The organism is Rothia sp. HC945 (assembly GCF_051370785.1).
In the GTDB taxonomy this organism is placed as follows: Bacteria; Actinomycetota; Actinomycetes; order Actinomycetales; family Micrococcaceae; genus Rothia.
Window position 1 is genome coordinate 980,417 of sequence record NZ_JBFCSN010000001.1, and the last position, 115,343, is coordinate 1,095,759.

Below are 115,343 nucleotides of genomic sequence, written 5' to 3' on the forward strand. Positions count from 1 at the left end.
GAGGATCATGATGATCGAGTCGTCGGGAATGACCGGCAGAGGGCAGTTGCCCAGCAGCGCGCCCGAGCGAGCCAACGAGATAATCGTCGTCGCGTTCAGCAGCGCGAGCCCCATGGTCAGATAGCGCGTGTACTGGGTCAGCTTCTGCTGCCCTTGGCCGCCCTCTTCGTGGAGCTCTTGGAACCTGGGGATGACCACGCGCAGAAGCTGCACGATGATCGACGCCGTGATGTAGGGCATCACGCCCAGGGCGAAGATCGACAGCTGAAGGAGTGCGCCACCGCTGAAGAGATTCACCATGTCGTAGATGCCACCGGTGGTGCCTCCCATGGCGATGCACTGTTGCACGTTCCCGTAGTCCACGCCCGGCGCTGGCACGAAAGTACCGGCGCGGTAAATCACAATGACCGCGAGCGTGAACAGCAGCTTGCGTCGTAGGTCGGGGGTTTTGAACGCCCGTCCGAAAGCGCCGAGCACTTGGCCTCCTGTAAGAATTCGTTCAGTGGGACTGGTGTCGATGCCCCAGGTGGAGCAAACGCCAGTCCCCTATGTCCCCCGTAAGTCTAACGGCAATGCGTCGCAGGGGGTCGATTGCGTCCGTCACCCCGTTGAAGCACGTGGAGGTGCAGACAAGGCGAGGCCCCTCCCCGGGTCGTCCGGGGAGGGACCTCGCCTCTAGAAGCTGGCTTCGAGCAACAGCTCGATCGCAGTTCTACTTGCCTGTCGCGGTGGCGGTACCACCGGCGGCCTGGATCTTCTCCGCAGCGGAGGCGGAGAACTTGTCGGCGGTGACGTTGACCTTGACGGTCAGTTCGCCCTCGCCCAGAACCTTGACGGGCTGGTTCTTGCGAACCGCGCCCTTCTCCACGAGGGACTCGACGGTGATGTCGCCGCCCTCGGGGTAGAGCTCCGCGATTCGAGCCAGGTTCACGACCTGGTACTCGACACGGAACGGGTTCTTAAAGCCGCGCAGTTTCGGGAGGCGCATGTGCAGCGGAAGCTGCCCACCCTCGAAACCTGCCGGGACCTGGTAACGAGCCTTGGTGCCCTTGGTACCACGACCAGCGGTCTTGCCCTTGGATGCTTCACCGCGACCCACGCGGGTCTTGGCCTTGTGCGATCCCTGGGCCGGACGCAGATCATGGAGCTTGATGGCCTGGCGCTCTTCGTTGGTATCTGCCATGTTTACTTGACCTCCTCAACCTTCACGAGGTGAGCGACGGTGTTGACCATACCGCAGGTCACCGGGTCGGCGGTGCGGACAACCTTGTTGCCCGGACGCTTGAGCCCCAGTGAGCGCAGAGTATCGCGCATGTTCTGCTTCTGGCCGACATAGGACTTCATCTGCGTGATCTCCAGCTGGGAATCGCTGGGCTGAATACGCTTACCGGACATTACGCACCTGCCTTCTCATCGCGCCGAAGGTAGCTGGGGATGACCTCGTCGTTGGGCAGGCCACGGCGGGCCGCAACAGCAGCGGGCTCTTCCAGCTGACGCAGGGCCTCGATGGCCGCGTGCACGATATTGATCTGGTTCGCGGAACCGAGGGACTTGGACAGCACATCGTGGATGCCGGCGCACTCGAGTACCGCACGCACCGGACCACCGGCGATAACACCGGTACCAGCGGTTGCGGGACGGAGCATGACGACGCCGGCTGCCGCCTCACCCTGCACACGGTGCGGGATGGTGCGGTCCTCGACGCGGGGAACGCGGAAGAAGTTCTTCTTCGCTTCCTCGACGCCCTTGGCGATGGCCGAGGGAACTTCCTTGGCCTTGCCGTAGCCGACGCCCACCAGGCCGCTGCCGTCGCCGACGACGACGAGAGCGGTGAAGCTGAAGCGACGGCCGCCCTTGACGACCTTCGACACGCGGTTGATGGTCACCACGCGCTCGATGTACTTGTCCTTCTCCTCGTCGCGGCCACCGCGTCCACCGCGGCCACCCCGATCATTGCGGTCATTGCGACCACGGCCGCCGCGCTCACCGCGGTTGCCGCCGCGACGATCGTCGCGCTTCGAGGAGTTGTCATTCTCGGAGTTCTCGGTTGCAGCGTTGTTCTCTGCCACCTGATTTTCCTTTTCGTTTGCGGTCTGCTCGCTCACAGTGCCAGCCCACCTTCCCGGGCGCCTTCAGCAACAGCGGCCACACGGCCGTGGTACTTGTTGCCGCCACGATCGAATACGACGGACTCGATACCGGCTGCCTGAGCACGCTCGGCGATCAGTTCGCCCACGCGCTTTGCCTTCGCGGTCTTGTCCATATCGGTTGCGGAGCGCAGTTCGGCTTCCAGAGTGGAGGCCGAAGCCAACGTGTTGCCCTGGGTATCGTCGATGACCTGCACAAACATGTGCTTGGTCGACCTGAACACCGAGAGACGGGGACGCGCGGCGCTGCCCGAGACGTTCTTGCGAACGCGCACGTGGCGACGCTTGCGAGCGGCGAACTTCGTCTTGTTAGCCATGTTTACTTACCAGCCTTTCCGACCTTGCGGCGGATCTGCTCGCCCTCGTAGCGAACACCCTTGCCCTTGTAGGGGTCGGGCGCGCGGAGGCTACGAATGTTGGAGGCCACCTGGCCGACCTGCTGCTTGTGGATACCGGAAACGGTGAGCTTGTTGTTGCCCTCCACGGTGAAGGTGATTCCTTCCGGAGCCTTCACGGAGACGGGGTGGCTGTAGCCCAGAGCGAATTCCAGGTCGGTGCCTTTGGCCAGCACGCGGTAACCGGTGCCGACGATCTCGAGCTTCTTGGTGTAGCCCTCGGAGACGCCGACGATCATGTTGTTGATCAGCGTCCGGCTCAGGCCGTGCAGCGAACGGGATTCGCGCTCGTCGTCGGGACGGTTGACAGTGAGGGTGTCTCCATCGAGGGAGACGGTGATCGGCGAGGCGATCTCCTGGGAGAGTTCTCCCTTGGGACCCTTGACGCTCACGAGGGAGCCGTCGATCTTGACCTCAACACCAGCCGGCACCGAGATGGGGAGACGTCCAATACGTGACATTATTCTCTTCCTTTCTCTTGTGACCGACTACCAGACGTACGCCAGGACTTCGCCGCCCACACCCTTCTTGGAGGCCTGCTTGTTGGTCAGCAGCCCCGAAGAGGTGGACAGGATGGCGATGCCGAGTCCACCGAAAACCTGGGGCAGGTTGGTGGACTTTGCGTAGACGCGCAGGCCCGGCTTGGAAATGCGACGAACTCCGACGATGGAGGACTCGCGGCTGGGACCGAACTTGAGTTCGAGCGCCAGGGTCTTGCCGACCCGGGCCTCTTCCTCGTGCCAGTCCTTGATGTAGCCCTCGGCCTTGAGGATGTCAGCGATCCGGGCCTTGAGCTTTGAGTACGGCATGGACACGGAATCGTGGTGTGCCGAGTTTGCGTTGCGCAGACGCGTGAGCATGTCTGCGACAGGATCTGTCATGGTCATGTGGGCACTTGCCCTTCCCCGTTACGGTTTCCGTTCTCCGGAGTTCCGGAGGCGGACCTGAAACGTAGCAGTTAGTTGGTCTTGAACGGGAAGCCGAGCTGGCGGAGCAGCGCGCGACCCTCGTCGTCTGTCTTGGCGGTGGTGACCACGGTGATGTCCATACCGCGCACGCGATCGATCGAATCCTGATCGATTTCGTGGAACATGGACTGCTCGGTCAGACCGAAGGTGTAGTTACCGTTGCCGTCGAACTGGCGATCCGAGAGGCCGCGGAAGTCGCGGATTCGCGGGAGGGCCAAAGAGATCAGACGGTCGAGGAACTCCCACATACGATCGCCGCGGAGAGTCGCGTGGCAGCCGATGGGCTGGCCTTCGCGCAGCTTGAACTGGGCGATCGACTTCTTGGCGCGGGTCACCTGCGGCTTCTGACCCGTAATCAGGGTCAGGTCCTGGACGGCCGAATCGATGAGCTTGGAGTCGCGTGCTGCTTCTCCGACACCCATGTTGACGACGACCTTGACGAGTTTCGGCGACTGCATGGGGTTGCCGTAGTTGAACTGCTCCTGCAGTGCGGGGACAACCTCGTCCTTGAACTTGGTCTTGAGGCTTGGGGTGATCTTGGTTTCGGTCATTAGAGGTCCTTACCCGAGCTCTTGGACACGCGCACGCGAACGGTGCGATTGCGTCCGTCACGCTCTACGGTCTCTTCGCGGTAGCCAACGCGGCTGGGCTTCTTGGTCTCGGGGTCGACGATCGCGACGTTCGAAACGTGGATCGCGGCCTCGACCTTCTGAATGCCGCCACCTTCACCGGTGTTGGGGTTGGCCTTGGTGTGCTTGGTGACAACCTTGACGCCCTCGACGAGCACGCGGTTGGTTGCTGGGAACACCTTCAGGACCTTGCCCTGCTTGCCCTTGTCGGAACCAGAAATGACCTGTACGAGGTCACCGCTCTTGATCTTGGCCATAAGTTAGAGCACCTCCGGAGCAAGCGAAATGATCTTCATGAACCGCTTCTCGCGCAGCTCGCGCCCGATCGGCCCGAAGATACGGGTACCGCGGGGGTCGCCGTCGGTGTTCTTGAGGATCACTGCCGAGTTCTCATCGAACTTGATGTAGGAACCGTCTGAACGACGGGTCTCCTTCTTGGTACGAACGATGACTGCCTTGACGACGTCACCCTTCTTGACGTTTCCGCCAGGAATTGCGTCCTTGACGGTGGCGACGATGATGTCACCAATACCTGCATAGCGACGGCCTGATCCACCGAGAATACGGATAGCAAGGATTTCCTTGGCTCCCGTGTTGTCGGCGACCTTGAGCCGTGACTCTTGCTGAATCACTGAGTACTCCTGTCGTCTCGCTGGTTCTCACGACGCCGTCGGTTGCCCGACTGACGCGACGTGGGCCTTGCGGAACACTGTGTTCGGGATGGTTGACGCACCGGTCTGCCGTATCTCGGGGAACGGAAGTTGGCGGTTGCGCCTGGGGCCGTCCATGCCAGGAACATCTGGTCCCGCTTCGATGGCGGGCGAATGCACCCGTTGACAGCGGCATTATGCACTGGCACGAAAAACCCGTGGTTGAGCGCAGGCCGAGTGGGCCCACACAAGTAATCAAGGTTATCACAAGCCAACTCCACCAGGACAGGGCCAGACGAGCCAAGACGCCGGGAAGGACTTGACGTTCATCACGCCTTCGCCGCTCGAGACGACGGTCGGGGCCGAGGCGGAACAGCACGAACCACCTCGGCCCCGATCCTCAGAAACCTCAGAGGGTTGCGTCGGGTGCGCTCAGCGCCTCACCCGATCAGTGGGCCTTCTTGCGCCGGAGCGCGACCACCGCAATACCCGTGGCTATGGCCGCCCCGCCCAGGCCAGCAACCCATTTCAGCTTCCCGGCACCGGTGTGGGCCAGTCCGGACTGCGCGGCAGGTGCGGAGCCACCCGAGGGGGACGAGGTTTGGGAGGCCACCCCCGGCCCGTTCGTCACGCTCTGGGCCTGAGAGCCGGAGGCGCCCGACGAACCGCCGTTGTTGTTCACGCCGTTGCTGCGTCCGGCAGCACTTGCGGTCCCGTGATCGACGGTATTCTCCGGAGCCTTCTGGCCGGCATTGCCAGCGCTAGCGAGATCCCCCGTGGCGGCGGACGACCCGCCGTCCTTCATACCGACACTATTTCCGGTCCCACCGTTTGACGCCCCGGAGGTCTTCCGGCCAGAGCCTTGCTGGCCACTGTCCTGGCCACCACCAGCACCGCCAGCCTCCTGACCAGAACCCTGCTGACCACTATCCTGGCCACCACCAGCACCGCCAGCCTCCTGACCAGAACCCTGCTCGGCCGGCACGCTCGGACTCTGAACCGGCATCGGATCCTGCTTCACCGGCTCGCTCGGAGGCGGCGCCATTTCACCGACCTTCGAGTCGACCAGGGTTCCGTATCCCTGGAAGTCCCTGGTCGTCGGTGTCACGTGCATCGTTTCCGGTGCGTCACAGGTCGGCTGGGCGACGGTAATCTCGAAGTTCGCGCCTCGGGACATGTCACCTTCCTTGATGGAACCAGAGAGGAAAGAGAGCGTGTGCGAGGTCCCCGGGCCCCAGGACGCGTCCTTGACGGTGGAGTTCTCAGCGGTCGGATAAGGCAGCTCCATAGACCAATTGCCCTCGGCGTCGGCCTCGACGGTGCCAATGACTGCATCTCCGTTGATGGAAACCTTGCCGCGGTCGTACTTGACGGCGACCGTAGACCCTTCAGCTCCCTTCGGGTGCCTCCACCCCGTACCAGACACCCTGATGGTCTGACCTTCGGAGACCACGGTGGCTCCCGTAACTTTCGCCCCAGCATCCTGCCTCGACGCGACCGTCTTGACGCTCGCGTCAGCGTCCGTCACAGCTTTCTTCTGGCCCTTGACGGTGCCTGCCGGCGTTGCGGTCAGCTTGACGAGGGTGTCAGCGTTGATCGGGGTTGGTTCAGCGGGCTGCCAATCGGCGGGTGCACCCGCAGCGGCCTTGTTCTGCACACCCTTGACGGACGTCGACGAAGTGGTGAACTTTCCCGTGCGGTAATCGATCGTGAAGGGAACCTCGGCGTTCTTGTACGCTCCACCCTTGTCGACGGCGAACACACCCTTGGGGGTCACAACGACATCGTTGATGCCGAAGGGAGCGTCGGGGGAATTCTTGGCGACGGAGGCAGCAACCGTGTGGGTACGGCCGTCGATCACGTAGACGCCCTTGTCGGGAGATTTGCCATCGAAATCGGTGAGGTACACGACGTCGTTGTCCTCATCCGCATCCAGGGCCAGCGCCCTTCCCCCAAGGTCGATCCACGACTTGAATTCGCCGGTGGTCTTGTCATAGACGCCCACACCGGAATTCTTCCCCTTGTCACCCTGGGACGAGACGTATATTTCGTTGAGGGAGTGATCCACAACGACGTCGGACGCATAGAGGTTGGCTCCGGGATCCTGCTTGTGGAGCTTGACCACCTGAATCGGTTGCGAGAGATCTTTCAGGTCATAGATCTTGACCTCGTCCCTCATGCGCACCGGGAAGTAAGCCCTCCCCTCCGACTCGTCTACCCACATATTCATCACGGCGGTGGCTTTGTCCTCAACATCGGCTACGGTGATCTTCTGCAGGAATGCGTAAGTCTTCGTGTCGAAGACCAGCACGGAACCACGAACGCCGACGAAAGCCTTGCCATCGGCAAGACGAACTTCGCGCGGATGAGCGAATTCGATCTTCGCACGCTCCTCGGGCGAGAGCTTGGAAGTAGAGAAGACCTCCTTCAGGGTTGCCTGGTCATATACGGTGACCTCGTTCGCGACGGTATTGGTCACCCACACAGTGTTGTTCACTTCGTCAACATCGATCCCGAAGGGCCCCTTGAGTTGGACGCCGGCGGCCTCGGTCCCGCCCTTCGGGATGTAAGGCACGGTGTCCAGAGCAACGGACTTCACGACCTTCATGGTCTGCGGATCGATCTTGGCGAGAGTGGCCGTGGTGCTTGCTCCGCCAAGGACCGTGCCGGTTGCCCAGAGTGCGTCGTTCTTCTTCGAATACGCCAGCTGGTACTGCCCTGGCAGACCTTGGGTCTGGTCGGCACGGACGTCGAAACTGCGGTATTCGCACGGTGCCGAAGCAGCGCCGTGGGACGGGGCCGGCGCCGCTGGAGAATCTGCCCCGTCGGCCTGAGCCGCGGTCAGCGTACCCGCGAAAGTCAGGGCCGTTGCCGCAGAGACAGTCGCCCATACCTTGAAACCCCGAGGGCGGAAGTTGTTGTAGGAAAACATAGTGATCCTCATAGTTTTCTGAATGCGAATGGTGCCCGTAGGCCGTAACGGCTACCGGTTGCGACCCGCATTCGCGGGGTCGAACCAGATGGTTATATCGACGACCCTTGGTACATATTTAAGGTAGCCTACTCTCGCATTTAAGGTAACCTTAGTTACAGTTACAATGTACTTTCCGCGGGGACGACCATGGGTGCACCAGTCACCGGATCGTCCACCACCAAGGCCTCGAGCTCGAACACCCTGGCGATCAGGTCCGCGTCCACGATCTCGTGAGGGCTTCCCTCGGAGATGATCCGCCCGTCCCGCATCAGGACGACCCGGGTGGCGTATCTGAAGGCGAGATTGAGGTCGTGGAGAACCATGACGATCGTGCGGCCGGCCCCGTGGAGCCTGCGGGTCAGATTGAGTACCTCGATCTGATGAGTGATGTCCAGATACGTGGTGGGCTCATCGAGGAGGATCAGAGGCGTGTCCTGAGCCAGCGTCATCGCGATCCAGACCCTCTGGCGTTGGCCGCCGGAGAGCTCATCCAACGACCGTTCCCTGAGCGGCAGAACATTCGCCGCGGTCATCGCGTCAACACACGCGCGTTCGTCGTCGTCGCTCCACGCGCGCAATAGGGACTGATGCGGGTAGCGTCCGCGAGCGACGACGTCGGCGACGCTCACCCCCGAGGGAGCCTCCGGAATCTGCGGCAGCATCGCCAGGACTCGGGCGATGTCCTTGGTACGGTTCTTTTCCATGGCGACGTCGTCCAGGAAGATCTTCCCCGCAGACGGGGTCAGCACCCGTGACAACGATTTGAGCAGGGTCGACTTCCCGCAGGCGTTCGGACCCAGGATCACCGTCAGCTCGCCATCGGGAACCTGGAAGTCGAGTCCCGGGAGCACGACATCGTGGCCGTAGCCCACGGTCATCCCCTCTGCACGCAATCTGCTCGCCCGTGCGTTCATGCTGCTCACACTCGTCTCCGTTCCACGATGATCACGTACACCAGATACAGCCCACCCAGAGCGCCGGTTACCACGCCCGCGTTGAGCGCGACGGGGAGAAGATACTGGCCCGCCGTATCCGAGCAAAGAACGATGACGGCTCCCATGAGTGCCGCGGTCGTGAGCCCCGCGCCACGCGAAGCAGTGAGGCTCCTGCCGATGTGCGGGGCCGCCAGGGCCACGAATGCCAGCGGACCTGTGATCGCCGTGGCCAGACCGACCAGTAGAACTCCCACGAACATTCCCGCCACTCGCCACGCGTTGACACGTACACCTCTTCCGACGGCGAGCTGGTCCCCGAACCGGAGCATCGCCAGCGGACCGGAGGCCTTGATCAGGACCGGCGACAGAACCAGGAGCCCAGCCGCAATCAGGAGTGTCTTGCTCCAATTCATGGTGTTCAGGGACCCGGCGAGCCAGGTGGCCGCCGTCTGCGCCTGAGTCAATGATGCCCGCACGACCAGGAGCGAGTTGATCGCGCCCAATGTCGCACCGGCGCCTATTCCGATCAGAACGAGCCGGTATCCTCGCAGACCGGTGTGTCGGGTCAACAGGTACACGATGAGGGCCGTACCGAATCCGCCAAGGATCGCTCCGGACGCGACGCCGAACGGGCCGGCGTCGAACACGAGAATCTGCAACAACGCCCCCGTGGCCGCGCCATGAGTGAAGCCGATGACATCGGGGCTGCCCAAGGGGTTTCCCGACAGAATCTGGAAAATCGCGCCAGAAAGACCCAGCGCAGCACCCACCGCGATCGCCGCCGCGACTCGAGGCAGCCGGACCTGGTTCACGAAGTAGATGTCGAGGCGGTCTCCCCTGCCCATGAGTGCCTCGTATACGCCGGAGGGACCAAGGTTGCGTTCGCCCTGTGTCATGGCCCAGGCCGAGACCGTCACCAGAACCACGGCGAGAACAAGATGCACGGCCAGCCGGCGAACCGGGAAGTCCGCGCTGATGACGTGCCTCACCGAGAGGACGGAACGGCCCGACAAGTCCTTTCGGAACAGTCCCCTGTCGCTGCCAGGGCGATCCTCTGCGGCATTCACAACGACCGCACCTGCCGACCGGACATCATCGCCATGAAGAGCGGACCCCCGGCCAGGGTCGCAATGATGCCCACCTGTGTTTCCTCCGGTGCGATGACGACTCGAGCCAGGACATCGGCCGCCAGCAACCATGCGGGGCCCAGGAGCAGGGACCCCGCATTGACCCAACGAACGTCATTGCCCACCGTCCGACGGACCACGAACGGAACGGCCAGTCCCACGAAGGTCACCGGACCCATGGCCGCGGTGGCCGCCCCCGTCAGCAGAGCCACGGAGACCAGGGTGATCGTTTGAGTCCTGGCGAGCCGCACGCCGAGGGCGACGCCGGACTCCTCCCCGAGGGCCAAGGCATTGATCGAAGGGGCAACGGCAACGGCCAAGATCAGACCCATCGCAATCATGGGGCCGATCGACTCCACGACCGTGGCATCCCTCCCTTCGAGGGAGCCGGCGACCCAGAGCCGGAACTCGTCGAAGGCGTCCCGGTTGGACAGGACCAACGCCTGGTTGGCCGCGGCCAGGGCCGCGGAGAGAGCGACACCCGCGAGCGCCAGACGGACGATCGACCCCGTTTCCCCACGACCCAGGATGAAGACCCCGGCACCGGCCGCGCCCGCTCCTACAAGCGCCGCAAGCATGTAGACGTGGATGTTCTGCGGGCCGAAGAGCACCACCGAGAGCACGACGGCGACAGAGGCACCCGCGTTGACGCCCATCAATCCTGGTTCGGCCAGAGGATTGCGCGTGAGCGACTGCATGAGGGAGCCCGCGACTCCGAGCGCCGCACCGCAGAGCAGCCCCAGAAGGGTGCGGGGTATCCGCTGCTCCACCACGATGGTGCGAGCGGTTGCCGTGCCCGTGCCGCGGAGGACCTCGACGACGTCGGAACCCGTCAACCCGTTGGATCCGAAGCGCAACGACGCCAGAACGGCCGCCACGGCACAGGCAGCAAACAGCCCGCACCACGCGAATCGGCCCAGTGGCCGCCTTCGCACGACCGACGGCGTCACGGGCTCGATCTCAAGGGTGGCGGAACGGGAGGGGCGATCACCTCGCATCACGGCCTAGGATTCCTGAGAGCCTGTGCGACGTCGTCGGACATACCAGACGGTCGCGGCGACCAGGGTCATGACGACGAACGCGATGGTGCCGATCCAGGGGAATCCGGCGGAGTCCTTCTTGCTTTCGGCCGAAGCCTTCTCGGTGGGGTCCCCGGATTTCTTGGTCGTGGAGCCTGGGCTCGCGGTCGCCTTGTGCTTCGTTTTGTCCTTGGAGCCGTCGTTCTTTCCGCTCTCCGCATCCTTGTGCTCCGTGGCTTGGTCGTCCGAGCCGGACTCCTCTCCTGCACCCGAGGAACCGGACATCAGCCGGTCGTACTCCTCCTTGGAGATGGGGCGGCCGTCGGCGTCGACATACTCGATCGCGTCGCCTCCCTGGCCGCTTCCGCCGGCTCCCCCGGCTTGCTCTCCGGGCCTGCCGTCATTCGATTGCTGACCGTTCTCGGCCGTTCCTCCACCGTTGCCTCGATTCGCTGAGGTGTCACCGGACTCGGTGTCCTGCCGTGTCCCGCCGGAGAGGATTTCCTCGGACGTGACGTTGTACCGCTGACCGCCCGAGGAGTTCTGGTTGACGCCCGCCGTGATGAATTCCGGGCTGAGATTGGTGAAGCCCCGGCTTCCCTTGCCGGGGATGACCTCCGTGGCCAGGAACCGGAGGGTGTGCTTGCCATCCTTCAGATCCTTGGGCAGCACGACCGAGCCCTCCACGTGTCCGTTCCCGTCCGATTTCTGCTGGTGCACCACGCAGGCGCCCTGAAGAGCGTCCTTGGGGCACGCATCTCCGTTGTCGATCTTGACGTAGACCTGCTCGTTCCCGGGGAAGCCACTCAGAGTGAAGTGAAGAGTGTCGCCCGCTTTGAGGGTCCCCGGTGAAACGGAAGATGAGGTTCCCTGGCTGCTACCCTTGGCGCCGCCCGGTGGGAGTGCGGAGACGGCCGTGTATCCCACCAGGAGCGCCACCACCGCAGCAAGCAGTGCAATGAGAGATCGCCGGAAGTGCAAAATGTTCGTCATGCTTTCGGTTCCTTCCTTAGTCATCGGAAGCTTCTGGGGCCGCTGAGGCCTCGGAAGCCTGTGAAGCCGACTGTGGCGGCTTGTGGGTCAAGTACAGGATCATGGCCAGAAGCAACGCGCCCGCGAGCACGAGCAAAACGTTGTTCCACGTCAGGACCTTGAGGGTGAATCCTGCTTCCTCCCCTTCAGCGTTCGGTCCCTGAGAGTCGTGCGCGGAATTCTGTGCGCGGCTCCGACCCGACGACGGGGCTTGGGACCGGGTGTGGGACCGGGCGTGGTGGTGGGTGTCGTTCCCCGCGTCCCGGAGCGAGGCCACCACGCGCTGGGTGGGTTGGTGGGCCGCATGCCCCCAGGGATACGCGATCACTCCCGGAGCTCGGAGAACGCGTCGAACCCGTGCGTGACGCGGCGTCTGCTCCTGGATCCGGCCTAGGCTCGTCATCCCCCGTACGGCCGCCGGGCTCGCGGGGCCCGCGCCGGAAGCACTCGTCTGCTCCGATCCGGAGTCGCGGCCGGACGCCGGTGCCGCATGCGCTCGGGACTGGCTCGACTGCTGCGTTCCCTGGGTGCCGCGGCCTTGGGCAGGGGCGACCTCGGCGTGCGAGCCGCGGGCCTTCCCGGGAATCGTCAGGCGGTCCCAGCCCAGCAACTTTCCGAAGTCCTCGTTCTCCCCGTCCTGGACAACGAGTCGGTAGTCGCCTGCCGCCGCGTCATCGGGCAGGTCGTAGCTCAACGAACGTTTGTCGTCCAGACGTACCCATCCGCTTCCCCACTGGTTGCGGGGCGCGGCCTCGGCGTAGGGGGTTGCCCTGACCCACTTCCCGGGATGCCTTCCGGGGACCTCAACCGTGATCCGTGTGCCTTCACGGGTGACCCGGACATCGTGACGCGAGCCCTCCGTGAGTTCGTCGAGGCCCAGGGCCGGTGCCGCTCCATTGGGGCGGTACTCGCCCACGGTAAAGTCCAGGGAGCCGCGACCGCCGAAGGACACGGAGAGATCGCCAGCACGAAGGGCGCCCGAAAGGAGACGCAAGCTGTGGGCTCCGTCAGGGTATTCGGGCACGGAGGTTGCGGCCGTGCCGTCCGGCAACCGGATCCAGGCATCGAGAACGCCGGTGGCCGGATCAGGATCGACGAGTGCCCAGATGCTCCTGTTGGAGTGGAGCGTCTGGTCCAGGTGGGAGAAGCTGCCATTGTCGAGCTTCACCGCGACCTGCGGAGCGCCCGTCTTGCCGCCGGGATTGCACCAGCCCTCCCCGACCAGGTGGAGTTTCCCTCCTCGGGCGACGTCCTTGTTCTCTATCCGTGCGGTCGGCCGAGTCACCTGCGTGGTACACCGGACGTCCGAAGTCTCCTGGATGGGCTGAGCAGCCTCACCATTGACCGGGATCGGGCCGGTGACGGCTAGACGCTGCACGTCCCCGTCCAGGTTGCGACCCGACTGTGCCGTAACGGTCACGTATTGCCCCGTCTTGCCATGGCGCAGCTCCTCGGGCGCCTTGACCGTGATGTCGAAGGATCCGGTCTGGTCGATCGTGTACAAACCGTGTTCCGGGTCCTGCGTGGCCGTACCTTTCGGGACGAGCAGGACCCAGGACGTCGAATCCTTGGATTTTCCGAGGGAAGCCAAATGGTCGCTGATGACTTGGTCTCTCCTGGCGTACTGGTCTATGCGCCCGGACGGGGCCCGGTAGTTGACCTTGATCGAGACGATGGAGCCGGACTTGCCGTCCGCCGTCTTCCATCCCTTGCCGATCAGGTGAAAAACGGCGTCTTCTCCGGTGGTGAACGGGGCGACGTCGATGGTCGCGGCCGAACCGGAGTTCGCCGACGATGTTGCGGAGACCCACGGCTGCGCCTGCTCGGATGACTCGGCTTGTCCAGCCACGGTCACCCTCAGAACCGCATTGCGCGACGGGTCCCCGTCTTTGAGGCTCCCACTCAGGAAATGAATCGTGTGCTCGGTGCCGGCGAGCCATGGTTTGTCCGAGTTTGCTTTGGTGGGGACAGGCAGCTCCGCGGAGAACGTGCCGTCGGCGCTGGCCTCGAATTGGCTGACGATGCTCTCACCGTTCACGGCCACGGTGCCTTTGTCGTATTTCACGGCGATCCGCGCTCCCTCGGAGGGGGAATGCTTCCAGTCCCGGCCCTCGACATGAATCGTGCCCGTGACGTCGACCTTCCGGGGCCCGGAGACTTCGGCGGTCTGGTCGTTGGCTGTGGCGGTCTGTCTGTTCGATGAGTCGTCGGCCGAGGCGCTGGGCAGAACGAGACACGCGGTCAGGGCGAGAAGCGCGGCGAGGAGGAGCGAGAGGAGTCGCCTGATGTGGGTGCGAGATGGCGCGCTGATACGAGAAATTCCGATGTTCATCATGGGTTATGGAGTTCTTCTTCGATCACTGGCAGGAAAGGTGCCGGAACCGGTCGAGTGCCCCGGCGGGTTGCTTCGCTCAGGGAAGCTCAGCGAGAATGTCGTCGACGATGCCGTTCAGCAGCAGGGGGCCACCTGTTGAGGTCCAGCGGGACCCGTCGACGGTGATGATGTGGTGGTTCTTGTACGCGGACAGATCGGTGAAGCCCGAGGTCTCCTCGGCCGTCGTGAGAGCCTGAGCCGCACCCTCCCGATCGGCGGTAGAGTCCGAATGCGGGTTCGCCTGGCTTGCGCCACCGAGCGTTCCGAAGAACATGTAGTCCGCGTCGATGGTCGAGAGGTTCTCCAAGGAGACCGGGTCCGAATGCCCTCTCCCCTCTCGATCCTGGGATTGCGGCCGCTTCAGACCGAGTCCTTCCAAAACCTGTCCCGCGGGAAGCTCCTTGAGGATCAGAGAAGGTCCGCTTCCCTGCCATCGCACGATCGAGAAGGTCTTGTCCCCGTAAATCGGTGCCAGGCGAGCCTTGCCCTGTTCGATCTTGTCTCGGAAAGCAGTCTTGACTTCCTCACCCTTCGTCTCCAGGTTCAGCGCGCGAGCAGTGGTATCGAAGTTCAGCTCCCACGGGCCGCCGGCGTAACCGCAGAAGACCAACGGAGCGATCTGTCGCAAGATCTCCAAGACGTCCGGTCGATTGTTGACGCTCGTCCCATCCACGATGATCAGGTCGGGCTTGAGGCTGGAGATTTTCTCGTAGTCCAAGTCCCCGATGCCGCCGACCAGAGGAATGTCCTTGGCCTTTTCCGCCAGATATCCCGGGACGCTGTTCTGTCCACGACCGGAGACGGTGCCCACCGGGGTGACGCCCAGCGCAAGGGCCGCGTCCAGGGTGGGCTCGGACAGCGCGACAACGCGGCTCGGCTTCCCCGGCACGCGCACCTCGGCGTCATCGATGTCCTTGACCACACGCTCGGAAGTCTTTTCGGAGCGCCCGCCTGAGGCGAAGACGCCGCATCCGGTGAGGCCAAACATGATGGCCGCGGCGGCCACCAGGGCAATGATCGTCCTCGACCAATTCCGTGGATTGCCATCACGCCGGCGCACGCATTGAATCATTATTAACTATTCCCTTATCCCCCGATATGGCACCCCTAAGTTTACTGTGATTTCGCGCCTCTTGTCATGGCGCAGCTGGCTTGGAGAAACGCTAGGAAGCGTGCGAGGAAGACGATGCAATCACCGTCCTGCACCGGTCCGAAGGCCCCAGCCCCTTAAACACAGAAACCCCCTCCCGCACGAGGCAGGAGGGGGTTTCTAGGAGGCGGATCGCCCAGCGAGCCTTACTTGGCGCGCTCGACGATGTCCACGATGCGCCAACGCTTGTTGGCAGACATCGGGCGGGTCTCCATGATGCGAACGAGGTCGCCGATTCCGGCGGTGTTCTGCTCGTCGTGCACCTTGACCTTGTGGCTGCGGCGCATGACCTTGCCGTAGAGACCGTGGGTCACGTGGTCCTCGACCTCGACGACGATGGTCTTGTCCATCTTGTCCGAGACGACGTATCCACGACGGGTCTTGCGGAGATTGCGCTCTTCCGTCTTCTGTTCACTCACTTGGCATCACCTTCGGTAGCGCTAGCCGTATCGGCCTTCTTCGCTGCCTTTGCAGCCTTCTTGTCGGCCTTCTTGTCAGAAGCCTGGGCGTTGCCCTCGGCCTCGGGTCGGATGCCCAGCTCGCGTTCGCGCAACACCGTGTAGATGCGCGCGATATCGCGCTTGACAGCCTTGAAGCGGCCCGCATTCTGGAGCTGCCCGGTGGCCTTCTGGAAACGGAGGTTGAACAGCTCCTCCTTGGACGAACGCAGCTTCTCGGTGAGAGCCCCGTTGTCCAGTTCGGCGAGCTGGTCGATGGAGAGATCCTTGGATCCTACTGCCATTTCTATTCACCACCTTCGCGACGCACGATGCGTGCCTTCATGGGGAGCTTGTGGATTGCCAGGCGCAGGGCCTCTTTCGCGACTTCATCGCTCACGCCGGCCAGTTCGAACACGACACGGCCCGGCTTGACGTTGGCAACCCACCACTCCGGCGAACCCTTACCGGAACCCATACGAGTTTCGGCAGGCTTCTTGGTCAGCGGGCGGTCCGGGAAGATGTTGATCCAGACCTTACCGCCACGCTTGATGTAGCGGGTCATGGCAATACGGGCAGCCTCGATCTGACGGTTGGTCACATACGCGGGTGCCAGCGCCTGAACGCCCCAGTCACCGAACGACACGGTGGTGCCGCCCTTGGCGACGCCAGTGCGCTTCGGGTGGTGCTGCTTGCGGTACTTTACGCGACGGGGAATCAGCATTTATGCCTCACCGTTTTCTGCAGTCTTGGCTTCAGCGGCGGGGGCCTCCGAAGCGCTGTTCTGCTGCTCGTTGCGCCCACCGCGGCGACCGGCGTTTCCACCGGCGTTGCGGCGACGACGCTCGCCGCCTCCACGGCGATCGTTGCCACGGCGGTTGCCCTGTGCGGCCTGCTGAGCAGCAAGTTCTTTATCGGTCAGATCACCCTTGTAGATCCACACCTTGACACCGATGCGACCGAAGGTGGTCTTGGCTTCGAAGAAGCCGTAGTCGATGTTGGCGCGGAGGGTGTGCAGGGGAACGCGGCCCTCTCGGTAGAACTCCGAGCGGGACATCTCGGCGCCGCCGAGTCGTCCGGAGCACTGGATGCGGATGCCCTTGGCCCCGGCCCGCTGCGCGGACTGAATGGCCTTCTTCATCGCGCGGCGGAAGGCGACGCGCGACGCGAGCTGCTCGGCAACTCCCTGGGCAACCAGCTGAGCGTTGATCTCGGGGTTGTTGACCTCGAGGATGTTCAGCTGAATCTGCTTTCCGGTGAGCTTCTCGAGCTCGCCGCGAATACGGTCGGCCTCGGCTCCGCGGCGGCCGATCACGATGCCCGGACGCGCAGTGTGGATGTCCACACGGACGCGATCGCGGGTGCGCTCGATCTCGACGTTGGCGATGCCTGCGCGCTCCATGCCGTTCGACATGAGCTCACGGATCTTCACGTCCTCGCGGATGAAGTCCTTGTAGCGCTGGCCTTCCTTGTTGGAGTCAGCGAACCAGTGCGACTTGTGGTCCGTAGTGATCCCCAGTCGGAATCCGTGCGGGTTGATTTTCTGTCCCACTTAGCGGTCCTCCTCATTGTCCGGGGTAGCGAGAACCACGGTGATGTGGCTGGTTCGCTTGTTGATGCGGTATGCGCGACCCTGGGCTCGCGGCTGGAACCGCTTCATGGTCGGGCCTTCGTCGACGAACGCTTCACTGATGAAGAGTTCCTCTTCCTTGAACGCGACGCTGTCACGTTCCGCGAGCTGGCGGGCATTGGCCACAGCCGACTCGACGACCTTGAAAACCGGGTCCGAAGCCTGCTGCGGAGCAAACTTCAGAATCGCCAGTGCCTCATTCGCCTGCTTGCCACGAACCAGGTCGACGACGCGCCGGGCCTTCATAGGCGTCACGCGTACGAAGCGCGCAGATGCCTTGGCTTCCATTGCCTATCTCTCTTTCGTCTAATGCCGAAGAGTTACACGCTGCTGGATCGGTCGAAACCGAATCAGCGACGCTTACCCTTGCGGTCGTCCTTCACATGGCCGCGGAAACTCCGCGTGGGAGCGAATTCGCCGAGCTTGTGCCCGACCATCGACTCGGTGATGAACACGGGAACGTGCTTGCGTCCGTCGTGCACGGCGATCGTGTGCCCGAGCATGTCGGGGACGATCATCGAGCGGCGGGACCACGTCTTGATGACGTTCTTGGAACCCTTATCGTTCTGAGCGGCAACCTTCAGGAAGAGGTGCTGGTCAACGAAAGGGCCCTTCTTCAAACTACGAGGCATGTTTCAGGCTCCTTAGCGCTTGTTCTTGCCAGTACGACGACGACGCACAATGAGTTTGTCGCTTTCCTTGTTGGGGCGACGGGTGCGTCCCTCGGGCTTGCCGTTCGGGTTGACGGGGTGACGACCGCCGGACGTCTTGCCCTCACCACCACCGTGCGGGTGGTCGACAGGGTTCATGACAACACCGCGAACGGTCGGGCGAACGCCCTTCCAGCGGTTGCGGCCGGCCTTGCCCCAGTTAATGTTGATCTGCTCGGCGTTGCCGACCTGACCGATGGTCGCGCGGCAACGAACGTCCACGTTGCGGATCTCGCCGGAGGGCAGACGGAGCTGTCCGTACTTGCCTTCCCTGGCGACGAGCTGCACCGAGGCACCGGCCGAGCGAGCGAGCTTCGCACCGCCACCGGGGCGGAGCTCAACGGCGTGGATCACGGTACCGACTGGGATGTTGCGCAACGGCAGGTTGTTGCCGGGCTTGATGTCCGCGTTCGGGCCGGACTCGACAACGTCGCCCTGCTTCAGGCGGTTGGGGGCGATGATGTAGCGCTTGGCGCCATCAACGTAGTGCAGCAGCGCGATACGCGCCGTGCGGTTGGGATCGTACTCGATGTGCGCAACGCGGGCATCGACGCCGTCCTTGTCGTGACGGCGGAAATCGATCAAACGGTAGGCCCGCTTGTGTCCGCCGCCCTTGTGACGGGTGGTGATGCGACCGCTGTTGTTGCGTCCGCCGTTTTTGCTCAGCGGGCGCAGCAGCGACTTCTCGGGAGTCGATCGCGTGATTTCTGCAAAGTCGGCAACGCTCGAGCCGCGGCGGCCCGGCGTTGTCGGCCTGTATTTACGGATAGCCATAATTCAGTTCCTCGTTAAAGTGGTCTCCGCGGCGCTAGGCCTGCGGACCGCCGAAGATATCGATGCTGCCTTCACTCAGGGTCACGATGGCACGCTTGGTGCTCTTGCGAGTCCCCCAGCCGAAGCGCGTACGCTTCCGCTTGCCGGCACGGTTGATGGTGTTCACTGTGGAAACCTTGACGCCGAAGATGCGCTCCACGGCGTCTTTGATTTCCAGCTTGTTCGAGCGAGTGTCGACCTCGAAGGTGTACTTGCCCTCGTCGATCAGCCCGTAGCTCTTCTCCGAGACGACAGGCGCGATGATGACGTCACGGGGATCCTTGATGGTGGCGCTCACTTGGCGTCCTCCTGGTTCTTTCCAGCCTTGCTGGCGATTGCCACAAACACGTCGTAGGCATCCTTGGTGAAGACCACGTCGTCGGCGCGCAACACGTCGTACGTGTTGAGCTGATCCGCGTACAGGACGTGGGCGAACTCAAGGTTGCGAACGGACAGGGCAACGTTGTCTTCCTTGCGGTCGATAACAACCAGCACGTTCTTGCGAGAGGTCAGATCCCTCAGGGCTGCCTTGGCGGCCTTCGTCGAGATCTCCTCGACGAGTGAGCTGACCACGTGGATACGGCCGTGCGTCGCACGATCGGACAGGGCGCTGCGCAGGGCGGCGGCCTTCATCTTCTTGGGCGTGCGCTGCGAGTAGTTGCGCGGCACGGGACCGTGCACGACGCCGCCGCCAGTGTGCTGCGGCATGCGGACCGAGCCCTGACGGGCCCGACCGGTGCCCTTCTGCTTGAACGGCTTGCGTCCCGAACCGGAGACCTCGCCGCGGTTCTTCGCCTTGTGGGTGCCCTGGCGGGCAGCGGCCAACTGCGCGATGACGACCTGGTGCATCAGAGCCTCATTGGGCTCGACGCCGAAGACATCGGCCGGCAGCTCAACCTTTACGGTTTCAGTAGCCATTGGAGTTAGGCTCCCTTCACAGCAGTGCGAACCAGAACGACTCCGCCCTTGGGGCCGGGGATGGCGCCCTTGATCAGCAGAACATTGTTCTCGGTGTCGACACCCTGAATCGTGAGGTTCTGGGTGGTGTGGCGGTTGTTGCCCATACGCCCGGCCATGCGCATTCCCTTGAACACGCGTGCGGGGTAGGAAGCACCGCCGATGGAACCCGGCTTGCGGTGGTTCTTGTGCTGACCGTGCGAGGCACCGACGCCCTTGAAGCCGTGACGCTTCATGACACCGGCGAAGCCCTTGCCCTTGGTCTTGCCCACGACGTCGACGTGCTGGCCGGTCTCGAAGAGCTCGACGGTCAGTTCCTGGCCGAGGGAGTACTCGGAAGCGTCCGCGGTGCGAACTTCGACGAGATGACGGCGCGGAGTGGTTCCGGCCTTCTCGAAGTGTCCGGCGAGGGGCTTCGTGACCTTGCGCGGGTCAACAGCACCGAAACCGATCTGAATGGCGTTGTAGCCATCGTTGGCCTGGTCGCGCAGCTGGGTGACAACGTTGGAATCGGCCTTGACGACGGTAACCGGCACGAACTTGCCGTTCTCGTCCCAGACCTGGGTCATGCCAAGCTTGGTGCCCAGCAGGCCCTTCACCTGGCGCTCGAATGTGGTAGTCATTGGGATGCGATCCTCTTTACAGCTTGATTTCGATGTTCACGTCTGCCGGCAGGTCCAGGCGCATGAGCGAGTCAACGGCCTTGGGCGTGGGGTCGACGATGTCGATCAGCCGCTTGTGCGTACGCATCTCAAAGTGCTCGCGGCTGTCCTTGTACTTGTGCGGCGAGCGGATTACGCAGTACACGTTCTTCTCGGTGGGCAGCGGCACGGGGCCGACAACCGTCGCACCAGCACGCGTCACCGTCTCAACAATCTTCCGAGCCGAGGAGTCGATGACCTCGTGGTCATACGACTTCAGCCGGATGCGGATTTTCTGTCCCGCCATCTGTCGGACTCTCTTTCTTCAAGTACTTCCCTGTGTAGGAGTCTCTGGGACTCCTCTGTATGGCGTCTTCTGGCAGAAACCGGGCGATGCGAACGGCGTTGCGATCGTCTCGCTCCCGCCATTCCGGCGTTCGATTCCTGGCGCCGCCTCACACGAACTGAATCCGGCATTCCCGGGTTCCTCAATCCGTTGAAGCACCGACCCCCGCACTCGGGCGTGTCGCGAAGTGTTCGCGCACGAGATTCCAGAGTCGTTCGGACCGGGTCATTTTGGGCTTGGACGGAACTGCCCCGCACCCCTGGGATTCGGGCAGGTCAACGCCGACAAGCGCTTGAACAACGTTGTCTATCCTGCCAGAGGCTCTCGAGAACGCGCAAGCCCGGACCAGCGAAGTGGCGAAAGACACTCCATGGGCAGCACACCGACCCCTGCCAGACCTCGGGCAGGGGCCGGAGCACCTCGGACCGTTCACGCCGGGACGTCATAGCGCAGGAGTCAGAACGCGCTGACCCACGGTACATGTCCGATTCTGAGGCTGTTGTCGTCGTAGTCGCCTTCCTGTTGGTCCTCGACCCAGGCGGCAACCAGCACGTTGAACTCGGCGTGCACGAAAGGAGGGTTGACGAAGTATCTCAAGGGTATGTCGATGCTCTGCCCCGGTCGAAGCGCCCCGCGGCAGGTGTACCTGTACCTGGCGCCGGCCTCCGCCGTGGCGTTTGCCGAGTCTTCCGTCCACATCACGTTCTGGTTGGTGGTTCCCGCCTTGACCCTGTTCGATGCCCAGGACGCCCCGTCGTTTCCGTAGTCGCGGAGGATGAGCTCGACGCTGCCGCTCGGATCGATGGCCGTCACCCGACCGACATTCGTGATGCGGATCATCGGAGGCAACGAACCTCGGACAGCGACTCGGTTTCCATTGGACCCCTTGTAGATAGGAATCTCATGCTTCGGCCGCCAGTTCTCCAGATCGTACGAGGGATCCAGGACGTCGATGGCCAGGTCGGTCTTCACGCTGCTCGCCACCGCCGGTACGGCACTCGCCGTGACGAGCACGGGCACGGCCCAAGCGGCCGAACCCACCAGGGTCCGCCGCTTGAGCCGTGCATTTCGGGGTTCTCCCATATTCTTCACGTTGATTAGAACCTTTGCGCCTCGACGAGACGGTCCATGTTCCGTTCGGCGAGGGCAGTGATCGTCACGAAGGGATTGACCCCGATCTTGGCGGGAATCAGTGAGCCGTCCATGACAAACAGTCCCGGGACGCCCTTGACTTCGCCCTGCAGGTCGGTGGCCTCCCCCAACACCGCTCCGCCCAACGGGTGATACGTGAAGTAGTCCGAGAACGTCTTGTTCTTCTCGAAGAGATCGGACCGATATCCGGTCCCCGGGTTGGCCTGGTTGATCCGATCGAAGAACTTCTGCGCCGCACGCACCGAGGGCTCCGCGTGGCTCGGCCCCCAGTCCAAGAACATCTTCTGGCTGCCCCGATTCCAGGTGAAGGTCCCTGTGTGCGGATTATTCGTAAGAGCAAGGTAAACGCCGGTTCTGAGGTCGATGCCTGCCGGGAACGGAGCGATCTCGGCGAATACCGAGTCCGTTGAGTCGTCCCAATTGGACAGTCCCATGACCGGGATCGTGGATTGACGCCAACCGGACCAAGTCCTGAGCCTCCGCGCGAGCATAGTATTGCCGTTCGGGCCCCAGCCCCGGCCGATGGAATCCGGCAGCCCGTTGATCGTGCCCTCACCCTGAGCGGAGAGGAGCAGCCGGGTAGTACCGATCGACCCGGCGGCCAGAACCACGCGATCATACTCCCTGGTCCGTGTCTCCATGAGGTTGCCATTGAAGTCGATGGTCTTGGTCTGGAGCCGGAAGGCCCCTTCCGGAGTGCGCTCGATGGATCGCACCTCGGTCATCGGGATCACGTTGACCCGGCCCGTGGACAGAGCTTCCTTCAGTATCGTCTTGGGCAGGGAATTCTTACCGTAGTCATTGCCGAAAATGACCTGCTTGTCGAGCGCCGATCGAGGCACCTGCCCATAGGCTTCCTTGCGCATGTAGTCGAAGTCGTACACATTCGGAACCATGACATGGCCGATCCCGGCCCGCTTCGCCTGATCGGCGCTGACCCTGGCGAACTGATACCACGGCGAGTTCATGACCAGGTCCATCGCGGGATCGTTGACCCGCAGGCCGCTGTTCGCACGCGGGAAGTACACGTTGTACATTTCCTCCGCGTCGACCTGTGGAAGAACCTTCTCGAAGAAGGAACGGCGCGGAGTCACGGCCATGCCGCCGTTGACCAGGGAGCCACCGCCGATCCCTCGTCCGACGTAGACCTTCATGTTGCCGAAGTATTCGATGTCCAGCGCACCCGCACCTGGATCAATGCGCCGGTTGACCAGGTCCATTCCGCCGAGATAACTGAAGGGCATGTCTGTGCGGGTCTTGAACCACATGGAGCGGCTGGACGGCGCAGTCATCGTCGTGAAGACCCGCCCCTTGATGGGGCTCATCTTCTCCCAGTCCGTGCCCATCTCGATGAGATCGACCTGCTTGCCCACCGACGCGAGCTTCCGTGCGGCGACCGCTCCCCCATATCCGGAGCCGATGATGGCGATCCGGTTGGAGCCCCCGGTGGCTACGGCTGGCTGCCCCGAAACGGGGACGGCGGGTGCGGCGGCCGCGGCGATGGCCGAAGCCTTGAGAAGAGTTCTGCGAGTTATGTTGAACGACATAGTTCCACCCTTTGAAGTGCGAGTAATAGGTGAACCTCGTAAGAAACGAGTCGCTCTCATTTTATATTTTCTTGAATTCTTCACCCGACGATTTCCGGGCAGAACCGCTCTCTCGCCGGCGTCCGATCCGCATGGGGACGCTATTCTATGGCCGTCAATCAATTCCCGGCGGCAGAATCGAACCGGTTTCTGGGACAAGCAATTCACTATTTTCCGAGGTGACCGAGAAAAAGCATTGAAACGCAAAAGAAAGGGCCCCGGCAAATGCCGGGGCCCTTTCGGACGGTAGTCAGCGCAGTGTCATGCGCCGGCCGTCGGGATCACAAAGAAATGTTACTTGGTGATCTTGGTAACGCGACCCGAACCAACGGTGCGGCCACCCTCACGGATGGCGAAGCCGAGTCCGTCTTCCATAGCGATGGGCTGGATCAGCTCAACGCTCATCTCGGTGTTGTCACCGGGCATGACCATCTCGGTGCCCTCGGGCAGCGTGATGACGCCGGTAACGTCCGTGGTGCGGAAGTAGAACTGCGGACGGTAGTTCGAGTAGAACGGGTTGTGACGGCCGCCCTCATCCTTGGAGAGGATGTAGACGTTCGCCTCGAAGTTGGTGTGCGGGGTGATCGAACCCGGAGCAGCAACAACCTGACCACGCTCGACGTCGTCACGCTTGAGACCACGCAGGAGCAGGCCACAGTTCTCGCCGGCCCAGGCTTCGTCGAGCTGCTTGTGGAACATCTCGATACCGGTCACGGTGGTCTTCTGGACCGGACGGATGCCGATGATCTCGACGTCCGAGTTCAGAGCCAGGGTACCGCGCTCCGCACGGCCGGTGACCACGGTGCCGCGGCCGGTAATGGTGAAGACGTCCTCGATCGGCATGAGGAACGGCTTGTCCTTGTCGCGAACCGGGTCCGGGATGTAGTCGTCGACTGCCTCCATGAGGTCCTCGATCGACTTAACCCACTGCTCGTCGCCCTCGAGCGCCTTGAGAGCGGAGACGCGCACGACCGGAGCCTCGTCACCGTCGAACTCCTGCGAGGACAGCAGTTCGCGGACCTCCATCTCGACGAGGTCGAGGAGCTCTTCGTCCTCAACCATGTCGGCCTTGTTCAGCGCGACGATGAGGGTGGGGACGCCGACCTGGCGCGCGAGCAGAACGTGCTCGCGGGTCTGGGCCATCGGACCGTCGGTGGCGGCAACCACGAGGATCGCGCCGTCCATCTGAGCGGCACCGGTGATCATGTTCTTGACGTAGTCAGCGTGACCCGGGGCGTCAACGTGGGCGTAGTGACGCTTGTCCGTCTGGTACTCGATGTGAGCAATGTTGATGGTAATGCCGCGCTGGCGCTCCTCGGGAGCGGCGTCGATCATACCGAAGTCCTGCTGCTCGTTCAGGTCCGGGAACTTCTTCGCGAGAACACTGGAGATCGCAGCAGTCAGAGTGGTCTTACCGTGGTCGACGTGACCGATGGTACCAATGTTGACGTGCGGCTTGGAGCGCTCGAACTTTGCCTTAGCCACTATGTTCCTCCTAGAACGTTTGATGGAAACTTGCGCTGGCTTTCTGCGCAGTCCGTGGTTGAAGACGGATTCCTGATCAACAATAACGGAAAATTCATCCCGCACGAAAACCAGCGCAAGTTTCTAGGCTTTGATTATTTGGATGGGAAGGCGGCCCGGAAGAGCCGCCGTGCGGAGATTTACTCCCCGCGGCTCTTCTGGATGATCTCGTCGGCAACTGCCTTCGGGACCTCTGAGTAGCTGTCGAAAGTCATCGAGTACACCGCACGACCCTGCGTCTTGGAACGCAGGTCACCGATGTAGCCGAACATCTCGGACAGCGGAACCAGGGCTGTCACCAGCTTGACGCCGGCGACGTCTTCCATGGCCTGGATCTGTCCACGGCGCGAGTTCAAGTCGCCGATGACATCGCCCATGTACTCCTCGGGAGTACGGACCTCGACTGCCATCAGCGGCTCGAGTAGCACCGGGTTGGCGCGACGAGCGCCTTCCTTGAACACCATCGAACCGGCAATCTTGAAGGCCATCTCGGAGGAGTCGACGTCGTGGTAGGCGCCGTCCACCAGGGTGGCCTTCACGCCAACCACTGGGTATCCCGCGAGGATACCGAGCTGCATCGCACCCTGGATGCCGGCATCCACCGAAGGAATGTATTCGCGGGGCACGCGGCCACCGGTGATCTTGTCCTCGAACTCGTAGAGCTCTTCGGAATCGAGAGCGATCGGCTCGAAATCGACCTGCACCTTCGCGAACTGACCGGAACCACCGGTCTGCTTCTTGTGGGTGAAGTCGACCTTCTGGACGGCCTTCTTGATCGTCTCGCGGTAAGCAACCTGCGGCTTGCCGACGTTCGCCTCGACGCGGAATTCGCGCTTCATGCGGTCGACCAGCACGTCGAGGTGGAGCTCACCCATGCCGCCGATCTCGGTCTGGCCGGTTTCCTCGTTGAGGGAGACCGTGAAGGTCGGGTCCTCGGCCGAGAGCTTCTGGATCGCGGTCGAGAGCTTCTCCTGGTCACCCTTGGTCTTGGGCTCGATGGCCACGTAGATCACGGGCTTCGGGAAGGTCATCGACTCGAGAACGATCGGGTTGGCCTGGTCGCACAGCGTGTCACCGGTCGTGGTCTCCTTGAGACCGATCGCGGCGTAGATGTGGCCGGCCTGGATCTCCTCCACCGGATTCTCCTTGTTGGAGTGCATCTGGAAGAGCTTGCCGATACGTTCGCGCCGACCCTTGGTCGAGTTCTGAACCTGCTGACCCGAGGTTGCGATACCGGAGTACACGCGAATGTAGGTCAGCTGTCCGTAGAACGGGTGTGCGGCGACCTTGAAGGCCAGCGCCGAGAACGGTTCGTCCTTGGCCGGCCGGCGAACCAGCTCGGTTTCGTCGTCCTTCGGGTCGTGGCCGACCATCGGGGGCACGTTCAGGGGCGACGGCAGGTAGTCGATGACAGCATCGAGCATGGGCTGCACGCCACGGTTCTTGAACGCCGAGCCGCAGAAGACCGGGTAGGCCTCGTTGGCGACGGTCAACGCACGCACACCGGCCTTGAGCTCGTCGATCGTGAGCTCTTCGCCCTCGAAGTACTTCTCCATGAGTTCCTCGGAGGATTCCGCGACCTGCTCGACGAGCTTGTCGCGGTACTCTGCGGCGCGCTGCTGCAGGTCCTCCGGGATTTCACGGATCTCGTAGGTCGCACCCAGGGAAACATCGCCCTTGGCGTCGCCGGGCCAGACGTAGGCCTTCATTTCGAGAAGGTCGATGACGCCGACGAAGTCGCTCTCGGCACCGATCGGAAGCTGCATGACGAGCGGGGTCGCGCCCAGACGCTTCACGATGGTGTCGACGGTGAAGTAGAAGTCCGCGCCCAGCTTGTCCATCTTGTTGACGAAGCAGATGCGGGGCACCTCGTACTTGTCGGCCTGACGCCAGACGGTCTCGGACTGCGGCTCAACGCCCTCCTTGCCGTCGAAGACGGCAACGGCGCCATCGAGCACGCGCAGGGAACGCTCCACCTCGACGGTGAAGTCGACGTGGCCCGGGGTGTCGATGATGTTGATCTGGGTGTCTTTCCAGAAGCACGTCGTCGCCGCGGAGGTAATGGTGATGCCGCGTTCCTGTTCCTGGGCCATCCAGTCCATCGTGGATGCACCGTCGTGGGTCTCACCGAGCTTGTGGTTGATGCCGGTGTAGTACAGGATGCGTTCGGTAGTGGTGGTCTTGCCGGCATCGATGTGGGCCATGATGCCGATGTTGCGGACCTTGTTCAGGTCGGTAAGCACGTCAAGTGCCACGATGTTTCCCTTTCAGGTGGATCAACCATGGGGCCCGCCGGAAAGAGGCGGGCCCACAGGAAGAAATTACCAGCGATAGTGGGCGAAGGCCTTGTTGGACTCAGCCATCTTGTGGGTGTCCTCGCGACGCTTCACAGCGGCACCGAGACCGTTGGAGGCATCCAGGATCTCGTTCATCAGGCGCTCGGTCATGGTCTTCTCGCGGCGGAGCTTCGAGAAGCCCACGAGCCAGCGGAGGGCGAGAGCGGTCGCGCGTCCCGAACGGACCTCAACCGGCACCTGGTAGGTGGCGCCGCCGACGCGGCGGGAACGGACCTCGAGGGAAGGCTTGATGTTGTCCATCGCCTTCTTGAGGGTGGTCACTGCGTCGGTGCCAGTCTTCTGGGCGACGCCATCGAGCGCGCCGTAGACGATGCGCTCGGCGGTGGACTTCTTGCCGTCCTGCAGAACCTTGTTGATCAGCTGAGTCACAAGGGGCGACCCGTAGACGGGGTCGACGACGAGCGGACGCTTGGGAGCGGGGCCCTTACGAGGCATTACTTCTTCTCCTTCTTCACGCCGTAGCGGGAACGTGCCTGGCCGCGGCCCTTGACACCCTGGGTGTCGAGAGCGCCGCGAACGATCCGGTAACGAACACCGGGGAGGTCCTTCACACGACCGCCGCGGACGAGCACGATGGAGTGCTCCTGCAGGTTGTGACCCTCACCGGGGATGTATGCCGTGACCTCGATGCCGCCATTGAGCTTGACGCGAGCGACCTTGCGCAGAGCAGAGTTCGGCTTCTTGGGGGTAGTGGTGTAGACGCGGGTGCAGACACCGCGCTTCATGGGGTTGCCCTTGAGAGCGGGCGCCTTGGTCTTCACGACCTTGGGAGTCCGGCCCTTCCGGACCAGCTGCTGAATTGTAGGCACTGTTGAGTTCTCCGTTTGATCTTGGCCCTCACCGAGGAGGGCCTTGAAATGTATGCCTCGTGCGGTGCGACCGCGCTGAGAGCACTGATAAACCGGTCTAGCGTTTCCGAGAAATGGGCACGGTTAACCGATGGCATTTTGGCACAAAAAAATAAAAAGTGTGCCAGAGGACCGTATCCATACCTGCCATTGATTCCGAAGCCCGCCTCTGTCGCATACCGTGGCGGTCTCCCCGACCTGCGTCAACACACCTTCAGCGGTCCATCGAACGCGGTCAAAAGCCTTCGCGCACAGCACACTCGCACTGAGACTGAGTACTTCGAGATCAACGATACCCCAGAATCGGCCCATTGGCGAATGACTGTGAGGCACGCGACGAGTGGTCCCCCGCGTCAGGACGGCAGACTCAGCCCAGCCCCGGACCGATAGGCATGTCCGATGCGGAGGGCCGTCTCCCTGAGCCGCGGCAGAATCTTCTCCTTGATCTTGTCGGCTCGGGCGTTCTCCGTGCCGACCCGCATCGAGACATTGACGGCGGCAATGTGGCGCCCCTTGGCATCCGTCACCGGAGCGGCCACGGATCGCAGTCCCATTTCGAGTTCCTGGTCCACGATCTCCCACCCGCGTTCGCGGACCCGCAGGATGCGAGCACGCAACTCGTCGATGTCGGTGACCGTGTGCCCCGTCAGCTCCTCGGGTTCCTGCCGTTCGAGATACGCCTCGAGCCGTTCTTCGTCCAACCCTGCGAGCAGGACCCGGCCCATCGACGTCGCGTGGGCGGGGAAACTGGTCCCGACGCTGATCGCCACGTGCATGATACGTCGGGCATGGACCCGGGCGACATAGATGATGTCATCGCCCTCAAGGACGGACATCGAGGTGGACTCCCCCACCCGCCCGGAGAGTTCTCTCAGGTGCGGATAGGCAAGATCCGGCAGAGACAAGCTGGACAAATACGAATATCCGATGCCCAGAACCGTCGGGCTCAGCCGGAACGCCTTACCGTCCGCGTGGACATATCCGAGTTCCACGAGGGTGTGGAGGAATCGACGCGCCGTGGCCCTGGTCAGCCCGGTCTTTTGGGCCACCTCCGACAGGGACATGCTGGCGTGGTCGGCGTCGAAGGCTCGCAGCACGGAAATGCCACGCGCCAGGGACTGGACATAGGCTTCGCTCATCGGGCGCCCGTCGTGGTCCGGGCACCGGAGGTGCGCCTGGTCTCTGCGTTGTCCAGCGGGCCCTCCAAATCGACGTCGAGCTCACGGGCGAGGTCCTGCGCGTCGATGCCGAAGGTTTCTCGGACGTGGACGACGCCGTCGGCCAATTCGAACACCGCCACGTCCGTGTAGACGCGCGAGACGCATCCAACCCCGGTCAGGGGGAAATCGCATGCCCGGACCAATTTCGGGGTGCCGTCCTTCGAGCGCAGGTTCATCATCACGAACGTCTGCTTCGCGCCAATGGCCAGGTCCATCGCCCCACCGACCGCGGGGATCGCACCCGGCGCCCCTGTTGACCAGTTCGCGAGGTCTCCGTTCTGGGCGACCTGGAAGGCTCCCAGCACGCAGATGTCCAGGTGGCCTCCCCGCATCATCGCGAACGAATCGGCGTGGTGGAAATATGCGGTTCCCGGGGTCTCCTTGACCGGGATCTTGCCGGCGTTGATGAGATCGGGGTCGATGTCCTCGTCGTACGCCTGCGGACCCATGCCGAGCATCCCGTTCTCGGTGTGAAGAGTCACACCGTGCTCCGGATCCAGGTGATTCGCGACTTTGGTCGGTTGACCGATGCCGAGGTTCACGAAGGCACCCGCGGGGATGTCTTCGGCAACCAATTGAGCCATGGCCTCACGGTCCAGGGCTTTGTCACTCGTGCGGGGAGTCGTGCTGAGCTCGCTCATGAGTCCTGGCCTTTCGTCGATGCTTCTGGAACGTTCACGACCGTATCCACGTAGATTCCCGGAGTCACCACGGCCTCCGGGTCCATGTCTCCGGCGGAGACTCTGCGGGAGACCTGAACGATCGAATGACTCGAGGCCGCCGCCATGATCGGGCCGAAATTCCGCGCCGTCTTCCTGTAGGTCAAGTTGCCGACGTCGTCGCTCGTCCAGGCCTTGGTCAAAGCGAAGTCCGCCCGAAGGGGGTATTCGAGGACGTAATGGACGCCGTCGATCTCCCGGGTTTCCTTGCCCTCGGCCAGCTCCGTGCCGTATCCGGTCGGGGTGAAGAAGGCCCCGATCCCCGCTCCGGCGGCGCGGATCCGCTCCGCGAGGTTCCCCTGGGGCACGACTTCGAGCTCGATCTCCCCCGCCCGATACTTCTCATCGAAATGCCACGAGTCCGTCTGCCGCGGGAAGGAGCAGATGATTTTCTTGACCCTGCCCAGGGCGATCAGGCGCGCCAATCCGACGTCGCCATTTCCCGCATTGTTGTTCACGACCGTGAGTCCGCTGGCCCCCTGATCGATCAGGGCGTCGATCAACTCCACCGGTTGGCCGGCGACCCCGAATCCACCGATCATGACCGTCGAATCGTCCGTGATCCCTCGAACGGCCTCTTCCGCACTCGTCACGAAGTCCACCACTGGCCTCTCACCTTCCTTCTTCGTTCTCGAGCACCACGGCCAAGCCCTGCCCGACGCCGATGCAAATCGCTGCCACGCCCCATCTGGTGCCTGAGGCCCTCATGGACCGGGCCAGCGTGCCCAGGATCCTCGTGCCGGATGCCCCGAGCGGGTGCCCGATCGCGATGGCACCGCCGTGCGGATTGACGATCTCCGGGTCGATGCCCCATGCGTTGATGCACGCGAGGGACTGCGCGGCGAAGGCCTCGTTGAGTTCGACGGCGCCGACGTCGTCCCAGGAAATCCCGGCCCGTTCCAAGGCACGGTTCGCTGCCTCGACCGGTGCGTAACCGAAATATTGTGGTTCGTTGGCGGCCACGCCTCGACCGGCAAGACGCGCCAGAGGATCGAGGCCGACCTTGTCCGCGGCCTTCTCGCTACCAAGCAGGGCCGCGGACGCACCGTCGTTCAAGGGCGACGAGTTGCCCGCGGTGACCTGGCCGTTGTCCTTGCGGAACACCGTGCGCAGGCCCGCGAGGGTCTCCGGAGTGCTGTCCGGCCGCATCGACTCGTCGCGCTCCAGATCCGTCCCGGGAACCTGTTCGACCAGGCCGTCATAGAATCCGGAGGACCAGGCCTCTGCGGCCAACCGATGCGAGCGGGCGCTGAACTCGTCCATGGCCTCGCGTCGCACACCGTACTTCTCGGCCAACCGCTCGGTGGCCTCGCCGAGCGAAACCTTCCATTGATCCTTCATCTCCGGGTTCACCAGACGCCATCCCAGGGTCGTGGACGCCAGGTTCAGGTCGCCCGCGGGAAAAGGCTTGCTGGTCTTCGGCAGGACCCACGGCGCCCGGGACATGGACTCCACGCCGCCGGTGACGACGACGTCGGCCTCGCCCAGGCTGATGGCCCGGCTCGCCTGGATCGCGGCATCGAGCGAGGATCCGCACAACCTGTTGATCGTGGTCCCGGGAACCGACTCCGGCAGGCCCGCGAGAAGGGTCGCCATGCGTGCCACATTGCGGTTTTCCTCCCCTGCGCCGTTGGCGTTTCCGAGGAAGACCTCATCGACCGATTCGCCGGCGAGATCAGGGGCGCGTTCGACGATACGACGGACCACAAAGGCCGCCAGGTCGTCGGGGCGCGTGCCGGAGAGGCCACCGGCGTATTTGCCGAAGGGCGTCCGGACCGCGTCGTAAACGTACGCGGGATGCAACTCGTTCATGGATTCCTTCCGGAGGGGGTTGTTGTTGTGACTCTGATCAGAGGTCGCCGAGATCTTCCAGGACCGCCTGGGCCCGGGAGAAGGCGGTATTGGCGGCAGGGACACCGCAATAGATCGCGGACTGGAGAACAATCTCCTGAATCTCGGGGATCCCGACGCCGTTCCTGCGGGCGGCCTTGATGTGCATGTCGAATTCCTGCCAGTGACCGAGGGCGATCATGGCCGTCAGGGTGATGGCGCTCCGCGTCTTCCGATCCAGCCCAGGGCGGGTCCAGATCTCTCCCCAGGCGTATCGGGAAATGAGGTCCTGGAAGGGCGCGGTGAACTCCGTGGTCCGGGATTCGGCACGGTCCACGTGCTCGTCCGAGAGGACCTCCCGGCGCACTTTCATGCCTTCCTCCTTGACCCTGGAGCGAGGAGCAACGGGGTCGGGAAGCGCCGACCATTCCGTCCCCGAAGCAGCGCTCTCCGACAGACCGTTGGATGACCCATCGGACTGGTTGTCGTCCGGAAGGAAGAAAGCGGAGATCTCCCGGGCGGCGTCCTCTGGCCGTTCCGCGGGGAGGAGGTGGGCGGCGTCGTCGAAGACCACGGAGGCGGACTGCTCGACGCCGTCGGCTACCTGCTGAAGGCTTCCCGGGGGCGTGGCCACGTCGTGCGCACCAGCCAGGGTCAGCACCGGGACCGAAATCTCGCCCAGACGATCACGCAGATCACATCGTGAGAGGGCCCGGCACACCAGGCCGTAGTCGGTGCGATCGGCTTCCTGGAGGCTGTGGAGCAATTCGGTTGCGATGACGCGCTGCCGGTCCAGGAATCCGGGAGCGAACCATCTCTCGGCGGACCCGATGACCTGCGTGGGTGTTCCCGAGGTTTCGACCAGTTCGGCCCGTTCGATCCACCCGGCGCGTTCCCCGATCTTGGCACCGGTGCAGATCGCGGCCACCGCCTCGACGGCCTCGGGGTGGGCGAGGGACAGGGCGAGACCCACGGCTCCCCCGACCGAGACCCCCGCGTAGAAGTACTTCTCGTCCGGGGTTCCGCGCTCCTGGCGAAGACGATCGGCCAGGCGGTGCACGGCCTCCGCGAGATCTTCCACATCGAATTCTTCCGTGACGACGCTTCCGCGTCCATGCCCAGGAAGCTCCCACCCGACCAGTTCGAACCGATCCTTCAAGTGGGCCGCGGCCGGCACCCACAGCGGGGTCACGGCGGTGCCCAACGAGGGCCCGAGAATCAGGAGCGGTTTGTCCTGCCGAGCGTGATCCGCGTGCTGCGAGCCCGTGAGGTTGTCCCCGAGTGCGACGGGAGTCAGGTCCGGTACGGTCATTTCTTCTCCTTCGCGTTCTTCCAACGGCGTGCGGCCGCTCGGGCCTGGTCCGCGCTGTTTCCCGTCCCCGGAGAGCCGGCCGTTCCGGCCGGTTCCTGGCCGAGATGCGACCTCATGGCTTCGGCATCCACCTCGAGGCCTGCGAGCATTTCGGCCGCCATCGTGGACGCGATGATGCTGTGCCGGGCAGCAGTGCGAATCGGCTCCCACTCCAGGTGCCAGGCCAGGTCCGACCGTTCTTCGACTGCGAGGGCCTCGGACTCGAGCAGTCCTCCGATGGCCCGAGCACAGGTCACCGCCGAGCGACGAATGAGAATCGACATGCTCGGATTGCGCTTGTGGGGCATGGAGGAGGAGCCACCTCGCCCCTGTGCCGCAGGCTCGGCGAGTTCCGCGATCTCGTTGCGGGACGAGATCACGACGTCGCCAGCGATCTTGCCGCACGCGGTGGCCGCCCTCGCGAGCGGCTCAACGGCGTCGATCAGGGGTCGACGGCGCGTGTGCCAGACCTGTTCGGAAGCCGGAGCATTGAGCCCCAGTCTCTGGGCCCACATGAGACCCAGCCGATCGGGAACGGGCATGCTGAGCCCGTCGTCATTCGCGGTCCCAGCGAAATCGAGTACGGCCGCGTTCGTTCCGGCGGCCCCTCCCCCTGACACCGGGAGCCACAAGCGATCCGGGTCCGTCGCGGCATGGGCCGCCGCCACGGCATCCAGCCAGCGACCCGCCCGAGCGCCGAAGGTCGTGGGGAGAGCGTACTGACCGAGAGTCCTCGCGGCCATGGGTGTCTCGGCGTGCGACGAAGCGAGATCCTCGAGCTCGTCCGCCGCGGAACCAAGAGCCTCGTGAACGGCGCCGAGAGAATCACGGACCAGCAGCATGAGCGCGGTGTCCATGACGTCCTGGCTCGTCAGGCCACGATGCACAAGATCCCGGCCGATGTCCTTCCCACCGTCAGTCTCCGAGACCTCAGCTTTGAGGCGCCGGACCAGACCGATCACGGGGTTGCCGCCGCCCTCGGCGTCCGCGGCAACGTCCGCAAGGATTTCCTCCCCCACGCTGTCGATAGCCGAGGCTGCCCGGACCGCGGTCGGGGCATCCGCACAACCCAGATCTGCCTGGGCAAGGACCCAGGCCGATTCGGCCCGGACGAGCGCACGCAACACGGCGGCGTCGCCGATCACGGGCTCGGCCCGTTGACCACCCGGGACCAGGAGATCGGTGAATGCCATGACTAGCTCTCGATCCCGGGGTAGGCCAAGAAGACCGTCTCACGGTCGCCCTGGAGTCGGATGTCGTGATGCAAGGAACCGTCGTCGAGACGCGTCGCGATCAATGTCCGGCGCCGCTCTGCCGGGAGCGAGGCCAGCAAAGGATCGTCCGCCAGAGCCTGTTCGTCGTCCGGAAGATAGATGCGGGTAAAGAGCCTGTTGAGCAGTCCGCGCGCGAAGATCACCATCAAGAAGTACGGTGCATGGCCTTGTCCCGGTGCTCCCGGTTCGAGGGTCGTGAAGCTGTAGGTCCCCAACCGGTCGACGGCCTGGCGGCCCCACCCGGTGAAGGTGTATCCGTCCCGGTTCAGCGAACCCGTTTCCTCGGGTATCCGTCCCTGCGGATCAGCCTGCCAGATTTCGAGCATCGCGTCCGGGATGACGTCACCTGCCCCATCGAACACCTGCCCATGAAGTCGTGACGCCTCCGGGTGAGCGCGACTCACGAGCTCAGGCCCTCCCCGATAGGGCAGACCCACTTCCTCGTGTGCGGTCGCGTAGCCGAAGAAAGGGCCGATCGTCTGCCCCGGCGTCGGGGTCAGGTCGGCGGGCGGATTCTCGACGGTCCGTCCGCGGCTGACGGGGTTCCGTAGTTCTTCGCGTGCCATCAGTTCTCATCCTCCGGTTCCATCCAGGTGCGGTTGCTCCCGCCCAGCACGATGTCCCAGGTGTAGCCGAGCAGCCACTCGTGCTCGGATACATCGTGGTCGTACGAGGCGACCAGTCTCTCCCGGGCCTTGGGATCGACGATCGATTGGTAAATCGGGTCGAGGGCAAAGAGCGGATCACCCGGAAAGTACATCTGGGTGATCATCCGCTGCGTGAAGTCCGTCCCGAACAAGGAGAAATGCACGTGGGCAGGGCGCCACGCATTGCGGTGGTTCTTCCAGGGGTACGGGCCGGGCTTGATGGTCGTGAATTCGTAGGAGCCGTCGTCACCCGTCAGGCAGCGGCCGACTCCGGTGAAGTTGGGGTCCAATGGTGCGGGGTGCTGATCGCGCTTGTGGATGTAGCGGCCGGCCGCGTTGGCCTGCCAGATCTCCACGAGCTGGTTCCGTACGGGACGGCCCGCGGAATCCATGACGCGACCGCGGATCTTGATGCGCTCCCCGATCGGTTCTCCACCGCCCTGGACCGTCAGATCCGATTCCAAGTCGTGAACATCGCGGTGGCCGAACGCCGGGGATGTCAGCTCGATAAGCTCCGGATCCGTGTGGTGCGGGTCCTTAGTGGGGTGTCGCAGTACCGAACTCCGGTACGGGGCGTAGTCGAGCCGAGGTTGGCTCTCACGGGTACCGGACGCCTGGTACTGCTCCTGGTGCTGCCGAACCTCCCGGTTGATGTCTGCCTGACGGTCGGCCGCGGCGTCGGGGCCGGTCACCGTCGGCACGGTGAAGTTCTCTTCATCCAGGTTCTTCTCTGCGTGGTCTTCGACCGCCATGTCGATCTCCTTCCGGGGCGACTGTGATGCCCAACTCGCCCCGTGGCCAATCTACCGGCCGCCCGTTCGTGATGTGACTCGTTGTACGCCATGCGAACGACAACGGCCGGTCCCCTCCGTCGGGAGGGAACCGGCCGTTGTCATCGGGCGCGGGGGCTCAGCCCCTCAACACCCGCTTCGATTCTGCGGTCGAATCAGTTGCTGCCGAAGTCGTAGTCATCCAGCGGGATGGCCTGGAATTCGGCGGCCACGGAGGCGTCGTTCTCCGCTGCGTAGCTGAAGTCGCCGAACCCTGTCGAGTTGGCGTACAGCTTCTCGCGTGCTTCCTCGGTCGGCTCGACGTCGATCGAGTTGTACCGATCGAGGCCGGTACCGGCCGGGATGAGCTTGCCGATGATGACATTCTCCTTGAGCCCGACCAGCGGGTCCGACTTGCCCTCCATCGCGGCCTGGGTCAGGACGCGAGTGGTCTCCTGGAAGGAGGCCGCGGAGAGCCACGAGTCGGTGGCCAGCGAAGCCTTGGTAATGCCCATGAGCTCCGGACGACCGGCCGCGGGACGCTGCTGGTTGACCATGGCCTTCTTGTTGGCCTGCTGGAAGGCCACGGTCTCGACGAGCTCACCCGGCAACAACGCGGTATCGCCGGACTCGATGACGGTGATCCGGCGCGTCATCTGACGGATGATGACTTCCACGTGCTTGTCGTGGATGCCGACGCCCTGCGAGCGGTACACGCCCTGGACCTCGTCCACCAGATGCTTCTGCGCCTCGCGCGGTCCACGGATGCGAAGGACTTCCTTCGGATCCACGGCGCCCGAGACCAGCTGCTGGCCGACCTCGACGCGGTCGCCCTCGTCCACGAGCAGACGAGCACGGCGAAGGATCTGGTAAGCGATCGCCTCGTCGTCCTTGTTGTCCGGGGTGACGATGATCTTGAGAGCCTTGTCCGTGTCCTCGATGGACACGCGTCCGGCGATCTCGGAGATCGGGGCAACACCCTTCGGGGTACGCGCCTCGAAGAGCTCCTGAATACGTGGCAGACCCTGCGTGATGTCCTCCGAGGAGGCCACACCACCAGTGTGGAAGGTACGCATGGTCAGCTGGGTACCGGGCTCACCAATGGACTGGGCGGCGATAATGCCCACGGCTTCGCCGATGTCCACGAGGTTGCCGGAGGCCATCGACCGGCCGTAGCACTTCGCGCACACGCCGACGGCGGACTCGCAGGTCAGCACGGACCGCACACGCACGTTCTGGATGCCGGCCTGGTACAGCTTGCGGATCACGGCGTCGGAGACGTCGTCGCCGGCGTTGGCCAGCACATTGTCGTTCTCGTCCTTGACGTCGACCGCGAGAATACGACCGTGGATCGAGTTCTCGACGTCCTCGTGCAGCATGACCGAGCCGGTGTCCTCGTCGATCTGGACGAGCGGCAGGTTCAGGCCACGGCGAGTCTGGCAATCCAGCTCGCGAACAATGACGTCCTGCGAAACGTCGACCAGACGACGCGTCAGGTAACCGGAGTTTGCGGTACGCAACGCGGTATCCGCGAGGCCCTTACGGGCACCGTGGGTAGCGATGAAGTACTCCAGAACCGACAGGCCCTCACGGTAGGAGGACTTGATCGGACGGGGCATGATCTCGCCTCGCGTATTGGCCACGAGACCACGGATACCCGCGATCTGGCGCACCTGCATCCAGTTTCCTCGGGCGCCCGAGGAAACCATGCGGTTGATCGTGTTCAGATCGGTCAGGTTCTCGCGCATGGCCTCGGCGACCTCGTCGGTCGCCTTGGTCCAGATGTCGATGAGTTCCGAACGACGCTCGTCGTCGTCGATCAGGCCCAATTCGTACTGGCCCTGGATCTCGTCCGCCTGCTTCTCGTAACCGGCCATGATCTCGCGCTTCGCCGGAGGCGTCGCGATATCGGAGACGGCCACGGTCACGCCCGAGCGGGAGGCCCAGTAGAAACCGGTGTCCTTGAGGTTGTCCAGGGTCCGGGCGACGTCGACCATCGGGTAGTTCTCCGCCAGATCGTTGACGAGCTGGCCGAGGCCCTTCTTGTCAGCGATCCCGGTGAACCACGGGTAGTCGGCGGGAAGAGTCTCGTTGAACAGGACCTGCCCGACCGTGCACTCGACCAGGACCGGCTGGCCCTGCTCCCAGCCCTCGGGAGCTTCCCAGCCCTCGTAGGGCACGAAGTCCGTGAGCACGATCTTGACGCGCGAGTTGAGGTGGATCTCCTTGCGCTCCATGGCCATGAGAGCCTCGGCCAGGGACGAGAACGCGTGGCCCTCGCCCTGTGCACCTTCGCGGACCGTCGTCAAGTGGTGCAGACCGATGATCATGTCCTGCGAGGGAACCGCTACCGGGCGACCGTCAGAGGGCTTCAGGATGTTGTTCGAGGACAGCATCAGGACGCGTGCCTCAGCCTGGGCCTCGGGGCTCAGCGGCAGGTGCACAGCCATCTGGTCACCGTCGAAGTCGGCGTTGAACGCCGAGCAGACGAGCGGGTGAAGCTGGATGGCTTTGCCCTCGACGAGCTGCGGCTCGAAGGCCTGGATGCCCAGACGGTGCAGGGTAGGTGCACGGTTCAGCAGCACGGGGTGCTCGGTAATGATCTCCTCGAGAACGTCCCACACCTGCGGACGGAACCGTTCGACCATGCGCTTGGCCGACTTGATGTTCTGCGCGTGGTTCAAGTCGACCAGGCGCTTCATCACGAACGGCTTGAACAGCTCCAGGGCCATCTGCTTGGGCAGACCGCACTGGTGCATCTTCAGCTGGGGTCCGACGACGATCACGGAACGACCCGAGTAATCGACGCGCTTTCCGAGCAGGTTCTGACGGAAACGACCCTGCTTGCCCTTGAGCATGTCGGACAGCGACTTGAGCGGACGGTTGCCCGGTCCGGTGACCGGACGTCCACGGCGGCCGTTGTCGAACAGCGAGTCGACGGCCTCCTGGAGCATGCGCTTCTCGTTGTTCACGATGATCTCGGGGGCGCCGAGATCCAGAAGACGCTTCAGGCGGTTGTTGCGGTTGATCACGCGGCGGTAGAGATCGTTGAGATCCGACGTCGCGAAGCGGCCACCATCCAGCTGAACCATCGGGCGCAGCTCCGGAGGGATCACGGGGACCGCGTCCAGAACCATGCCCAGGGGCGAGTTGTTGGTCGTCAGGAACGCGTTGATGACCTTGAGACGCTTGAGCGCGCGGGTCTTCCGCTGTCCCTTGCCGTTCTGGATGACCTCGCGCAGCGCCTCGGCCTCGGCTGCCATGTCGAAGTTCTCGAGACGGTTCTTGATCGAGTCGGCGCCCATCGAACCCTCGAAGTACATGCCGTACTTGTCGACCATGGAGCGGTACAGCGCCTCGTCGCCTTCGAGGTCGCTGACCTTGAGGTTCTTGAAGCGCTCGAAGACCTGGTCCATGTGCGCGATCTCGGCGTCGACACGCTTGCGCACCTGGGCCATCTGGCGCTCCGAGGAGTCGCGAAGCTTGCGCTTCTCGGCGGCCTTGCCGCCTTCTGCCTCGATGCGGGCCAGCTCTTCCTCGGTCTCCTTGGCGATCGCCGCAATGTCGGAGTCGCGCTCAGATTCGAGGGCCTTCTTGTCCTTGTCGTGCGCTGCCTGCAGGTTCGGCAGGTCGTCGTGACGGCCTTCCTCATCGACCCACGTGATCATGTAGGCGGCGAAGTAGATGATCTTCTCGAGATCCTTCGGCGCCAGATCGAGCAGGTATCCCAGACGGGAGGGAACACCCTTGAAGTACCAAATGTGGGTCACGGGAGCGGCGAGCTCGATGTGGCCCATGCGCTCACGGCGCACCTTGGCACGCGTCACCTCGACGCCGCAGCGTTCGCAGATGATTCCCTTGAAGCGCACGCGCTTGTACTTGCCGCAGTAGCATTCCCAGTCGCGAGTGGGTCCGAAGATCCGCTCGTCGAACAGGCCTTCCTTCTCCGGCTTCAGGGTTCGGTAGTTGATGGTCTCCGGCTTTTTGACCTCACCGTACGACCAGTTTCGGATGTCTTCCGCGGTGGCCAGGCCAATCCGCATCAGGCCAAGTGAAGATTCGTTGGACATGGGGTCCTTTTCTCTCAAAAACTCGTGAAGGATCTGGGGTGGATGAGTGAGGTCTAGACTTCCTCGACCGAGCTGGGCTCGTTGTGGGAGAGGTCAATACCCAATTCATCGGCAGCCCGGAATCCTTCGTCCTCCGAGTCGCGCATTTCGATCGCATTGCCTTCGGTCGAGAGGACCTCGACGTTCAGGCACAGAGACTGCATTTCCTTGATGAGCACCTTGAAGGACTCGGGAACACCCGGTTCGGGGATGTTGTCGCCCTTCACGATGGCCTCGTAGACCTTGACGCGTCCGTGGACGTCGTCCGACTTGATGGTCAGGATTTCCTGCAGGGTGTAGGCGGCGCCGTAGGCCTCGAGGGCCCACACCTCCATCTCACCGAAACGCTGACCGCCGAACTGAGCCTTACCGCCCAGCGGCTGCTGGGTAATCATCGAGTACGGCCCGGTCGAACGCGCGTGGATCTTGTCGTCCACCAGGTGGTGCAGCTTGAGGATGTACTGGTAACCGACCGAAATCGGTTCCGGGAAGGGCTCGCCGGTACGCCCGTCGAACAACAGGGCCTTGCCCGTGCTGTCGATCAGACGCTCGTCATCGCGGTTGAGGTTCGTGTGGTCCAGCAGATCGAAGATCTCCTGCTCCTCCGCACCGTCGAACACCGGGGTCGCGACCTTGGTCGGGCCCGATTCCTTCGGGAAGTTCGGAAGGTTGTCGAGCCACTCGGGGTTGCCCTCGATCTTCCATCCCTGCTTGGCGAGCCAGCCGGTGTGCACCTCCAGGACCTGGCCGATGTTCATACGGCCGGGAACGCCCAGCGGGTTCAGGATCACGTCGACGGGGGTTCCGTCGGCCATGAACGGCATGTCCTCAACGGGCAGGATCTTGGAGATGACGCCCTTGTTGCCGTGACGGCCGGCGAGCTTGTCGCCGTCGGTGATCTTGCGCTTCTGGGCCACGTAGACGCGGACCAGCTGGTTGACGCCGGGAGGCATGTCTTCGTCGTCCTCGTCCCGGTCGAACACGCGGACGCCGATGACGGTACCGGACTCGCCGTGCGGAACCTTGAGCGACGTGTCGCGGACCTCGCGGGACTTCTCACCGAAGATGGCGCGCAGCAGGCGCTCCTCCGGGGTCAGCTCGGTCTCGCCCTTCGGCGTCACCTTGCCGACCAGAATGTCACCGGCCTCGACCTCGGCACCGATGTGGATGATGCCGCGCTCGTCGAGGGCCGAGAGAACCTCTTCGGAAACGTTGGGGATGTCACGAGTGATTTCCTCGGCACCGAGCTTGGTGTCACGGGCGTCGATCTCGTGCTCCTCGATGTGGATCGAGGTCAGGACGTCGTCGGAGACCATGCGCTGCGAGAGGATGATCGCGTCCTCGTAGTTGAGGCCCTCCCAGGACATGTAGGCCACGAGCAGGTTCTTGCCCAGCGCCAATTCGCCCTGGTCGGTCGACGGACCATCCGCGATCAGGCCGCGAGCACCCACACGGTCGCCCTCGGAGACCACAACGCGGTGGTTGTAGCAGTTGCCGGGGTTGGAGCGCAGGAACTTCGCGATCGGGTACGACGTCGTGGTGCCGTCGTCGTTCGCGATGACGACCATGTCGGCCGAGACCTCGCGGACCACACCGGCCTTCTGGGCCAGCACGGAGTCGCCGGAGTCCATCGCGGCGTAGCCTTCCATACCGGTACCCACGACCGGGGACTCGGACTCGAGCAGCGGCACCGCCTGACGCTGCATGTTGGCACCCATGAGGGCACGGTTCGCGTCGTCGTGCTCCAGGTACGGAATCAGCGACGTACCGACCGAAACCATCTGGCGCGGCGAGACGTCCATGTACTCGACGTCGCCGGCCGGCTTGGCCTCGGCTTCGCCCGAACCATCCGAGGCGCGGCAGAGGACGTACTCCTCAACGAAGGTCTGGTCCTCCGTCAACGGGGCGTTGGCCTGGGCAATGGTCTTGCCCTTCTCGTCATCGGCGGTCAGGTAGACGACCTTCTCGGTCACCCTCCCGTTCGAGACCTCGCGGTACGGGGTCTCGATGAAGCCGAACGGGTTGATCCGCGCGAAGGTCGCGAGGGAGCCGATCAGGCCGATGTTCGGGCCTTCGGGAGATTCGATCGGGCACATGCGTCCGTAGTGGGACGGGTGCACGTCTCGAACCTCCATGCCCGCGCGGTCACGGGACAGACCGCCGGGGCCGAGGGCGTTGAGACGACGCTTGTGCGTCAGCCCGGCCAGCGGGTTGTTCTGGTCCATGAACTGCGAGAGCTGCGAAGTGCCGAAGAACTCCTTGATGGAGGCGACGACGGGACGGATGTTGATCAGGGTCTGCGGCGTGATGGCCTCGACGTCCTGGGTCGTCATGCGTTCCCGGACCACGCGCTCCATACGGGACAAGCCCGTGCGGATCTGGTTCTCGATCAGCTCACCGACCGCACGGATGCGGCGGTTGCCGAAGTGGTCGATGTCGTCCGTGTCAACCAGGATGTCCTGCTCGACGCCGTCACGCTTGCCCTTGATGGACTTGCCGCCGGCGTGCAGGGTCACGAGGTAGCGGATCATCGCGACGATGTCGTCCTGGGTCAGGACCGACGAGTCGTTGTCCTCGATGGGCTTGTCCACACCGAGCTTGCGGTTGATCTTGTACCGACCGACCTTGGCCAGGTCGTAGCGCTTCGGGGTGAAGTACATGTTGTCGAGCAGCGACTGGGCCGCGTCGACCGTCGGCGGCTCACCCGGGCGAAGCTTCTTGTAGATATCAATCAGCGCTTCGTCGCGGGTCTCGACCGTGTCCTTCTCGAGGGTCGCGCGGATCGAGTCGTACTCGCCGAATTCTTCGAGGATCTTCGCGTCGGTCCAGCCGAGGGCCTTGAGGAGAACGGTCACGGACTGCTTGCGCTTGCGGTCCAGGCGGACGCCGACCTGATCGCGCTTGTCGATCTCGAGCTCGAACCATGCACCGCGCGAGGGGATGATGCGGGCGGAGAAGATGTCCTTGTCCGAGGTGCGGTCCACGGCCTTCTCGAAGTATGCACCGGGAGAACGAACCAACTGCGAGACGACGACGCGCTCGGAACCGTTGATCACGAAGGTTCCGGACTCGGTCATGAGCGGGAAGTCGCCCATGAACACGGTCTGCTGCTTGATCTCGCCGGTCTCGTTGTTCATGAACTCGGCCTTGACGTACAGCGGCGCCGAGTAAGTTGCGTCGCGGTCCTTGCACTCCTCCATGGAGTACTTCGGATCGGCGAATTCCGGCTCCGAGAAGGACAAGGACATCGTGCCCTGGAAGTCCTCGATCGGCGAGATCTCTTCGAAGATCTCGGTCAGGCCGGAGACGCGGGAGACGGAGTTGTCGCCCGTCTGGTCCGCTTCGGCAACGCGCTCGATCCAGCGCTCGTTGCCCACCAAGCGGTCAAAGCTCTCCGTCTGCAGGGCCAGCAGGTTGGGAACACTGAGTGGTTCGTGAATCTTTGCGAATGAAATGCGTGAGGCGGAACCGTCGTGCGGGTTTCCCTCCGCGTGAGCGGCATCATAATTGGAGGTGCTCGAGGCGACCAAGATTGGATCCTTCCACAGACCTGTCTGTACACGAAGGCTTGCCCGGATCCACGGGGTTCACGCATTCCGGCGGGCGATCTCAAGGCGCACGAGACGCGCTCGGAGGCGAGCTGTCTCTGCGTGTCGGTGGTCGTGGTTGCCTGGAAGCGTGAGCTGGATCCATCAGTTGTACCCACCGCTATATGAAGGCACAAAAATTTAGGGAAAGCGCAAATTTTTACTCTACATGCTTTCCGGGGGTCTGTCCAGTGGGCGCCTCCGGCGGACCCAGGTCAGCATTCGACGACGTTGACCGCCAGTCCGCCCAGCGAGGTCTCCTTGTATCTGTTGGACATATCGACGCCGGTCTGACGCATCGTCTCGATGACCTGGTCGAGAGACACGCGGTGCTCGCCGTCGCCCCGCATCGCCATCCTGGCGGCGTTCACCGCCTTGGCCGCAGCCATCGCGTTGCGTTCGATGCATGGGATCTGGACCAGACCGCCCACCGGATCGCAGGTCAGCCCGAGATTGTGCTCCATCGCGATCTCGGCCGCGTTCTCGACCTGCTCGACATTGCCGCCAAGGACCTGGGCAAGCCCGCCGGCCGCGATCGACGACGCCGAGCCAACCTCGCCCTGACAGCCGACCTCGGCACCGGAGATCGACGCACGTTTCTTGTACAAGGATCCGACCGCGGACGCCGCCAGGAAGAAGTCGATGACGGCACGCTCCTTGGCCTTGCGGCCGCCGTGGCGGATCTCGGGAATGTAGTGCACGGCGTAGTGCAGCACGGCGGGCACGATACCGGCCGCGCCGTTGGTCGGCGCCGTCACGACTCGACCCCCGAAAGCATTCTCTTCGTTGACCGCGAGCGCGATGAGGTTGACCCAGTCGATGGAGTACTGCGGGTCCTTGTTCGGGTCCTCTTCCAGAAGCTCCCTGTGCCAGCGCTGAGCACGGCACCGGACCTTGAGCTCACCGGGCAGGTAACCGATGCGGGACAAGGACGAACCGATGCATTCCCGCATCACCGTGTAGATGTGGAGGATCCCGGCCTCGACCTCTTCCCGAGATCTCGCCGTCATCTCATTGGCCATTTTGAGTTCCGCGATCGAAATCCGGGCCTCATTGGCCTGCCTGACCAGTTCCTCGGCCGAGTCAAACGGGTAGGGCACATCCGTCAGGCTGTCTCCCCCCGCCGCTTCCTCACCTTCTTCGATCACGAATCCGCCGCCCACGGAGAAATACGTCCGCTCGTCGAGCATGAGGCCTTCGGCGTCGGTCGCCGTGAAGCGGATGCCGTTGGTGTGGCGCTCGAGGACCGTCAGCGGACGGAGGACCATCGCTTTCTCGCTGATGTCGACCTCAGGCCCCTCGACCAGGTCCTCCCGAGTCGCTTCGGACCTGATGCGATCCGGGCCGAAACCGGCCAACACGAGTTTTCCCGTGGCCTGGTTGTCGGCGACCATCTGTTCGGACTCGCGGACATCGATGGTCTCGGGGACCCAGCCCGCCAGCCCCTTGATGGTCGCCGACATGGTTCCGTGTCCCGCCCCCGTCGCCGCGAGAGAACCGTACAGGTCGACCTTGATCCCGGCGACGTCGTCCAGGCGATTTCCCGCAATCAGCTCCGTCACGAACCGGTTGGCTGCCCTCATCGGGCCGACGGTGTGGGAGCTCGACGGTCCCACACCGATGCTGAACAAATCGAAAATGCTGATGTCTGTGGTGCTCATCATGGCTTTCCACACCTCCCCAGGTTGATACGGCTCCGTTGCTCGCGAAGTCGGTGATGCGTCTATTCGGATCGGCGGTAGAACGGGAGGTCAATGACCTCGAAGTCCTGTGTCCGTCCGCGGATGTCGACCGCGATCGTGGTTCCCGCGTCTGCATTCCGGGAGTCGACGATGGCCATCGCGATGGGGTACCCCAGCGTCGGCGACGGAATCCCCGAGGTCACGGTTCCTATCTCCCGGCGGGTCTCCCCTTCGCCCTCGACGAGGGCCGACCCAGCGCGTGCGGGGCGCTTGGACAGCCCTTTGAGACCGACCAGGACGCGGTGCCCCTCGTCCTGGGCCGCCGACTGGGCCTTCTCGAGGGCGTTCCTTCCGACGAACTCTTCCTTGTTCCGCAGCGCCGCGTCGACCATCTTGCCCAGTCCGGACGTGTAGGGCGAGAGGTCCGGCCCGAGCTCGTGGCCATAGAGGGGCATCCCGGCCTCGAGGCGGAGCGAGTCACGCGCAGCGAGACCCGCAGGCACGACGCCGCGGTCTCTGCCGGCCTCGGCCAACAGGGTCCAGAGTGCTGGGGCGGACTCATTGGGCACGTACAGCTCGAAGCCGTCCTCGCCCGTGTACCCCGTCCGGGCCAGGAGAACCTCTATGCCACCCAGGACGGCCGGCGCGGCGGCGTAGTACTTGAGTCCGGCCAGATCGGTTCCGCCGTCGGCGAGCCGGAGGTCGTCGAGGGCTTCGGCGATCACCGAGGCTGCGACCGGACCTTGGAGAGCGACGAGAGACGTTGCCGCCGTCTCCTCGTGAATGCTGGCCTCGAAATCCGTGCCCCTGACCGTGAACTCGCGCAGGACGGCGTCGGCGTTGGCCGCATTCGGAACCACAAGGTACTCCTCGTCGGCCACTCGGTAGGTGATGAGGTCATCGACGAGTCCGCCCCGGTCATTGGCCATCACGGAGTACTTGGCGCGTCCGACCGCGAGCTTCCCGAACGAAGAGACCAGGGCATGGTCCAGAAGCGCGGCGGCCTCGGGACCCGCGATTCGGATCTCCCCCATATGGGAGAGGTCGAAGAGACCCGCGGCGTCGCGTACCGCCTTGTGCTCGGCGACGTCGTTGTCGTATTTGAGCGGCATTTCCCAGCCGCCGAAGTCGGTGAAGGAGGCCCCGAGCGATTCGTGCACCTCGTACAACGCGGTCCGGCGGGGGCCTTCGGTCTCCGGAATATAATCCTGATTCTGAATAGTCATGAACTCACTCTCTCCTTCGGGAGGGTCACTCGGCCGAGGACTCGTCGACTTCGATGTCGAAGGCCTCGATCGGCGGGCACTCGCAGACGAAATTGCGGTCACCCGCAGCACCGTCGATGCGACCGACAGGAACCCAGTACTTGGCGCGCCGCAATCGAGCGACGGGATAACCAGCCGACGATCGCGAGTATTCCCGGTCCCACTCGTCCGCAGTCAACACCTCGGCCGTGTGGGGAGCCATCCGGAGAACCGAGGTCTCGGCCTTCGCCCGCCCCTCGGCCACGTCCGTCATCTCTGCGTGGATCTGCACCATGGCCTCGACGAACCGGTCGAGTTCGTCCAGGTCTTCCGACTCCGTCGGTTCGACCATGAGCGTCCCGGCCACGGGGAAGGCCAGGGTGGGAGCGTGGAACCCGAAGTCAATGAGACGCTTGCACACGTCCTCCGCGGTGATCCCGGACGATTGGGTCATCGGCCGCAGGTCCAGAATGCATTCGTGGGCCACCAGCCCCGAGGGCCCCGTGTACAGCACCGGGAAGACTCCGTTGAGCTTCTTGGCCAAGTAATTTGCGTTGAGCACCGCGACCTGCGCGGTGCTGCGCAGGCCCTCTCCCCCGGTCATCGCGATGTACATCCAGGAGATCGGCAGCACGCCCGCCGAGCCGAAGAAGGCCTGGGACACGGCTTCGACCCGCTTGGAGTGCGCTCCCGATTCGGCGTCGATCTCCGCTGCGTCGCCCGGGAGGTAGGGGGCGAGCTGCGGGGCCACGGCAACCGGACCGACGCCGGGGCCGCCTCCACCGTGCGGGATGCAGAAGGTCTTGTGCAGGTTGAGGTGGGACACGTCGCCGCCGAACTCACCCGGCGACGCGAGGCCCACGAGGGCGTTCAGGTTGGCTCCGTCGAGGTACACCTGCCCTCCGGACTCGTGGACCAGCCGGCACACCTCGGTCACGGTCTCCTCGTAGACCCCGTGCGTGGACGGGTAGGTGATCATGATGCCTGCGAGCCGCTGACCGTATTTGTCGAGCTTGTCTTTCAGATCGTCGAGCAGGATCGAACCGTCGTCGGCGGTTGCGACCGAGACGACTTGGAGGCCCGCCATGACCGCGGACGCGGCATTGGTCCCGTGGGCCGAGGCAGGGATCAGAACGATGTCACGATCCCCGTCCCCACGGTCGCGATGGTAGTCACGGATCGCCTGAAGTCCGGCGTATTCGCCCTGGGACCCGGCATTCGGTTGGAGAGAGACCGCGTCGTATCCGGTGATTGCCGTGAGCCACCGCTGGAGGTCGTCGATCAGCTCGAGCCAGCCCTGGGCCTGGTCTCTTGGGGCCAGGGGATGGACGTTGGCGAATTCCGGCCACGAGATCGGCTCCATCTCGGAGGCGGCGTTGAGCTTCATGGTGCACGATCCCAGCGGGATCATCGTGCGGTCCAGGGCGAGGTCCTTGTCCGCGAGCTCTCGCAGGTAACGCATCATCGACGTCTCGCTGCGGTGGCTGTGGAACACGGGATGGCTCAGGTACTCGTCCCGTCGGAGAACCGTCGCAGGAAGATCGAAGTCCTGCGGTGAGTCCGAACGTCCCGCACCGAAAGCGGCCAGGACGTCATCGAGCTGGTCAAAGGTGTGTGGCTCCCCCACGCTGACCCCGACGCGATCGTTGTCGATTCGACGCAGGTTGATGCCCTTGTCCAGGGCCGCCGCAACGACGTCGTCGGCCCGCCCCGGCACCACCGCGGTCACGGTGTCGAAGAATTCGGTGTGAGCCAGTTCGATGCCGCCCGCCGCCAGACCGGCAGCCAGATACGCGGCCTTGTCGTGGATTTCCTCGGCGATTCTGCGTAGGCCTTCCGGCCCGTGGTAGACCGCATATGCGCCCGCGACCACGGCCAAGAGCGCCTGCGCGGTGCAGATGTTCGACGTCGCCTTCTCGCGACGAATGTGCTGTTCGCGCGTCTGCAAGGACAGACGATAGGCCGGACGGCCCGCCGAGTCCGTGCTGACCCCGACCAGCCGGCCAGGAAGAGACCGCTCGAGACCGCGCCGAATCGCGATGAATGCTGCGTGGGGGCCGCCGAAGAACAGCGGAACACCGAACCGCTGGGTGCTGCCGATGGCGACGTCGGCCCCCTGGGTCCCGGGCGAGACCAGCAGGGCCAGCGCCAACGGATCGGTCGCGATCGTCACCAGTGCGTTGCGGGCATGCGCCGCCTCGACGAGGTCGGTGTTGTCGATGACCTGGCCCTCCGAACCGATCTGCGCGGCAAGGACCCCGAACAGGTCTTCGTCGGGCAGACCGTGCGAGAGATCTGCGACGACGACGTCGATGCCCAAGGTGGATGTACGGCCTTCGATGATCCGGAGCGTCTGCGGAAGGAGACGGGAGTCGACCGCGACTTTGCCGTTCTTGACCTTTCGATTGGCGCGTCGCATCATCACGACCGCCTCGGCCGCCGAAGTGGCCTCGTCCAGCATCGACGCGTTTGCGATGTCCATGCCGGTCAGGTCCATGACGGCGTTCTGGAAGTTGAGCAGGGCCTCGAGCCGGCCCTGCGAAATCTCAGGCTGGTACGGGGTGTAGGAGGTGTACCACCCTGGGTTTTCGAGAATATTGCGCCGTAGCACGGCCGGAGTGATGGTCTCGGAGTACCCCTGGCCGATCATCTGGACCTTGACCTGGTTGCGGTCGGCCAAGGACCTGATGCGTTCGGTGGCTTCGTGCTCACTGAGGGCTTCGGGAAGCCCCGGAAGCTCGAGCCGGGTGCCGCGGCGAATGGACCCTGGCACGGCAGCGTCTGCCAGAGAATCCAGCGAGTCGTATCCGAGTACGTCGAGCATCGAGGCGATCTCTTCGGCGCGGGGTCCGAGGTGGCGTTCGAGGAAGGACATCATCTCTCCGAGGGTGTGCTGAACTGTCCTCCCCACTCTGTGCCTCGACCTGAGAGTTTTCGACCGGTGCATGCCCGACCTTGCCCCTTCGGCGGGGTCATGGGACCCCTTTCCAGAGTTGCCTCGCACTACGGTTCATTGGCCTGAGAGTTTCCCGGGGAGGGTTTGCTCCTTCGGCGCTCGGACCAGCCGAGGCTCTCCCGCAGTGCGTATGCGGCAATTGGACTTAAGTGTGCCACATCCCACGGACGCGGGCGACCCGGGTGCGAACGCTCTGGTGGGCGGGCGGCGGCGTCGTTATGGCGGCATCGGAGCGACATCAGGGCCTGTGCGTCAGTCCGGCCGCGTCCGAGCCCGTCAGTCATGTTCCGGAACGTCATCCTCCTCAAGCACGTACCGGCAGTGATCCACCGGGTCATGGCAGTACCAGGCGGTCGGGAGGCCGAGGTGGCAGTTTCGTGCGCAGCAGTTCGCGAGGTGGCGATGGCGTGCGCGAAACAGGGGAATTCGCGCACGAATTCGCCACCTCGCGAGAAGTCCTGCACGGAACTGCCGCCTGGGCGGAGAGCCGTCGCACAAATCAGCCACCTCGCGGCCCGCCGACGCACGAAATAACCACCTCGTTGACCTGCGGCACCGAGTCCCCGTCCACGGAACCTGGCCCAGGACACATAGTGACGTTATGTTGGTCACTATGAGGACAGTAACCAGCCTGATTCCTGCCCGCCTGGACCGGTTGCCGTGGAGCAGATTCCACACGATGATCATCGTCGGCCTGGGAACGGCCTGGATTCTCGACGGCCTCGAGGTCCAGATCGTTGCCGCCAACGGTTTCGCGGAGACGCTCGACATGTCCACGGAGCAGATCACGCGCGCCGCGACGGTCTACCTCGTGGGCCAGGTTGTCGGTTCCCTGGTCTTCGGCGCCCTGACGGACCGCATCGGCCGGAAGAAGCTGTTCATCCTGACTCTGGCCGTGTATCTCGTCGGCTCCGGCATCGCCGGTCTGTCCAACTCCGTCTGGTTCCTCTATGTCTGGCGGTTCGTGGCGGGCGCGGGCATCGGCGGCGAGTACAGCGCGATCAATGCGACCATCGACGAGCTGATTCCCTCCAAATACCGGGGCCGCGTGGACCTGATCGTCAACGGTACGTACTGGGGCGGCGTGATGATCGGTGCGATCGCCACCATCTTCCTGCTGGATCCGGCCATCTTCCCCATCGACTGGGGCTGGCGCATCGGTTTCTTCATCGGTCCGGTGCTCGGGCTGATCCTCATCATGATTCGCCGCCACATCCCGGAATCTCCCCGCTGGATGCTGACCCACGGCCAGGGTGACCGGGCCGAATCGGTGGTCGATGGCATTGAGAAGGACGTGCAGGGCAAGGGCCACGAGATCCCCGCCGTGGACGAGTCCAAGGCCCTGACTATTAGGCCCGAGGAGAAACTGCCGTTCAGGCAGCTCGCCCACGTGTTCCTCAAGCTCTACCCCCAACGGACGGTTTTGGGCATCACGCTCATGGTCACCCAGTCGTTCCTGTACAACGCGATCTTCTTCACCTACGCGATCGTGCTCGAGACGTTCTACGGGGTGAGCCATTCCTCGGCCGGCAAGTACATGATCCCGTTCGCCCTGGGGTCGTTGCTGGGACCGATTCTCCTGGGACGGCTCTTCGACACGGTCGGCCGGCGGAAGATGATATTCGCGACCTACGGGATTTCCGCCGTGATCCTGGCCGTTTCCGCCATCCTCTTCTCGATGAACGTGTTGGGACCGGTCACCCACACGATCTTCTGGTGCGTCGCATTCTTCTTCGCGAGCGCAGGTGCTTCCGCGGCCTACCTGACCGTGTCCGAGATCTTTCCCATCGAGGTCAGGGGCCAGGCGATCAGCTACTTCTTCTCGATCGCGCAGATCGCCGGCGCACTTGCCCCGGCCGTCTACGGCGTCCTGATCGGCACCGGCGAAGCACGCGCCCCTCTGGTCTGGGGCTACCTCATGGGTTCCGCGATCATGATGGCCGGCGGGCTGGTTGCCTGGTTCCTCGGTATCGACGCCGAGAACAAGGGACTGGAAGACGTCGCCGACCCGCTGACCAAAGAGACGCCGACCGTCCCGGAAAGGTAAGGACCGTCCCTGCGTCGGCCTTCCAGGATGATCTAGTGAAGCCCGACCCAGTCGACCGTGCCGTCGTCAAGGACCTGTTCCTTCCAGATCGGGACCTCGGCCTTGATCGTATCGGCCATGTCCTCGCAGGCCCGGAACGCCGGACCTCGATGGGCCGCCGCGGCCACCACGGTCAAGGCGGACTCCCCGATCTCGAGAGGACCGATGCGGTGCACGGCCCACAATCGGACGTCCGGGTGTCGGGCAGAGACGCGGTCGGCGACGTCGTGCATGACGTCCACGACCTGCGGATGCGCGGTGTAGGTCAGGCCCTGGACGCCGCACCCGTGGTCGTGATCCCGCACGACCCCGTCGAAGACGACGAGCGCGCCCATCGCACGCGTCATCGTTGCCGCGCGGGCCACGCGGGCCAGCCCCTCGAGGGGTTCTTCGATCACGTCCGCACGAACGACGACGCCGGTCTGCTCCGCCACGTACGCGGGATCCTGCGGATTGTCAGTGCCCACGTCGGCCCTCCAACTGGTCCAGGGCGTGCTCATAAAGGCCGCCGAGCACCGCGATGCCGTCCTTGATTCCTCCAGGGGACCCAGGGAGCGTGACGACCAGGCTGTCGCCGATGACTCCGGCGACGCCCCTGGAGAGCACAGCCGTCGGGGTCGATTCCAGACCCTTCTGCCACAGCGCGTGCATCACTCCGGGAACCTCGTAATCCAGGAACTCGGTCACCGTCTCGACCGTGCGGTCGTCCGCGTTGAGCCCTGTCCCGCCGGAGGTAAGGATCAGCCGCGGTCGCTCATCCGGTTCCCGGACGGCGTCTCCGAAAGCCTGTCCGAACCGCGCGTCCTCGACCACGACGGCGTCGGGCACCTCAAATCCCTCGGATCGAAGCCAGTCGACCAGGATCTCCCCCGCGCGGTCCTCATAGACTCCCCGCGCAGCCCGAGTCGAGGCAACCAACACCAATGCCGTACGTTTCGTCATCGTTCCTCCTCAACAGTCCACGAACCGGACTTGCCGCCGGACTTCGCGAGAACACGGATGTCACCGATCACGGCGTGCTTGTCGACCGCTTTGATCATGTCGTACAAGGCGAGTGCGGCGGTGCTGACCGCAGTGAGCGCTTCCATCTCGACGCCGGTTGCCCCACGCGTCTTGACCTTGGCCTCGATTCGCACACCATCCTCGAGGCGCTCGAAATCCACCGTGATCTTGCCCAACGGCAACGGGTGGCACAAGGGAATCAGATCCGGGGTCTTCTTCGCCCCCATGATGCCCGCGATGCGGGCCACGGGCAGGGCGTCCCCTTTCGGCAGGTCGGCTGCATACATGAGCTCGACGACATCCGGCCTGGTCCGAAGGACGCCGACCGCCACGGCTTCCCTACTGGTGTCGTCCTTCCCCGTCACGTCCACCATGTGCGCGGACCCGTCCTCCCGGACATGGGTCAGGCCTTGCTCGGTGTTCGTCATATTTGCTCCTCATGATGCAGGTGCGGTGCCAGCGGGTGGACGCTGACCACGTCTCCTCTGAACAGGTGACTCGCAGGCGGTACCTCGATCAGGCAGTCGGCTCCCACCGATTGTGCCAGCAGGTGAGAGCCCGCCCCACCCACGACCTCGGCCGATACGGTCGCATTCTCTCCCAGGGCGAGCCGCCCCCTGCGGAACTGGGTCTTGGCCGGCACGCCCTCCACATCGCAGGACAGGCGCGCTGCCAGGACCGGGGGCTCCACGGCGGCGCCCCAGACCCGCGCCACCAGGGGCGCCACGAACAGGCGGAAAGAGACCAGGGTACTGACAGGATTTCCCGGCAGGGCGATCACGGGCACTCCCGCGAGCGCCGCGCAACCCTGGGGCCCGCCTGGTTGCTGTGCCACATGCCCGAACCATGCCCGGGGTTGGCTCTCCAAGACCTGCCGGACCACTTCGAAGGCGCCGTGGCTGATTCCTCCTGAGGTCACCACGAGGTCCGGGCGCCATCGCCTCAGTGCGCCCTCGAGCCTGTTGCTCAGGTCTTGCGGGTCGTCCCCCGTCACGATCCTCTGAACGACCTCGAGTCCGTGGTGTCCGGCGAGCGCCTCCATCATCGGGCCGTTGGCATCCGGAAGCTGCGCCTGGTCGAGAACTCCGGACTGCGAGATTTCCTCTCCTCCGGTGCAGATGAGCACGCGCGGCCTGGCCCAGACCTCGACAGACCGTACGTTCTGGCTGGCCAGAGCCCCCACGGTCTGTGGGGTCACGGTTCGCCCTTCGGACACCAGGGTCTCGCCGCGCCGCAGGTCCGATGCCGCCGGACGGACGAACTGCCCTTCCGGAGGCTGGGGGATTCTCACCTGGTCACCGGGGGCCGCGAATTCGGGCGGATCGCATTTCTCCACGGGGACAACGGCGCAGGTTCCCTCGGGCAGCTTGGCCCCGGTCATGATCGGGCAGACGGTATCCTCCCGGTCGAGTCCCTGCGGGTAGTCCTTCGCCGGATCGGTCCCGGCAGGAACCACGGGCCCGACGTGGAAGAACCTGTTCTCGCGGTGCACCGCGGCCGCGTTGAGCGCATATCCGTCCATCTGCGAATTGTCGAATCGCGGGGAGTCTGCCGGGGCGACGACGTCCTCGGCCAACACACGACCCGCAGCAGCGGCCACTTCGATCCGTTCCGTCCGGGGTTCGGCTCCCAGATCGCGGGCCAGATTGACGAGGTGTTCACAGTATTCCGAAGGAGCAAAGGGTTCTGCGTCATGCATGGGATGTGTCCGCCTTTCGGAGCGAGGACAGGAAACGGGCCATCAGCAACAGTCCTACGACCAGCACATAGAGGGCCAGGAGCATGATGCAGCTTCCGAGGGCGGCGTCGACGTCGTTGGAGCTGAGCCCGATTTCGATGTTCAACGGAATGGTGCGGGTCGTTCCCTTGATATTCCCCGCGAACGTGATGGTCGCCCCGAACTCGCCGAGGGCCCGTGCGAAGCTCAGCAGCCCCGCCGTCAGCAGGCCGGGAAGGGCTTGCGGCAACAGGACCTTGCGGGCGACCTCGTTGCGTGTTGCTCCTTCCGTCGCGGCGATCTCTTCGTATCTTCGGGGAATCGCGGTGAGGGCGGTGACGGCCGTGGAGACGAAGAATGGCATCGAGACGAAGACCTGGGCGAGGATGACGGCCCACGAGGTGAACGCGATCGTCACGTTGCCTTCGGCCAACAGTTTGCCGAGCAACCCGTTGCGCCCCCAGAAAAACATCAAAGCCAGGCCCGAGACCACCGGAGACAGCACGAGCGGGGCGTAGACGATGAAGGCCATGGGACCGCTGAACGCAGAAGCCAGTCCACCGGCACCGGCCATCCCCGACCCGGAGGCACGCGCCTTCCCCGACCTGGTCAGCATGAGGGACAACGGAATACCCACCAGAACGCAGCACACCGTGGAGACGCAGGACGTGGTCAGGGACAGCTCCAGAGCCTGGAGGGCCGACGGTTCGGACAGGAGGCTTCCTGCCTCGGACCAGGGAATCTTGACGACGAGGCCCAGGAGAGGCCCCAGGACCAGAAGCAACGCGATCCCCGCGGGGACGTACAGCCACGCGGGGAACGCGAAGTTGGAATTACTGCCCCGAGCCAAAGCCGTACTTCTTGAGGATCTTCTTGGCGTCGTCGCTCTCAAGCCACTTGTAGAAGTCCTTGGCGCCATCATTCTTCGAGCCCGACTCGGTGATGGCTGCCGGGTACTTGTTCTTCTCGATGCCCTTGAGATCGATGGCTTCGACGTCTTCGCTGTTCTTCTTCATGTTCAGGGCGTCGGTCGAGTACACGAATCCGGCATCGACCTCGCCCTGGCTGATCTTGGTCGAGACGGCGGACACGTTGGCTTCTTGGCTCGCGTCGTCGAGCTTGACGCTCGCGGCGTCCAGGGCCTGCTGAGCGAGGGTTCCGCACGGAACCTCGGGCGCGCAGACGGCGACCGGCTTGCCCGAGGCATCCTGGATCGAGTGGATCCCACCGGGGTTGCCGGGTGCGGTCACGAGTTGCAGAGTATTGGTTGCTATCACGGAGGTGTCCTGGGAGTCCTTGAAGGCATCGAGTGCCAGGGCCTTGTCCATGTTCTGCTGGTCCGCGGAGATGAACATGTCGGCGGACGCTCCCTGGTCGATCTGTTGGACCAATTTGGAGGATCCCGCGTAGTTCCACTTGATGTCGGTGTCCGGGTGATCTTCCTTGTACTTGGAGGCCAGCTCGTCACCCGCCTTGTTCAGTGAAGCGGCCGCGAACACCGTGACCGTCTCCGAGTCGTCTGATCCCGAAGCCCCGGAGGACCCGCCGCAGCCCGCGAGCAACAAGGCACCGGCGACGGCCACCGAAAGGCCGGCTCCAAGCCTCGTGCGGCGGCCTCGTCGTGTCCGGTTCTCTGACGTGGGCTGCTGTGCGTTGCTCATGGGTGCGTCCTCTCGAGTGAATTATGCTGTGACGTGGCTCCCCCATGGCAATTTACATCACATTCCTATCGAATACGGTGCACCCCGGCCCCAGCTTTTCTCCTCGTTCCTCCCGGTCAACACAGGGGCGAAAGTTAGCTCGGTTCCAAGGACGCTGTGAACCCGAGTACCGTGGGTAGCGGAGCAATACATCCGAGGAGGCAGCATTGGGACTCTTGGAAGACCAATGGGGTCGCGTAGCCAACGATCTCCGACTATCACTCATCGACAAGTGCAACCTGCGGTGCACCTACTGCATGCCGGCCGAAGGGCTGGACTGGCTCGGCAAGAACGAGCTCCTGAGCGCCTCCGAAGCGGTCCGCATCGCCGACATCGGCGTCAGGCTCCTGGGAGTACGCGAGGTCCGATTCACCGGCGGCGAGCCGCTCGTTCGCGCCGATTTGGGGACGATCCTCGGTGACTTGCGCGAACTCCACCCCCATTTGCCAATGTCGATCACGACGAATGGCATCGGGCTGGAGAAGAAGATCGATGGTCTGGTCGAGGCCGGGCTCAATAGGATCAACGTGTCCCTGGATACGGTGTGCCCCGAAACCTTCGCGAAGATCACTCGCAGGGACCGGCTCCCACATGTTCTTCGTGGCCTCGAGGCCGCAGCCGAGGCGGGGATTCGCCCCATCAAGATCAACGCCGTCCTGATGCGCGGGGTCAATGACGACCAGGCCGGCGAGTTGCTCGATTGGTCTCTGCGCCACGACTTCCAGCTCCGGTTCATCGAACAGATGCCGCTCGACGCCGACCACGAATGGACGCGCAGCGGCATGGTGTCGGCCGGGGAAGTCAGGGATCGCATCTCCGAGGACTTCGACCTGGTTCCCCAGGCCGAACCCCGGGGATCGGCACCCGCCGAGCTGTGGGACGTCTACCCCTTGGGCACGGCTGACTCTGGCGATTCGGCACCGCCCCTCGGCCAGGTCGGCGTCATAGCCTCTGTCACCGAGCCTTTTTGCGAAGCCTGCAGCCGAACCAGGGTCACGGCCGACGGCAAAATTCGCAGTTGCTTGTTTTCCCACGAGGAAACCGATCTCATGGAGGCGCTCAGGGACGGGTCGACGGACGAGCGGATTGCCGAGATCTGGCAGGCCGCGATGTGGGTCAAGCCCAAGGCCCACGGACAGACCAAGGTTGGTCTGGGGACGCCCGAATTCGTTCAGCCCGATCGCAGCATGAGCGCAATCGGGGGCTGAGAATTGGTCGACATCCACTATTTCGCTGCTGCGCGGGCAGCCCGCGGCCAGTCGACCGAATCCGTCGACGCCGCGGCGAACGGTCTCGTCACCCTCGCGGACCTGGTCGAGACGCTAGGACGAGAGCACACCGAGCACCGAGCCGCCGGCCTGACGCTGGCGGAGGTCTTCGGCCGATGCACGTTCCTCGCCGATGGGCGCAGAGCCGAACCTTCGGCTTCTCTCGCGAGCGTCGAGCGCATCGACATCATGCCGCCCTTCGCCGGGGGCTGACCGGTGGCCCCGTTCCCTCTAGTCGAGTTCCGAGCGATCGTCCTCGCGGGTGGTCGATCGTCGCGTCTGCACGAATCGGCACCCGTGCCGATTCCGGACAAGCCCTTGCTGTCCAGAGACGGCCGCACCGTCCTGGGCTCCGTCCTCGAGGATCTCGAACGATACGCGGGCGTCGGAGCCGACCGCTGCGTCGTCGTCGGGCCCGAGGACATTCCGGTTCCGGAAGGAACCGGACTCGTGCGCGAGGATCCGCCCTTCTCCGGCCCGGCCGCGGCAATCCGGGCCGGGCTTTCGGAATTCCCCGCGCTGGACTCGTGGTCCTTCGTGGTCGCGGCCGACATGCCGCATCCGGGACCGGGATTGGCGGCCCTGCGTCGGGCCGTGACCGAACGGACGCCGGACGACGCCGCATTCGTGGGGTCCGATGACGGGCGGTGGCAACCTCTCCTGTCGGTTCTCCGCCTCGATCGGGCGCGGGACGCCTTCGCCGAACCGGCGAGCTCACAGTCCGTGATGTCGAGACTGAAACGCCTCTCCCCGACCGTAGTCGAGGTTCCGGCAGGATCGAGCGCGGACGTCGATACCTGGGACGACGCCGTGGCCCTCGGCTACGTTGCCCGCCCGAACGATCTTTCGACGAGGAATCCGGCATGAGGCGGGACTGGTACGCGGTCCGTGAGAAGCTCCACGACCTCGCGAGCGAGATCGGAAGAACCCTGGATCGCCCAGAGGACCTGCGGCTCGAGAACGCACTGGGCATGACGACGGCGAAGCCGCTCGTGAGCCCCATCCCCATACCTCACTTCGATTCCTCGGCCATGGACGGGTTCGCCGTGGCCGGACCGGGACCGTGGCGTCTGACCTCGGATCCGGTGCGCTCCTCGGGCGAGCGGAACATCCACCGTCGCTCGGGCAGCATCGCGGCCGGAGAAGCGTGGCCTTGCCTGACGGGATCCGTCCTGCCCGAAGGAACCGAGGGCGTGGTCCGCGTCGAGCACACCGAGACCCTGGGGTCGACCGTGCATTGCCTTCCGGAGCACCCGTATTCGCCTGGTCGCGACATACGGCGTCGCGGCGAGGAGATGGCTCAGGGAACCCAGCTGGTCTCGGAGGGAACCGTGCTCGCGCCCCGCCACATTGCGCTGCTCGCGGCCTGCGGTATCGACATCGTTTCCGTGCATCGACCGATGACCGTCAGCATGGCCTTCACGGGCAATGAGGTGATCGCCTCTGGCGTGCCCCAGCCCGGGGAGGTTCGCGACGCCTTCTCCGCACAATTCCCGCACCTCCTGCGAGGTTGGGGCGCGGACGTCACCGAAAGAACGCGGCTCCACGACGACCACGACGTCATCCGCGAGTGGATCTCGTGGGCCAGCGGCGACCTCGTGATCCTCACGGGCGGATCGGGATCCTCGAGCCAGGATTTCGTGCGGAAGATCCTCGAGGACATGTGCACGGACCTGATCGCGACGTCGATCGCCGTTCGCCCCGGGCATCCGACCATCGTTGGGCGTCTCCCCGGCGACCGGATCGTCCTGGGGTTGCCCGGGAATCCGCTCGCGGCACACACCTCACTCTACGGACTCGCGCCGGTGGCCCTCGCCGGATTCCTGGGGCGGCCGCTGCCGCCCCTTCTTTCGGCGGTCCTCGGCAGGGACATGCCTGCTTCGCACAAGGGAAATACGAGCCTCGTCCCGTGCACGCTCGACGGCGACGTCGCGCTCCCATGCCCCGGCACGCAGGCACACATGCTCTCGGGTCTCGCGGCGGCGGATGTCCTGGCCGTCGTCCCGCCGGAAGGTGCCACTTCAGGCGATCGGGTCAGCTGCCTGCCCTTGGACTGAGCTTCGGGGCGGTCGGGAACGGCAGATCCGGACCAGGCCGGGAACCTGCTGAGGAAGCCCTCGGGATCATCGCTTCCGCAACGTCTCGTTGGTATCACCAAGCGCGTTCCGGTATTCCCCCGTGCCTTCGATCGTCGCCACACTGATCGCGCCGATCAGGAACGTCACGCGTGGCGAGTCACCTTCTCGGTGCCCGGGCAAAGTCCTGAACACGATGTTGCTTCTACAAGCATTCGCGACGCCGAGGGGTCCGAAAGCATCGCACGCAGACTGCGAACAGACTCGCTCCGATGACAACCGACACAGCCACGCCGCGTTTTCTTTCGCCGGGACAGCTCAGGCGACGAGGACGGTTCTTGTGCGAAGCAGGAAACGACAGGGTCAGAACCGATCTTAAAAGGGAGAAGGCTCCCCCACCGCGCGGGTGGGAGAGCCTTCGACCAGAGAATTCCGGAAGGAATTACTTGAGGGAGATGGTAGCGCCAGCGCCCTCGAGCTGCTCCTTGGCCTTCTCGGCGTCTTCCTTGGAAGCACCCTCGAGAACCGGCTTCGGAGCGCCGTCGACCAGGTCCTTGGCTTCCTTGAGGCCGAGGGAGGTCAGCGCACGAACTTCCTTGATGACGCCGATCTTCTTGTCGCCGGCCGACTCGAGCACAACGTCGAATTCGGTCTGCTCTTCAGCCTCATCAGCGCCTGCATCGCCACCGGCGGCCGGTGCAGCGGCAACGGCGGCGGGGGCAGCAGCGGTGACGTCGAAGGTCTCTTCGAAGGCCTTGACGAAGTCGGACAGCTCGATCAGGGACAGTTCCTTGAAAGCCTCGATGAGTTCTTCAGTGGTCAGCTTGGCCATGTGTTTGGCTCCTTCTTATGTCTTGTTGCAGAGGTTTCCTGCAACGGATCTTGGATTCTCCTGCCCCCAGGCTGAGGCGCAGGGCCAACGGGTTCCCGTTGATGACGTCCGAGGACGTCTTAGGCAGCGGATTCTCCACCCTGCTCCTCGACCTTCGTGCGCAGAGCCTCTGCGGTACGAGCAGTCTTGGACAGCGGTGCCTGGAACAGCGCGGCGGCCTTGGACAGGGTGCCCTTTGCGGCACCCGCAACCTTGGCCAGCAGCACCTCGCGAGATTCAAGATCCGCAAGCTTCTGGATGTCAGCTTCACCGAGAGTCTTACCCTCAAAGTAACCACTCTTGATGACCAGCTGGGGATTTTGCTTGGCGAAGTCACGCAGGCTCTTGGTCGCCTCGACCGGTTCCCCGGTGATGAAGGCGATTGCGGTGGGGCCGTTGAGGTCGTCGAAGTTCAGGCCCTCGACGCCGGCTTCCCTGGCCGCGATGGCGGTCAGCGTGTTCTTCACCACGGCATATTCAGCGTTCTCACCGAGCGAGCGACGAAGCTCTCCGAGCTTGCTCACGGTGAGACCACGATACTCAGTCAAAACAGCAGCGTCCGAGTTGGAGAAAAGCTCCCTCAACTCCGATACAGCGGCCGCCTTTTCCGGTGTCGCCATGGTACTCCTTCCGGTCTGATTGCCGGGCGCCCATGAGCCCACAAAAAATGCCCCGCGCAGATGGCGGGGCACAGCGAGATCTCGGCGCGCATTCGAATGCACGGAGTCCGATTGTGTCACGTTCACCTGCGCTGGCCGTTCCTTGCGGGAACTCTTATGGCGGATAAACACACCCGGGGGCGTGCAAAACCTACGACCGGCGGTCTTTGGTATTTCCAGTAAACCACACGTCCGGCGACGGAGCCACCCACACGGTCCCGATGGGACGCACATCACTGAGGTTGGGCGGTGGCACCTCCGCGTGCGTCAGCGGGGACGATCCGTTGCCCGGTTGCCGCGTCGAATTCGTGCACGTTCACCTCGTCGACGAGCACACAGGCACTCTCCCCGATCGCGGGCGGGTCGACCGGCTCACCGGAACGCACCGAGGGCAGCAGCGCCCGCAGGGCCCGCGTTTCGGACCCCGTATCGACGACGACGAGCGTCTGCTCGCCCAGGAACGATGATCCGACGACCGTGCCGTCGAAACGCAGAACCGACTCACTGCCCTGATCGGAACGTACCGCGGCAAGGTCCTGGACCAGACAGTTCTCCGGCCGGAACCCTCGCACGATCCCGTCCTCGCCGGGCACGAAATTCATGGAATGTCCGCCCAAGAATCCGGCGACGAATCGCGTCGCGGGCCTCTGCCAGAGCTCCTGGGGCGGGCCGATCTGTTCGAGGCGGCCGTCATTGAGGATCGTGACGGTGTCCCCGAGAGCGAAGGCTTCTTCCACCTGATGCGTCACGTACACCATGGTCAGCCCCTTCTCCCGTTGCACGGCACGCAGGTCCTCACGAATGTCGCGGGCCAACGCCTGGTCCAAATGCGCGAGCGGCTCGTCGAACAGGTACAGCCCGACGTCGCGAACGAGCGCGCGGGCAATACCGACGCGCTGCCGCTGGCCTCCGGACAATTGATTGATCCGCCGCGGACCCAAGTCCGGGATGTGCATCATCTCGAGGGCGTCCAACGCCGCGGCACGGCGCTCACGGTCGTTCCTGTACCGCGAGGCGCCTCCCCGGGCTGCCCTGAGTCGAAGCGGGAACAAGACGTTGTCCAGGACCGTGAGGTGGGGATAGAGCGGGGTGTCCTGAAACGCGACCGACGAATCACCCAGTCGCACCGGATTCCCGTCCAGGTGGACGGCGCCCGACGTCGGCGATTCGAGCCCCGCCGCAATCCTCAGCATGGTGGTCTTGCCCCCACCTGATGGCCCGAGCACCGTCATCAGCTGACCAGTACCGACGGTGAGGTCAAGCTCCCGCAGGACTGGCTCGCCACCGAACGATTTGCTGACTGCCTCGAAGACCAGACTCACAGCGGCTTCATCCCTTCGACGTGTGTGCACGCGAATCGCGGGGTTTCCTTACCCGTGGACACGCGCAAAGGCCCCGCACCGTCGCCAAGGACGGTGCGGGGCCTCCTGGTCGGCACGATCGTCAAGGTCTTCGTGACCGTTCCGATCGGATCCGGATTCCTACTTCTCGGCCACCGACGGGTCGACCGGGATGCCGGGGCCGAAGGTCGTGGCCACGGTGATCCTGGAGACGTAACGTCCCTTCGAGGCGGAGGGCTTCAGGCGCGCGATCTCCTCGATCGCCGCCTGGAAGTTCTCCTCGAGCTGGGCGGCGTCGAAGGAGGACTTGCCGATGATGAAGTGGAGGTTGGAGTTGCGGTCAACACGGAAGTCGATCTTGCCGCCCTTGATGTCGCCCACGGCCTTCACAACATCCATGGTCACCGTGCCGGTCTTCGGGTTCGGCATGAGGTTACGGGGACCCAGGACCTTGCCCAGGCGACCGACCTTGCCCATCATGTCCGGGGTGGCCACGGCGGCGTCGAAATCGACCCAGCCGTCGGCGACCTTGGCGATGAGCTCGTCCGAACCGACGTAGTCGGCGCCGGCTTCCTCAGCCGCGGTCGCCTTGTCGCCCTGGGCGAAGACGACGACGCGGGCGGTCTTGCCCGTGCCGTTCGGGAGGTTCACGGTGCCGCGAACCATCTGGTCGGCCTTGCGGGGATCGACCGAGAGGCGCAATGCGACCTCCACGGTGGCGTCGGCCTTGGACGAGTTGATCTCCTGGGCGAGGCGGATTGCCTCACCGACGCCGTAGAGCTTGTCCTGATCGATCTTCTCTGCGGCTGCCTGGTACGCTCTGCTGCGCTTTGCCATCTGCTTGTTTCTCCTTGTGCAGTTGTGGTCTGTCGGACCGCGCCGGCCCTGCCACTGGCCCGCTCATGTGGCGGACCCCCGCTGCGAGAGCGGGCTGAATGATTTATTGAATGAACGTCGAAAGATCCCGTGGGACTACTCGACGGTGATGCCCATCGAACGAGCGGTACCGGCAACGATCTTCGATGCTGCGTCCATGTCGTTGGCGTTGAGGTCGGGCATCTTGGTTTCGGCGATCTCACGGACCTGGTCCATGCTGATCTTGCCGACCTTGTTGGTGTGGGGAACTCCGGAGCCCTTGGCGACGCCGGCGGCCTTCTTGATGAGCTCGGCGGCCGGAGGGGTCTTGGTGATGAAGGTGAACGAGCGGTCCTCGTAGACCGTGATCTCGACGGGCACGACATTGCCACGCATGGATTCCGTGGCGGCGTTGTACGCCTTGCAGAATTCCATGATGTTGACGCCGTGCTGACCGAGGGCGGGACCAACCGGGGGCGCCGGGTTGGCGGCACCTGCCTGGATCTGCAGCTTGATGAGGCCTGCGACCTTTTTCTTGGGAGCCAATTGAGGTCCTTTTCTTCTGGGGCTGACCGACGCACAGGAGCGTACGACGGCGGGTGGTCACCGTGGCGCGGCGACCGCGCGTGAGCACGCCAAAGCGCACGAGCACACGCAAAATCTCAGTCTAGTCCCGCACGAATGGTTTTCTCCACTCAGGGGGAGCAATATCACTGCATCACGAACGAATGCGCGGTCACCGCTCGGGGGCGGGACCGCGCATTGCGTGCGAGAAGAAGGTGATCAGATCTTGGTGACCTGATTGAAGCCCAGGCTCACGGGAGTCTCGCGCTCGAAGAGCGAAACGAGAACCACGAGCTGCTGCGCTTCGGGCTTGATCTCGGAGATGGTCGCCGGGAGGGTCTCGAAGGGGCCTTCCTTGACGATGACCGATTCGCCCACCTCGAAGCCGACGTTGACCTGGGGAGCAACCTCGGCCGGGATCGGTTCGCCGGCGTCCTTGGCCGCTTCGGCCTGCTCGGCCTCGAAGACCGGCGCGAGCATGTCGACCACCTCGTCGAGCCGGAGCGGCACCGGGTTGTAAGCATCTTGGCCGACGAACCCGGTCACGCCGGGCGTGTGGCGCACGACGCCCCAGGACTCGTCCGTCAGGTTCATGCGGACCAGCACGTAACCGGGGATCCTCACGCGGCGCACGGTCTTGCGCTGGCCGTTCTTGATCTCCACGACTTCTTCCATGGGGACCTGGATCTCGAAGAGATCGTCCTCCATGTTCATCGACTGGGCACGGGTCTGCAGGTTCGTCCTGACGCGGTTCTCATAACCGGCGTACGTGTGGATCACGTACCAGTCGCCTTCCTGGCGACGGAGCTTTGAACGGAATTCCTGCATCGGGTCGACATCCGGGTCCCCTTCGGCCGATTCCGAGACCTGTTCGACGGTGTCGTCGAAGTCTCCGGATGCGTCCTCCGCGTTCTCCGAATCCTCCTGGGCGGAGGAAACCAACGCGGACTCTGTCTGTTCGAAGCCGGACTGGCTGGACTGCTCCGCGGCGTCGGCCTGCTCTGCCTGCTCGGGAGAGGTCTGATCGACCTGGTTCTCCTCGGCGGAGTTATCGAGTTCCTGCTCGGACACTGCGTTTCCTGCTTTCTTGGGGGTCTTCGCATCCCCGCAACCCATTGTCACGGCCGCGGGGCGGATTCGTCTGAATTCTCAGTTTAGCCCTGGGGGCCCTGCGGCTTCTGACCGAAGCCGCCGTCACCGAAGAGCCAGAAGGCTCCCTGCCCGAACAGGTAGTCAAGGCCGAAGATCAGCAACAGCATGAACGCGACGAAAACCAGGACGATGATCACGTAATTGAGGAGTTCCCGACGAGTCGGGCTGACGACTTTTTTCAGCTCGCCGATGACCTGTTTGAGGAAGAGGACAATCCGCCCGAAGAAGCCTCGCTTCTCGGTACTGGACTCCTGATCGGCGGCTCCCGCAGCAGCAGCTTTAGCCATTCGGTACCGCCCCTTTCTGACGTTATGGCTTGGACGTTGTACAACGTTGTCGACTATATGCCACGAATGGGTCTTCGTGAGGGGATGAATATGCAGGGCAGACAGGACTCGAACCTGCAACCTGCGGTTTTGGAGACCGCTGCGCTACCAATTGCGCCACTGCCCTTCGACGGTATACCGCCCTCAGCTCTTCAGGTACGTCGCTGGTGCCCTCGGGCATGAACGATCCTCGGTGGCGAGCACCGGAGTTCAACTTTAGCGACTTTGTCGAGTGCCCGCAATTCGCTGGGGCAGAGACGGGTTCCACGGACCCCGCCCACCGGGTCTCGAGCAAAGTTTCCGCCAGCATGTTCTGGGCATGTCCTCGGCACGGGACTGCGCATAGGATTGGGACAGCACCTTCGGGAACCCCCGGCGGAGCGCGATTTCGGAACCGTTCTCAACGAAAGTGAGCACCATGCCGTCTCAGGAGCGCATCTCGGCACGCATCGCAGCCATTGCCCCGTCCGCCACCTTGGCCGTGGATTCCAAAGCCAAGGCGCTCAAGGCCGAAGGGCGCCCCGTGATCGGTTTCGGCGCAGGAGAGCCCGATTTCGCGACGCCGACCCCCATTGTGGATGCGGCCCGCGAGGCACTGAACGACCCCGCCAACTTTCGGTACTCGCCGGCCGCCGGCCTGCCCGAGCTGCGCCAGGCCATTGCTGAGAAAACACAGCGGGATTCCGGATACTCTGTGGATCCTTCGCAGGTCATCGTGACAAATGGCGGCAAACAGGCCGTCTACGAGGCCTTCGCGACGGTCATCGACGAAGGCGACGACGTCCTCCTTCCGGCCCCCTATTGGACGACCTACCCCGAGGCCATCCGCCTGGCGGGCGGCAACCCGGTAGAAGTATTTGCCGGGTCCGAGCAAGGCTACAAGGTCACCGTCGATCAATTGGAGGCGGCATACACCGACCGGACCAAGGCGCTGATTTTCGTCTCACCATCCAACCCCACGGGAGCCGTGTACAGCCCGGAGGAGACTGCGGCCATCGGACGCTGGGCGGCTGACAAGGGGATCTTCGTGATCGCCGACGAGATTTACGAGCATCTGACCTACGACGGCGCCCCTTTCACCTCGATCGCCACCGCGGCCCCTGAGCTTGGGGAAAACATCATCATCCTGAACGGCGTCGCGAAGACCTACGCCATGACCGGATGGCGCGTGGGATGGTTGATCGGCCCTGGGGACGTCGTCAAGGCCGCGTCGAACCTGCAGTCGCACCTTTCGTCGAACGTCAACAACATCGCGCAAAGGGCGGCCCTGGCGGCCGTGACCCAACCGATGGACGCCGTCGACGAGATGAGGGCTGCCTTCGATCGGCGTCGCAGGACCATTGTCGAGGGACTCAACGCGATCGACGGAATCACCTGCCCCACCCCCCAGGGCGCGTTCTATGCCTACCCGGACATCACCGGTCTGCTCGGGTCGAACATCGCCGGACGCACGATTTCCTCGTCCGCGGACCTCGCGGACGTGATCCTGGACGAAGCCGAAGTGGCAGTGGTTCCGGGCGAAGCCTTCGGCCCTTCCGGATACCTCCGCCTCTCCTATGCACTGGCGGATGACGACCTCCGCACGGGCGTGGAGAGAATCCAGAAATTGCTGGCGACCGCGTCCCGCTGACGGATCGCGGCCCCGGGCCGATCCTCGGCCCGGGGCCGCGCCTTGCGGAACGAGGACAAAACCAACACAAACCCACACTGGGTCGATGGGGTGGCCCGAAAGCCCCTCGGGACTCCGGGGCAGACCTGCCGCTTTCACCCGATGTGGACATCCACAAGTTCCCAACTATTCGCTACACTGAGAGTCGTTGAATACTTCGACTCGTAGCGAGGGAGACACCCCATGAGAATCGGACTTCTGACCAGCGGCGGCGATTGCCCCGGGCTCAACGCGGTGATTCGTGGTGCGGTGCTCAATGGGGTCAAGACCTACGATGACGAATTCGTCGGTTTCCGCGACGGATGGCGTGGAGTCGTCGAGGGCGACATCATGGATCTGCCTCGAACGCGGGTTCGCGGGTTGGCCCGTACGGGCGGAACCATCTTGGGGACGTCGCGCACCAACCCCTTCGATGGGCCACAGGGTGGTCCGGAGAATATCTCCGTGATGCTCGAGCGCCACGCGATCGATGCGATCGTCGCGATCGGCGGCGAGGGAACGCTTGCGGGTGCCAAGAGACTCTCCGATGCGGGCCTCCCCGTGGTCGGCGTGCCCAAGACGATCGACAATGACCTCAACGCGACCGACTACACCTTCGGCTTCGATACGGCCGTTTCCATCGCGACCGACGCCATGGACCGGCTGCGGACCACAGGCGAATCCCACCACCGTTGCATGGTCGCGGAGGTCATGGGCCGCCACGTGGGGTGGATCGCGTTGCACTCCGGCATGTCCGCGGGTGCTCACGCCGTGCTGATTCCCGAGCAGAAAGTCCCCATGACCCAGGTCGCCGACTGGGTTCGCGAGGTCCACGAACGCGGGCGCTCTCCCCTGGTGGTCGTCGCGGAAGGATTCATCCCCGAGGGGCTCGACGAAGTCGTCCACGAAAAGGGCCTCGAGCAGGACGGCCGGCCCCGCCTCGGCGGAATCGGCGAATACGTGACCCACGAGATCGAGCGGATGACCGGCATCGAGGCCAGGAACACGACCCTGGGTCACATTCAGAGGGGCGGTGCACCGACCGGTTTCGACCGAGTGCTCGCCACGCGCATGGGCATGGCGGTCGTCGACCTGGTGCATGACCGCCAATGGGGCAAGATGGTCGGCCTGGACAGCACCGACATCACCCGCGTGGACTTCGAGCAAGCGTTGAGCGGCCTCAAGACGGTCCCCCAGGCGCGGTGGGACGAAGCCAAGGTGCTCTTCGGGCGGTGAACCCGACCGCTCCGGACGATCCGGCGTCCGGCCCGACCGAAAGGTCCCCCGCCGCACCGGCCGGTTCTCAGGGTTTCAGGAAGTCGTTCCTGTTGCGCCGCCCGACGGCCTGTCCCGCATCCGGGCTAACGACCACGGTTTGCGCGGCCGCGTACTCGACCACGGCGGGCTCGGGCGAGTCGTCCCCGGCGTCCTCCGCTGCCACGTGAGAGGTGTCGTCACGGACCACCAACTGCGCGTCCGGATCCACCGTCCGCTTGATCACCGCCAGGGCGATGGGGCCGGCCTCGTGGTGCAAAGCGGCGCTCGTGATTCGGCCCACGGCTCTTTTCCCGCCGACGGCGAAGACCTCGGAGCCTGGTTCGGGGAGCGTGTGCTCCGAACCGTCCAAGTCCAGGAACACGAGCCGCCGCGGTGGGTGCCCCAGATTGTGGACCCGAGCAATGGTCTCCTGCCCCTTGTAGCAGCCCTTCGACATGTGCACGGCGGTCCGCATCAGGTCGAGTTCGTGCGGGATCGTTCGAGCGTCGACCTCGGTGGCATAACGGGGCCGCCACGCCTCGATCCGCAACGGCTCCAGAGCCATGGTTCCTGCCCACTCAGGATGGAGCGATGCGAGATCCGCTCTCCGGACGAGAATCTCCCAGTACTGCCAGCCCTCGCCCGGATGCGGGCTCGTGCCGGCGTAAGTCGTGCCCCCGACGCCGATGTGGGGCCAGGGATCGTGCCACGCCACGGCCTCCGCGGGGACGCCTGCGTGTCCGCGCAGGTCGACCGTGGATCCGATGACGGCGACGTCGGCCGTCTCGTCCCTGACCTCGACCCTGAGCATGAAACGCATCGACTCGAGAAATTCGGCGAGGCCTTCGTTCTGACCGGCTTCGACGATGAGCCACACCTTGTTCCCGGACACGACGACGTGCGGCTGGTACTCGATGCGCCCTTGGGCGGACAGAAGCGTGGTCTCGGTGCTCGCCCCCACTGGAAGACCGTCAATGACCTGCGATGACAACGTGGTCAGCCAGCTGGCACGATCTTCTCCGGACACGGAGACGACGCCGCGGTGCGACAGATCGACGGCAACGGGCCGTTCGACGGTTGCCCGGGCGAGACTGCGTTGCTCGCGGATGGGATCCCCATAGTGCGCGGCGACGCCGCTGTCCTGGCCGCCGGCTTCGACGGCACCGTCCAATGTGAGCAGAGGTGAAGACCGCGTCATTCGGCCACATCCACTTTGCGCAAACGCGCCGATGCGTGCGAGCTCATCTGCTGGCCCGCTGCCGCCATGTCCCAGGCCCACATCAGTTCCCCATTCACCAGGCCGTACATGCGCGAGGCGGCGGTGTATTCCTTCGCGTTGGCGCCGCGCATCACGGCATCCGTGGCCATCTGGATCCGCGGGCCGTCGATGACTCCGACGTACAGTTCGCTCACCCCGCCCGGATGATTGATCGTTGCGAGGATGTCAAAGCCTTCGTCGTCATTCCGCATCTTCTCGACATCGGCCGCGGTTTGGAGGAGCGGCTTCTCCGCGCCGGGCAATAGCCCGGGGCCGGCGTCCTCTTCGCCCTGTTTGCGGTCCAACTGCCAGAAACCGGTCTCCACGCTGATCTGGCGGGTCCGGTTGCCCTGCTCGTCCAACAGGTAGGACTCGGCACGGTACTCGAGGTATGGCAGGCCGTTGTGGGAGAAGTCGACGATCTGCCCGAACTGCCTCTCTTCTTCGTCGGCGTAGCCGAGGACTCCGACACCCTCCCAGTGGCCGAGCAGCCACGCGAAGGGCACAAGTTCTGGGGTCAGATCCGTGGGGATTTCAATAGCCATACACCCATCTTAAACGCCAAAAGCCCGAGCATCCATGCCCGGGCCATTGACTACGCTGAGTGCTTTACTTCTGGCCTCGGAAGAGCCCACCGACCACGAGCGCGGCGCAACCCAGAATGGACAACGATGCCAGCCCCAACAACGTGAGGAACAGGATTTCGAGTGCAATGATCATGGCATCCAAGTTATCACGCGATCGATGAGCAACGTGCCCGCGTACCCCAGGATCCCCAAGAATGCGACCGGTGTGACGCCGAGTGTCATGGCCCCGCGCCGCAATCCGCCCTCGGGCCCCGCAGCGATCATTCGCGCTCCCACGATGCCGATGCACAGGGCAAGGATCGCGCCGGCGCCCCAGACGCTGGCGCCCGTCTCGGTGCGATGGTGGACCAATGCCATTCCTACCCATCCCGAGGCGCTCACGGCAGTAAAAACGCCCACGGCTCCGCTGATCGTGGACTCGAGCCGAGCGGCGGCTCCCTCTCCCCGGACCAATTCAGCCAGAAATATCACGACGACGCCGACGGCCACGACCGCTGGCAACAGAGTCAACAGTTTGCCCGTCGGCGCAAGGTAGACCAGTGCGCAACCTGCCCAGCCGCAGAGCGCAAAGATCGCGCTGTGCGCAAGAACGTTCTTGCTTCCTCGCAACTCGGCGATTCCGGAAGCAGCGGGCCACCCCCACGCGATGAGGGCGACCAGCAGAACCGTCGCCACCAAGGAGACCATGGGCGAGAGAACCGCCCCGACCAGGGAAGCAACGAGGACGATCAGGCTCGACAACGCCACGAGCCAATAGCGTTGCCTTCCTTCCGTCCCCACGGTGCGCAGTGCGTGGGTTCCGGTCGGCACGTCGCTGGGAGCCACAGATCCTCCAGGGTCGTTCATGAGTGGGACGGAGCATGAGCCCCCGCCAGGGCGTTTGCCCATCGTCTGCGCCCAGTCTATCCGTGGGGTGGGACGCGGCAACGAAATGTAGCATGCCGCCCGGCCGGCAATCTGGCCTTATACTGTCGATCACGTGGCAACGGAGCCTCCCCATGTCCCGGACCGTTTCGCAGGAACGGAACCGGGAACGTTCAGAAAGCTCCCGGATCCGCGCGTCCGGAACGAGTGAAACCTCCGGAAGGGACGACGCCGATGGTCAAGATCCTCATGCTGAGCGACGCCGCGAGCTCGCCCGACGACGTCGTCCCCGCGCTTGCCCTGTTGCCGCACGAGGCGGAGGTCCGCCCTCTGGCCGCGTCGCCCGCTGAAATCGCCTCCCGGTCCCCGGAGCTGCTTCTCGTGGATGGCACCGGGGCCTTGGTGAACGCCCGGAATACCGTCCAGATGCTCGGTGGAAACGACCTGGAGACCCCCATGGTCATGGTCCTCACCGAAGGAGGCTTGGCCGCGGTTTCACCCCACTGGCTGGTGGACGACATCCTGCTGGAATCGGCGGGGCCGGCCGAGGTCGAGGCACGCATCAGGCTCGCAGCGGCAGGTTCCCAGGCGCCTGCCGCGCAGGAAGACGTCATCAGGTGTGGGGACGTCATCGTGGACGAAGCCACCTACTCGGCGCGGGCCGGCCAGCACACGCTCAACCTCACCTACAAGGAATTCGAGCTCCTCAAATTCATGGCCCAGAATCCTCGCCGCGTGTTCACCCGGGCGCAGCTTCTCTCCGAGGTCTGGGGATACGACTACTACGGGGGAACGAGAACCGTGGACGTCCACATCCGTCGTCTGCGTGCGAAATTGGGCCCTGACCACGATCAGCTGATCACGACGGTGCGCAACGTGGGATACAGCTTCACCGAAACCCGGTCGACGCCGGAGGAGTGACCACCTGCGGCGCCAGCCGATCCTGGTCAGAAAATGTTCGTCCACATTTCTCCGTGGGCAGCACGCTTCGCGAGGCCGGTCCCGGCGCCGGCTTGTAGAGTGGAGAAAGACACGGTGGTGCCACGGCACCGCCGACCAGCAAGCAAACCGGAATGGGCAGGTACGCGGTGACTTCAGCGCTCGGAAATGCGGCTTCTCGATACTCCTTGGACAGCACACGTCCGGACTCGGACCTGGTCGGTCAGATCGAGAATCTGGCCCAGCGCGTACATTCGACCGACGGCGCCCAGCCCTTGTCCGAGCAAACCTTGGTCCAACTCCGGCGGGCGGGCGGGCAGAGCGACCACACATCCGCAGCACCCCTGGTCATTACGGCGTTCGAGGGCGAGACCCTCGTCGCCGCCGCGGTCGCGACCGCGCCCGAAGACGCGGACTCCACCGGAACCGTCGAGGGCATGGTGGACCCGAAGCACCGGGGCTCCGGACTGGGGCGTGCCGTCGCCGAGGTCCTCCTGGGCGAGAGCGGCCTGGGAGAACAGGTCAACGACTATCGCGTATGGATCCACGGTTCGGGCGTGGCCGGTCGCTCGCGGGAGTATTCGGCCCCGATGGCCGCGATATCCCTGGCCAACAGCTTCGGCTACGTCCCGGTGCGCGAACTGTGGAAAATGCGGCTGGACCTCACTGCCAAGGCCCGCCAGAGTATCCGGGAGCTTGCTGACAAGCACGCCCCCGAACCACCCGTCCACGTCCGGACGTTCCAGGATTCCGACGCGGAGGCATGGGTCGACCTCAATTCCCGGGCCTTCGCCGACCACCCTGAGCAGGGACAGCTGGGCATCGAGGACCTCCGCGCCCGACAGAAGGACTCCTGGTTCAGACCGGAAGGCTTCTTCCTGGCCGAAACGGAACAGGACTCCAGCGGCAAGCCGGCGTTGCTCGGTTTCCACTGGACCAAGATCGAGGACACTGACCAGGGCTCCCGAGAAGGGGAGGTCTACGCCGTCGGTGTCTCGCCGGACGCGCAGGGAACCGGGCTGGGCCGAGCTCTGACCCTCATCGGCATGGACTACTTGGCCCGCTTCGGTGAGGACGATTCCGCCGAGGACCCCTTGGACGCGATCGTTCTTTACGTGGATGCGGACAACACGGCCGCGGTCGGCCTGTACGAGTCCTTGGGGTTCCGTCCGTGGGACGTGGACAAGATGTATGCGCCGTCGCCTGCCGTGACCGACGAGGAGACGGTCCATGCCGAGCCCGAGACGGCCACGGAGACCGGGCAGAACAATCTGACCCATCCCGGCCAGGCGACAAACATCGCCAAGATCGAACGCGCGGAAACTCGTGGAGATCGTATCGATGCTCCGGAGCAGTTCTCGACGCCGCTGCTCCAGGGGGACTTCGGCCCGGAACGGTTTGCGGACCGCGAGTCCTCATGGCTGGATTTCAACACCCGGGTGCTCGAACTCGCCGAGGACCCGTCCTTGTACCTGCTCGAGCGCCTGAATTTCCTGTCGATCGTGGCTTCCAACCTTGATGAGTTCTTCATGGTGCGGGTCGCCGGGCTCAAACGCAGGATTGCCACGGGTATCGCAGTCCCGTCGGCCTCCGGCCTGACCCCGGACGAGCAGATGGAGCTGATCAGCGAATCGGCTCACCGCCTGCAACAGCACCATGCCGAAGTCTTCCACGACCAAGTCCTGCCGGAACTGGAGAATGCCGGGTTGCACGTGGTCGGCTGGGACGACCTCGAGGCCCAGGCGCAGGAACGGCTTTCGGATCAGTTCCGGGAGAGGGTCTTCCCGATTCTGACCCCGCTGGCCGTGGACCCGGCCCACCCCTTCCCGTACATCTCCGGCCTGTCGCTGAACCTCGCGGTCATCGTCCGCAACCCCCAGACCGGCAAGGAATTGTTCGCCCGCATCAAGGTTCCGGACCAGCTGGATCGCATGATTTCGGTCGATGGTTCCCGCCGTGCGAATTCCCCGTCTCGGTCGGCACGGTTCATTCCCTTGGAAGCCATCATCGCCGAGCATCTGGACGAGCTCTTCCCGGGCATGGAGGTCGTGGAACACCACGTCTTCCGCGTGACGCGCAATGAGGATCTCGAGGTCGAAGAGGACGACGCCGAAAACCTCCTGCAGGCTCTGGAGAAGGAACTGCTGCGGCGTCGTTTCGGACCGCCCGTGCGACTCGAGGTCGAGGACACCATCAACTCGGCCATCCTCGACCTCCTGGTCTCCGAGTTGAGGGTCGACGGCGCCGAGGTCTACCAGTTGCCCGCACCCTTGGATCTGCGGGGCATGAGCGGCATCGTGAAGGTCAATCGACCGTCGTTGCACTATCCCAAGCACATCGCTCACACGAGTCGCTTCCTCAACGCCGCCGAGACCGCGAAGGCTGCCGACGTGTTCTCGGCGACGCGAGAGCACGATGTTCTTCTGCAGCATCCTTACGATTCCTTCGCCACGAGTGTCCAGGCCTTCTTGGAACAGGCCGCATCGGATCCCCAAGTCATGGCCATCAAGCAGACGTTGTATCGGACCTCGGGCGACTCCCCCATCGTCGATGCGCTCATCGAGGCGGCGGAGGCCGGCAAGCAGGTTCTGGCCGTCGTCGAGATCAAGGCGCGGTTCGATGAACAGGCGAATATCTCGTGGGCCCGCAAACTCGAGGAAGCCGGGGTCCACGTCGTCTACGGGATCGTGGGACTCAAGACGCACTGCAAGCTGTCCCTTGTTGTGCGCAAGGAATCGGACGGCCTGCGGCGCTACTGCCACATCGGCACCGGCAACTACCATCCTTCGACGGCCCGCTTCTACGAGGATTTGGGCCTGCTGACCTGCGACCCCCAGGTCGCAGAGGACGTGTCTCGCCTGTTCAACCAGCTCTCCGGGTACGCACCCAAGACGGCCTACAAGTCGTTGCTGGTCGCTCCGAGGTCGCTGCGCTCCGGGCTGATCGACCGTATCAACCGCGAGATCTCGCACAAGCGCGCCGGGCTGAACGCCAGGATCCAGATCAAGTGCAATTCCATGGTGGACGAAGCCATCATCGATTCCTTGTACCGAGCCTCGCAGGCCGGCGTCGAGGTCAACATCGTGGTCCGAGGCATTTGCGCACTCCGCCCCGGCGTTCCGGGACTTTCGGAAAACATCCGGGTCAGGTCGATCCTGGGCCGGTTCCTCGAGCACTCGCGGGTCTTCACCTTCGAGAACGGTGGCAAACCGGTCGCCTACATTGGGTCGGCCGACATGATGCACCGTAACCTGGATCGACGAGTCGAGGCCCTCGTGCGGATCAAGGACCCGGTGCATATCCGGTACCTTCTGGACATGATCGGGATGTACATGTCGGAAAAGACCGCCAACTGGCACCTGGAATCGGACGGGACCTGGACACGGTTCTCGCGCGCGGAGGACGGAACTCCCCTGCGTGATGTCCAGTCCAGGTTGTTGGAATCGCGCTCTCAACGAGGCATGTACCCGGGTCAGTGACCGGGGTCGTTGACCGATCTCGCCCACGAATCATCACAGTACTTCACCGAAGGATTCACACTCGATGTCAGACGATTCCAAGAACTCCCCGGCTGTGGTCGCCGCGGGCGCCGTATGCTGGCGCGAGTCGAGCTCGGGCCTCGAAGTCCTCGTCATCCACCGCCCCAAGTACGACGACTGGTCGTGGCCCAAGGGCAAGCAGGACGACGGCGAGTCCATCGCCGAGACGGCCGTGCGCGAGGTTCGTGAGGAAGTCGGTCTCAAGATTCTTCTCGGACCGCCCTTGGCGAAGACGAAGTACAAGGTCTCCCGCGGAAAGAAGGAAGTCCACTACTGGGCCTCCGAGATCTCCCCCGGGACCACTGCGAAAGAGGACGCCGGTGAGGTCGACCGGCTCGAGTGGGTCCGTCCCGACGTCGCCAGGGAGCGATTGACGAATTCCTCGGACCGGTTGCCCCTCGACCGCCTTCTGGAGTTGTACGAGGCCGGTGACCTGAGGACGCGACAGCTCATCGTGGTCCGGCATGCCAAGGCCAAGCCGCGTTCCACGTGGTCACGGGCCGAAAGCGACCGGCCTCTGGCCGCCACCGGCAAACGCCAGGCACACGCCGTCTGGAGGTTGCTCGACGCGTGGAAACCCGGCAAGATCATCTCGAGTCCCTGGTTGCGGTGCATGCAGACCGTCGCAGGCTACGCCAAGGCCAATGGTCTCGGCATCAAGGAAAAGAACCGCCTGACCGAGGCCGAACACAAGCGCAAACCGGCCAAGGCCGCGAAATTGATGGAATCGCTCTTCGAGTCGAATCACTCGACGGTTTTGTGCACGCACCGACCGGTGCTGCCCACCATCCTCAAGGTCATCGGCCATCACTTGCCGAAGGACCTGCGAAAATCTCTACCGACCAAGGACCCCTATCTGACACCGGGGCAGATGCTGGTACTGAACATCAGCCTCAAGCACCGTGACCGTGTCGTATCCCTGGAGAAGATTGATCCCTTTGACGACTAGCCCGCAGCTCGTACCGACTCCGTACGAAGACCTTCTGACAGACATCCTGGACCACGGCAACCACCGAGGAGACAGGACCGGAACCGGCACGACGTCGGTCTTCGGCCGCCAGATTCGCTACGATCTCTCGACGTCCTTCCCCCTTCTGACCACCAAGACGGTCCGTTTCAAAGCAGTGGCCGTGGAACTGCTGTGGTTCCTCCGGGGTTCGACCAACGTCCGCTGGCTTCAGGATCGCAACGTGCATATCTGGGACGAGTGGGCCGATCAGAACGGGGACCTCGGTCCGGTCTATGGCGCTCAGTGGCGGTCGTGGCCGGCCCCGAACGGGGAATCCATCGACCAGATCGGCAAGGTCATCGATTCCCTGCGCACGAACCCGTACTCCCGCCGCCACGTTGTCAGCGCGTGGAATCCTGCCGAAGTGGATGAGATGGCCCTTCCCCCGTGCCACGCGCTGTTCCAGTTCTACGTCGAGCCCGTGGAGAGCGGACCGGACCGGTTGTCCTGCCAGCTGTACCAGCGCTCGGCCGACATGTTCCTCGGCGTCCCGTTCAACATCGCCTCCTACGCACTGTTGACTCACTTGGTCGCCGACCAGGTCGGCATGGTTCCGGGAGACTTCGTGTGGACCGGCGGCGACTGCCACATCTACGACAACCACCGGGAACAAGTGGAATTACAACTTTCCCGGCAGCCGCGACCGTACCCCACTCTCGAGGTGGGCCACCGCAGCTCCATCGACCTCTACGATCTCGATGACCTCACCGTCCACGGTTACGATCCCCACCCGCCGATCAAGGCTCCCATCGCGGTATGACGTCAGCTCCCGCCGGCGCAACGCCGCCACGTCTTTCCGCCATCTGGGCGCAGGCCCGCGGCGGCGTCATCGGCCTCGGCGGCTCCATGCCCTGGTCCGTCCCCGCCGACCTCGCCTTCTTCAAAAGCACGACGTCGGGTTGTCCCGTCGTCATGGGCCGTAACACCTGGGAGTCCTTTCCAGAACGGTTCCGTCCGTTGCCGGGTCGGACCAACATCGTCGTGACCGGCTCGCTCCCCACGGCGGCCGACACGATCGACGGTTGCGCTCATCATGACGGCGCCATCTGGACCGACTCGATCACCAAAGCTCTCTCCGTGGCGAGTGAAGCGCCGAGAAGCGGACACGACCTGTGGATCATCGGTGGTTCGCGGGTCTACGAGCAGGTTCTGGGGCTCACTAACCTTCCGGGGGTGATCGGCGGCCGCCTGACCCGGGCCGTGGTGACGGAACTCGACGTCACGGTTCCCGGGGACCGTCGCGCGCCCGAACTCGATTCCGAATGGACCATGACCGAGCTCGGCTCCGGCGTCGAGGTACGAGGCCGTGCCGCCGATTCCGACGGCGTTCTGCATCCGGCACACATCGCCTACAGGTTCCTCGAATACACCCGGTAACGAGCCAGGCTCGACCGGACGTGACGATGCAGATTGACATGTGTCACGACCGGAGGCCCAAGTCCGCGGTCTGTCGGTACACTGAGCACCATGGCATTTCGGTCCGGAGATTCTGTAGGTTTTGTCGGTTGGCGCGGCATGGTGGGTTCCGTGCTCATGAAGCGCATGGAGGAAGAAAAGGACTTCCAGCAGATCGACCCGGTGTTCTTTTCGACATCGAACGCGGGCGGCGCCGCTCCGAGCTTCTCGGGCGTCTCGGACACCGGCACGCTCAAGGACGCCTACGACATCGATGAGCTGGCCAAGCTCCCGATCATCGTGACCACCCAGGGCGGTGACTACACGAAATCGGTCCATCCGCGCCTGCGCGAACGTGGCTGGGACGGGTTGTGGATCGATGCCGCGTCGACCCTGCGCATGAACGATGACTCCGTCATCGTTCTCGACCCCGTGAATCGCGACGTCATCGATCAGGGCCTGGAACGCGGTATCAAGGATTTCGTCGGTGGCAACTGCACGGTCTCCTGCCTTCTCATGGGCCTGGGAGGGCTCTTCCGGGAAGGTCTCGTCGAGTGGACCACGGCCATGACCTATCAGGCCGCATCCGGTGGCGGGGCCCGGCACATGCGCGAAGTCCTCAAGGGGTTCCGCGACATCTCGGCTTCCGTGGCCGCGGAACTCGACGACCCGGCCTCCGCGATCCTCGATATCGATCGCAAGGCCCTGGACATCCAGCGTTCGGGAGGGATGGACACGGAACAGTTCGGGGTGCCCCTCGCCGGTTCTCTCATCCCCTGGATCGATGCCGACCTGGGTAACGGGCAGTCCCGCGAAGAGTGGAAGGCCGACGCCGAAACCAACAAGATTCTGGGGCTCTCCGACGAGGAGAGGGTCGTCATGGACGGCTTGTGCGTTCGCATCGCCGCCATGCGGTCCCATTCACAGGCGCTGACCATCAAACTGACGGACGACCTGCCGGTCGAAGAGATCGAAAACATCATCGATCGGGACAATGAGTGGTCACGGGTCATCCCCAACACCAAGGAAGCCACGATGGACGCCTTGACCCCGGTCGCGGCGTCCGGGACCCTCTCCATCCCCGTCGGACGTATCCGCAAGCTTGCCATGGGGCCGGAGTACATCTCGGCCTTCACCGTCGGTGACCAGTTGCTGTGGGGCGCGGCCGAGCCCGTCCGCCGCATGCTCAACATCGCTACCGGGACCCTCTAGGAGACCACCGTGAAGGAACAGGCATCCAGGGCCGGCCAGGACGCGCCCAGGACCATCGATTGGACCGACGACGGTGCGGCTCGCGAGTTCTTCTCCGTGCGTCTCGACTCGGGGGTACCACCGTATGCCCAGCTGCGACGCCGCGTGGTCGAGGCCCGGCACACGGGAGAGTTGGAGTCGGGCACGCGTTTGCCTCCGGTGCGGAAACTTGCTGCGTCGCTCCATCTGGCCAACAACACGGTGGCCAAGGCGTACAAGGAGCTGGAGGCGGCGGGGGTCGTTGAGACGAAGGGCCGCGCCGGGAGCTTCGTCCGGGCGGGTTCCAGCGTGGAGGACAAGGCCCTGAAGCTGACCCACAAGTTCCTGGCGGAACTGAAGAACATCGGCCTCAATCAGAACGAGGCCGAAGCCCTGGTTCGTCGCGTCATCGACGAGGAGACTCCCCTGAGCTCCGAGCAGTGAACTCTCGTTCCTGACTGCAGATCGGCTGGCTGCGGCTTCACCCGCGCCTGGTCCTGTTCCCTAGACCCTCGGCATACGGCCGATGCGGCGCGCTCGACCCGCGGATCGCGGCATGACCAGACGTGGAGACGTCAGCGGGCGGTGAGGAGCGCAGTTGTGGCTGCGCCGGAACTGGGCTTCCAGGAGTTCTCTGTTCTGCTTCTTCGCGATGCGGTTCCGAGACCGTTGCTGCTGGGCTCGTTCACGACGCACCGAGCGCTCCGCGCGCCACGCCGAAAAACGATGCCAGACGCCCACCACCTGGGATTTTGCCCATTGGTTGAAACGGTGCACGATCGGGTACTCGGTGGCAAGAATGCCCAAACCCAGGAAGATCGCCAACCACCCCGGCCCCGGCGTCACGAGCATGACGACGCCGGCGAGAACAATCACGCCTCCGAGGAATGACACCAACACCTTGTGCATCAGGCGAAGCACCGGATGGCGTCCGGTGAAGGCCCGAAACCGTGTCAGCGCATGGTGCAGTCGGCCTTCGCGTTGGCCTTGTTCAATTTCTTTTTCGATTCCCACGGGCACCCCCTGCTCCTGAGTGGAATCCGATGTGCGGGACCATGAACCATGCCTCGGGGAGGAACGATCGTCAGGACCTGTACTTCTTCGACCAGCATACTGGCTTCCGTCCCAGGATCCGTCGATCTGTGACCAAACCCCTGGTTCAGACCCCAGCTTGGCCGATCCACCTGTGATTTTCCCGGGTCTCGGCGAACAGTTGACCAGGAAAGGTCACGAGGTGCTAGATCTCAGCACCCACGAGCACGGGCTCGGCTTCGAGCCGGACGCCGAAGGTCTCGACCACGCCGTCCCTGACGGCTCGGGCGATGGCCAGCACGTCCTCCGCGGTCGCCGCTCCCCTGTTGCTGATGGCCAGCGTGTGTTTCGTTGAGAGGGCCGCACGCCCACCGGCAATATGGGCCGACTCTCCCTCCAGGCCAAAGCCCTTGTCGAAACCCGCATGTTGAATGAGCCATGCGGCCGAAAGCTTTGTCTTGGATTCATCGACCCTGCCCGCGGGATCCAGGACGGGGTACCGTGGCGCGTCGTCGGGCACGGGAAGCTGTGTGTCCGCGGGAATGATCGGATTCGTGAAGAAAGAACCGGTGCTGAACGTGTCGCGGTCCGCCGGGTCCAGAACCATGCCTTTGCCGGCACGCAATTCCAGGACCGTCTCACGAACGGTGTGCGCCGCGGCGCGGTCCCCAACCTCGACGCCCAAGCGACGCGCGAGCTCGGCGTATCGAATCGGCTGAGAGTTCTGGGTTCTCTCCAGCACGAACTCGACGGCAAGAACCACGTACCGGGGCGATCCGTCATGGATCTCGCGCTTGAGCATCGACGTGCGGTACGCAAAGTCGAGGTCCTCCCCGGTGAATCGGCTGCGAGTTCCGGTTCGGCGGTCGTAGACGTGGGCCGCCCCGAAGTGCTGGGAGATCTCGGTCCCGTACGCACCGACGTTCTGTACCGGCGTCGCGCCCGTAATCCCCGGAATACCCGAGAGTGTCTCGAGACCGCTGAGTCCCTGGTCGAGGCTGCTGCGGACCAGATCGTCCCACGGTTCGCCGGCGGCGGCCCAGAGCCTGACCCGGCCGTTGTCTTCCGAGAGAATCTCGGTTCCGCGGGAGGCGACGTGCACGACCGTGCCATCGAATCCGCGGTCGGCGATGACGAGATTGGATCCGCCGCCGAGCACCAGCAACGGTCTGCCGCTCGCATCCGCTTCCCGGACGGCATCGATGATGTTCGCTTCGTCATCGGCACGCACATAGGATCCGGCGGGTCCGCCCACGCCGAGGGTCGTCAATTCGCTCAAAAGGGTTTCAGTCACGAGATCCAGTCTAACCAGCGCTCGACCCGCAACGGACAAGCAGGGACGTGAGGAAGTACGTCAGGACTCGTCCCCGTCCTCTTCCCCGTGCTGCTTTCTGGCGCGCAGGGCATCGTCCATGGGCATGGGCCTGTCGGCGGCGTCCTCCTCTGCCAGGTCCTCGCCCTCATTGACCCACCGCGCGGACTCGTCCTTGGGCTCGGGACGGTGGTGGCGCCGCTCAGCCGACGTGAGTTGGGGAACGAGGCACAGGGACACGACCACGAGCACGAGCACCACGGCGAGACCGTTCCGGACCCCTAGGGCCTCCCCCAGGACTCCGAGCAGGGGTGGCCCACCGAGGAACGCGCCGTAGCCGACGGTCGAGACCACCGAGACTCTGGCGGAGGCCCGGAAGGGATCGTCAGCGGCGGCGGACATGCCGACCGGGAATCCGAGGGCCGCGCCGGTCCCCCACACGAAGATCGCGACCATTCCGAGCCCGATCCATGGTGAGACGACGAAGGTTCCGAGGCCGATCACGGCCAGGATGCAAGCAACCCGCATGACCGCGACGCGACCGTACATGTTGAGCAACCCGGTGCCCAGGAGCCGTCCGGTGGTCATGGCAGCCACGAAGAGCCCGTACCCCACGGCGCCGACGGAAGCGCTCGCGCCGTACCCGTCAGTGAGGGCGAGGGCCACCCAGTCATTGGCGGAACCTTCCGCCAGGGCCATTCCGAGCACGAAAATGCCCAGGAGGACCGTCCTCGTTTCGGACCAGGCATGACGGATCGTGAAGGTGCCCTGCCCCTCGTCCGAAGTGACGATTGCCATGAGACCGGTGGTGCCGGGATGGATGTCCTCGCCCTCGTGCCGTGTGTTGCGCAGGGAAAGGACCACCACAATGATCGCCACAATGTAGACGCTCAGCATGTGCCAGAAGACCGAAACGCCCACCGCCGTCATCGCTGTCCCGACGATCGATCCGATGACCGTGCCGATCGAGAAGCACCCGTGCATCAGGGGCATACGCTGCTTCTTCAGAGCGCGCTCGACGGCCGCTCCCTGCACGTTCGCACCCACCGAATATGTGGCCTGGCCGAGGCCGAAGAGCCCCAGGCCGATTCCGGCCACGAGGACCGAGTGCAGGAAGGAGACCCCGACCGCGAGGCCGAGGCCGCCGACCATCATCAGGGCGAAGGTGAGCCACAGAGTCTTCTGCGCACCGAGCTTCATCACGACCATGCCGGAAGCGGAAACCGACAGAAATGCACCGACCGTCTGGGTCAGTAGGAGGAGACCCAGGGGCCCGGCAGACAGATTCAGTTCTTGGGCGATCGCGGGCACTCGCACGAGCCAGGCGGAGATGGAGAGACCGCTGACCAGGTAGATACCCAGGACGGAATAGAACCAGGACTTTGTGGTGATCTGGTGCGATGAGATAGGCGAGCTTCTTTCCCTCTGGAGTGCCTGCGAGTGGATGCCTCTGGACAATGGCTGGCCAGACAACGAACGTGCCGTCCCCGACGCCGGAGAAAAGGCCATTCAGCCACTCCCCGGTGTGGGGCCGGCACGTCGATGTGTCGGTACTCAATTCCAGACGAGCCCCCGGACGCCAGTCAAGATATCCGGACCATCTGGTCGAGTTCTACAGGCGAACGAGCGCCTGGGCCTTGACCAGGACTTTTTGCTCCTTGCCGTCTTCGTCGGGGGCCGAGACCGTGAGATCCACGCGCGCGGTGCCCTTCTCCTCGTCGACCGCGCCGATTTTTCCTTCGACCGTCACGGTGGTCCCACCGGATGCCGGGCTCGCATCCGCCGGCGCGTCCGGGACCGGGACGGGCTTGGTGAATCGGGTCTGGTAGTCCAGGATCCTCCCGGGGTCCCCCGCCCAGTCCGTCACGAGCTGGACGGCCGTGCCCATGGTGAACATACCGTGGGCGATGACTCCCGGCAGTCCGACAGCCCGAGCGAAACGCTCGTTCCAGTGGATCGGGTTGAAGTCACCGCTGGCTCCCGCGTAGGCAACCAGGTCGGCCCGGCTGACCTGAATCTCCCGGCGGCCGACGGACTGGCCTTTTTCGAGTGATGCTGTGTTCGGTGTCTGCATATTATTCCTCGCCTCGTACCAGCAGGGACGAAAGGGCCGTGGTCACGGGGTTTCCCTCCTGATCCACGATTTCTTCTCGGGTGGTGACCATCGCCCCACCACCCATCACTCGCACGGAATCGACGTGCACGGTCGCCGAGAGCTCGTCACCGGCCACAATGGGCCGGTGGTGCGTGAAACGCTGGTCGGCGTGTACCACGCGCGAAAAATCGATCCCGGCCGTCGGATCCTGGATCAGCTCGGCGTCGGCGGCTTGGCTCACGATGATGGCGAAGGTCGGTGGAGCGACCACGTCGGCATATCCCAGTTCGCGAGCCGCGGCGACGTCGTGATGTGCCGCGGACTGGGCCTTGACGGCTCGGGCGAATTCGCGGATCTTTTCTCGGGACACCGAGTAGACCGGGGCGTTGGAATAGACGCGCCCCTGGAGGTCCTCGGCGATGCCCTTCGTGTCGGACATGCTGCTCCTCGTGTTCTTTCGTTCTTGGCGTGATGCACCACGTGTGGGCCGAACCTGCATGTGGTCCGGCCTGGTGCATGAGTCTTCCGCCAACACTTTACCGCCCGGCTTGTAGCCCGCTCTCGGGGCTGCCGTGCTTCCTCGCGGACCGCCCGAACACAGAAGAACCCCGTCCCTGCGCGGCTGGGCGCCTCGCGGAACGGGGTTCGTTGTTGGTAGCGGTGGACGGGCTCGATCCGTCGACCTCACGATTATGAGTCGTGCGCTCTAACCAGCTGAGCTACACCGCCAGGCATGAAAGCGCCCGCGCCGAGCATGAGCTCGACGCAGGCCCTCAACATGAGAGCCCCGACCGGGAATCGATCCCGGGACCTCCATCTTACCAAGATGGCGCTCTACCACTGAGCTATCGGGGCAACGACATAAAACTATACAGACGAGCGGATACTCCGACAAATCCGTACAGGGTGCCGTTACTCACAAGGAAGTCTAGAACTTCCGGAAGCCGCCTTTGCGCGGGCCACGGTCGCCGCGGTAGCCGCCACGGTCGTCGCGACCGCCACGATCCCCACGGTTGCCGCCGCGGTATCCGCCCGAACGATTTCCGCCACGCTGACCGCCACCACGGTTGCCGCCACGGTCGGGCTGAATGTCCAACGGATTGCCGTTGATGCGGATATCGCTCAGATCGCCGAGATTCACATCCTTCGGGAGGTCGACCAGGGAGAAACCGCCCCGGATATCGATGTTCCCGACCTGCGACCCGTCGAGACCGCCCTCATTCGTGAGGGCGCCGACGATGGATCCCGGGGACACGCGCTGTTCGTGACCGACCTGAATCTTGTACGTGGTCAGGCCTTCATCGCTGCGCTTCCGACCGGGCTTCTCGGGACGGCCCCCGCGGTCTTCCCGTCCACGCGGGACCGCCTTGGTCGGCAGCTCCTCGACGAGGAAGGAACGCCCGTTCTGGGCGATGGCGGCGATCGCGGCCGCGATGTCCTGTGCAGGAACGTCGTGCTCGCTCTCGTACTTCTCGACCAGCTCCTTGAATACCGTCAGATCCTCCGACTCGATCGTGTCGGTGATCTGCTGGGCGAAGCGCTGGAGACGCGTCGCATTGACATCGTCCGCGCTCGGCATGTGCATGAGCGTGACCTTCTGGCGCGTGGCCTTCTCGATCTGGCGCAACAGGTGCTTCTCCCGCGGCGTCATGAACAGAATGGCCTCGCCCTCGCGGCCGGCACGGCCCGTACGGCCGATCCGGTGGACGTAGGACTCGGTGTCGTGCGGGATATCGAAGTTGACCACAAGGCTGATGCGCTCGACGTCGAGCCCTCGGGCAGCGACGTCGGTCGCCACGAGGATGTCCACACGGCCGTCCCGGAGGGACTGAACGGTGCGCTCACGGATGTTCTGGGGAATGTCGCCGTTGATGGCCGCGGCCTGGAAGCCCCGAGCGCGGAGCTTCTCGGCGACTTCTTCGGTCTCCTTCTTGGTCCGCACGAAGGCGATGACGCCGTCGTACTCCTCGACCTCGAGGACGCGAGTCATGGCGTCCAGCTTGTGGGAGTGCATGACCTGCATGTAGCGCTGGCGGATGTTGGCGGCCGTCGTCGTCTTGGACTCGACGCGAACCTCGACCGGATCGTGAAGGTACTGTTCCGCGAGCTTGCGGATCGTCTTGGGCATGGTCGCCGAGAACAGGGCGACCTGCTTTTCCTGGGGCGTCTTGGCCAGGATCTGCTCGACGTCCTCGGCAAAGCCCATCCGAAGCATCTCGTCGGCCTCGTCGAGAACGAGGTGCTTGATGTTGGACAGGTCCAGCGAGCCGCGCTTGAGGTGGTCGATCACGCGGCCCGGAGTGCCGACGACCACCTGCGCGCCGCGACGGAGCCCAGCCAGCTGCGGGCCGTAGGGTGAACCGCCGTAGACCGGCAGAACGGTGAAGTCGGGCATCTCGCTCGCGTAGGACGAGAAGGCTTCGCCCACCTGGAGAGCCAGCTCGCGGGTCGGGGCCAGGACGAGCACCTGGGTGTCGCGGTTGGCTCCGTGGACATCGAAGAGCTCCGCGAGATGAGACAGGGCCGGCACCGCAAAGGCAGCGGTCTTGCCGGTGCCGGTCTGCGCGAGACCGACGACGTCGCGCCCTTCGAGCAGCAACGGGATGGTCTCGGCCTGGATCGGTGAGGGCTTCTCGTATCCGACTTTCTCGAGAGCGCCCAGAACGCGGCCGTCGAGACCGAGATCGGTGAAGCGAACGGTGTTGTCCTCGGGCTCGGCGGCGTCGGCCGCAGCAGCGGAAGCATTTTCGGGCAGGGTCTGGTTGGGTTGAGTCACCAATTAGTCCTTATGGAGTTGGGGTTTCACGCACCGTCCCTCATGGGCGGCGGCCGGTTCTGTCCCCTTGAATCTGCCCGCAAACACTCCCTGAGGCTTCAGGAAATGGTGTTTCTTCTCTGGGCGCACCTCTGCCGATCTCAAGGATGGGTTGTCTCGGGTGGGCACGGCGGCGAGCTAATACACGTCATGCAACGGCCGGGTCCCTCAAAAGATTCGGGACTGACTCGGCACAAAACGGGGAATCCCGGTAGTATTTGCCAGCTTACCGCATCGACGGGGCTTTTCCGCTCCATGGTGACGCATCGCTCACCTCCCCCTCACCAGGACGACGACGCCGTGATCGTCCTGGACAGCCACGTACCGACCGCCGTAAATCGACCCCGCGGTCGCCTCGAGTTCTTCGGCGCCTGCCCCATCCCACGTCCCGGTGGTTCGGTCGAGCACCAGGTACTCGGGAGCCGGGTCCGAATGGTTCCCGATCCACCGGACGTCGTGGTCAGGAACCAAGTAAGTCAGCACCGAGAGGTCGCTCGCGACGCTCGCGTCCTGGGGGACCCTGCGGAGGGCCTCATGTTTGGCCGCGATGCTTCCCGGTGACCGCGACTGATCGGGTGAAAGCACCGGGCTCGCGGTCGACCCAGCGACCAGGAACACGGCGATCCCGGCCGAGAGAACGGGTCCTGCCGCGGTCATGCGTTCCACAGCCCTCGCGAATCCTGTCGCCCGGACCGGTCGGACGCGCAGCGCCGCGTCAAACAGCGCCGCGAAAACCACCGGCATCAGCACGAGGTTGTAGTGCCAGGTCGGTTCCCAGTACCCGGGGTTGTCGGACAGGAATCGCCACACCAGAGTCGGGACGCCGACCCACACCACCGGCGATCTGAGGAATACCAGGGCACCGGTCACGGCCAGCAGCAGAAGGGTCTGAGATTTGGCCCAGGGAAAGAACATCAGCCCCAGGGCCTGCAACGGGTCGGCGAGCGCGCCCCACACGTCGACCGATCCGCCGTAGTCGAAGTGGCCGCGGGGGTTCAGGGCCGGAAGGATCAGGAAGACGGCGACTGCACTCCAGGAGAGTCCCCAGACGATGAGCCCGACTCCCTGGAGACCAAGAGGCGAACCGATAACCCTGCGGCAGGCCACCCGGCCTGACCGTATCCCCAGACCACCGTTGCGGGCATGACGGGAGAGGACCAGCACCCCCACCATCGCGGCGGTGACACCCATGTCTTCCTTGACGAAGACCAGCGGCGCAGCCCACAAGACAGCGGCACGCAACCGTCCGGTGGCGACAGAGCACAAGCTCAGGGCCATGAGCGGCACGGCGAAGGCGACCTCGTGGAATTGCACACGAATCGCCTCCAGGACCCCGAAGCTCGCGGCGAATCCCAGAGCCAGGCACGCCCCGCGCACCGCGCCGAGGTACCGGGTCCCGCACCACGCGAAGACGCCGACGGCGAGTGCCAGCAAGAGGTCCTGAACGATCATCAGGGTCAGTCCCGAAGGCCAGAGGGCGTAGAGCGGTGCCAGCAGCACCAGGATGGGATGGAAGTGGTCGCCCAGAAGGTTGAATCCGTAGCCCTTGATATTGGCCACGGGCGGGGCGAATCCGGCGTACTGCTTGAGAGCTTGGGTGAAGATTGCCAAGTCCCACGACGGGGTCTCCATGAGCTGCCACTGCACGATCGAGATCGACGTGTAGACGGCCGCCGCCGCAAGGCCCAGCACGCACGCCACCACTCGTGGAGTTCGGCGGGAGAGGTACGACCGCGCTGGAGTAGTGGGCGCGTTCCGCCCGTCAGTGGTTCGTGTCGCTGAAGTATCGCTCATTGGGGGTGCCTGCGGATTGTCGTCGGGGCGTGGTTGCGGCGACATCGTGATGTGTCGGTTCGTCGGACAAGGTATTGCTCGGGCGGAGTACTGCCCGGACCCTATCTGCTCGTGCGATGATGGAGCGCATGTCCACCGTATACTGCGCCGAACGCCGCCTGACGTCCGAGGCACCGGTGGACCTGGCACGCAGCATGGCGGTTCTTCGTCGTGGTTCCCACGATCCGACGATTTCCGTGCAGACCTCGCCCCACCGGACCCGAGTCTTTCTGACGGCGCGCGTGCCGGAACACGAAGGGTACGGGGTTGCTGCGGTTCTCGATCAGTCGGCCACGTCCGGTCTTCTCGCGGGAGCACCGATCGACGTCGTGGCCTGGGGCAAGGATCGGGACGAAGTCGACGCTTTCTCTGCGTCGGCCGGCCGTCTCGTCGGTCTCCACGACGACTGGTCCGTTTTCGCGTCCTCCCCCGAATTCGCTCTGCTCCCGCACCATGCCAGGGCGGCGTACCGGTTGCACCCCGGGCTGAGGCTGTGCTCTACGGGTTGGATATTCAAGCAGACGGTCACGGCCGTTTTCGAGCAACGGGTCACCGGCAGCGAAGCCATCGGCGCCTGGCAACGGATGGTCCGCCGGATCGGATCCGATCCGGCGCCTGCCCCGCAAGGGGTACCGCGCCCGCCTGAAGGCATGGTGGCGTTCCCAACGCCACGGGCGTGGCTGTCCGTCCCCTCCTGGGAGTGGCGTCGTGCAGGCGTGGACTCGCATCGAGTACGCACCGTTCGTTCCCTTGCGGAACGGGCCCCGTCGTTACTGCGGTTCGCAGAGTCCGCCGGGGCGGGCGACGTCGCTCGCCAGCTCTCCGCCACTCCAGGGATCGGAGCGTGGACCATCGCCGAAGCGATGCAGCGGTCGCATGGGCTCCCCGACGCGATCAGTGTCGGCGACTACCACCTGGCCCACGGGGTCTGTTACGCCCTGGAGGGGCGCCGAGGCGACGACACCCGCATGCTCGAATTGCTCAGACCCTGGGCAGGAAACCGGCAGCGCGTGGTCCGCCTGCTGGGTCTGTCCACGGTTAAAGAACCCCGGCGAGGACCAAGGGTCGCCCCTCAGCCGCTCGCCGGGTAATGAAAAGTCTCTGACCGGAGCCTATCGCCCCGGCAATATCAGGCCTGGCCGGGGTCGGTCTCCTGCTGGCCCTGCTGTTCAGCGGCTTCCTGCTCGGCCTCGGCCATCTGGCGGCGCACGTCGTCCATGTCGAGGCCCTGAACGGCCTCAATCACCTGTTCCAGCTGCGACCCGTTGAGGGCGCCAGGCTGGGCGAAGACGAGCGTCTGCTCACGGAAGGCCATCAGCGTCGGGATCGAGGTGATCCCCGCGGCGGCCGCGAGCTGTTGCTGGTCCTCGGTGTCCACCTTCCCGAAGACGACGTCCTCGTACTTTTCCGAGGCGGATTCGAAGACCGGAGCAAACTGCTTGCACGGTCCACACCATTCGGCCCAGAAATCCACCAGGACGATGTCGTTCTTCGCGATCGTGTCGTTGAGGTTGTCTTGCGTCAATTCAATAGTCGGCATGGCCCCGACAATACATTTCGAGATTCCACCAGCCCAGGACGTTCACCCACGGCTCACCCTTCGGGAATTTTCCTCCGGCGCCGGATCGCGCCGCCGGAATCCTCGGTACGTTTCGCAGCGAGAACCTGTGATCGTGTGGCGGATCGAGGACGCGTGTCCGGCCGACATTGCCTTAAAACAAACAAACCGCGAACCCTTGGGAGAGTTCGCGGTTTGTGCTGCGGTGGCAGATGAGGGATTCGAACCCCCGTAGGCAGTGCCAGCTGATTTACAGTCAGCCCCCTTTGGCCGCTCGGGTAATCTGCCGAGTGTTCCACCGAACCATTTCGGCCCGGAAGAATCCGTGCCCCCCGGCAACGGGAGCGGATTCAACAGTACCCAAAGACTCACGGGATGCACAAACCGAGGGCAGGGCCAGATCCCCATTGTGATCAAAGGCACCCACCGTGGCGCGGCCGCCCAGGCGGGGCCTAGGAGCTGGTGCTCGAACCCTGCTCTTCCAGGAGCCGGGCCTCCATGCGGTCGAGGAATTTCTCGAGCTGCTCCTGCGTGATTTCACCGCGAGACAGAGACGCTTCCAAGTCTTCACGGACTCCGTCCAGCCGCCGGACCAGGTCCGGCTCAACCAGTCGGCCACGTGGCGTCGCTCTCAAGGACTGAGGCTCGCTGGAGGACCAGGCCCGGCGGCTGTGCGAGATGACGACCGACCGTTCCGAGACGACGCGGTGCGTGGCCGCATCCGCGGCGAGTCTTTTTCTCGCACCGGCCAACGAGCCGCGAGGACTCCCATTGAATCTCGATGAGGTGTTCATGCTTCAAGTGTGGGATGCGGACCTGTGAGGACCACAGGAATCGGGTGACGATTCGATAACGATTCGTGCCACGTTGTCTCATAGTGCGGCACGAGCCGAGACTCGGCCACTCCATGGAACGACGGGGTACCGGGGCCACCGACGTGCCATAAACTGGGGACCGATTTCACGTTCCTCAATGACAAGGAGTCCACCATGGCCAGCGAGTCCACGTTCGACGTCGTCAGCAAGGTCGACAAGCAAGAAGTGTCCAACGCCCTCAACCAGGCCGCCAAGGAGATCTCGCAACGCTACGACTTCCGAGGAGTGGGAGCTTCCATCGACTTCTCGGGCGAGAAGATCCTGGTCAAGGCCAACTCGGAAGAGCGGGCCAAGGCGGCCTTGGACGTTTTCGAGTCCAAGCTCGTCAAACGAGGCATCTCCCTCAAGTCCTTGGACGCCGGAGAGCCGTTCGCCTCCGGCAAGGAGTACAGGATCGAGTCCTCCATCAAGGAGGGCATCGCTCAGGAGCAGGCCAAGAAGATCACCAAGCTGATTCGTGACGAGGGCCCGAAGGGCGTCAAGGCAACCATCCAGGGCGATGAATTGCGCGTCTCGTCAAAGTCCAGGGACGACCTCCAGGACGTCATCACCCTGCTCAAGGGATCCGATCTGGACGTCGACCTGCAGTTCGTCAACTACCGCTGACTTCGCCCCATCCTCGCGACGGTCCCAGAGAAACTGTCAGCCGAATGAACGAGACCCCGTGTTCCGCAGAACACGGGGTCTCGTTCATTCGGCCGATCAATCGACCTGGTTGCCGATGGCGTCAGTTGTATCGGGGCGAATTGCCGCCGTAGCCGGCCATATTCTCCAAGCGGGCGATCCTCTTGTCCATCGGCGGATGCGTGGAGAACAGATTTTGCATCTGGGCCATGCGGAACGGGTTGGCGATCATCATGTGGGCCGTGTTGACGGTCCGCTGATTCTCGGGATCCATGGGAGCCTGCTGAGTCCCCTGCTGCAGCTTGCGGAGAGCCGACGCCAGCGCCAACGGATCGTCGGTCAGGCGGGCTCCGTCCTCATCGGCGTCGTATTCCCGCGTGCGGCTCACGGCCAGCTGAATCACCGTCGCGGCCAACGGCGCGAGCAACGCCATCAGGATCGCGGCAATGGGGTTGCCACCACGTTCCCTGCCCCCGAGCGCACCGCCGAAGAACACCATGATCTGCGCGACCGAGGTGATGACGCCCGCGATCGCGGAAGAGATCGACGAGGTGAGGATGTCCCGGTTGTATACGTGCATCAGTTCGTGCCCAAGGACTCCTCGCAGTTCCCTTTCATTGAGCAGCTGAAGAATACCCTCGGTACAGCAGACGGCCGCATGCTGCGGATTTCGCCCCGTGGCGAAGGCGTTGGGCGACATGGTCGGGGCGATGAAGAGACGCGGCATGGGCTGGTTGGCCTTGGACGAGAGCTCCTCGACGATCCGGTACATACCGGGTGCCTCGTCCCGGGACACCGGCCGGGCCTGCATCGAAGCGATGGCGATCTTGTCGCTGTTCCAATAGCTGACGGCCGTTGCGATGAGCCCGCCGATCGCGAAGAGCCAGATGAAGATGCTGCGGCCGCTGCCCGCAGACAGAACGGCCCCGACCGCGAGCAGAATGCCGAACATCCCGCCCATGAGCAGGACCGTCTTCAGTCCGTTGAAATGATTGTGCATTGTTCCGCGCATCTCCTTGCGTGGCCGTGGGTTCTGGCGCGCTGAGTCCCGGGCAACGATCGCCGCTCGGGACTCGAGATGGTTCAACTGTAAAGCACTTCTCGCCCCGAAACGACCGCGCCCTGGGGCGCCGGCCGTACTATTCTGACAACCGCCGCTTGACCAGGCCTGACGTAGCCCTGGGAGTTTCCACAGGCTCGTCTTATTGTGAGCGACTCAGAATAAGGGTACAGTGTTGTATATGACAACAGTTCATCAGCACCCCGGCCACGCCCTCGAGGAACCATCCCTCGATGATCTGCGTGCCCAATGGTCCGATGAACTTCGCTCTCGCGGACGGAGGGTGACCAAGCAGCGTATCGCGGTCCTGACTGCGGTGCATCGGCACCAGCATTCGCCGGCCGAAAATATCGTAGCGTACGTACGGGACGAACTGCCGAATATAACGGTCCAGTCCGTCTACGTGGTCCTTGCGGACCTGACCGACATCGAACTGCTCCGCAAGTTCCAGCCGCCGAACACACCCGCCCTCTACGAGACGCGCGCATCGGACAATCATCACCACGCCCTGTGCGTCGTCTGCGGTCGTATCGAAGACGTCGATTGCGCCATCGGTGAAGCACCCTGTCTCACCCCTTCGGACGCTCACGGCATGTCGATCATCGCCGCGGACGTCGTCTACCGGGGAATCTGCCAGTCGTGCCGCTCCTCCGAGGAGGGCACGGACTCGCCGAATCCCCAGGCCGCAGGCGCGGCCCCCACATCGTCCGGGCTCACGACTCACTGAGTCCGGCCATCACACCAACAACACACAAGAAGAAGGAGATCATCGATGACTGAGTTCGTCTCGAACCAGAGCACCACTGATCCTACGAAGCCCTCGACCACCGAGTCGGGCGCACCCAGGGAGTCGGACGCCAATTCCCTGTCCGTCGGCCCCAACGGCCCGCTGATGCTGCACGACGTCGCCCTGGTCGAGAAGCTGGCCCGCTTCGACCGGGAGCGTGTCCCGGAACGCAGCCCGCACGCCAAGGGCTCGGGCGCGTTCGGCGAGTTCGAGGTCACCGAGGATGTCAGCAAGTACACCAAGGCCAAATTCCTCCAGAAGGGCGCCAAGACCCCGATGCTGGCTCGTTTCTCGACCGTTGCCGGTGAGCTCGGTTCGCCGGATACGTGGCGGGACGTCCGTGGCTTCGCCCTGAAGTTCTACACCGAGGACGGCAACTTCGACATGGTGGGCAACAACACCCCCGTGTTCTTCGTGCGCGACCCCATGAAGTTCCCGGACTTCATCCACTCCCAGAAGCGGACGCCCGATTCCGGCCTGCGCGATGCCAACATGCAGTGGGATTTCTGGAGCCTGTCCCCCGAGTCCGCCCACCAGGTCGCGTACCTCATGGGCGACCGCGGCCTGCCGCGCAATTGGCGCCACATGAACGGCTACTCCTCCCACACCTACATGTGGGTCAACGAGGACGGCGAGCGGTTCTGGGTCAAGTACCACTTCCTCACCGAGCAGGGCGTGGAGAACATGACCAATGAGGAAGCCGAGCAGTTGGCCGGTTCCGATGGTGACTACCACCGCCGCGACCTGTTCGATGCGATCGACCGGGGCGACTACCCGTCATGGCGCCTCGAGGTCCAGATCATGCCGTACGAGGACGCGAAGAACTACCGCTTCAACCCCTTCGATCTGACCAAGATCTGGTCGCAGAAGGACTACCCGCGCATCCCGGTGGGCCGGTTCACCCTGACCCGGAATCCGCGCAACCACTTCGCGGAAATCGAACAGGCTGCATTCAGCCCCTCGAACACGGTTCCCGGCACGGGCGTATCCCCCGACAAGATGTTGCTCGGCCGCGTGTTCTCCTACCCGGATGCCCAGCGCAACCGTATCGGCACGAACTTCAACCAGTTGCCGGTCAACGCTCCCCTGGTCCGCACCAACTCCTACGACAAGGAAGGCCAGATGGAGTACCACCACAGTGGTGACGCTCCGGTCTACGCCCCGAACTCGTACGGACGCGCCTACCAGGACGAACAGGGCCCGGTGGAGAATGGTTGGGAGTCCGACGGCGAGCTGGTCCGCACCGCCTACACCCTCCACTCGGAGGACGACGACTTCGGCCAGGCTCACACTCTGGTCCGCGAGGTCTACGACGAGGGTGCTCGCGAGCGCCTGATCGAGACCGTTGCCGGCATGCTCGGCGACTGCGTCGAGCCGGTGCTCTCCAACGCGATCCAGTACTGGAAGAACATCGACCAGGAAGTCGGCGAGCGCATCGAGAAGACCGTCCAGCAGAATGCTGGCGACGACGTCCCCGGCGCCTGATGATGTGAGTTCTTCCGCGGCCTCAGGCTGCGGGACCACACGAAAAGGGGCTTCCCACCGTTGGGTGGGAAGCCCCTTTTCGTGTGTGTGGACCGCTCTGCAATCCCGTTCTCGGAAGTCAGGAGGCCCTGGTCCGGACCTTCTCCTGGAGCGCCGCGATCTCGAGGATCTCTCTGACCTGGTCCATCGGAAGGAGCGCACTCGGGCCCAGGGCATTGATCTTGACGTGAGTGGCTCCGGACTCCACCGCGAGACGCATCGCGTCCAGTGCGGGGACGGATCGCACCTGCAGCTGCGGATCCAGGGCCGCGACCTCGGGGGCCGACGTGAAGAGGAGGAACGTTTGGGGTTCCCCGTCGCCCTCGGGCTGGGCGAAGACGGGCCGCAGGCCCTGTTCGCTCTCCCTCATGCCGAGCAGCAACACCGAACCCGGCCCCATGAAGGATCCGATCAGGCGTTGCATGCTCTTGGCCAGGAGAGCGTTCTTCGCTGCGTCGTTCCTGGGGGTGTTCATGGCCCACTCGGCCTGTGGGCCTTCGATGCGGCACGAGTCGGGCGAGTTCGGCTCGACGATGATGTCCGACAGGGTTTCGTCCGCCACGAAGTTCTGGAGGACGGAGACTCCCGACTCGCGGTTGAGCATCAGCTCCTGCGTCGAGCGCCCGGAGGCGGAGACGACATTGCGAGCGGTTTCCTCACGAAGGTATACGGCCAGTGACCGCCTGCCGTCATTTCCGAGGACCGCCTGGACTCTGACCTGTGAGCCCGGACCCACCCGTTCGCCACGAGGACCGGGAACCAGCGTGGATCCGGTGATGTCCAAGAGGACCTCACCGCCCATGAGACATCTCAGGACGTTCGCGATCGTCTGCTCCGTGGGCTTGTGGGCGAAGTGGGACAGCGCTTGTTCCACCTGTGGATTCAGAGACTCCGGTGTGGTGTCGGAATCCTCGTACGCGTCGTCGAACTGCGACGGGGCAATGGGGTGTGCGTGCCGTTCTTCATCGGGGGACGGCGTGACCTGCTTCTCGGGTTGGTAACCCTGTGTTCGCTCGACCATCCACTCCGGCAGGTGGATCCGGTCGCGAGGGAACGTCTCCCACTCCCCGACCAGGTCTTCCGCAGCCAGAGGGGATTCCTGTCCCCAGGATTCGGGCTCGTCGTCGTGATTGGTGTCGATGCCGACCTGGTACTCGGGGACCGGCCACCCTTCGGCCTGAATGATGAGACTGATCGACAGCCATGCGCCGTGGGCCCGGGTGTAGGTGGCCCGACGATGTTCCCGCAGGAGCGGAAGGGCGTTCGAATCGTCGTCGATCAGGCCCGTGGACCCCGTCACTTCTCGCTCTCCGCGAAGTTCGGTGATTCGGGCCAGGAATGAGCCCGGTTCGCGCCGCGAAGGTTTGATGTCTGCGATGAGCTGGTCCCAGCCCGGGTCCGTGGTGGTCGATGAGAGCAACCAGTGCCCCAAGCGGTTGACCGCCTCTCCGGCACGCTGTTGCCGCTCCTCCTCGGGCAGTTCCTCCGTCGGGTTGCTGGGAGCCGTACTTGGCATGGGATGTTCCTTCGGCTGATCACGTGCAACGTCGCCGCTGGATCGGCGACCTTTCCTGCCTCGAGCCTACACAGTCGGGGACAACTGATGAGTCCTCTGCACGGGCGTTTACTTGCTAGCCTGTTTTCATGACGAAAACTCTCCAGGACTTGATTGACGAATCGATCTTCATCTCCACCGAATACCAGGCTCGTCTCGCCGAGATCAGTGGCGATTCCGAGTGGACGGTGGACTTCTCTGCTCCGTCTTTCACGCTGGATTCCGATCCCTCGGTGTCGCTCGATCCCTATCTGCTCGGCACCGAATCGGACCAGCGCGGCTCGTGGATCTGGTCCTGGCAGGAGCTGGGGCATTTCCCCGACGTCGTCGTGACAGCAGCGGTGCAGGCGCGCGAGGCAGGCGAGCACCTGGGCGTCCAGGAGCTGACCACCGACGAGCTGGTGCTCTCGGAAGGGCTGGCACGGAGGCTTACACTGGCGTCCAAGGCCGTCACGGGTGTATTCGCGCATTACCCCGCCGCGGCCGGCGGAGGAGTGCGTGCGTGGCTCCTGGTCGACGGCCCCCAGTTGGAGCTCCCTGAGCCCACGGTCAACCGCATGGGCCGGATCATGGCCCAGGCGCTGCAGACCAACACCGCAGTCCACCATCAGCGAGCCGTGGATTCCTACGCCCGTTTGCGCGGCGCCCACATTTCCTGGGATACGGAGGCCTGCGCAGTGATCACCGCGGCAGATGGCGCACTGCGCCTGTGGTTCGACGACCACAGCATCTCCGGTATCGAACAGGCCGAGCTGGTCGTCAGCAAACGTGAGTTGGCGCAGGCCGCCAACGACGCAGACAAGCACCGCCAGGCCCTCCGAGAAGAGGCACGCAGGTCGCTGGCCATCGCCCAGCGCGAATCCGAACAGCAGCGTCTCTCCCGCGAAGAGGCCGAAGCCCAGCGGGTCGCCGCCACCGAGGCGGCACTCGCGTCCGAGGACGAGCAGCAGGTGGCCCCCTCGCTCGAGGACACCGAGGGAGTCGAGCGGACCCAGCCGACTGCCGAAGGTCAGCCCTTCAACCAGGAACCGAGCCAGGATGCCGAACCCGGGTTGGTCTCCACACAGGTGGTCGAGGAAGACGAGGCACCGGCCCCCGAGCAGGCGGCTCCGGCCGCGGCTGCTACGGCGCCAGCCTCGCCCCCGGCTTCCGACGATGCGGTGACGGATGCCCAGCCCGTGGTCGAGGAACCGGACTCCGCCCGCACCCGCGAGCAGGAGGCAAAGGACGAGGACCGTCGGTCCGCCCTCGAGCGGCTCCGGGCCGAACAGGCCGAGAACGACGCGGCCCGCGCGGGCGAGTCCGCCCCGGCGAGTGCCGCGTCGGGTTCGACCGCATACACGGACCAGTCCGACGAACGCACCGACCAGGCCGAACCCGCTCGAACGGAGGCTTCGGAGCGCGAGGCCGAGGCGCAGAAGGGCGAGGAGTCCAAGAAGAAGGGCTTCTTCAGCCGCTTCTTCGGACTGTAGAACGAGGTCGGGTCCGGGCCCCACGCGGGACCCGGACCCGCGGTTCGCGGCGCGGATTCGCGCCCGGCCGGTACGCGAGAATCCCGGTGACATCGATTCGGGTCGGTGTCACCGGGATTCTTTCGTTTTCGGCCAAGGCCCCGTCAGGAGTCCCGGTGCACCACGGCCTCCGCGAAGGACTTGAGGGCCTGTTTGACGGTCGTCTCCGGCAACGGCTCGAGGGTTCTGATGGCGTCGTCGGCCCACCGATAGGCGATGGCCCACGCCGTGTTCGTGGCGGGGTGAGCACCCAGCGCCTCGACCGCACGAGCCAGCGCCTCGTCCGAGCTGAGGTCCGCCTCGATGAGGTCCACGATGCGGCGGGCTTCCTCGTCCCCGTCCTCGGCGGCCTTCCGCACCAGAATCGAAGGAAGCGTGGGAACTCCTTCGCGGAGGTCCGTCCCGGGCGTCTTCCCCGAGGTCTGCCGCGATCCGGTGACGTCGATGACGTCGTCGGCCAGCTGGAAGGCGACACCCACCAGCTCTCCGTATCGAATCAGCGTCTGGACAGTCTGCTCCTCCGCCCCGGCCAGGTGCGAACCGTACTCGCACGCGGCCGCAATCAAGGAGCCCGTCTTGCCTTCGATGACCTTGATGTAATGGGCCAGTTGGTCCTCGTCCGGGTTGGCCCCGGCCGTTTCGTACAGCTGACCGAGCACGAGCCGTTCGAAGGTCCTGGCCTGCACGGCCAAGGCACGTGCACCCAGGTCGGAGACCATGAGAGACGCGCGGGAGAAAATCAGGTCTCCCGTGAGGATCGCGACCGAGTTGCCCCAAATCGTGTGGGCCGCATCCGCCCCGCGACGCTTGGAGGCGTCGTCCATCACGTCGTCGTGGTAGAGCGTGGCCAGGTGCGTGAGTTCCGTGACGACCGCCGCCTCGATCGTGTCGTCGTTGATACCGCCCGAAATTTCAGCGGCCAGGAGCGTCAGGAGGGGCCGGACCCTCTTGCCGCCGGCCTCGAGCAGGTGTCGGGCGGCGACGTCGGCCAGGGCGTCCGTGTAGTGCACGGCGCGGTCCAGGCGTTCCTCAACCTCACCGAGGCTGCGGAGGATCTTCGGACCGAGCTCTTCGTCGCGGGCGATGAGCTCGAATCCGGACGGCAGGTGCGTGTCCTCGGAACCCGCAAGAGCCTGGGCGAAAGCGCTCTCCGGCTGGTCGTCATGCTGTCCGGGGTGTGTATCAGTCACGGGCTTAACACTAACCGTTTCTCTCGGGGCCATAGGCCGTTGGCTTCGGATGGTGGTCACCGGGTGGAGGTCGCGGGCGTCAGGGACTCGATGATGTGCACCGCCTTGTCGATCGCGTTCCGAGGCTCCTGGGGCACCTGGTCGGCCATGACATCCACAATGATCTTCATCATCGCAGGAACCCTCATTCCGAGAGACACAGATGCCTTCATCAGCGCCGGGTGCCCGATCAGTTGCGCGCACGCGCGACCCAGGGTGAAGTGGGAGCCCCACGTCGCTCGAATAATGTCCGGGTAACGGTCGAGGACGAGTTCTCTCTGGGCCGGTCCGTTGGCCCGTGAAGCCTCGCCGACGACGTCGGCCGCAACGCGCGCCGATTGCATGGCATTGGCGATGCCTTCACCGTTGAACGGAGAGACCATGCCTCCGGCATCACCCAGCAGCATCAGACCGGGAACATAGTGCGGAGTCCGGTTGAATGCCATGGGCAGGGCCGCGCCGAGCACCCTCCCCCGGCGATGCTCTGCATCAAGGTTCCATTCCTGGGGCATACCCGCGGTCCACTCGGAGAGGACCCGTCGGTAGTCGAGCTTTCCGAATTGCTCCGACGTGTTGAGGATTCCGAGGCCGACGTTGGCCGTGCCGTCCCCTACGCCGAAGATCCACCCGTATCCCGGCAACAGCTCACGCCGGTCGCCAGGTTCGGGCCGGTCCCCTTCGAGCTCGAGCCAGCCCTCCATCCAGTCCAGATCGCCGAGGGGCGATTCGTAATAGGCCCGGACGGCCACGCCCATGGGGCGGTCGTCCCGCTTGGCGAGGCCAGCCGAGACTGCGGTTCGGGTCGAATTTCCGTCTGCCGCCAGAACCAGGTCCGCGTGGAAATCACGGGTTTCTCCGGTGCGGCGCCCCCGCTCATCGTGCAGTTGGGCGCGGATTCCGACGATACGCTCCGGATCCCCGGCCAGGTTTCGGGAGAGACCGGCCGGCCACGTCGTGAGATCTCCCGCACGGATGACCTCCTGGGCGGCGTGGCCCTCCAGAACCACCGCACCGGCCGACCGGGCGTGGTTGGCGAGCTCCTCGTCGAAGCCGTAGCGGGTGCGAACCAGCCCGTACCCCGGGACATCACCTTGGGATTCGAACGGAACCTCGAGGCTCCTGCCCGCCGCCCGCAAGCGGAGGCCCTTCTGCCGGTGATACCCCTGCTCGACACCGTGAGGCAGACCCATGAGGTCCATCTCCCGCACGGCCTGAGGGGTCAGGCCGTCCCCGCAAACTTTTTCCCGGGGGAAACGTGTCTTCTCCAGGACGGTGACCTCGTGGCCGCCACGCCCGAGCCAGTACGCGGCGGTGGCTCCGGCTGGGCCTGCGCCGACAACGATGATCTTCATAGGACTAGGCCTTGGACCCCCGATGAAGGGCCACGATGCCCCCGGTCAGGTTGCGGTACTGGACGTGCTCCCAACCGGCCTCGGCGATCACTCGGGCGAGCGGTTCCTGGGCCGGCCACGCGCTGATGGTCTCCGCAAGGTACGTATAGGACTCCGGATTCGACGAGAACAGGCCTGCCACGAGGGGCAGCGCGCGCATAAGGTACTCCTGGTAAACCAGGCGGAACGGCGCCCACGTGGGAGTCGAGAACTCGCAGATCACCAGCGTTCCGCCGGACTTCGTGACACGGTGCAGTTCGCGCAATGCCTTGGGATAGTCGGCCACGTTGCGGAGCCCGAAGGACATCGTGACGGTATCGAACTCGGCGTCCTCGAAGGGGAGATCGGTGACGTCCGCCCGGACGAAATCGATCTCGGGATGCCTCCGCTTTCCCTCGACGAGCATTCCCTCCGAGAGGTCGGCCGCGACGACGTCGAGCCCCTCCTTCAGATAGGGCGCGGAAGAGGCTCCGGTGCCGGCGGCCACGTCCAAAATCCTTTGGCCCGGTTTCGGCTCGGCGGCTGTCACGGTCGCCTTGCGCCATCCGCGGTCCTGCCCCAGGGACAGCAAGGAATTCATGAGGTCGTACTTCGGTGCGACCCCGTCAAACATTGCGGAGACTTCCTCGGACTTCTTGTCAAGATCAGCTCGGTTCACGCTGTCCATTCTGTCAGACGGCACGCCGGCCCAGAACCTGGGCTGTGGAAATGAGCCGCAATACATATCGACGCTCTATTTGATTGCACTCAGTGCATCTTCTCGAATAAGCTCGGTCACATGCCTTCCGCCCCGCAACGAGACGCCTCGCCGCACGATGCCGCCCGCCCCAGCGACCGCCGGAGCCTGGTGCGCACTCAGAATCGCGACGCGATCGCTTCGGCCGCGGCCGATCTCGTGCTCCGCGTGGGGCCGAGCCACCTGACCGTGGACGAGCTCGCGGAAAGGGCCGGGGTCTCCCGAAGGACCGTGTTCAACCACTTCTCATCGATCGAGGAAGCGGCATTCGCCCGAGTCAACGACAATTTCGATCGGCTCGTGGAGGATTTCGCCCCGGATTTCGTCGGCACACCGGAGACGATGAGCACCAGCGTGTCCCAGGCCCTGACGGAGTTCGTGCTGCGGTCGGATGTGCTCGAGGTAATCCGCGACAGCGTCACCACCGCGGGCCGGATGGTCGACCGGCAGGGAATGGACACCTGGGGGCAAGCCTCGATCGAACGTATGATCCACCGCCTGGTCGCGATCGTCGAGTCCCTCTATCCGCAGGCCCCCGCCATGCACATCCACATCCTGTGCCGGGTGCTCGTTCAGACCATCTGCGTCGCACTCCACGAGGCTCTGGGCGACGACGGCCAGGGTTCGAGCCTCGCGGAAGCGCGCGACAAAGTGCGCGAAGCCCTCGAATATTTGACCACCATTTCCTTCGACTCCGCCCTGAAAGGGATCTGACCATGGCATCCTTGCTCTACACCATCGGCCGCTCGTGCGCTCGCAAAGCATGGCTCGTACTTGTGGTGTGGCTGGTGGCCCTCGCGGCCGCCGGCGGCAGCTTCGCCGCCTTCAGCGGTCAGCTGAGCAACGCGTTCACCCTGCCCGGGTCGGAGACCGAACGGTTGCAGAACGTCCTCAAGGACAAGGTCCCCGAGGCGAGCCACGGCACGGGCCAGGTCGTGATCTCGACCGACGATGACAAACCGTTCACCGGCGAGCAGAAGTCGCAGATCGCCGACGCCCTCTCGAGCGCGAACAAGGTCGATGGTGTCGCTTCGACCACGAACCCCTTCCAGACCAAGAGCTCCATCGAGGAGTCGAAGTCCCAGCTCGACGACGCCGCCCGGCAGCTCGAAGGCGCCTGGGGACAACTGGGCAGCGGACAGAAACAGCTCGAGGACGGACGACAAAAAGTCGATCAGGCCCAGAAACAGCTCGATGAGACCAAGCAGAAGGCCGCGGCCTCCCCCGGCTCGGACCAGGCGAAGGGCCAACTCGACGAGCAGCAGAAACAGATCGACAAGCAACGCAGCGAGCTGGACGGCAAGCAGGACGAGTTCGAGAAGAACCGCGATCAGCTCAAGGAGCGCCAGCAGGAGTACGACCAGAAGCTCAAGCTCTTCGACCTGTCCAAGTCCGCCGCGCTCGTGTCGCAGGACGGCACCACGGCCGTCGCCTCGATCTCCTTCGACAAGAGCGAGCAGAACATCAGTCAGGACACCAAGGACTCCCTGGTCAAGACGATCGACAACGCCGGGATCGACGGAGTATCGATCGACTACAGCCAGTCCATCGCCCAAGACCTCGGCGCTCTGGCCGGTCCCGCGGAGATCATCGGCGTCGTCGTGGCTCTCGTGGTTCTGCTCATCATGTTGGGGACCATTGTTGCCGCCGGCCTGCCCATTCTGACGGCACTCATCGGCGTCGGGATCGGCGTGCTGATCACGATGTCGCTCTCGGCCGTGGTCGACATCCAGCAGATCACCCCGATGCTGGGGCTGATGCTGGGACTCGCCGTGGGGATCGACTACTCGCTGTTCATTCTGAACAGGCACCGAGTCAATCTGCGCGAGGGGCACCGCCTCACCGATTCCATCGCCCTGGCCAATGGAACGAGCGGAAATGCCGTGGTCTTCGCGGGAACGACCGTCATCATCGCGCTCTTGGCGCTGAACGTTGTCGGGATCCCGTTCCTCGGCATCATGGGGACGACCGCCGCGATGTGTGTTCTCATCGCCGTTCTCATCTCCGTGACCCTGACCCCGGCCTTGCTCGGGCTGATCGGCCTGCGCGTCCTGAACAAGAACGAGCGAGCCGCCTACCACGGACACGCGGGCAAGCACCGGAAGACCAAGACGCTCCGGGAAGCACACGGATGGTCCTCGGTGGTCACCCGCCATCCCGTTCTCGTGATCATCGGTGCGGTGGTCGCACTCGGAATCATCGCTATCCCCACGGCGTCGATGCGGCTCGGCCTGCCCGACTCCTCGACGGAATCCGTGGATTCGACCGATTACAAGGCGTACAAGACCATCGAGGACAAATTCGGGGCGGGCGCGAACGGAACCATCCTGGCGGTGGCCGAGCTTCCCTCCGACACCGACGAATCCACGGCCGATGATCTCCAGCTGAAGATCGCGGAGAAGATCAAACAGCAGGACGACGTCAAGAACGTGGTTCCGGGGCCCGTCTCCAAGGACCATTCGGTCGAGGTCTTCCAGGTGACCCCCGAGGAGGGACCGGCCGCCGAGTCCACGGAGAACCTCGTCAACGACCTGAGGGACCTCTCGTCGGAGACGCAGAAGAACGACGACGTCACCCTCGGCGTCACGGGACAGACCGGAGGCAATATCGACATCTCCCAGATTCTGTCCCAGGCGCTGCCGGGATATATCGGCATCGTTCTCGGCCTGTCCTTCGTAATCATGGTGCTGGTCTTCAGGTCGATCCTGGTGCCCCTGATTGCGACGCTGGGCTTCTTGTTCTCACTCCTGGCGTCCTTCGGCGGCGTCGTCGCGATCTACCAGTGGGGCTGGCTCGGGCAGATCTTCCAGGTCCACGACGCAACCATCGTGCTCTCGTTCCTCCCGACCCTGGCCGTCGGGATCCTGTTCGGCTTGGCGATGGACTACCAAATGTTCCTGGTCTCCGGAATGCGCGAAGCGCACACCCACGGGGCCAATGCCCGAACCGCTGTCGTGATGGGCTACAACCAGTCGGCCCGTGTGGTCGTGGCGGCCGCGATCATTATGTTCAGCGTGTTCGGCGGATTCGTCTTCTCGGAGCTGACCATGATCCGATCCATCGGTTTCGGACTCGCCTTCGGCGTGCTGCTCGATGCCTTCGTTATTCGAATGAGCCTGATTCCGGCGGCAATGCACCTTCTCGGCGAATCCGCGTGGTGGTTGCCCCGGTGGCTCGACAAGATCTTGCCAAATGTCGACGTCGAAGGAGCCTCCCTGGAGCGGGGCAATGATGAAGAGACCTCAGAGCGTCAGTAGAACGTGGTGAACCGCACAGGGGAAGGGCGTTGCTCGCTCAAACAATTTGCAATTACTGTAAATACATGAGCACTTCGACCCTTCCCGGCGGCGACCGCCGGCACGCGCGGCGCGAGGCCACACGCAAGGCCATCCTCGAGGCCGCCGAATCGATCGTGCTCGAAGAAGGAGTCGAAGCCCTCAAATCGAAATCACTTGCGGAACGGGCCGGAATCTCCCAACGGTCCTTGTTCAATCACTTCCCCAACCTGAACGAGGTCGTGCTGTCACGCATCACCTCGTATCTCACGGTTTTGCTGAGCGAACCCGAGATTCCCTCGGGACTGCCGACCTCCGAGATCCCGGATGCCCTCGACTGGAAGTTCAAGGCCAGTTTCGACCGGCCGGAGGCGGACCACCTTTTCAACAGCTTCCTGGCCCTGAGCCTCCGGCTCGACACGGAAATGGTCGACCTGCTGGGACGCCACGTGGTTTTGACCCTCGCGGACGTCTCGAGCCAAATCATGGAATCGACCACCAAGAATTATCCGGATCTCGACTTCGGCCAGAACATCAGGATCCGGATGTACATCTCCAACCTCACTAACGGAATCGCCTTCGGACTGCTCCGGGGCATCAATCGGCTGGGCGTCCTCGACAGCCCCGCGTGCGGTGCCCCCGAGCACGACGGCGCCCACTTCCCGAAATCCTTCCAGGGAACCGACGCGCTCGGACTACTCAACCTGGAATCCCTGCGAGAAGACATCGATTGGGCCTTCGAGCAGGTGGCCATTGGCCGTCCTCGCATCTGACATCGAACATCAACTACCGAGAGAAGTCATGGCACAACTCCTGTATCGCATCGGCGGCTTCGCCGCCCGCAAGGCATGGGTGATCATCAGTCTGTGGATTGTGATCCTCCTGGCCCTGGGCGGTTCATACGCCGCATTCAAGGGGGATCTGAGTTCCAGCGTCACGATCCCCGGCACCAAGTCGCAGCAGCTCCAGGACGAGCTGAGCGACAAATTCGACATGAACGCGAACGCCGGAACCGGGCAGGCGGTCGTCAAGACCTCCGATGGGAAGGCCATTTCTTCCGACCAGAAGCAGGCGCTGGCCAGCGCCCTGCAGAAGGTCGACAAGGTCGACGGCGTCGAATCCACGACCAATCCCTTCGACCAGCAGAAGCAGGTCGACCAGGGCAAGGCACAGCTCAAGCAGGCGCAGCCTCAGATCGAAGACGGCCAGAAGAAGCTGGACGACGGCCAGAAACAGATCGACGACGCACGATCCAAACTCGATTCCTCCAACGCACCGCCGGATGCCTATCAAGAGGTCGACGGCAAACAGAAGGAACTGGACACCCAGAAGAAGCAGTTCGAGCAAAAGAAGTCGGAGTTCGACCAGAACAAGGAGAAGCTGGACATGTCCAGCAAGTACTCCTCGGTGTCCGACAATGGTTCGACCGCACTGGCGAGCATCAGCTTCAAGGACGAGATCAATTCGGTATCCCCCGACACGCTCTCGGAGGTGCGTTCCGACCTCGCTGACGCCGACCTCAAGGGTCTCGACGTCGAATTCGACCAGAACCTTGAGGGCCAGCCCGAGATGAAACCGACCGCCGAGATCATCGGCGTGATCGTGGCCTTCATCGTGCTGCTCGTCATGATGGGAACGTTCATCGCCGCGGGTCTGCCGATCCTCATGGCCTTGGTCGGCGTGGGAGCTGCCATGCTCGGAACGTTCTCGTTGTCCGGCATCGTCGAGATGAATTCCACAACACCCGCTCTCGGGTCGATGCTGGGTCTCGCGGTCGGCATCGACTACTCGCTCTTCATCATCAACAGACACCGGAACAACCTGGCCCGCGGCATGAGCATGAAGGACTCGATCGCTCTTGCCACCGGGACGAGCGGCAATGCCGTCGTCTTTGCAGGTGCGACCGTCATCATTGCCCTGCTGGCGCTCAACGTCGTGGGAATTCCGTTCCTGTCCGTGATGGGCAACGTCGCCGCGGGATCGGTCCTCCTGGCCGTCCTGGTCGCGGTGACCCTGACGCCCGCGATGCTCGGCCTCACCGGTCGGCGCATCATCACGAAGAAGCGGTGGAAGACGATCCAGCGCCGCGCCCAGCTGCGGGACAAGGCACAGACGGAGAATCTCGTCAAGGAGGGCGAACTCCAGGACCGCGCCCACAAGGCCCATCTGGAGCACGAGTCGGCCCCGCACGGTTGGCTCAAGGTCGTGACCAAACGACCCCTGATCACCACCATCGTTTCCGCCCTGGTCCTGATCGTCGTCGCACTGCCGATGACCCAGATGCGCCTGGGGCTGCCCGACGCGACGAGCTCGAGCCCCGACACCGGAGCGTACAAGAGTTTCAAGACGATCGAGGAGCAGTTCGGCGAGGGCCGCAACTCCACGATGATCGCGGCGGCGGACCTGCCCGATGGAACCACTGAGGACCAGGCGAAGCAGCTCCAGATCGATGTCGCCAAGGACCTGGAGAAGCAGCAGGACGTAGATACCGTGGTTCCTGCCGCGATCTCCGAGGACAGCAGCATGCTGATGTACCAGATCGTTCCGGATGAGGGGCCCAGCGCGTCCTCGACGAACGACTTGGTCAACGATTTGCGTGACCATACGGTCCACACCGACGACGGCGACGTGACCTTCGGAGTCGCGGGCCAGACAGCAATGAATATCGACATCTCCGAGAAGCTCCTCAAGGTGCTTCCGGTGTATCTGGCCATCGTTCTCGGCCTGTCGCTGCTCGTTCTGATCCTGGTGTTCCGCTCGATCCTGGTGCCGCTCACTGCGACCCTGGGTTACCTCTTCTCGCTCCTGGCGGCCTTCGGCGCGACCGTCGCCGTATTCCAGTGGGGATGGCTCGGGTTCCTCTTCGGGGTCACGGACCCCGGCCCGATCCTGAGCTTCCTACCGATTCTGGCGGCCGGCGTGCTGTTCGGCCTTGCCATGGACTACCAGGTATTCCTGGTGTCATCGATGCGCGAGGCGTACAGCCATGGGCGAGGCGGCAAGAAGTCGGTGATCGTCGGCTTCAATCACAGCGCGAAGGTTGTTCTGGCCGCGGCCCTGATCATGGCTGGGGTGTTCCTCGGGTTCGTGTTCAGCGGCGAGGCGATGATCGCGTCCATCGGATTCGTCCTGGCCGCCGGCGTCCTGTTCGACGCGTTCGTGGTACGCATGACGCTGATTCCGGCGCTCATGTACCTCCTGGGTTCCAAGGCATGGTGGCTGCCGCGCTGGGTGGACAAGATCCTCCCGAATGTGGATGTCGAAGGGGCCTCTTTGGAGCGCAAGGAGTAGCCTCCCTCCCGTCGGGAATCACCCCGGAACGCTAGGTGACGATGAGCCGGTCGCCCCATGGTGGGCGGCCGGCTCTTCGTGTGCGCGCGCCGCGGCGCGAGGTGGCAGTGGCGTGCATATTTCACCGCAAAAACTGCACAAGCCTGCCACTTCGCCACGTGGTGGGGCTCAGGTGCTCGGAAGTGCCGACGACGTCGTGCGCGATCCCGGGGTGCCCTGGGGTGGGTGTTACCGGATTGCGAGGCGCTGACCGACGACTATCGACGACGTCGGCGAACAATCGTGGCCCTATCAGGAGACGGTTGCCCAATCGAGAGGCGGTCCCCCTCCTGATGTGGCGCTCTAACCCCCTCCTAACGAAGGTCGGCACCGCCTCATCGGGTAACCGCCACCCAACGTGGGAGGCGAGGCGCCGTCCAGCGCGGGGCAACCGCCACCCAATGCAGGAACGCGCCACCGCATCGGCCAACCACCACCCAACGTGGGAAGTGAAGCGCCGGAAAGAGCCGGCAACCACCGCCCAACACTGGCAACCGCCACCGAACGCAGACGCGGCCCGAACGCCCTTCGGCCCGGACGCTCTCCGGGACTAACGCTTGCCCGGGTGGGAATCTCGGGCGACGATATCCTTCCATTCGGCGCGTTCCTCGGTCAGCCCTTCTCGCGTGCCACGCACCTCGATCACACTGATCCCCCGAACGGGGGCGGCCAGTGCCGCGAACAGCGCATCCTCGTCGTCGGCCCGCATGTAGCGATGGCCGTGGGCCGTGACCAGGCGTTCGACGTCGGCGTCGTGAGGGGTGCCGAAGAACCTTTCGACGGCACCGGCCCACCCCTCCGCCTTGGCCACGTTGCCGTGCTCAAGCGTCGAGAAGATGCCACCGCCGGAATCGTTGAAAACGATGATTTGCACGTCCGGGACGACCTCGCACGGTCCGAAAAGCAAGGAACCGGCGTCGTGCAGCAGCGTGAGATCGCCCAGCAGAAGACGCAGGGGCTCCCGACGCGCGAGGGCGATCCCCGAAGCGGTCGCCACGGTCCCGTCGATGCCGGCCAGACCACGGTTGGACCACACCATCGGGTCGTGAGCGGCCCGCGGGTCGACCGGTACGAGGTCGAGATCACGGATCAGATTGGAAGATCCGCAGACGAGCGCCAGGCCGTCGTCGGTCATGGCCTCTCGAACTGCTCGGGCAACCAGAGGACCGTTGAGACAGCCGTTGCGATCCCGGGCCTCGGCCAGCGCCCGCTGCAGGTCGTTGTCCACCCGCTCGTCCTCGGTATGCCACCGTTCGAGCCAAGACCTCGGGGGCCGCCCGGCGAACCGCCGGGCCTCGACGAGCGTTTCCACGGGAGTCTCAGGCCGACGGTCCGGGAGGGCCCACGCAACGGGACGGGGCAGATAGATCACTGATTCGACGTCGCCCCGATGGAGCAGGTGGTCTACGGAGCGGGAGAGCGTCGGGCGGCCGAAGAGGACGACGCGTTCGATCTGGTCCCCCAGCTCCCCGTCGAGAAGGAGCTGATATGTGCCCATCGCATTGGGGCCGCTCCGGGCACCCGACGAGGGCTCGGCCAAAAGGGGCAGATCGGCCGCCTCCGCGAACATGCGGGCCAGAGGGCCTGCCCCGTCCCCGGCGATGACGACGGTGCGGACCCCCTCGGCACCCGGCCCCTCCGATGCCAACGCCTCCCCAGGATCTGAGTCGCCCAAAGCCTCGGTCACCGTGCTATCCGCCCGACGGGGAGCAACCGGCGCACGCACATCCGTCAAGGAGTCAGCCCAGGCACGCAAGGTCTCACGCATACGCGGTTCGGGAGTCAGGGGAACGTCGAAAGCGACGTTGATCTGCACGGGTCCCAGCGGCCGGTTCGACGGCCGATCCCATGAGGCGGGGTCGCGGCCCGTCAGCGCCGCGAGACACTCAGTGAAAGCCACCGTCTGGTCCCCCGGCTCCGGTTCGGGATAGGACACGAGATCCGCGGAGGCCCGCACGTGAACCCCGTAGAGCCCTTGTTGCCAAGTGGTCTGGTTGGCTCCCGTTCCCCGGAGGCGTGGGGGCCGGTCCGCGGAAAGGATCGCGAGGGGAACTTCGGAGTGATTGGCTTCCATGACCGCCGGCATCAGCTCGCCGGCGGCCGTGCCCGAGGTCGTGACCACCCCGACCGGTCGCCCCGAGGCCTTGGCCATGCCCAGGGCCGTGAATCCGGCGGTCCGCTCGTCGATGCGGACATGAACTTCAACGACGCCGGCTTCCGAGGCCGCCGCGAGCGCGTAGGCCAGTGGGGCCGACCGGGATCCGGGGGCCAGAACCACCTCGCGCATTCCGGATCGGATGAGGGAATCCAGAACGGATACCGCAGTGAGGAACGCGTCGGGCTGGGAGTCTGAAGAAGTCACCCTGACCATTTTACGCCGCGGCGGCAATCCGAGGTTTTCCCTCTCGACGACCGCTCTTAGCGTCCTATCGCGTCGAATATGGATTTTTAATTGAGAATGATTATCATTATTGATCTATGATCCATTCATCTCTGCGCACGAACCACCGCTATCGCGTGCTGCTGGCCTGCGCGCTGGGCGCATTCCTCGCACTCTCCGTGCTTCTGGCCATTTCCTGGGGTGCGGCGTCGATCCCTGTCGGCCGCACCGCGACCTACCTCTGGTCGGCACTCACCGGAGGGTCGATCAGCTCGTCCGACGTGACCGAGTACACCGTCGTCGCGGAGATCAGGACCCCGAGGGCGGTCATGGCGGCCGTGGTCGGGGCCGGGCTCAGCGCCCTGGGGATCGCCGCCCAAGCCATGGTCAGGAACCCGCTTGCCGATCCGTTCATCCTGGGCATCTCCTCGGGAGCCTCGGTGGGGGCAAGCGCCGTCGTGTCCTGGGGAATCTTGTCTTCCTTCGGCGTGTACGCGTTGTCGGCGGCCGCATTCGTCGGGGCTCTCATCGCCTCGGTGCTGGTTTACGCTCTCTCACGCTCCTCGGGAGGCATCGCTCCGGTGCGTCTGATCCTGACGGGTGTGGTCCTGTCCTTCGGGTTCCAAGCACTCATGTCCTCGATCGTCTTCTTCGATTCGAAGGGCGACGCCGCCCGGACCGTGATGTTCTGGATGCTCGGTTCCCTGGGCGGAGCGTCATGGGCACAGCTTCCATTGGCGGGGGTTGTCACGCTCGGCGTCATCGTGTGCCTGTGGTACCGCGCTCCGGATCTGGACGCCCTCTCGATGGGAGACGGATCCTCGGCGAGCCTCGGCGTCGATCCCGAGGCCCTGAGACGCCGCCTCTTCCTGCTCACCGTGATCGGAACGGCAGTGCTCGTTTCGGTCGCGGGCACCATCGGCTTCGTCGGCCTGGTGGTCCCCCACCTCACGCGTATCGTTCTCGGCCCCGCGCACAGGCCTGCCACGGTTCTGGCTCCGTTGTTCGGCGCCGTGTTCATGGTCTGGGTCGATCTGCTGAGTCGGATTGCGGTCCCGCCCAGGGAACTTCCCCTCGGCGTGGTGACCGCCCTGATCGGCGTTCCTGTATTCGTGCTGCTCATTCGGCGGCGGGGATATGTCTTCGGAGGTGCGCAATGACGGCGAACGCAGCACTCGTCCTGGACGACGTCTCAATCCCGGTGGCCGGACGCGATGTTGTCCGGCAGGTCTCTCTCACGGTCCGCCCCGGCGACGTCGTCGGACTGGTCGGCCCCAATGGGTGCGGCAAATCCACGATGCTCAAAGCTCTGTACCGGGCACTCCGACCGAGCAGCGGCGCCGTTCTGATCGACGGTTCCCCACTGGATCGGCTGTCCTTCCGCGAGTCGGCGTCACTCCTCGCAGCACTGCCGCAGGAGGAACGGGGAGAACTCGATTTCACGGTGGCCGAGGTCGTCGCGCTCGGGGCCGCGGCTCACCCGACGTCGGCTCCCGAGACGGCACGGGCCGTTGCCGGTGCCATGGCCCGGACCGGGGTCCAGGGCCTGGCCGACCGGAGTTTTCTGGGACTCTCGGGCGGCGAACGCCAGCGGACGCTCCTGGCCCGGGCGCTGGCCCAGCGAACTCCTTATCTTCTCCTCGACGAACCCACCAACCACCTTGACCTGAGGTACCAGGTCGAGCTCGTCGGACTCCTGCGGAAGCTGGCCCAACGGACAGCGGACCCAGGAGTCCAGGGCACGGCCGGCCAGGAGTCATCCGGAGACGACTCGGCACGTCGACCAGGAATCATCATGGCCCTGCACGATCTGAATCTCGCGGCGAGCGCGTGCCACCGGGTCGTCGTGATGGACCGAGGCCGCGTCATCGCCGACGGCCCACCCGGCGCGAGTCTCGAGGCAGACCTGATCGAAAAGGTCTATGGGGTCCGCCCCATCGTGACCACCCGCCCGGACAACGGCGCCCCGCACTTCCTGTTCCCGTGGTGAATCGACCCGACGGACGTCGACGCCACACCCCCGCTCCGGGCACGTCCCGCCCACCTCACCCCCGATGAAGGAGATCCATGTTCCCCCATTCCAGATCCACGAACAGCACTGACAGGGGCCGACGTCGTCGAGCCCTGTGGTGCTCGGCCGGAATCGTGAGTGCGCTGCTCCTGTCCGGTTGCGGCGCCACCGTCGAGGAAGATGCCTCGGAAACTCCCAAGAAGTCCGTGACCAATTGCGGTCAGACCACGTCCTATCCGTCCCCGACCAAGGCGGTGGCCTACGACGTCTCCGCGATCGAGAAGATGTTCTCCCTCGGCCTGGCCGACCGGATGCGCGGGATCGTGCTGCCCAAAACCGTCAGCAGCGTGATCGACAAATCCCCGTACCGAGACGATTACCAGAAGGTCGAGACGATTTCGGACTCCGTGCTCAGTCAGGAGTCCCTGGTCAGCGCCTCGGCCGACTGGGTCTTCGCCGGCTGGCAGGCGGGATTCAGCGAAGAACGAGGGGTCACGCCGGATTCCCTGGCCAAGGTGGGCATTAACGCCTATATGCAGAACGAGACCTGCTACAACTACAAATCCGATACATCCGACCCGGAGCCGATCGACGCGACGATCCAGGATCTGAAAGACCTCGGCACCATCTTCGACGTCCAGGACCGGGCCGACTCCCTGGTTTCCGACCTGGAGCAGCGCAGAAAGAAACTCGCTGAGGAACCACGCCCGGAGACCGAGAGCTCGGTGTTCGTGTATGACTCCGGGACCAGTGAGCCGTACACGGCGGGGAAGAGGACGGCGACCAACTCGGTCGTCGATCTGGCCGGCGCACGATCAGTGACCTCGGACCTCGATGCGCGGTGGGACACCGTGGGCTGGGAATCGGTGGTCACTGCGAATCCTCAGGCCATCGTCGTCGTGGATTACAACAAGCAGCCGGTCAAGGACAAGATCAAATACCTCAAGAATGAGTCGCCCATCAAGGACTCCCCCGCGGTCAGGGAGGACAACATCTACGTCATGGACTATAAAGAAGCGGTCGCTGGTCCCCGCAACATCGAGGCGGCCGAAAAGCTCTCCGAGTACCTCAGGGCGAGGGGGCTGCGGTGAACCCGGTCATACCCCAGGATATTGATTCGGTGGACGACCTCCGCCGCCACGTACTACTCCACGAACGATCCGCTTCCGAGCCCCTGATTGCCCGCAGCGTCTTCTACGTCCAGCACGGAACGAGGCTTGCCACCGGACACCAGCTCTATCGGAACCAGTACGTCCTGGTCAGAGTCGAAAACGCTTTCGGCGCCTGCGCTGTGGAGGCCGGAGAACTGGGACCGGAGGTCTCCGAATTGTCCGGCCGCCCGGTCGGGGAACTGTTGGAGGATTCTCGGTCTCCGGTCCGATTGGCGGCCCTGGACGGATGGCTGGCGGCGCGTTGCCCTCATCGGGATGATGACCGGGCACAGGCGGTCCGCCTTCCGCCCGGAACCCCCGACCAGCGTGCCGAAGCGCGCGACGACGCCGTGGCGGGACTCCTGGACATCGGTGCCGGAGACCGGGTGGCCCTCATCGGGGTGGTGAATCCGCTGGTCGCGGCGATCCGAGATCGCGGAGGAGAGCCCTTGCCGTGTGACTTCGGTATGCAGTTCACGCAGTGGGGAGATCCCGTCACGGACGATATGGATGAGGTCCTCGACGAGGCGGATGCCGTCATCGCGACCGGCATGACACTCGGAAACGGAAGCTTCGACCGAATACGACGCCGCTGCCTCGACCGCTCCCTTCCCCTCGCGCTGTACGCCCAATCGGGTTCGGCGGTGGCTCGTGAGTTCCTGGGACGCGGGGTAGCCGCGCTGAGCGCCGAACACTTCCCGTTTTCCCAGTTCAGCGCGGACGAGACCCTTCTCCACGTCTATCGAGTGCCATGACCGCTCGGACAAGAACCCCCACGCAAGGACGCCCCATGACCCCAGCATCGACAACGGATGCTTCCCTGAACGACGCGGCCATCGCGGCCAGAATCTGGCCCCTCCTCGGGGCCTGCGCCCTGGGCCTGGTGCCATTCACGATCTACTCCAATTTCCTGGTCGACATCACGAGGAACAGTGGATACGACGCCACGCTGATGGGCAGCCTCCGGGGCGTCGGCGGTGTTGCCGCGCTCCTGGTCGGGTTGACCTGTGCCCCATTGCTGGACCGCGTGCCCCGCCGGTCCGCGGTGATCTGGTCCTTACTGGTCCTGGCCGCTGCGTGCGTCGTCGGGATGGTCGGCCCCGTCTGGGCATGGGTCCTGTTCAGCCTCCTCGTCGGGGCTGCGACCTCGGTACTCAACCCGGCCGCTTCGGCTATGGCCGCGGACAGGTTCCAGGATGAGTCGACATCCGGCCGGGCAGCCACGCAGGTCTCCGCCGTGATGACCCTGACTGCTGTCCTCTCCGCCCCTCTCCTGGCCGGACCCGCCGTTTGGTGGGGATGGCGGGGTGATCTGATCGCTACGGCCGTCCTCTGCTCCGCTCTCGCCATGGCATTGGCTCTGACCCGACCGCTCTCGGGCGAGCATTCCCCCGCCGGCCGTACAGGTCCCGGCACCGGATACCTGCGCTCGTTTCGGATCGCTTCAACCCTGACCTCGGTCCCGATGCTGCTCGCTGCCTCGGCCCTGCGCACCGCCGCTTTCATGGGTCAGCTCGCGTACCTGGCGGTCCTCTATGACGAACGCTTTCGTCTGGGCCCCGGCGTGTTTTCCCTCGTATGGACCCTGTCGGGGCTCTCGTTCTTCCTGGGCAACTGGTTCGGCGGCTTCGCGATCCGCAGGGCGGCCAATCCGGTGGTCACAGCGATGGCCGGGGCCATGGCCGCGATGATTGGTGCCGCCGCGGTCCTCATGTTGTTCGTCACCGACCACCTGACCGCGGCACTTCTCGCGACCGCCTTGCTGGGTGTCTCGCACGCGGTCCTGGCGGCCGCGATCACGACCTTGTTGGTCAGGCAGTCGGGCGGCCATCGGGGAACGGTTCTCGGACTCAACGGCGCCGGACAGAGCCTCGGCGTGTGCCTTGGTGCTTCTGTCGCAGGGCTCGGCGCGATGGTGTGGGGATGGAGCGGAGCCGGCTTCGTCCTGGGCGGCGTCACGGCCGGCGCCTGCGTTGCCTCCCTGGCGGCAGCCCGTCGGCTGAGTGTCGAATATCGGAGGGAACGGTCATGATCGGTCCCAGATCGGTTCACACGACCGTCGACGGAATGCACGGGGCTCACGCAACCGCCCTCCGAGCAGGTCTAGGCGCCGTTAGAAGTGAGTTTC

Annotated in this window: 106 protein-coding genes, 4 tRNA genes, 1 pseudogene and 2 riboswitches (1 of these 113 cut by a window edge); of the genes and pseudogenes, 29 read left to right on the top strand and 82 right to left on the bottom strand. The window is 64.2% G+C overall.

Features of this window, described 5'->3' with window-relative positions; translation table 11 throughout:
• The 47 genes from secY to gcvP form a co-directional block, all read right to left on the bottom strand.
• Positions 1-477 carry the start of a preprotein translocase subunit SecY gene (gene secY / locus AB0Y14_RS04240; RefSeq protein WP_129313918.1) on the bottom strand. The gene continues 834 nt to the left of window position 1, outside the view, so only the first 477 of its 1,311 coding nucleotides appear in the window; the start codon lies at positions 475-477; its stop codon lies beyond the left edge, outside the window.
• A gap of 235 nt (positions 478-712) precedes the next feature.
• Entirely contained in the window at positions 713-1,183 is a 471-nt protein-coding gene (gene rplO, locus AB0Y14_RS04245) for a 50S ribosomal protein L15 (protein WP_129313917.1), read from the bottom strand.
• 2 nt (positions 1,184-1,185) lie between these two features.
• Positions 1,186-1,395 (bottom strand): 50S ribosomal protein L30, encoded by a 210-nt coding sequence (gene rpmD / locus AB0Y14_RS04250; protein WP_129313916.1) that lies wholly within the window; start codon positions 1,393-1,395, stop codon positions 1,186-1,188.
• On the bottom strand, positions 1,395-2,105 hold the full coding sequence (rpsE, locus tag AB0Y14_RS04255; RefSeq protein ID WP_129313915.1) for a 30S ribosomal protein S5: 711 nt from the start codon (positions 2,103-2,105) through the stop codon (positions 1,395-1,397). The genes rpmD and rpsE overlap by 1 nt, the downstream gene beginning before the upstream one ends.
• The gene (rplR, locus tag AB0Y14_RS04260) at positions 2,102-2,464 is read right to left on the bottom strand and encodes a 50S ribosomal protein L18 (RefSeq protein WP_436587985.1); all 363 of its coding nucleotides are present in this window, start codon (positions 2,462-2,464) and stop codon (positions 2,102-2,104) included. Before rplR ends, rpsE begins: the two co-directional genes overlap by 4 nt.
• A 2-nt stretch (positions 2,465-2,466) precedes the next feature.
• Entirely contained in the window at positions 2,467-3,003 is a 537-nt protein-coding gene (gene rplF / locus AB0Y14_RS04265; protein WP_436587986.1) for a 50S ribosomal protein L6, read from the bottom strand.
• A gap of 27 nt (positions 3,004-3,030) precedes the next feature.
• A complete protein-coding gene (rpsH, locus tag AB0Y14_RS04270) occupies positions 3,031-3,429 on the bottom strand; it encodes a 30S ribosomal protein S8 (protein ID WP_129313912.1) in 399 nt (132 codons plus the stop codon).
• Positions 3,430-3,500: 71 nt separating this feature from the next.
• The gene (gene rplE / locus AB0Y14_RS04275) at positions 3,501-4,061 is read right to left on the bottom strand and encodes a 50S ribosomal protein L5 (RefSeq protein ID WP_129313911.1); all 561 of its coding nucleotides are present in this window, start codon (positions 4,059-4,061) and stop codon (positions 3,501-3,503) included.
• The gene (rplX, locus tag AB0Y14_RS04280; protein WP_436587987.1) at positions 4,061-4,396 is read right to left on the bottom strand and encodes a 50S ribosomal protein L24; all 336 of its coding nucleotides are present in this window, start codon (positions 4,394-4,396) and stop codon (positions 4,061-4,063) included. Before rplX ends, rplE begins: the two co-directional genes overlap by 1 nt.
• Before the next feature lie 3 nt (positions 4,397-4,399).
• Positions 4,400-4,771, bottom strand: a complete 372-nt coding sequence (gene rplN, locus AB0Y14_RS04285) for a 50S ribosomal protein L14 (protein ID WP_129313909.1) — start codon at positions 4,769-4,771, stop codon at positions 4,400-4,402.
• Positions 4,772-5,237: 466 nt separating this feature from the next.
• Positions 5,238-7,721 (bottom strand): YncE family protein, encoded by a 2,484-nt coding sequence (locus tag AB0Y14_RS04290; protein ID WP_436587988.1) that lies wholly within the window; start codon positions 7,719-7,721, stop codon positions 5,238-5,240.
• A gap of 161 nt (positions 7,722-7,882) precedes the next feature.
• The gene (locus tag AB0Y14_RS04295) at positions 7,883-8,677 is read right to left on the bottom strand and encodes an ABC transporter ATP-binding protein (RefSeq protein WP_436588822.1); all 795 of its coding nucleotides are present in this window, start codon (positions 8,675-8,677) and stop codon (positions 7,883-7,885) included.
• A 5-nt stretch (positions 8,678-8,682) separates the two neighbouring features.
• Positions 8,683-9,687, bottom strand: a complete 1,005-nt coding sequence (locus AB0Y14_RS04300; protein ID WP_436587989.1) for a FecCD family ABC transporter permease — start codon at positions 9,685-9,687, stop codon at positions 8,683-8,685.
• Between the two features lie 74 nt (positions 9,688-9,761).
• A complete protein-coding gene (locus tag AB0Y14_RS04305; RefSeq protein WP_436587990.1) occupies positions 9,762-10,703 on the bottom strand; it encodes a FecCD family ABC transporter permease in 942 nt (313 codons plus the stop codon).
• 126 nt (positions 10,704-10,829) lie between these two features.
• Positions 10,830-11,837: a plasmid partitioning protein gene (locus tag AB0Y14_RS04310; protein WP_436587991.1), complete on the bottom strand. Its 1,008-nt coding sequence runs from the start codon at positions 11,835-11,837 to the stop codon at positions 10,830-10,832.
• Positions 11,838-11,853: 16 nt separating this feature from the next.
• A complete protein-coding gene (locus AB0Y14_RS04315; RefSeq protein WP_436587992.1) occupies positions 11,854-14,211 on the bottom strand; it encodes a hypothetical protein in 2,358 nt (785 codons plus the stop codon).
• 76 nt (positions 14,212-14,287) lie between these two features.
• Positions 14,288-15,310 (bottom strand): ABC transporter substrate-binding protein, encoded by a 1,023-nt coding sequence (locus AB0Y14_RS04320; RefSeq protein ID WP_436587993.1) that lies wholly within the window; start codon positions 15,308-15,310, stop codon positions 14,288-14,290.
• Between the two features lie 236 nt (positions 15,311-15,546).
• Positions 15,547-15,819, bottom strand: a complete 273-nt coding sequence (gene rpsQ / locus AB0Y14_RS04325) for a 30S ribosomal protein S17 (protein WP_129313904.1) — start codon at positions 15,817-15,819, stop codon at positions 15,547-15,549.
• The gene (gene rpmC, locus AB0Y14_RS04330) at positions 15,816-16,142 is read right to left on the bottom strand and encodes a 50S ribosomal protein L29 (RefSeq protein WP_129313903.1); all 327 of its coding nucleotides are present in this window, start codon (positions 16,140-16,142) and stop codon (positions 15,816-15,818) included. Before rpmC ends, rpsQ begins: the two co-directional genes overlap by 4 nt.
• A gap of 2 nt (positions 16,143-16,144) precedes the next feature.
• On the bottom strand, positions 16,145-16,561 hold the full coding sequence (rplP, locus tag AB0Y14_RS04335) for a 50S ribosomal protein L16 (RefSeq protein WP_129313902.1): 417 nt from the start codon (positions 16,559-16,561) through the stop codon (positions 16,145-16,147).
• Positions 16,562-17,389 carry a 30S ribosomal protein S3 gene (gene rpsC / locus AB0Y14_RS04340; protein WP_129313901.1) on the bottom strand — a complete coding sequence of 276 codons (828 nt, stop codon included), beginning with the start codon at positions 17,387-17,389 and terminating at the stop codon, positions 16,562-16,564.
• Positions 17,390-17,755: a 50S ribosomal protein L22 gene (rplV, locus tag AB0Y14_RS04345; protein ID WP_129313900.1), complete on the bottom strand. Its 366-nt coding sequence runs from the start codon at positions 17,753-17,755 to the stop codon at positions 17,390-17,392.
• Positions 17,756-17,817: 62 nt separating this feature from the next.
• A complete protein-coding gene (gene rpsS, locus AB0Y14_RS04350; protein ID WP_129313899.1) occupies positions 17,818-18,099 on the bottom strand; it encodes a 30S ribosomal protein S19 in 282 nt (93 codons plus the stop codon).
• Positions 18,100-18,111: 12 nt separating this feature from the next.
• A complete protein-coding gene (gene rplB / locus AB0Y14_RS04355) occupies positions 18,112-18,951 on the bottom strand; it encodes a 50S ribosomal protein L2 (RefSeq protein ID WP_436587994.1) in 840 nt (279 codons plus the stop codon).
• Positions 18,952-18,985: 34 nt separating this feature from the next.
• Positions 18,986-19,288, bottom strand: coding sequence for a 50S ribosomal protein L23 (rplW, locus tag AB0Y14_RS04360; RefSeq protein ID WP_436587995.1), 303 nt, complete (start codon positions 19,286-19,288; stop codon positions 18,986-18,988).
• Positions 19,285-19,908: a 50S ribosomal protein L4 gene (rplD, locus tag AB0Y14_RS04365; RefSeq protein WP_436587996.1), complete on the bottom strand. Its 624-nt coding sequence runs from the start codon at positions 19,906-19,908 to the stop codon at positions 19,285-19,287. Before rplD ends, rplW begins: the two co-directional genes overlap by 4 nt.
• A 5-nt stretch (positions 19,909-19,913) precedes the next feature.
• The gene (rplC, locus tag AB0Y14_RS04370) at positions 19,914-20,570 is read right to left on the bottom strand and encodes a 50S ribosomal protein L3 (protein WP_436587997.1); all 657 of its coding nucleotides are present in this window, start codon (positions 20,568-20,570) and stop codon (positions 19,914-19,916) included.
• A gap of 16 nt (positions 20,571-20,586) precedes the next feature.
• The gene (rpsJ, locus tag AB0Y14_RS04375) at positions 20,587-20,895 is read right to left on the bottom strand and encodes a 30S ribosomal protein S10 (RefSeq protein WP_030015043.1); all 309 of its coding nucleotides are present in this window, start codon (positions 20,893-20,895) and stop codon (positions 20,587-20,589) included.
• Positions 20,896-21,390: 495 nt separating this feature from the next.
• Positions 21,391-22,017, bottom strand: coding sequence for a hypothetical protein (locus tag AB0Y14_RS04380; protein ID WP_436587998.1), 627 nt, complete (start codon positions 22,015-22,017; stop codon positions 21,391-21,393).
• A 14-nt stretch (positions 22,018-22,031) separates the two neighbouring features.
• Positions 22,032-23,633, bottom strand: coding sequence for a GMC oxidoreductase (locus tag AB0Y14_RS04385; protein ID WP_436587999.1), 1,602 nt, complete (start codon positions 23,631-23,633; stop codon positions 22,032-22,034).
• 333 nt (positions 23,634-23,966) lie between these two features.
• Positions 23,967-25,157, bottom strand: a complete 1,191-nt coding sequence (gene tuf, locus AB0Y14_RS04390; RefSeq protein WP_129313892.1) for an elongation factor Tu — start codon at positions 25,155-25,157, stop codon at positions 23,967-23,969.
• 179 nt (positions 25,158-25,336) lie between these two features.
• A complete protein-coding gene (gene fusA, locus AB0Y14_RS04395) occupies positions 25,337-27,451 on the bottom strand; it encodes an elongation factor G (RefSeq protein ID WP_436588000.1) in 2,115 nt (704 codons plus the stop codon).
• Between the two features lie 66 nt (positions 27,452-27,517).
• Positions 27,518-27,988, bottom strand: coding sequence for a 30S ribosomal protein S7 (gene rpsG / locus AB0Y14_RS04400; protein WP_129313890.1), 471 nt, complete (start codon positions 27,986-27,988; stop codon positions 27,518-27,520).
• Entirely contained in the window at positions 27,988-28,362 is a 375-nt protein-coding gene (gene rpsL / locus AB0Y14_RS04405) for a 30S ribosomal protein S12 (protein WP_436588001.1), read from the bottom strand. Before rpsL ends, rpsG begins: the two co-directional genes overlap by 1 nt.
• Before the next feature lie 392 nt (positions 28,363-28,754).
• Positions 28,755-29,540 carry an IclR family transcriptional regulator domain-containing protein gene (locus tag AB0Y14_RS04410; RefSeq protein WP_436588002.1) on the bottom strand — a complete coding sequence of 262 codons (786 nt, stop codon included), beginning with the start codon at positions 29,538-29,540 and terminating at the stop codon, positions 28,755-28,757.
• Positions 29,537-30,262, bottom strand: coding sequence for a 3-oxoacid CoA-transferase subunit B (locus AB0Y14_RS04415; protein WP_436588003.1), 726 nt, complete (start codon positions 30,260-30,262; stop codon positions 29,537-29,539). Before AB0Y14_RS04415 ends, AB0Y14_RS04410 begins: the two co-directional genes overlap by 4 nt.
• On the bottom strand, positions 30,259-30,945 hold the full coding sequence (locus tag AB0Y14_RS04420; RefSeq protein ID WP_436588004.1) for a 3-oxoacid CoA-transferase subunit A: 687 nt from the start codon (positions 30,943-30,945) through the stop codon (positions 30,259-30,261). Before AB0Y14_RS04420 ends, AB0Y14_RS04415 begins: the two co-directional genes overlap by 4 nt.
• Positions 30,946-30,952: 7 nt before the next feature.
• A complete protein-coding gene (locus AB0Y14_RS04425; protein ID WP_436588823.1) occupies positions 30,953-32,143 on the bottom strand; it encodes a thiolase family protein in 1,191 nt (396 codons plus the stop codon).
• Between the two features lie 46 nt (positions 32,144-32,189).
• Positions 32,190-33,482: a bifunctional 3-oxoadipate enol-lactonase/4-carboxymuconolactone decarboxylase PcaDC gene (gene pcaDC, locus AB0Y14_RS04430; RefSeq protein WP_436588005.1), complete on the bottom strand. Its 1,293-nt coding sequence runs from the start codon at positions 33,480-33,482 to the stop codon at positions 32,190-32,192.
• The gene (locus tag AB0Y14_RS04435) at positions 33,479-34,714 is read right to left on the bottom strand and encodes a lyase family protein (RefSeq protein ID WP_436588006.1); all 1,236 of its coding nucleotides are present in this window, start codon (positions 34,712-34,714) and stop codon (positions 33,479-33,481) included. Before AB0Y14_RS04435 ends, pcaDC begins: the two co-directional genes overlap by 4 nt.
• Before the next feature lie 2 nt (positions 34,715-34,716).
• On the bottom strand, positions 34,717-35,361 hold the full coding sequence (gene pcaG, locus AB0Y14_RS04440) for a protocatechuate 3,4-dioxygenase subunit alpha (protein ID WP_436588007.1): 645 nt from the start codon (positions 35,359-35,361) through the stop codon (positions 34,717-34,719).
• Complete coding sequence (gene pcaH / locus AB0Y14_RS04445; protein WP_436588008.1) at positions 35,361-36,194, bottom strand: protocatechuate 3,4-dioxygenase subunit beta; 834 nt, start codon at positions 36,192-36,194, stop codon at positions 35,361-35,363. The genes pcaG and pcaH overlap by 1 nt, the downstream gene beginning before the upstream one ends.
• A 194-nt stretch (positions 36,195-36,388) precedes the next feature.
• Positions 36,389-40,282 (bottom strand): DNA-directed RNA polymerase subunit beta', encoded by a 3,894-nt coding sequence (locus AB0Y14_RS04450; RefSeq protein WP_436588009.1) that lies wholly within the window; start codon positions 40,280-40,282, stop codon positions 36,389-36,391.
• 53 nt (positions 40,283-40,335) lie between these two features.
• A complete protein-coding gene (gene rpoB, locus AB0Y14_RS04455) occupies positions 40,336-43,851 on the bottom strand; it encodes a DNA-directed RNA polymerase subunit beta (RefSeq protein WP_436588010.1) in 3,516 nt (1,171 codons plus the stop codon).
• 272 nt (positions 43,852-44,123) lie between these two features.
• Entirely contained in the window at positions 44,124-45,572 is a 1,449-nt protein-coding gene (locus AB0Y14_RS04460; RefSeq protein ID WP_436588011.1) for an L-serine ammonia-lyase, read from the bottom strand.
• A gap of 59 nt (positions 45,573-45,631) precedes the next feature.
• On the bottom strand, positions 45,632-46,816 hold the full coding sequence (gene gcvT / locus AB0Y14_RS04465; protein ID WP_436588012.1) for a glycine cleavage system aminomethyltransferase GcvT: 1,185 nt from the start codon (positions 46,814-46,816) through the stop codon (positions 45,632-45,634).
• Positions 46,817-46,841: 25 nt separating this feature from the next.
• Positions 46,842-49,709, bottom strand: a complete 2,868-nt coding sequence (gene gcvP, locus AB0Y14_RS04470) for an aminomethyl-transferring glycine dehydrogenase (RefSeq protein WP_436588824.1) — start codon at positions 49,707-49,709, stop codon at positions 46,842-46,844.
• A gap of 27 nt (positions 49,710-49,736) precedes the next feature.
• Positions 49,737-49,830: riboswitch (glycine riboswitch) on the bottom strand.
• Positions 49,831-49,922, bottom strand: a riboswitch (glycine riboswitch).
• Between the two features lie 481 nt (positions 49,923-50,403).
• On the opposite strand from gcvP, the gene AB0Y14_RS04475 reads away from it, so the two are divergent.
• Positions 50,404-51,837 carry an MFS transporter gene (locus AB0Y14_RS04475; RefSeq protein WP_436588013.1) on the top strand — a complete coding sequence of 478 codons (1,434 nt, stop codon included), beginning with the start codon at positions 50,404-50,406 and terminating at the stop codon, positions 51,835-51,837.
• 32 nt (positions 51,838-51,869) lie between these two features.
• Here AB0Y14_RS04475 and AB0Y14_RS04480 read toward each other — a convergent pair whose 3' ends face one another.
• Genes AB0Y14_RS04480 through modA form a run of 6 tightly spaced genes read right to left on the bottom strand, consistent with a single transcriptional unit; the run spans position 51,870 to position 56,256 of the window.
• Positions 51,870-52,343 carry a molybdenum cofactor biosynthesis protein MoaE gene (locus AB0Y14_RS04480; RefSeq protein WP_436588014.1) on the bottom strand — a complete coding sequence of 158 codons (474 nt, stop codon included), beginning with the start codon at positions 52,341-52,343 and terminating at the stop codon, positions 51,870-51,872.
• Complete coding sequence (locus AB0Y14_RS04485) at positions 52,333-52,818, bottom strand: MogA/MoaB family molybdenum cofactor biosynthesis protein (RefSeq protein ID WP_436588015.1); 486 nt, start codon at positions 52,816-52,818, stop codon at positions 52,333-52,335. The genes AB0Y14_RS04480 and AB0Y14_RS04485 overlap by 11 nt, the downstream gene beginning before the upstream one ends.
• A complete protein-coding gene (gene moaC / locus AB0Y14_RS04490) occupies positions 52,815-53,306 on the bottom strand; it encodes a cyclic pyranopterin monophosphate synthase MoaC (RefSeq protein WP_436588016.1) in 492 nt (163 codons plus the stop codon). Before moaC ends, AB0Y14_RS04485 begins: the two co-directional genes overlap by 4 nt.
• Complete coding sequence (locus AB0Y14_RS04495) at positions 53,303-54,577, bottom strand: molybdopterin molybdotransferase MoeA (protein ID WP_436588017.1); 1,275 nt, start codon at positions 54,575-54,577, stop codon at positions 53,303-53,305. Before AB0Y14_RS04495 ends, moaC begins: the two co-directional genes overlap by 4 nt.
• Entirely contained in the window at positions 54,570-55,445 is an 876-nt protein-coding gene (locus AB0Y14_RS04500; protein WP_436588018.1) for a molybdate ABC transporter permease subunit, read from the bottom strand. The genes AB0Y14_RS04495 and AB0Y14_RS04500 overlap by 8 nt, the downstream gene beginning before the upstream one ends.
• Entirely contained in the window at positions 55,429-56,256 is an 828-nt protein-coding gene (modA, locus tag AB0Y14_RS04505; protein WP_436588019.1) for a molybdate ABC transporter substrate-binding protein, read from the bottom strand. The genes AB0Y14_RS04500 and modA overlap by 17 nt, the downstream gene beginning before the upstream one ends.
• Positions 56,257-56,462: 206 nt before the next feature.
• On the opposite strand from modA, the gene moaA reads away from it, so the two are divergent.
• The 4 genes from moaA to AB0Y14_RS04525 are packed head-to-tail and all read left to right on the top strand — an operon-like array spanning position 56,463 to position 59,620.
• Positions 56,463-57,503, top strand: a complete 1,041-nt coding sequence (gene moaA / locus AB0Y14_RS04510) for a GTP 3',8-cyclase MoaA (protein ID WP_436588020.1) — start codon at positions 56,463-56,465, stop codon at positions 57,501-57,503.
• A gap of 3 nt (positions 57,504-57,506) precedes the next feature.
• Positions 57,507-57,776, top strand: coding sequence for a MoaD/ThiS family protein (locus AB0Y14_RS04515; protein WP_436588021.1), 270 nt, complete (start codon positions 57,507-57,509; stop codon positions 57,774-57,776).
• Between the two features lie 3 nt (positions 57,777-57,779).
• Positions 57,780-58,430, top strand: a complete 651-nt coding sequence (gene mobA / locus AB0Y14_RS04520) for a molybdenum cofactor guanylyltransferase (RefSeq protein WP_436588022.1) — start codon at positions 57,780-57,782, stop codon at positions 58,428-58,430.
• Positions 58,427-59,620, top strand: a complete 1,194-nt coding sequence (locus AB0Y14_RS04525; protein ID WP_436588023.1) for a molybdopterin molybdotransferase MoeA — start codon at positions 58,427-58,429, stop codon at positions 59,618-59,620. The genes mobA and AB0Y14_RS04525 overlap by 4 nt, the downstream gene beginning before the upstream one ends.
• A gap of 460 nt (positions 59,621-60,080) precedes the next feature.
• On the opposite strand, the gene rplL is transcribed toward AB0Y14_RS04525, so the two are convergent.
• The 8 genes from rplL to AB0Y14_RS04565 form a co-directional block, all read right to left on the bottom strand.
• Entirely contained in the window at positions 60,081-60,470 is a 390-nt protein-coding gene (gene rplL, locus AB0Y14_RS04530; protein WP_436588024.1) for a 50S ribosomal protein L7/L12, read from the bottom strand.
• A 119-nt stretch (positions 60,471-60,589) separates the two neighbouring features.
• Positions 60,590-61,129 carry a 50S ribosomal protein L10 gene (gene rplJ / locus AB0Y14_RS04535; protein WP_436588025.1) on the bottom strand — a complete coding sequence of 180 codons (540 nt, stop codon included), beginning with the start codon at positions 61,127-61,129 and terminating at the stop codon, positions 60,590-60,592.
• A gap of 272 nt (positions 61,130-61,401) precedes the next feature.
• Positions 61,402-62,520, bottom strand: coding sequence for an ABC transporter ATP-binding protein (locus tag AB0Y14_RS04540; RefSeq protein WP_436588026.1), 1,119 nt, complete (start codon positions 62,518-62,520; stop codon positions 61,402-61,404).
• Between the two features lie 129 nt (positions 62,521-62,649).
• Positions 62,650-63,345: a 50S ribosomal protein L1 gene (rplA, locus tag AB0Y14_RS04545; RefSeq protein WP_436588027.1), complete on the bottom strand. Its 696-nt coding sequence runs from the start codon at positions 63,343-63,345 to the stop codon at positions 62,650-62,652.
• Between the two features lie 135 nt (positions 63,346-63,480).
• Complete coding sequence (gene rplK, locus AB0Y14_RS04550) at positions 63,481-63,909, bottom strand: 50S ribosomal protein L11 (protein WP_129313862.1); 429 nt, start codon at positions 63,907-63,909, stop codon at positions 63,481-63,483.
• Between the two features lie 237 nt (positions 63,910-64,146).
• Positions 64,147-64,998, bottom strand: coding sequence for a transcription termination/antitermination protein NusG (gene nusG, locus AB0Y14_RS04555; protein WP_436588028.1), 852 nt, complete (start codon positions 64,996-64,998; stop codon positions 64,147-64,149).
• An 83-nt stretch (positions 64,999-65,081) separates the two neighbouring features.
• A complete protein-coding gene (secE, locus tag AB0Y14_RS04560) occupies positions 65,082-65,366 on the bottom strand; it encodes a preprotein translocase subunit SecE (RefSeq protein ID WP_129313861.1) in 285 nt (94 codons plus the stop codon).
• 93 nt (positions 65,367-65,459) lie between these two features.
• Positions 65,460-65,532 (bottom strand) — tRNA-Trp (locus AB0Y14_RS04565).
• A gap of 291 nt (positions 65,533-65,823) precedes the next feature.
• Between AB0Y14_RS04565 and AB0Y14_RS04570 the strand changes: the two genes are divergently transcribed.
• Together AB0Y14_RS04570 and AB0Y14_RS04575 are read left to right on the top strand one after the other, a co-directional pair.
• Positions 65,824-67,035, top strand: coding sequence for a pyridoxal phosphate-dependent aminotransferase (locus AB0Y14_RS04570; protein WP_436588029.1), 1,212 nt, complete (start codon positions 65,824-65,826; stop codon positions 67,033-67,035).
• Between the two features lie 222 nt (positions 67,036-67,257).
• The gene (locus AB0Y14_RS04575; RefSeq protein ID WP_436588030.1) at positions 67,258-68,289 is read left to right on the top strand and encodes a 6-phosphofructokinase; all 1,032 of its coding nucleotides are present in this window, start codon (positions 67,258-67,260) and stop codon (positions 68,287-68,289) included.
• 67 nt (positions 68,290-68,356) lie between these two features.
• Here AB0Y14_RS04575 and ygfZ read toward each other — a convergent pair whose 3' ends face one another.
• From ygfZ to AB0Y14_RS04590, 3 genes are all read right to left on the bottom strand, one after another.
• Entirely contained in the window at positions 68,357-69,508 is a 1,152-nt protein-coding gene (gene ygfZ, locus AB0Y14_RS04580; RefSeq protein WP_436588031.1) for a CAF17-like 4Fe-4S cluster assembly/insertion protein YgfZ, read from the bottom strand.
• On the bottom strand, positions 69,505-70,113 hold the full coding sequence (locus AB0Y14_RS04585) for an FABP family protein (protein WP_436588032.1): 609 nt from the start codon (positions 70,111-70,113) through the stop codon (positions 69,505-69,507). The genes ygfZ and AB0Y14_RS04585 overlap by 4 nt, the downstream gene beginning before the upstream one ends.
• A 171-nt stretch (positions 70,114-70,284) precedes the next feature.
• Positions 70,285-70,980 (bottom strand): hypothetical protein, encoded by a 696-nt coding sequence (locus AB0Y14_RS04590; protein ID WP_436588033.1) that lies wholly within the window; start codon positions 70,978-70,980, stop codon positions 70,285-70,287.
• A gap of 273 nt (positions 70,981-71,253) precedes the next feature.
• On the opposite strand from AB0Y14_RS04590, the gene AB0Y14_RS04595 reads away from it, so the two are divergent.
• From AB0Y14_RS04595 to AB0Y14_RS04630, 8 genes and pseudogenes are all read left to right on the top strand, one after another.
• Positions 71,254-71,940: a winged helix-turn-helix domain-containing protein gene (locus AB0Y14_RS04595; RefSeq protein WP_436588825.1), complete on the top strand. Its 687-nt coding sequence runs from the start codon at positions 71,254-71,256 to the stop codon at positions 71,938-71,940.
• 152 nt (positions 71,941-72,092) lie between these two features.
• Positions 72,093-73,139, top strand: a pseudogene (gene mshD, locus AB0Y14_RS04600) (mycothiol synthase); the annotation flags it as partial.
• A gap of 6 nt (positions 73,140-73,145) precedes the next feature.
• Positions 73,146-75,437, top strand: a complete 2,292-nt coding sequence (locus AB0Y14_RS04605) for an RNA degradosome polyphosphate kinase (protein ID WP_436588826.1) — start codon at positions 73,146-73,148, stop codon at positions 75,435-75,437.
• Positions 75,438-75,501: 64 nt separating this feature from the next.
• Positions 75,502-76,446, top strand: coding sequence for an NUDIX hydrolase (locus tag AB0Y14_RS04610; RefSeq protein WP_436588034.1), 945 nt, complete (start codon positions 75,502-75,504; stop codon positions 76,444-76,446).
• Entirely contained in the window at positions 76,436-77,266 is an 831-nt protein-coding gene (locus tag AB0Y14_RS04615) for a thymidylate synthase (RefSeq protein WP_436588035.1), read from the top strand. The genes AB0Y14_RS04610 and AB0Y14_RS04615 overlap by 11 nt, the downstream gene beginning before the upstream one ends.
• Complete coding sequence (locus AB0Y14_RS04620) at positions 77,263-77,883, top strand: dihydrofolate reductase (RefSeq protein WP_436588036.1); 621 nt, start codon at positions 77,263-77,265, stop codon at positions 77,881-77,883. Before AB0Y14_RS04615 ends, AB0Y14_RS04620 begins: the two co-directional genes overlap by 4 nt.
• Before the next feature lie 90 nt (positions 77,884-77,973).
• Positions 77,974-79,113, top strand: a complete 1,140-nt coding sequence (gene asd / locus AB0Y14_RS04625; protein ID WP_436588037.1) for an aspartate-semialdehyde dehydrogenase — start codon at positions 77,974-77,976, stop codon at positions 79,111-79,113.
• 9 nt (positions 79,114-79,122) lie between these two features.
• Positions 79,123-79,575 (top strand): GntR family transcriptional regulator, encoded by a 453-nt coding sequence (locus tag AB0Y14_RS04630; RefSeq protein ID WP_436588038.1) that lies wholly within the window; start codon positions 79,123-79,125, stop codon positions 79,573-79,575.
• 60 nt (positions 79,576-79,635) lie between these two features.
• Here the strand turns inward: AB0Y14_RS04630 and AB0Y14_RS04635 are convergent, their stop codons facing one another.
• From AB0Y14_RS04635 to AB0Y14_RS04675, 9 genes are all read right to left on the bottom strand, one after another.
• Positions 79,636-80,145 (bottom strand): PGPGW domain-containing protein, encoded by a 510-nt coding sequence (locus AB0Y14_RS04635; protein ID WP_436588039.1) that lies wholly within the window; start codon positions 80,143-80,145, stop codon positions 79,636-79,638.
• Between the two features lie 223 nt (positions 80,146-80,368).
• Positions 80,369-81,466, bottom strand: coding sequence for a UDP-N-acetylmuramate dehydrogenase (locus AB0Y14_RS04640; RefSeq protein WP_436588827.1), 1,098 nt, complete (start codon positions 81,464-81,466; stop codon positions 80,369-80,371).
• 51 nt (positions 81,467-81,517) lie between these two features.
• Complete coding sequence (locus AB0Y14_RS04645) at positions 81,518-82,984, bottom strand: MFS transporter (protein WP_436588040.1); 1,467 nt, start codon at positions 82,982-82,984, stop codon at positions 81,518-81,520.
• 103 nt (positions 82,985-83,087) lie between these two features.
• Positions 83,088-83,549 (bottom strand): MaoC family dehydratase, encoded by a 462-nt coding sequence (locus tag AB0Y14_RS04650; RefSeq protein WP_436588041.1) that lies wholly within the window; start codon positions 83,547-83,549, stop codon positions 83,088-83,090.
• Position 83,550: 1 nt separating this feature from the next.
• Positions 83,551-84,009, bottom strand: coding sequence for an FAS1-like dehydratase domain-containing protein (locus AB0Y14_RS04655; RefSeq protein WP_436588042.1), 459 nt, complete (start codon positions 84,007-84,009; stop codon positions 83,551-83,553).
• Between the two features lie 213 nt (positions 84,010-84,222).
• Positions 84,223-84,299, bottom strand: a tRNA-Met gene (locus AB0Y14_RS04660).
• 54 nt (positions 84,300-84,353) lie between these two features.
• A tRNA-Thr gene (locus AB0Y14_RS04665) sits at positions 84,354-84,425 on the bottom strand.
• A 73-nt stretch (positions 84,426-84,498) separates the two neighbouring features.
• Positions 84,499-86,346: a DEAD/DEAH box helicase gene (locus tag AB0Y14_RS04670; RefSeq protein WP_436588043.1), complete on the bottom strand. Its 1,848-nt coding sequence runs from the start codon at positions 86,344-86,346 to the stop codon at positions 84,499-84,501.
• A 309-nt stretch (positions 86,347-86,655) separates the two neighbouring features.
• Entirely contained in the window at positions 86,656-88,077 is a 1,422-nt protein-coding gene (locus AB0Y14_RS04675; RefSeq protein WP_436588044.1) for a DUF2079 domain-containing protein, read from the bottom strand.
• Between the two features lie 230 nt (positions 88,078-88,307).
• Here AB0Y14_RS04675 and AB0Y14_RS04680 point away from each other — a divergent pair, with 230 nt between their 5' ends.
• Positions 88,308-89,309, top strand: coding sequence for a DNA-3-methyladenine glycosylase family protein (locus AB0Y14_RS04680; RefSeq protein ID WP_436588045.1), 1,002 nt, complete (start codon positions 88,308-88,310; stop codon positions 89,307-89,309).
• Positions 89,310-89,347: 38 nt separating this feature from the next.
• Here the strand turns inward: AB0Y14_RS04680 and trxA are convergent, their stop codons facing one another.
• From trxA to AB0Y14_RS04695, 3 genes are all read right to left on the bottom strand, one after another.
• On the bottom strand, positions 89,348-89,758 hold the full coding sequence (gene trxA / locus AB0Y14_RS04685; protein WP_436588046.1) for a thioredoxin: 411 nt from the start codon (positions 89,756-89,758) through the stop codon (positions 89,348-89,350).
• A gap of 224 nt (positions 89,759-89,982) precedes the next feature.
• Positions 89,983-90,064 (bottom strand) — tRNA-Tyr (locus tag AB0Y14_RS04690).
• Positions 90,065-90,228: 164 nt separating this feature from the next.
• Positions 90,229-90,570: a hypothetical protein gene (locus AB0Y14_RS04695; protein ID WP_436588047.1), complete on the bottom strand. Its 342-nt coding sequence runs from the start codon at positions 90,568-90,570 to the stop codon at positions 90,229-90,231.
• Between the two features lie 195 nt (positions 90,571-90,765).
• Here AB0Y14_RS04695 and AB0Y14_RS04700 point away from each other — a divergent pair, with 195 nt between their 5' ends.
• Positions 90,766-91,257, top strand: a complete 492-nt coding sequence (locus AB0Y14_RS04700) for a YajQ family cyclic di-GMP-binding protein (protein WP_436588048.1) — start codon at positions 90,766-90,768, stop codon at positions 91,255-91,257.
• A gap of 121 nt (positions 91,258-91,378) precedes the next feature.
• Here the strand turns inward: AB0Y14_RS04700 and htpX are convergent, their stop codons facing one another.
• On the bottom strand, positions 91,379-92,275 hold the full coding sequence (gene htpX / locus AB0Y14_RS04705; RefSeq protein ID WP_436588049.1) for a zinc metalloprotease HtpX: 897 nt from the start codon (positions 92,273-92,275) through the stop codon (positions 91,379-91,381).
• 241 nt (positions 92,276-92,516) lie between these two features.
• On the opposite strand from htpX, the gene AB0Y14_RS04710 reads away from it, so the two are divergent.
• Together AB0Y14_RS04710 and AB0Y14_RS04715 are read left to right on the top strand one after the other, a co-directional pair.
• A complete protein-coding gene (locus AB0Y14_RS04710) occupies positions 92,517-93,062 on the top strand; it encodes a Fur family transcriptional regulator (protein WP_436588050.1) in 546 nt (181 codons plus the stop codon).
• A gap of 45 nt (positions 93,063-93,107) precedes the next feature.
• Positions 93,108-94,607, top strand: a complete 1,500-nt coding sequence (locus AB0Y14_RS04715) for a catalase (protein WP_436588051.1) — start codon at positions 93,108-93,110, stop codon at positions 94,605-94,607.
• 118 nt (positions 94,608-94,725) lie between these two features.
• Here AB0Y14_RS04715 and AB0Y14_RS04720 read toward each other — a convergent pair whose 3' ends face one another.
• On the bottom strand, positions 94,726-96,162 hold the full coding sequence (locus tag AB0Y14_RS04720) for an SseB family protein (RefSeq protein ID WP_436588052.1): 1,437 nt from the start codon (positions 96,160-96,162) through the stop codon (positions 94,726-94,728).
• A gap of 128 nt (positions 96,163-96,290) precedes the next feature.
• On the opposite strand from AB0Y14_RS04720, the gene AB0Y14_RS04725 reads away from it, so the two are divergent.
• On the top strand, positions 96,291-97,673 hold the full coding sequence (locus AB0Y14_RS04725; RefSeq protein WP_436588053.1) for a DUF6882 domain-containing protein: 1,383 nt from the start codon (positions 96,291-96,293) through the stop codon (positions 97,671-97,673).
• Between the two features lie 143 nt (positions 97,674-97,816).
• Here AB0Y14_RS04725 and AB0Y14_RS04730 read toward each other — a convergent pair whose 3' ends face one another.
• From AB0Y14_RS04730 to AB0Y14_RS04740, 3 genes are read right to left on the bottom strand one after another with little or no spacing between them, the layout of a single operon-like run.
• A complete protein-coding gene (locus AB0Y14_RS04730; RefSeq protein WP_436588054.1) occupies positions 97,817-98,902 on the bottom strand; it encodes a polyprenyl synthetase family protein in 1,086 nt (361 codons plus the stop codon).
• Positions 98,903-98,958: 56 nt separating this feature from the next.
• Entirely contained in the window at positions 98,959-100,293 is a 1,335-nt protein-coding gene (locus tag AB0Y14_RS04735; protein ID WP_436588055.1) for a geranylgeranyl reductase family protein, read from the bottom strand.
• Positions 100,294-100,297: 4 nt separating this feature from the next.
• The gene (locus AB0Y14_RS04740; protein WP_436588056.1) at positions 100,298-100,999 is read right to left on the bottom strand and encodes a demethylmenaquinone methyltransferase; all 702 of its coding nucleotides are present in this window, start codon (positions 100,997-100,999) and stop codon (positions 100,298-100,300) included.
• 111 nt (positions 101,000-101,110) lie between these two features.
• Between AB0Y14_RS04740 and AB0Y14_RS04745 the strand changes: the two genes are divergently transcribed.
• From AB0Y14_RS04745 to AB0Y14_RS04760, 4 genes are all read left to right on the top strand, one after another.
• Complete coding sequence (locus AB0Y14_RS04745) at positions 101,111-101,782, top strand: TetR/AcrR family transcriptional regulator (protein ID WP_436588057.1); 672 nt, start codon at positions 101,111-101,113, stop codon at positions 101,780-101,782.
• Positions 101,783-101,784: 2 nt separating this feature from the next.
• Positions 101,785-104,325: an MMPL family transporter gene (locus tag AB0Y14_RS04750; RefSeq protein ID WP_436588058.1), complete on the top strand. Its 2,541-nt coding sequence runs from the start codon at positions 101,785-101,787 to the stop codon at positions 104,323-104,325.
• 65 nt (positions 104,326-104,390) lie between these two features.
• On the top strand, positions 104,391-105,116 hold the full coding sequence (locus tag AB0Y14_RS04755; RefSeq protein ID WP_436588059.1) for a TetR/AcrR family transcriptional regulator: 726 nt from the start codon (positions 104,391-104,393) through the stop codon (positions 105,114-105,116).
• A 28-nt stretch (positions 105,117-105,144) separates the two neighbouring features.
• Positions 105,145-107,634 (top strand): MMPL family transporter, encoded by a 2,490-nt coding sequence (locus AB0Y14_RS04760; protein ID WP_436588060.1) that lies wholly within the window; start codon positions 105,145-105,147, stop codon positions 107,632-107,634.
• Positions 107,635-108,223: 589 nt separating this feature from the next.
• Here the strand turns inward: AB0Y14_RS04760 and menD are convergent.
• Entirely contained in the window at positions 108,224-110,035 is a 1,812-nt protein-coding gene (menD, locus tag AB0Y14_RS04765) for a 2-succinyl-5-enolpyruvyl-6-hydroxy-3-cyclohexene-1-carboxylic-acid synthase (RefSeq protein WP_436588061.1), read from the bottom strand.
• A 116-nt stretch (positions 110,036-110,151) separates the two neighbouring features.
• Between menD and AB0Y14_RS04770 the strand changes: the two genes are divergently transcribed.
• From AB0Y14_RS04770 to AB0Y14_RS04790, 5 genes are all read left to right on the top strand, one after another.
• Positions 110,152-111,213 (top strand): FecCD family ABC transporter permease, encoded by a 1,062-nt coding sequence (locus tag AB0Y14_RS04770; protein ID WP_436588062.1) that lies wholly within the window; start codon positions 110,152-110,154, stop codon positions 111,211-111,213.
• Positions 111,210-112,043, top strand: a complete 834-nt coding sequence (locus AB0Y14_RS04775) for an ABC transporter ATP-binding protein (RefSeq protein ID WP_436588063.1) — start codon at positions 111,210-111,212, stop codon at positions 112,041-112,043. Before AB0Y14_RS04770 ends, AB0Y14_RS04775 begins: the two co-directional genes overlap by 4 nt.
• Positions 112,044-112,120: 77 nt before the next feature.
• Positions 112,121-113,155, top strand: coding sequence for an ABC transporter substrate-binding protein (locus AB0Y14_RS04780; protein WP_436588064.1), 1,035 nt, complete (start codon positions 112,121-112,123; stop codon positions 113,153-113,155).
• On the top strand, positions 113,152-113,970 hold the full coding sequence (locus AB0Y14_RS04785; RefSeq protein ID WP_436588065.1) for a Rossmann-like domain-containing protein: 819 nt from the start codon (positions 113,152-113,154) through the stop codon (positions 113,968-113,970). The genes AB0Y14_RS04780 and AB0Y14_RS04785 overlap by 4 nt, the downstream gene beginning before the upstream one ends.
• Positions 113,971-114,005: 35 nt before the next feature.
• Complete coding sequence (locus tag AB0Y14_RS04790) at positions 114,006-115,247, top strand: MFS transporter (RefSeq protein ID WP_436588066.1); 1,242 nt, start codon at positions 114,006-114,008, stop codon at positions 115,245-115,247.
• Positions 115,248-115,343 lie beyond the last annotated feature (96 nt).

Coding starts and splice junctions, on each gene's coding strand:
- AB0Y14_RS04770 (WP_436588062.1), top strand. CDS start 110,152: ATGATCCATTCATCTCTGCGCACGAACCACCGCTATCGCGTGCTGCTG.
- asd (WP_436588037.1), top strand. CDS start 77,974: ATGGCATTTCGGTCCGGAGATTCTGTAGGTTTTGTCGGTTGGCGCGGC.
- AB0Y14_RS04415 (WP_436588003.1), bottom strand. CDS start 30,262: ATGAGCGAGCTCAGCACGACTCCCCGCACGAGTGACAAAGCCCTGGAC.
- rplR (WP_436587985.1), bottom strand. CDS start 2,464: ATGGCTAACAAGACGAAGTTCGCCGCTCGCAAGCGTCGCCACGTGCGC.
- AB0Y14_RS04435 (WP_436588006.1), bottom strand. CDS start 34,714: ATGGCATTCACCGATCTCCTGGTCCCGGGTGGTCAACGGGCCGAGCCC.
- rplL (WP_436588024.1), bottom strand. CDS start 60,470: ATGGCCAAGCTGACCACTGAAGAACTCATCGAGGCTTTCAAGGAACTG.
- AB0Y14_RS04760 (WP_436588060.1), top strand. CDS start 105,145: ATGGCACAACTCCTGTATCGCATCGGCGGCTTCGCCGCCCGCAAGGCA.
- rplX (WP_436587987.1), bottom strand. CDS start 4,396: ATGGCCAAGATCAAGAGCGGTGACCTCGTACAGGTCATTTCTGGTTCC.
- rplO (WP_129313917.1), bottom strand. CDS start 1,183: ATGGCAGATACCAACGAAGAGCGCCAGGCCATCAAGCTCCATGATCTG.
- rpsJ (WP_030015043.1), bottom strand. CDS start 20,895: ATGGCGGGACAGAAAATCCGCATCCGGCTGAAGTCGTATGACCACGAG.
- rplF (WP_436587986.1), bottom strand. CDS start 3,003: ATGTCACGTATTGGACGTCTCCCCATCTCGGTGCCGGCTGGTGTTGAG.
- AB0Y14_RS04780 (WP_436588064.1), top strand. CDS start 112,121: ATGTTCCCCCATTCCAGATCCACGAACAGCACTGACAGGGGCCGACGT.
- AB0Y14_RS04605 (WP_436588826.1), top strand. CDS start 73,146: ATGTATGCGCCGTCGCCTGCCGTGACCGACGAGGAGACGGTCCATGCC.
- AB0Y14_RS04585 (WP_436588032.1), bottom strand. CDS start 70,113: ATGGCTATTGAAATCCCCACGGATCTGACCCCAGAACTTGTGCCCTTC.
- gcvP (WP_436588824.1), bottom strand. CDS start 49,709: ATGTCCTTCCTCGAACGCCACCTCGGACCCCGCGCCGAAGAGATCGCC.
- AB0Y14_RS04295 (WP_436588822.1), bottom strand. CDS start 8,677: ATGAACGCACGGGCGAGCAGATTGCGTGCAGAGGGGATGACCGTGGGC.
- AB0Y14_RS04460 (WP_436588011.1), bottom strand. CDS start 45,572: ATGATGAGCACCACAGACATCAGCATTTTCGATTTGTTCAGCATCGGT.
- rplD (WP_436587996.1), bottom strand. CDS start 19,908: ATGGCTACTGAAACCGTAAAGGTTGAGCTGCCGGCCGATGTCTTCGGC.
- moaC (WP_436588016.1), bottom strand. CDS start 53,306: ATGACGAACACCGAGCAAGGCCTGACCCATGTCCGGGAGGACGGGTCC.
- AB0Y14_RS04410 (WP_436588002.1), bottom strand. CDS start 29,540: ATGAGCGAAGCCTATGTCCAGTCCCTGGCGCGTGGCATTTCCGTGCTG.
- AB0Y14_RS04745 (WP_436588057.1), top strand. CDS start 101,111: ATGCCTTCCGCCCCGCAACGAGACGCCTCGCCGCACGATGCCGCCCGC.
- pcaG (WP_436588007.1), bottom strand. CDS start 35,361: ATGGCACGCGAAGAACTACGGAACCCCGTCAGCCGCGGACGGACCGTC.
- AB0Y14_RS04475 (WP_436588013.1), top strand. CDS start 50,404: ATGAGGACAGTAACCAGCCTGATTCCTGCCCGCCTGGACCGGTTGCCG.
- AB0Y14_RS04680 (WP_436588045.1), top strand. CDS start 88,308: ATGTCCACCGTATACTGCGCCGAACGCCGCCTGACGTCCGAGGCACCG.
- pcaH (WP_436588008.1), bottom strand. CDS start 36,194: ATGGCGGTCGAAGACCACGCAGAGAAGAACCTGGATGAAGAGAACTTC.
- AB0Y14_RS04610 (WP_436588034.1), top strand. CDS start 75,502: ATGTCAGACGATTCCAAGAACTCCCCGGCTGTGGTCGCCGCGGGCGCC.
- AB0Y14_RS04750 (WP_436588058.1), top strand. CDS start 101,785: ATGGCATCCTTGCTCTACACCATCGGCCGCTCGTGCGCTCGCAAAGCA.
- htpX (WP_436588049.1), bottom strand. CDS start 92,275: ATGCACAATCATTTCAACGGACTGAAGACGGTCCTGCTCATGGGCGGG.
- AB0Y14_RS04650 (WP_436588041.1), bottom strand. CDS start 83,549: ATGCAGACACCGAACACAGCATCACTCGAAAAAGGCCAGTCCGTCGGC.
- rplB (WP_436587994.1), bottom strand. CDS start 18,951: ATGGCTATCCGTAAATACAGGCCGACAACGCCGGGCCGCCGCGGCTCG.
- AB0Y14_RS04715 (WP_436588051.1), top strand. CDS start 93,108: ATGACTGAGTTCGTCTCGAACCAGAGCACCACTGATCCTACGAAGCCC.
- modA (WP_436588019.1), bottom strand. CDS start 56,256: ATGAGCAACGCACAGCAGCCCACGTCAGAGAACCGGACACGACGAGGC.
- AB0Y14_RS04740 (WP_436588056.1), bottom strand. CDS start 100,999: ATGGACAGCGTGAACCGAGCTGATCTTGACAAGAAGTCCGAGGAAGTC.
- AB0Y14_RS04380 (WP_436587998.1), bottom strand. CDS start 22,017: ATGGGAGAACCCCGAAATGCACGGCTCAAGCGGCGGACCCTGGTGGGT.
- AB0Y14_RS04755 (WP_436588059.1), top strand. CDS start 104,391: ATGAGCACTTCGACCCTTCCCGGCGGCGACCGCCGGCACGCGCGGCGC.
- pcaDC (WP_436588005.1), bottom strand. CDS start 33,482: ATGACCGTACCGGACCTGACTCCCGTCGCACTCGGGGACAACCTCACG.
- AB0Y14_RS04570 (WP_436588029.1), top strand. CDS start 65,824: ATGCCGTCTCAGGAGCGCATCTCGGCACGCATCGCAGCCATTGCCCCG.
- rpsG (WP_129313890.1), bottom strand. CDS start 27,988: ATGCCTCGTAAGGGCCCCGCTCCCAAGCGTCCGCTCGTCGTCGACCCC.
- AB0Y14_RS04720 (WP_436588052.1), bottom strand. CDS start 96,162: ATGCCAAGTACGGCTCCCAGCAACCCGACGGAGGAACTGCCCGAGGAG.
- AB0Y14_RS04725 (WP_436588053.1), top strand. CDS start 96,291: ATGACGAAAACTCTCCAGGACTTGATTGACGAATCGATCTTCATCTCC.
- rpsS (WP_129313899.1), bottom strand. CDS start 18,099: ATGCCTCGTAGTTTGAAGAAGGGCCCTTTCGTTGACCAGCACCTCTTC.
- rpsH (WP_129313912.1), bottom strand. CDS start 3,429: ATGACCATGACAGATCCTGTCGCAGACATGCTCACGCGTCTGCGCAAC.
- AB0Y14_RS04525 (WP_436588023.1), top strand. CDS start 58,427: ATGAGGCGGGACTGGTACGCGGTCCGTGAGAAGCTCCACGACCTCGCG.
- rplP (WP_129313902.1), bottom strand. CDS start 16,561: ATGCTGATTCCCCGTCGCGTAAAGTACCGCAAGCAGCACCACCCGAAG.
- AB0Y14_RS04775 (WP_436588063.1), top strand. CDS start 111,210: ATGACGGCGAACGCAGCACTCGTCCTGGACGACGTCTCAATCCCGGTG.
- rplJ (WP_436588025.1), bottom strand. CDS start 61,129: ATGGCGACACCGGAAAAGGCGGCCGCTGTATCGGAGTTGAGGGAGCTT.
- AB0Y14_RS04310 (WP_436587991.1), bottom strand. CDS start 11,837: ATGACGAACATTTTGCACTTCCGGCGATCTCTCATTGCACTGCTTGCT.
- AB0Y14_RS04645 (WP_436588040.1), bottom strand. CDS start 82,984: ATGGCCTTTTCTCCGGCGTCGGGGACGGCACGTTCGTTGTCTGGCCAG.
- trxA (WP_436588046.1), bottom strand. CDS start 89,758: ATGCCGACTATTGAATTGACGCAAGACAACCTCAACGACACGATCGCG.
- secE (WP_129313861.1), bottom strand. CDS start 65,366: ATGGCTAAAGCTGCTGCTGCGGGAGCCGCCGATCAGGAGTCCAGTACC.
- rpmC (WP_129313903.1), bottom strand. CDS start 16,142: ATGGCAGTAGGATCCAAGGATCTCTCCATCGACCAGCTCGCCGAACTG.
- gcvT (WP_436588012.1), bottom strand. CDS start 46,816: ATGACTATTCAGAATCAGGATTATATTCCGGAGACCGAAGGCCCCCGC.
- rplE (WP_129313911.1), bottom strand. CDS start 4,061: ATGACCGAAACCAAGATCACCCCAAGCCTCAAGACCAAGTTCAAGGAC.
- AB0Y14_RS04315 (WP_436587992.1), bottom strand. CDS start 14,211: ATGATGAACATCGGAATTTCTCGTATCAGCGCGCCATCTCGCACCCAC.
- AB0Y14_RS04485 (WP_436588015.1), bottom strand. CDS start 52,818: ATGACGAAACGTACGGCATTGGTGTTGGTTGCCTCGACTCGGGCTGCG.
- AB0Y14_RS04700 (WP_436588048.1), top strand. CDS start 90,766: ATGGCCAGCGAGTCCACGTTCGACGTCGTCAGCAAGGTCGACAAGCAA.
- AB0Y14_RS04710 (WP_436588050.1), top strand. CDS start 92,517: ATGACAACAGTTCATCAGCACCCCGGCCACGCCCTCGAGGAACCATCC.
- AB0Y14_RS04495 (WP_436588017.1), bottom strand. CDS start 54,577: ATGCATGACGCAGAACCCTTTGCTCCTTCGGAATACTGTGAACACCTC.
- AB0Y14_RS04695 (WP_436588047.1), bottom strand. CDS start 90,570: ATGAACACCTCATCGAGATTCAATGGGAGTCCTCGCGGCTCGTTGGCC.
- rpmD (WP_129313916.1), bottom strand. CDS start 1,395: ATGTCCGGTAAGCGTATTCAGCCCAGCGATTCCCAGCTGGAGATCACG.
- rplC (WP_436587997.1), bottom strand. CDS start 20,570: ATGACTACCACATTCGAGCGCCAGGTGAAGGGCCTGCTGGGCACCAAG.
- ygfZ (WP_436588031.1), bottom strand. CDS start 69,508: ATGACGCGGTCTTCACCTCTGCTCACATTGGACGGTGCCGTCGAAGCC.
- AB0Y14_RS04735 (WP_436588055.1), bottom strand. CDS start 100,293: ATGAAGATCATCGTTGTCGGCGCAGGCCCAGCCGGAGCCACCGCCGCG.
- AB0Y14_RS04290 (WP_436587988.1), bottom strand. CDS start 7,721: ATGTTTTCCTACAACAACTTCCGCCCTCGGGGTTTCAAGGTATGGGCG.
- AB0Y14_RS04595 (WP_436588825.1), top strand. CDS start 71,254: ATGGTCAAGATCCTCATGCTGAGCGACGCCGCGAGCTCGCCCGACGAC.
- AB0Y14_RS04655 (WP_436588042.1), bottom strand. CDS start 84,009: ATGTCCGACACGAAGGGCATCGCCGAGGACCTCCAGGGGCGCGTCTAT.
- AB0Y14_RS04790 (WP_436588066.1), top strand. CDS start 114,006: ATGACCCCAGCATCGACAACGGATGCTTCCCTGAACGACGCGGCCATC.
- AB0Y14_RS04385 (WP_436587999.1), bottom strand. CDS start 23,633: ATGTCGTTCAACATAACTCGCAGAACTCTTCTCAAGGCTTCGGCCATC.
- AB0Y14_RS04575 (WP_436588030.1), top strand. CDS start 67,258: ATGAGAATCGGACTTCTGACCAGCGGCGGCGATTGCCCCGGGCTCAAC.
- rplV (WP_129313900.1), bottom strand. CDS start 17,755: ATGGAAGCCAAGGCATCTGCGCGCTTCGTACGCGTGACGCCTATGAAG.
- AB0Y14_RS04450 (WP_436588009.1), bottom strand. CDS start 40,282: ATGTCCAACGAATCTTCACTTGGCCTGATGCGGATTGGCCTGGCCACC.
- rplA (WP_436588027.1), bottom strand. CDS start 63,345: ATGGCAAAGCGCAGCAGAGCGTACCAGGCAGCCGCAGAGAAGATCGAT.
- AB0Y14_RS04620 (WP_436588036.1), top strand. CDS start 77,263: ATGACGTCAGCTCCCGCCGGCGCAACGCCGCCACGTCTTTCCGCCATC.